Origin of the sequence: Niallia nealsonii (assembly GCF_002835805.1) — a bacterium.
Taxonomy (GTDB): domain Bacteria; phylum Bacillota; class Bacilli; order Bacillales; family Cytobacillaceae; genus Niallia; species Niallia nealsonii.
The window spans coordinates 1-100,932 of the sequence record NZ_PISE01000010.1 but is presented as its reverse complement, the minus strand read 5'-3'; the positions used below and the strand labels follow the sequence as shown (position 1 = coordinate 100,932).

At 34.9% G+C, this 100,932-nt stretch carries 89 protein-coding genes and 1 pseudogene; 18 read left to right on the top strand and 72 right to left on the bottom strand.

Translation table 11 applies throughout. From position 1 onward, the window contains the following. Window positions 1-316: 316 nt before the first annotated feature. From CWS01_RS22235 to CWS01_RS04790, 7 genes are all read right to left on the bottom strand, one after another. Window positions 317-688: a hypothetical protein gene (locus CWS01_RS22235; protein ID WP_157827543.1), complete on the bottom strand. Its 372-nt coding sequence runs from the start codon at window positions 686-688 to the stop codon at window positions 317-319. Next, window positions 685-1,434, bottom strand: coding sequence for a polysaccharide deacetylase family protein (locus CWS01_RS04815; RefSeq protein WP_101175914.1), 750 nt, complete (start codon window positions 1,432-1,434; stop codon window positions 685-687). Before CWS01_RS04815 ends, CWS01_RS22235 begins: the two co-directional genes overlap by 4 nt. 141 nt (window positions 1,435-1,575) lie before the next feature. Further along, window positions 1,576-1,878: a hypothetical protein gene (locus CWS01_RS04810; protein ID WP_101175913.1), complete on the bottom strand. Its 303-nt coding sequence runs from the start codon at window positions 1,876-1,878 to the stop codon at window positions 1,576-1,578. A 210-nt stretch (window positions 1,879-2,088) separates the two neighbouring features. Next, window positions 2,089-2,898 (bottom strand): serine hydrolase, encoded by an 810-nt coding sequence (locus CWS01_RS04805; RefSeq protein WP_157827541.1) that lies wholly within the window; start codon window positions 2,896-2,898, stop codon window positions 2,089-2,091. A gap of 366 nt (window positions 2,899-3,264) precedes the next feature. After that, window positions 3,265-4,326, bottom strand: a complete 1,062-nt coding sequence (locus CWS01_RS04800; RefSeq protein ID WP_101175911.1) for a sugar ABC transporter substrate-binding protein — start codon at window positions 4,324-4,326, stop codon at window positions 3,265-3,267. Window positions 4,327-4,351: 25 nt separating this feature from the next. After that, the gene (locus CWS01_RS04795) at window positions 4,352-6,058 is read right to left on the bottom strand and encodes a methyl-accepting chemotaxis protein (protein ID WP_235851972.1); all 1,707 of its coding nucleotides are present in this window, start codon (window positions 6,056-6,058) and stop codon (window positions 4,352-4,354) included. Window positions 6,059-6,285: 227 nt separating this feature from the next. Next, window positions 6,286-7,710 carry an 8-oxoguanine deaminase gene (locus CWS01_RS04790; protein WP_101175910.1) on the bottom strand — a complete coding sequence of 475 codons (1,425 nt, stop codon included), beginning with the start codon at window positions 7,708-7,710 and terminating at the stop codon, window positions 6,286-6,288. Window positions 7,711-8,114: 404 nt separating this feature from the next. On the opposite strand from CWS01_RS04790, the gene CWS01_RS04785 reads away from it, so the two are divergent. Both CWS01_RS04785 and CWS01_RS04780 read left to right on the top strand, forming a co-directional pair. Beyond that, complete coding sequence (locus CWS01_RS04785) at window positions 8,115-8,996, top strand: dimethylarginine dimethylaminohydrolase family protein (protein ID WP_101175909.1); 882 nt, start codon at window positions 8,115-8,117, stop codon at window positions 8,994-8,996. 181 nt (window positions 8,997-9,177) lie between these two features. Further along, a complete protein-coding gene (locus CWS01_RS04780; protein ID WP_101175908.1) occupies window positions 9,178-9,402 on the top strand; it encodes a ferredoxin in 225 nt (74 codons plus the stop codon). A 128-nt stretch (window positions 9,403-9,530) separates the two neighbouring features. Here CWS01_RS04780 and CWS01_RS04775 read toward each other — a convergent pair whose 3' ends face one another. The 4 genes from CWS01_RS04775 to CWS01_RS04760 all read right to left on the bottom strand — a co-directional run bounded on the left by CWS01_RS04775 (window position 9,531) and on the right by CWS01_RS04760 (window position 14,531). Then, on the bottom strand, window positions 9,531-11,774 hold the full coding sequence (locus tag CWS01_RS04775) for a sensor domain-containing protein (RefSeq protein ID WP_168714356.1): 2,244 nt from the start codon (window positions 11,772-11,774) through the stop codon (window positions 9,531-9,533). A 317-nt stretch (window positions 11,775-12,091) separates the two neighbouring features. After that, complete coding sequence (locus CWS01_RS04770) at window positions 12,092-13,405, bottom strand: ammonium transporter (RefSeq protein WP_101175906.1); 1,314 nt, start codon at window positions 13,403-13,405, stop codon at window positions 12,092-12,094. Between the two features lie 5 nt (window positions 13,406-13,410). After that, complete coding sequence (locus CWS01_RS04765; protein ID WP_101175905.1) at window positions 13,411-13,770, bottom strand: P-II family nitrogen regulator; 360 nt, start codon at window positions 13,768-13,770, stop codon at window positions 13,411-13,413. Window positions 13,771-13,946: 176 nt separating this feature from the next. Further along, entirely contained in the window at window positions 13,947-14,531 is a 585-nt protein-coding gene (locus CWS01_RS04760; RefSeq protein ID WP_101175904.1) for a LysE family transporter, read from the bottom strand. Window positions 14,532-14,640: 109 nt separating this feature from the next. Here CWS01_RS04760 and CWS01_RS04755 point away from each other — a divergent pair, with 109 nt between their 5' ends. Beyond that, window positions 14,641-15,195 (top strand): helix-turn-helix domain-containing protein, encoded by a 555-nt coding sequence (locus CWS01_RS04755; RefSeq protein ID WP_101175903.1) that lies wholly within the window; start codon window positions 14,641-14,643, stop codon window positions 15,193-15,195. Window positions 15,196-15,268: 73 nt separating this feature from the next. Here the strand turns inward: CWS01_RS04755 and CWS01_RS04750 are convergent, their stop codons facing one another. The 5 genes from CWS01_RS04750 to CWS01_RS04735 all read right to left on the bottom strand — a co-directional run bounded on the left by CWS01_RS04750 (window position 15,269) and on the right by CWS01_RS04735 (window position 20,752). After that, the gene (locus tag CWS01_RS04750) at window positions 15,269-16,156 is read right to left on the bottom strand and encodes a cation diffusion facilitator family transporter (protein ID WP_101175902.1); all 888 of its coding nucleotides are present in this window, start codon (window positions 16,154-16,156) and stop codon (window positions 15,269-15,271) included. 177 nt (window positions 16,157-16,333) lie between these two features. Beyond that, the gene (locus CWS01_RS22230; RefSeq protein WP_157827540.1) at window positions 16,334-16,477 is read right to left on the bottom strand and encodes a hypothetical protein; all 144 of its coding nucleotides are present in this window, start codon (window positions 16,475-16,477) and stop codon (window positions 16,334-16,336) included. A gap of 180 nt (window positions 16,478-16,657) precedes the next feature. Continuing rightward, a complete protein-coding gene (locus tag CWS01_RS04745; protein ID WP_157827539.1) occupies window positions 16,658-18,088 on the bottom strand; it encodes an APC family permease in 1,431 nt (476 codons plus the stop codon). Window positions 18,089-18,151: 63 nt separating this feature from the next. Next, on the bottom strand, window positions 18,152-18,730 hold the full coding sequence (locus CWS01_RS04740; RefSeq protein ID WP_101175900.1) for a hypothetical protein: 579 nt from the start codon (window positions 18,728-18,730) through the stop codon (window positions 18,152-18,154). Window positions 18,731-18,799: 69 nt separating this feature from the next. Beyond that, a complete protein-coding gene (locus CWS01_RS04735; RefSeq protein ID WP_101175899.1) occupies window positions 18,800-20,752 on the bottom strand; it encodes a primary-amine oxidase in 1,953 nt (650 codons plus the stop codon). 206 nt (window positions 20,753-20,958) lie between these two features. On the opposite strand from CWS01_RS04735, the gene CWS01_RS04730 reads away from it, so the two are divergent. Further along, entirely contained in the window at window positions 20,959-21,768 is an 810-nt protein-coding gene (locus tag CWS01_RS04730) for an AraC family transcriptional regulator (protein ID WP_101175898.1), read from the top strand. Window positions 21,769-21,881: 113 nt separating this feature from the next. Next, the gene (locus CWS01_RS04725; protein ID WP_101175897.1) at window positions 21,882-22,526 is read left to right on the top strand and encodes an alpha/beta family hydrolase; all 645 of its coding nucleotides are present in this window, start codon (window positions 21,882-21,884) and stop codon (window positions 22,524-22,526) included. A gap of 52 nt (window positions 22,527-22,578) precedes the next feature. Here CWS01_RS04725 and CWS01_RS04720 read toward each other — a convergent pair whose 3' ends face one another. The 7 genes from CWS01_RS04720 to CWS01_RS04690 all read right to left on the bottom strand — a co-directional run bounded on the left by CWS01_RS04720 (window position 22,579) and on the right by CWS01_RS04690 (window position 30,390). After that, window positions 22,579-23,562: an aromatic ring-hydroxylating dioxygenase subunit alpha gene (locus tag CWS01_RS04720; protein ID WP_101175896.1), complete on the bottom strand. Its 984-nt coding sequence runs from the start codon at window positions 23,560-23,562 to the stop codon at window positions 22,579-22,581. Window positions 23,563-23,579: 17 nt separating this feature from the next. Beyond that, a complete protein-coding gene (locus CWS01_RS04715; protein ID WP_235851971.1) occupies window positions 23,580-24,695 on the bottom strand; it encodes a BMP family ABC transporter substrate-binding protein in 1,116 nt (371 codons plus the stop codon). A gap of 147 nt (window positions 24,696-24,842) precedes the next feature. Then, the gene (locus CWS01_RS04710) at window positions 24,843-25,772 is read right to left on the bottom strand and encodes an ABC transporter permease (RefSeq protein ID WP_101175895.1); all 930 of its coding nucleotides are present in this window, start codon (window positions 25,770-25,772) and stop codon (window positions 24,843-24,845) included. A gap of 34 nt (window positions 25,773-25,806) precedes the next feature. Further along, a complete protein-coding gene (locus CWS01_RS04705) occupies window positions 25,807-26,889 on the bottom strand; it encodes an ABC transporter permease (RefSeq protein WP_407938535.1) in 1,083 nt (360 codons plus the stop codon). A 38-nt stretch (window positions 26,890-26,927) separates the two neighbouring features. Next, the gene (locus tag CWS01_RS04700; RefSeq protein WP_101175893.1) at window positions 26,928-28,466 is read right to left on the bottom strand and encodes an ABC transporter ATP-binding protein; all 1,539 of its coding nucleotides are present in this window, start codon (window positions 28,464-28,466) and stop codon (window positions 26,928-26,930) included. Between the two features lie 227 nt (window positions 28,467-28,693). Next, window positions 28,694-29,485, bottom strand: coding sequence for a transporter substrate-binding domain-containing protein (locus CWS01_RS04695; RefSeq protein ID WP_101175892.1), 792 nt, complete (start codon window positions 29,483-29,485; stop codon window positions 28,694-28,696). Window positions 29,486-29,679: 194 nt separating this feature from the next. Beyond that, window positions 29,680-30,390, bottom strand: a complete 711-nt coding sequence (locus tag CWS01_RS04690) for a GntR family transcriptional regulator (RefSeq protein ID WP_101175891.1) — start codon at window positions 30,388-30,390, stop codon at window positions 29,680-29,682. Between the two features lie 344 nt (window positions 30,391-30,734). On the opposite strand from CWS01_RS04690, the gene CWS01_RS04685 reads away from it, so the two are divergent. Continuing rightward, the gene (locus CWS01_RS04685) at window positions 30,735-31,703 is read left to right on the top strand and encodes a nuclease-related domain-containing protein (protein ID WP_101175890.1); all 969 of its coding nucleotides are present in this window, start codon (window positions 30,735-30,737) and stop codon (window positions 31,701-31,703) included. Window positions 31,704-32,280: 577 nt separating this feature from the next. Here CWS01_RS04685 and CWS01_RS04680 read toward each other — a convergent pair. From CWS01_RS04680 to CWS01_RS04640, 9 genes are all read right to left on the bottom strand, one after another. Further along, window positions 32,281-33,081: a formate/nitrite transporter family protein gene (locus CWS01_RS04680; RefSeq protein WP_101175889.1), complete on the bottom strand. Its 801-nt coding sequence runs from the start codon at window positions 33,079-33,081 to the stop codon at window positions 32,281-32,283. Window positions 33,082-33,096: 15 nt separating this feature from the next. Continuing rightward, window positions 33,097-33,819, bottom strand: coding sequence for a sirohydrochlorin chelatase (locus tag CWS01_RS04675; RefSeq protein ID WP_101175888.1), 723 nt, complete (start codon window positions 33,817-33,819; stop codon window positions 33,097-33,099). Between the two features lie 3 nt (window positions 33,820-33,822). Beyond that, complete coding sequence (gene cobA / locus CWS01_RS04670; protein WP_101175887.1) at window positions 33,823-35,253, bottom strand: uroporphyrinogen-III C-methyltransferase; 1,431 nt, start codon at window positions 35,251-35,253, stop codon at window positions 33,823-33,825. Window positions 35,254-35,257: 4 nt separating this feature from the next. Continuing rightward, window positions 35,258-35,575, bottom strand: a complete 318-nt coding sequence (nirD, locus tag CWS01_RS04665) for a nitrite reductase small subunit NirD (RefSeq protein WP_101175886.1) — start codon at window positions 35,573-35,575, stop codon at window positions 35,258-35,260. Between the two features lie 43 nt (window positions 35,576-35,618). Next, on the bottom strand, window positions 35,619-38,024 hold the full coding sequence (gene nirB / locus CWS01_RS04660; RefSeq protein ID WP_101175885.1) for a nitrite reductase large subunit NirB: 2,406 nt from the start codon (window positions 38,022-38,024) through the stop codon (window positions 35,619-35,621). A 319-nt stretch (window positions 38,025-38,343) separates the two neighbouring features. Next, complete coding sequence (locus tag CWS01_RS04655; protein ID WP_101175884.1) at window positions 38,344-38,640, bottom strand: putative quinol monooxygenase; 297 nt, start codon at window positions 38,638-38,640, stop codon at window positions 38,344-38,346. A 13-nt stretch (window positions 38,641-38,653) separates the two neighbouring features. Then, entirely contained in the window at window positions 38,654-39,292 is a 639-nt protein-coding gene (locus tag CWS01_RS04650) for a nitroreductase family protein (RefSeq protein WP_101175883.1), read from the bottom strand. Window positions 39,293-39,310: 18 nt separating this feature from the next. Further along, window positions 39,311-39,757 (bottom strand): MarR family winged helix-turn-helix transcriptional regulator, encoded by a 447-nt coding sequence (locus CWS01_RS04645; protein WP_101175882.1) that lies wholly within the window; start codon window positions 39,755-39,757, stop codon window positions 39,311-39,313. 169 nt (window positions 39,758-39,926) lie between these two features. Next, window positions 39,927-41,138, bottom strand: coding sequence for a Bcr/CflA family multidrug efflux MFS transporter (locus tag CWS01_RS04640; protein WP_101175881.1), 1,212 nt, complete (start codon window positions 41,136-41,138; stop codon window positions 39,927-39,929). Between the two features lie 314 nt (window positions 41,139-41,452). Between CWS01_RS04640 and rpiA the strand changes: the two genes are divergently transcribed. Then, complete coding sequence (gene rpiA / locus CWS01_RS04635; RefSeq protein ID WP_101175880.1) at window positions 41,453-42,151, top strand: ribose 5-phosphate isomerase A; 699 nt, start codon at window positions 41,453-41,455, stop codon at window positions 42,149-42,151. Continuing rightward, window positions 42,148-43,116, top strand: coding sequence for a Gfo/Idh/MocA family protein (locus tag CWS01_RS04630; protein WP_101175879.1), 969 nt, complete (start codon window positions 42,148-42,150; stop codon window positions 43,114-43,116). The genes rpiA and CWS01_RS04630 overlap by 4 nt, the downstream gene beginning before the upstream one ends. Window positions 43,117-43,348: 232 nt before the next feature. On the opposite strand, the gene CWS01_RS04625 is transcribed toward CWS01_RS04630, so the two are convergent. Genes CWS01_RS04625 through CWS01_RS04610 form a run of 4 tightly spaced genes read right to left on the bottom strand, consistent with a single transcriptional unit; the run spans window position 43,349 to window position 47,573 of the window. Beyond that, a complete protein-coding gene (locus CWS01_RS04625; RefSeq protein WP_101175878.1) occupies window positions 43,349-44,461 on the bottom strand; it encodes a glycoside hydrolase family 172 protein in 1,113 nt (370 codons plus the stop codon). A gap of 34 nt (window positions 44,462-44,495) precedes the next feature. Continuing rightward, entirely contained in the window at window positions 44,496-45,338 is an 843-nt protein-coding gene (locus CWS01_RS04620; RefSeq protein ID WP_101175877.1) for a carbohydrate ABC transporter permease, read from the bottom strand. A 10-nt stretch (window positions 45,339-45,348) separates the two neighbouring features. Next, entirely contained in the window at window positions 45,349-46,239 is an 891-nt protein-coding gene (locus tag CWS01_RS04615; protein WP_101175876.1) for a carbohydrate ABC transporter permease, read from the bottom strand. Window positions 46,240-46,298: 59 nt separating this feature from the next. Further along, on the bottom strand, window positions 46,299-47,573 hold the full coding sequence (locus CWS01_RS04610; protein ID WP_101175875.1) for a sugar ABC transporter substrate-binding protein: 1,275 nt from the start codon (window positions 47,571-47,573) through the stop codon (window positions 46,299-46,301). Between the two features lie 208 nt (window positions 47,574-47,781). On the opposite strand from CWS01_RS04610, the gene CWS01_RS04605 reads away from it, so the two are divergent. Both CWS01_RS04605 and CWS01_RS04600 read left to right on the top strand, forming a co-directional pair. Next, window positions 47,782-49,611, top strand: coding sequence for a sensor histidine kinase (locus tag CWS01_RS04605; RefSeq protein ID WP_101175874.1), 1,830 nt, complete (start codon window positions 47,782-47,784; stop codon window positions 49,609-49,611). A gap of 15 nt (window positions 49,612-49,626) precedes the next feature. Continuing rightward, on the top strand, window positions 49,627-51,246 hold the full coding sequence (locus tag CWS01_RS04600; protein ID WP_101175873.1) for a response regulator: 1,620 nt from the start codon (window positions 49,627-49,629) through the stop codon (window positions 51,244-51,246). 21 nt (window positions 51,247-51,267) lie between these two features. Here CWS01_RS04600 and CWS01_RS04595 read toward each other — a convergent pair whose 3' ends face one another. Together CWS01_RS04595 and CWS01_RS04590 are read right to left on the bottom strand one after the other, a co-directional pair. After that, the gene (locus tag CWS01_RS04595) at window positions 51,268-52,074 is read right to left on the bottom strand and encodes a histidinol-phosphatase (protein ID WP_101175918.1); all 807 of its coding nucleotides are present in this window, start codon (window positions 52,072-52,074) and stop codon (window positions 51,268-51,270) included. Between the two features lie 117 nt (window positions 52,075-52,191). Continuing rightward, window positions 52,192-52,668, bottom strand: a complete 477-nt coding sequence (locus tag CWS01_RS04590; RefSeq protein ID WP_101175872.1) for a PTS sugar transporter subunit IIA — start codon at window positions 52,666-52,668, stop codon at window positions 52,192-52,194. 407 nt (window positions 52,669-53,075) lie between these two features. Here CWS01_RS04590 and CWS01_RS04585 point away from each other — a divergent pair, with 407 nt between their 5' ends. Beyond that, window positions 53,076-54,407 carry a PTS transporter subunit IIC gene (locus CWS01_RS04585; protein WP_101175871.1) on the top strand — a complete coding sequence of 444 codons (1,332 nt, stop codon included), beginning with the start codon at window positions 53,076-53,078 and terminating at the stop codon, window positions 54,405-54,407. 84 nt (window positions 54,408-54,491) lie between these two features. Then, complete coding sequence (locus tag CWS01_RS04580; RefSeq protein WP_101175870.1) at window positions 54,492-54,881, top strand: tautomerase family protein; 390 nt, start codon at window positions 54,492-54,494, stop codon at window positions 54,879-54,881. A 182-nt stretch (window positions 54,882-55,063) separates the two neighbouring features. Here CWS01_RS04580 and fba read toward each other — a convergent pair whose 3' ends face one another. From fba to CWS01_RS04520, 12 genes and pseudogenes are all read right to left on the bottom strand, one after another. Further along, window positions 55,064-55,933, bottom strand: a complete 870-nt coding sequence (gene fba, locus CWS01_RS04575; protein ID WP_101175869.1) for a class II fructose-1,6-bisphosphate aldolase — start codon at window positions 55,931-55,933, stop codon at window positions 55,064-55,066. Between the two features lie 64 nt (window positions 55,934-55,997). Further along, window positions 55,998-56,846, bottom strand: a complete 849-nt coding sequence (locus CWS01_RS04570; RefSeq protein ID WP_101175868.1) for a sugar phosphate isomerase/epimerase family protein — start codon at window positions 56,844-56,846, stop codon at window positions 55,998-56,000. A 25-nt stretch (window positions 56,847-56,871) separates the two neighbouring features. After that, window positions 56,872-57,741 (bottom strand): sugar phosphate isomerase/epimerase family protein, encoded by an 870-nt coding sequence (locus CWS01_RS04565; RefSeq protein WP_101175867.1) that lies wholly within the window; start codon window positions 57,739-57,741, stop codon window positions 56,872-56,874. 101 nt (window positions 57,742-57,842) lie between these two features. Next, on the bottom strand, window positions 57,843-58,880 hold the full coding sequence (locus CWS01_RS04560; RefSeq protein WP_101175866.1) for a Gfo/Idh/MocA family protein: 1,038 nt from the start codon (window positions 58,878-58,880) through the stop codon (window positions 57,843-57,845). 84 nt (window positions 58,881-58,964) lie between these two features. Further along, window positions 58,965-60,416, bottom strand: coding sequence for a sugar porter family MFS transporter (locus CWS01_RS04555; RefSeq protein ID WP_101175865.1), 1,452 nt, complete (start codon window positions 60,414-60,416; stop codon window positions 58,965-58,967). Between the two features lie 17 nt (window positions 60,417-60,433). Beyond that, a complete protein-coding gene (gene iolE / locus CWS01_RS04550) occupies window positions 60,434-61,324 on the bottom strand; it encodes a myo-inosose-2 dehydratase (protein ID WP_101175864.1) in 891 nt (296 codons plus the stop codon). A 17-nt stretch (window positions 61,325-61,341) separates the two neighbouring features. Beyond that, a complete protein-coding gene (iolD, locus tag CWS01_RS04545; RefSeq protein ID WP_101175863.1) occupies window positions 61,342-63,252 on the bottom strand; it encodes a 3D-(3,5/4)-trihydroxycyclohexane-1,2-dione acylhydrolase (decyclizing) in 1,911 nt (636 codons plus the stop codon). Between the two features lie 13 nt (window positions 63,253-63,265). Then, window positions 63,266-64,261 carry a 5-dehydro-2-deoxygluconokinase gene (iolC, locus tag CWS01_RS04540; protein ID WP_101175862.1) on the bottom strand — a complete coding sequence of 332 codons (996 nt, stop codon included), beginning with the start codon at window positions 64,259-64,261 and terminating at the stop codon, window positions 63,266-63,268. Between the two features lie 26 nt (window positions 64,262-64,287). Then, complete coding sequence (gene iolB, locus CWS01_RS04535; RefSeq protein WP_101175861.1) at window positions 64,288-65,103, bottom strand: 5-deoxy-glucuronate isomerase; 816 nt, start codon at window positions 65,101-65,103, stop codon at window positions 64,288-64,290. A 113-nt stretch (window positions 65,104-65,216) separates the two neighbouring features. Beyond that, window positions 65,217-66,686, bottom strand: a complete 1,470-nt coding sequence (gene iolA / locus CWS01_RS04530) for a methylmalonate-semialdehyde dehydrogenase (RefSeq protein WP_407938534.1) — start codon at window positions 66,684-66,686, stop codon at window positions 65,217-65,219. A gap of 518 nt (window positions 66,687-67,204) precedes the next feature. After that, a pseudogene (locus CWS01_RS04525) lies at window positions 67,205-67,695 on the bottom strand (nucleotidyltransferase family protein). Window positions 67,696-67,707: 12 nt separating this feature from the next. Beyond that, window positions 67,708-68,583 (bottom strand): LysR family transcriptional regulator, encoded by an 876-nt coding sequence (locus tag CWS01_RS04520; RefSeq protein WP_101175860.1) that lies wholly within the window; start codon window positions 68,581-68,583, stop codon window positions 67,708-67,710. A 146-nt stretch (window positions 68,584-68,729) separates the two neighbouring features. Here CWS01_RS04520 and CWS01_RS04515 point away from each other — a divergent pair, with 146 nt between their 5' ends. After that, window positions 68,730-69,512: a class I SAM-dependent methyltransferase gene (locus CWS01_RS04515; protein ID WP_101175859.1), complete on the top strand. Its 783-nt coding sequence runs from the start codon at window positions 68,730-68,732 to the stop codon at window positions 69,510-69,512. A 143-nt stretch (window positions 69,513-69,655) separates the two neighbouring features. Here the strand turns inward: CWS01_RS04515 and CWS01_RS04510 are convergent, their stop codons facing one another. The 6 genes from CWS01_RS04510 to araB all read right to left on the bottom strand — a co-directional run bounded on the left by CWS01_RS04510 (window position 69,656) and on the right by araB (window position 75,054). Further along, window positions 69,656-70,273, bottom strand: coding sequence for a YitT family protein (locus CWS01_RS04510; RefSeq protein ID WP_101175858.1), 618 nt, complete (start codon window positions 70,271-70,273; stop codon window positions 69,656-69,658). A gap of 404 nt (window positions 70,274-70,677) precedes the next feature. After that, window positions 70,678-70,812 (bottom strand): hypothetical protein, encoded by a 135-nt coding sequence (locus tag CWS01_RS23115; protein WP_268877045.1) that lies wholly within the window; start codon window positions 70,810-70,812, stop codon window positions 70,678-70,680. Window positions 70,813-70,829: 17 nt separating this feature from the next. After that, a complete protein-coding gene (locus tag CWS01_RS22225; RefSeq protein WP_157827537.1) occupies window positions 70,830-71,033 on the bottom strand; it encodes a hypothetical protein in 204 nt (67 codons plus the stop codon). Window positions 71,034-71,137: 104 nt separating this feature from the next. Beyond that, a complete protein-coding gene (gene araA, locus CWS01_RS04505) occupies window positions 71,138-72,622 on the bottom strand; it encodes an L-arabinose isomerase (RefSeq protein WP_101175857.1) in 1,485 nt (494 codons plus the stop codon). 36 nt (window positions 72,623-72,658) lie between these two features. Next, complete coding sequence (araD, locus tag CWS01_RS04500; RefSeq protein WP_101175856.1) at window positions 72,659-73,360, bottom strand: L-ribulose-5-phosphate 4-epimerase; 702 nt, start codon at window positions 73,358-73,360, stop codon at window positions 72,659-72,661. Beyond that, window positions 73,354-75,054: a ribulokinase gene (gene araB / locus CWS01_RS04495; RefSeq protein ID WP_101175855.1), complete on the bottom strand. Its 1,701-nt coding sequence runs from the start codon at window positions 75,052-75,054 to the stop codon at window positions 73,354-73,356. Before araB ends, araD begins: the two co-directional genes overlap by 7 nt. Before the next feature lie 419 nt (window positions 75,055-75,473). Between araB and CWS01_RS04490 the strand changes: the two genes are divergently transcribed. Together CWS01_RS04490 and CWS01_RS04485 are read left to right on the top strand one after the other, a co-directional pair. Beyond that, on the top strand, window positions 75,474-76,586 hold the full coding sequence (locus tag CWS01_RS04490; protein ID WP_101175854.1) for a GntR family transcriptional regulator: 1,113 nt from the start codon (window positions 75,474-75,476) through the stop codon (window positions 76,584-76,586). A gap of 88 nt (window positions 76,587-76,674) precedes the next feature. Continuing rightward, window positions 76,675-77,520: an STAS domain-containing protein gene (locus tag CWS01_RS04485; RefSeq protein WP_101175853.1), complete on the top strand. Its 846-nt coding sequence runs from the start codon at window positions 76,675-76,677 to the stop codon at window positions 77,518-77,520. A 308-nt stretch (window positions 77,521-77,828) separates the two neighbouring features. Here CWS01_RS04485 and CWS01_RS04480 read toward each other — a convergent pair whose 3' ends face one another. The 12 genes from CWS01_RS04480 to CWS01_RS04425 all read right to left on the bottom strand — a co-directional run bounded on the left by CWS01_RS04480 (window position 77,829) and on the right by CWS01_RS04425 (window position 92,424). Continuing rightward, window positions 77,829-79,103, bottom strand: coding sequence for an MFS transporter (locus tag CWS01_RS04480; RefSeq protein WP_101175852.1), 1,275 nt, complete (start codon window positions 79,101-79,103; stop codon window positions 77,829-77,831). Window positions 79,104-79,142: 39 nt separating this feature from the next. Then, entirely contained in the window at window positions 79,143-79,463 is a 321-nt protein-coding gene (gene rhaM, locus CWS01_RS04475) for an L-rhamnose mutarotase (protein ID WP_101175851.1), read from the bottom strand. A 314-nt stretch (window positions 79,464-79,777) separates the two neighbouring features. Next, on the bottom strand, window positions 79,778-81,433 hold the full coding sequence (locus CWS01_RS04470) for a helix-turn-helix domain-containing protein (protein ID WP_101175850.1): 1,656 nt from the start codon (window positions 81,431-81,433) through the stop codon (window positions 79,778-79,780). Next, window positions 81,420-83,264: a cache domain-containing sensor histidine kinase gene (locus CWS01_RS04465; protein WP_101175849.1), complete on the bottom strand. Its 1,845-nt coding sequence runs from the start codon at window positions 83,262-83,264 to the stop codon at window positions 81,420-81,422. The genes CWS01_RS04470 and CWS01_RS04465 overlap by 14 nt, the downstream gene beginning before the upstream one ends. Further along, window positions 83,254-84,291, bottom strand: a complete 1,038-nt coding sequence (locus tag CWS01_RS04460) for an autoinducer 2 ABC transporter substrate-binding protein (RefSeq protein WP_101175848.1) — start codon at window positions 84,289-84,291, stop codon at window positions 83,254-83,256. The genes CWS01_RS04465 and CWS01_RS04460 overlap by 11 nt, the downstream gene beginning before the upstream one ends. 138 nt (window positions 84,292-84,429) lie before the next feature. Continuing rightward, the gene (locus CWS01_RS04455; protein ID WP_101175847.1) at window positions 84,430-85,581 is read right to left on the bottom strand and encodes an iron-containing alcohol dehydrogenase; all 1,152 of its coding nucleotides are present in this window, start codon (window positions 85,579-85,581) and stop codon (window positions 84,430-84,432) included. A gap of 87 nt (window positions 85,582-85,668) precedes the next feature. After that, a complete protein-coding gene (gene rhaD / locus CWS01_RS04450; protein ID WP_101175846.1) occupies window positions 85,669-86,505 on the bottom strand; it encodes a rhamnulose-1-phosphate aldolase in 837 nt (278 codons plus the stop codon). Between the two features lie 247 nt (window positions 86,506-86,752). Then, entirely contained in the window at window positions 86,753-87,517 is a 765-nt protein-coding gene (locus CWS01_RS04445) for a DeoR/GlpR family DNA-binding transcription regulator (RefSeq protein WP_101175845.1), read from the bottom strand. A 218-nt stretch (window positions 87,518-87,735) separates the two neighbouring features. Further along, window positions 87,736-89,028, bottom strand: coding sequence for an L-rhamnose isomerase (gene rhaA / locus CWS01_RS04440; protein WP_101175844.1), 1,293 nt, complete (start codon window positions 89,026-89,028; stop codon window positions 87,736-87,738). 16 nt (window positions 89,029-89,044) lie between these two features. After that, window positions 89,045-90,466, bottom strand: coding sequence for a rhamnulokinase (gene rhaB, locus CWS01_RS04435; protein WP_101175843.1), 1,422 nt, complete (start codon window positions 90,464-90,466; stop codon window positions 89,045-89,047). 178 nt (window positions 90,467-90,644) lie between these two features. Continuing rightward, entirely contained in the window at window positions 90,645-91,613 is a 969-nt protein-coding gene (locus tag CWS01_RS04430; RefSeq protein ID WP_101175842.1) for an AraC family transcriptional regulator, read from the bottom strand. A 208-nt stretch (window positions 91,614-91,821) separates the two neighbouring features. Then, entirely contained in the window at window positions 91,822-92,424 is a 603-nt protein-coding gene (locus CWS01_RS04425; protein WP_101175841.1) for a thioredoxin fold domain-containing protein, read from the bottom strand. A 578-nt stretch (window positions 92,425-93,002) separates the two neighbouring features. Between CWS01_RS04425 and pepT the strand changes: the two genes are divergently transcribed. From pepT to rpe, 3 genes are all read left to right on the top strand, one after another. Continuing rightward, window positions 93,003-94,241 (top strand): peptidase T, encoded by a 1,239-nt coding sequence (gene pepT / locus CWS01_RS04420; protein ID WP_101175840.1) that lies wholly within the window; start codon window positions 93,003-93,005, stop codon window positions 94,239-94,241. 217 nt (window positions 94,242-94,458) lie between these two features. Continuing rightward, a complete protein-coding gene (locus CWS01_RS04415; protein ID WP_101175839.1) occupies window positions 94,459-94,878 on the top strand; it encodes a hypothetical protein in 420 nt (139 codons plus the stop codon). A gap of 190 nt (window positions 94,879-95,068) precedes the next feature. Next, the gene (rpe, locus tag CWS01_RS04410; protein WP_101175916.1) at window positions 95,069-95,713 is read left to right on the top strand and encodes a ribulose-phosphate 3-epimerase; all 645 of its coding nucleotides are present in this window, start codon (window positions 95,069-95,071) and stop codon (window positions 95,711-95,713) included. Between the two features lie 289 nt (window positions 95,714-96,002). Here the strand turns inward: rpe and rhaS are convergent, their stop codons facing one another. From rhaS to CWS01_RS04390, 4 genes are all read right to left on the bottom strand, one after another. Then, window positions 96,003-97,049, bottom strand: a complete 1,047-nt coding sequence (rhaS, locus tag CWS01_RS04405) for a rhamnose ABC transporter substrate-binding protein (protein WP_101175838.1) — start codon at window positions 97,047-97,049, stop codon at window positions 96,003-96,005. Window positions 97,050-97,118: 69 nt separating this feature from the next. Next, window positions 97,119-98,147 (bottom strand): ABC transporter permease, encoded by a 1,029-nt coding sequence (locus CWS01_RS04400; protein ID WP_101175837.1) that lies wholly within the window; start codon window positions 98,145-98,147, stop codon window positions 97,119-97,121. A gap of 3 nt (window positions 98,148-98,150) precedes the next feature. Beyond that, complete coding sequence (locus tag CWS01_RS04395; RefSeq protein ID WP_101175836.1) at window positions 98,151-99,188, bottom strand: ABC transporter permease; 1,038 nt, start codon at window positions 99,186-99,188, stop codon at window positions 98,151-98,153. Between the two features lie 24 nt (window positions 99,189-99,212). Beyond that, a complete protein-coding gene (locus CWS01_RS04390; protein WP_101175835.1) occupies window positions 99,213-100,724 on the bottom strand; it encodes a sugar ABC transporter ATP-binding protein in 1,512 nt (503 codons plus the stop codon). Window positions 100,725-100,932 lie beyond the last annotated feature (208 nt).

Sequence of the window (100,932 nt, the reverse complement as noted above, 5' to 3'; positions counted from 1 at the left end):
TACCATAGAGGGAGCATATCATAAGTTAATTTCAGGTTTTTTCCATGAGGTTACTGTCATGGGCCCCATGTCAAAAACGTGGCAGTAAATTTATTACTAAAATAAGATTAGCATCTTCCATTTATTTATTTTATAAAGGGCTAAATAATGCCTATATTTAACATAAATAAGCTCTTTCCCTGGGATCTTGCATAAGCTAAACCGATCAAAAAATATAGCTATGTTAATAACTATTGTTGATAATGTAATTTTGGTTCAGTATATAAACACTTATTTTTTTACAATGAACCTTCTAATCAACAAAGTTATAAAAAAGCTAAAATAAAAAAGTAGGTGGATTATATGCATCAAGGTCAAGGAAATTTACCGTATATACCATGGAATCAATGGCATCAGCAGCATCCTCATGGCACTTGGCAGCAATGGCATCAGCACTATCCTCATGATAATTGGCAACAGTGGCAGCATCCTCATCACCATGATAATTGGCAGCATCAACAGCACCCTCATCATCATGATAATTGGCAGCATCAACAGCATCCTCATCACCATGATAATTGGCAACAGCAGCACCCATATATTCCTTGGCAGCAATGGCACCAACAACATCCTCATGGCACTTGGCAGCAGTGGCACCAGATGTTTCCTTCTTAATCGTAATATAATAAAAGACGAGGCGAATGCTCACCTCGTCTTTGTTGCTTCATTTCCCACTATTTTCGCAAATTCATTAAGAGTGGTCGAATACTTCACATAAAGTCGTGGCAAAAGATAAAGTTCATCTTTTATGCCCTTTTCATAAAAAGACTCAGGTGTTGTCGTCAATCCGAATAAATAGTACTTTTTCGTTTCATTTATAATATTATCATCCGCAGTTCCATATGGATAAGAAAGTGCTATAACAGGTTTACCCGTAATTTTTTCGATTTTTTCTTTGGATTCTTTTAATTCATATTCTATCTGTTTAATTTTCGTTAAATCAGGATGTGTAGCAGTATGAGACTGAATGGAAATGATTTTTGAATCAGCCATTTTTTTCAAATCTTCTTTCGATAATCGGTTTGATCGGCCAATAAAATCTGAAATCACAAACATCGTGCCAGTTGGTGTAAATTGCTCATTTTTTAATTGTTGGAAGATGGCAAAGGCATTCAAATTATTTTTGTATCCATCATCAAACGTAATAAAAATTGGGTTGTTTACTTTATGTCTATCCTGCCACCGATCAAAAGTTAATAAGGTAAAGTTGTGGTCACGCAAATAAAGCATTTGTTTTTTAAAATTATCAGGTGTTACATACAATTCTTTAGAACCATGTCCATGAAACTCATCGATGGAATGATAAACTAAAATAGGAATTTTACGTTGTGCCAATACTTGTGATGGAAGAATAAAGATAACTAGACAAACAAATGCTACGACAATTTTTTTCATAGAAAAGACAACCTCGCTTTTATTGCTTTTAATAGCTTATTGGTTTATTGTTCCTAAACAAATATATATTATTATTTTTTAAATGCTTTCAAACAAAAAAGCAGATGCTGATTAAACATCTGCCCTTTTCATTATGCTTCTTTACTCGCCAATATTAACCGCTATTCTTCCACTCTCTAACATTCCAGAATTTGTAATAGAAAGATAAAGAGTATCTTTCTGCGGCAATTCAAAGCTGATTTTTGATGATGCTGCTTTAAACTGTTTGGAATATTGTTTTGCACCGTTTGTTGGATACACTTTTATTACATCTCCTTTTTGGATTCCAGTTATAGTAATTTTAGTTTTGTGATTGCTAATAGTTTCTGCCTTTACTTGAGTTTGTTTTAATGGATTTGTTTGTTCCCCTTTATACGAAATGCCTACTCGACTGCTCTCTGTCATCCCTTGTCTTTTATTCGTTATATATATTTTCCCTGATTTTGCGCCTAATTGATTGACCGATAGAGTGATAGTTGTATTTTTAGCCGTTTGGACTGCTAACCGTTTGCCCTTTTTACTTGCATTATAAATGCTAATTTTATCGTTCTTTTTTATTCCTTTAATAATAATTATATCCTTTTTCCCTTTATTATTCGTAACTGCTATCTGATTTTATTTTAATGCGCTGGTCTTTATTTCTTTATTTGCTTTTATATGCTCTTGATGAATAATTTCTGACAAACCGCTGATAATAGTTGGCCCTTTTTTATCCTTTGTTAGAATAACCAATATGTATGGATGTTTGTCTTTTACAATTGCTACATCATTATAAATATTGCTCTCTGGAATCATTCCAACCTTATGTGCAATCGTCACATTTTTGGGAATTCCTTTTGGAATATAGTCATTGTAAATCGTTTTTGTTAAGTATCCTTCTAATTCTTTGCCTAAATTATGAGATTGAGAGAATTTTTGAAAGTACTTCATATAAGCTTCCATATCTTTTGCGGTAGTTACATTAACACCATTTTCGTATAAGTGTTTGCCGCCAAGGGACTTGCAGTATGCAATAAAATTTGATTTGCCAACATAGTTGCGAAGCATAACAAATGCTATATTATCGCTATATACAACAGCATACTTAACAAGCGTTCTGATTGTGTATTTTGTGCCAACTTTATCATATTGAATAATACCGCTTCCTTCATTGTATTCATAGCTATGATAAGTAAGCTTTTTATTTAAGTCTACTTTTCCCTTGGAAGCTTGTTCCATCACATAAGTAACAAGAGGCAGTTTAATCGTGCTCGCAGCCCTAGTTACCTTAGTTGCCTGATACTGAAATGAATCATTATTTGTTGTATTTTCATAATAAACACCCACAATTCCTTTATGTTTTTGGATATAAGATTTAATAGACTTCTCATTAATGTGCTTTGTGGCTGCTGATGCTGAACTAGTAAAAATTGCAGCTAGAAGCACAAAAGATATAAAATACTAAAAAGTTTTTTCATTAGAACCTCCTAAAAATTAGTTTATTAAACTATCATAATAAAATTTCTTTAGTATGAACATAACTTTTAACAATTTTTTCTATATTTATCCTGTACTAACTGACAGTATACCTTCCTAAAAATTAGAGAATATTGGTAGTTAGTAACTTATCTGTAAAAGACTAATATAACGTGAAACTTCTATTTAACCATGAATAAAAAGCCGGAGTATATCATATCCGGCTTTTCGCTTAAATAAATTGATGATGAAATAAGCTGTATAAATTGCAATAATCCGCAAGTTGTATTTTCGCATATCTTGCAGTTTCCAATATATAGTTCCTATCCTAGAAAATCATTCAAACACTTCTTTTTCTGTCAAATACCCATCTTTTATTACAGTTTCTCTAACATTTTCTTTTGTAACACTTATTGGCTCCAGCAAAATAGATGGAACATCTATCTCTCCATTATTAATCTTTTGGTCGGTTTCAATCTTTTCTCCTTTTGCTATTTTCATGGCCATTTCTGCTGATTTAGTTGCAAGCAGATTAATTGGTTTATATACACTCATGGTCTGTGTTCCTTTAACAATTCGGCGTATTGCTTCCAATTCTGCATCTTGTCCAGAAACAGGTACCTTTTTCGCTGATCCAGCCGAAGTTAAAGACTCAATCACTCCTCCAGCAACACCATCATTGGCAGCTATTACTGCATCAATTCTATTATTTTTATTTAAAGCAGTTTTCATATTTTCTTTTGCGATGTTTGGATTCCAGTCCTCTGTAAAATGATCGTAAACAAGCTTTATGTCACCTTTATCAATTAATGGCTGTAAAACTTTCATAGCTCCTTGACGAAATAATACGGCATTATTATCCGACTCTGCTCCGCCAATATAGGCAAAGTTTCCTTTGGATTTTTTTTTGATTAATTCAGATACCTGCAATTCGCCAACCTTCACATTATCAAAAGAAATATAGTAATCTACCTTCGAATTTTTTATTAAACGATCATAAGATATAACCTTCACCTTATTTTGATGTGCTATATCAATAATTTCACTCGCAATATCTGCATTATGTGGAACTACAACTAAAACATCCACACCTTCTTGAATTAACAATTCTGCTTGTTTAACCTGTACATCATCTAGCCCGTTAGCAGCTAAAGTTTTCACTTGTCCGCCTAAATTTTTAACTTCCTCTTCAAATAGTCCTTTGTCTTTATACCATCTTTCGTCCTTTAGAGTATCTAAGATAAACCCAATATAAGGCTTTTTCTCATCAGAGATCAGCTTAATCTCTTCCTCTTTTTTCGTGGAATTATTTGATGGTAAAGAAGAGCACCCTGTAAGTAATAAAGATATTATCGCAATCCATACTATATTTATTGGATTTTCATTTCTTATTTTCATCTATTTCCCTCCCTTCCTTTTTAAGTTAAATCTGGAATTTTTTCATTAGATTATTCATTCGCTCTACCATGCTTGTGAGCATTTTTGCACTATCTGATATATTTTCAATCGATTGATTTTGTTCTATCATTGCAGCTGAAATTTCTTCGGATCCTGCAGCTGACTCTTCTGATATAGCAGCGATATGTTCAATATTTTCATTAATATTTTGACTAGATTGCTGAAATTTATAGAAAACAGTAGAGATACGTTTCACTCCAGTTGACATTTCAGCTACTTTTTCTTTTATTTCAGCAAAATTCTGTCCAGTTTTTTCAATCTTTTTGGATCCTTTATTTACCTGTTCGTATCCATCATGAAGGTTTTCGGCAATCTTTGAAGTCCCTTCTTTTATACTAAACACAAGCTTGGTAATACCTTCTACTGACTGAGTAACTTCTTCTGCCAATTTTCTAACCTCTGTCGCTACAACAGCAAAACCCTTGCCCGCTTCACCTGCCCTTGCAGCTTCTATAGAAGCATTAAGTGCGAGTAGATTTGTCTGTTCTGCGATAGACTTAATTACGTGAACAATTTCGGTAATAGATTGGGTTTTGCTTTCCAGATTCTTTACTTGGTCCACTGATCCACGTACAACATCATTGATCAATTTCATTTGATGCAAGGATTCCTTCATTTGCTTGTCTCCATTAATAGAAACAGCTAATACTTGGTCGGAAAATTGAACTAGTTTTTCACTTTGATTACTTGCGTTTATAATTTCTTCATTAAAGTCTTTCGTATTTTGGGAAATAGCTGCTGCATTATCTGCCTGAGAGCTGGCGCCTTCAGCCATTTCTTCAATCGTTATGGAAACTTGCTCACTTCCAAGCTTCACTTCTTCTGATGATTCAGATAGTGTAGCACTTTGTTTATCTACATCATTAGAGAGCTTGGAAATTTCTGATATCATTTCACGCAAACTTTGCCCCATTTCATTTATTGATTGGGATAGCTGGCCTATTTCATCCTTTCCTCTATAAACTAATTCTTTTGTATTTAAGCGGCCACTTGCAATTTCTTTGCTTTTGTCTACAATGACCTTTAAATTCCCGCTTATTTTTCTGCTTACTAAATATAAGAGAATAAATGAAATGACAATAGAGCCAATAGAAGAAATCAATAGAATCAAATTAAGTACTTCAAGCTTTTCCTTAGCAGCATTTAATGCCTCTTTGCTCATTTCTGTTGAACTGTTTTTTAGCTGGTATCCTAATTTGGATGTTTCTATTTTCATTTCACTTGCAGACTGCTGCAGTTTTTGAAATTCCTCTGTATTAATTTGCTGTACTTTCGGAACAATAGTGCTAAAAAAATATTCATCCAATTTATGATTATTTTCAATCATCTTATTAAACAGCTGCAATTGCTCTTTATTTAAATGTTTTTTTATTTTCTTGGCATTTTCTACAAATTCCTCACTATAATCCAGATATTCATTCAGCTTAGCATCATCTGATATGAGCATATATTCTGGGATCAGCGAATATTTTTCATGATATAAAGTAACTAAATTCCCAGCATAAACGGAAACATCATTTTTCACCATCGTATCCTTCATATTTCTAATAGCATTTTTTATCGATATATCTGTAATAATAATTGCAATCAAAAAAGTGATGGCCATAAATGAAAAGATAGCCATATATTTTCCACCGATTTTTATATTTGTCCATTTAATTTTCTGGAACAAATTTATTCCTCCTAATCTTGAGATGTTATTTTGTAGATATGCTACATCTATTATAAGAATCCATCATATCTCATCTATAGATACTATCGGAGCGTACAATCTGTTATTAACTAACTTTCAATAAAATTTTTAAGCTGAATAACAAACATAATATTCTGTTTATTAATTTAATAGCAGCTCAAAATTAAAAAATCCCTAAAGCTTCTTGCGCTTTAAGGATCTTTTAATTAATAAGGGATAACTTGCTGTCTTTCCCTTAACTTTCGATAATTGACTTTTCGATATTTAGAAGCTGTTTCCACCATCCGCAAAGATGCCTTCTGCGCTTTGGCTGCAAGCTCCCGTTCATTTATACCGACTAAATGCCCATCTTTTACAACCACTTTCCCTCCAACAATAGTAGTATCTACTTGAGATGTTCCTGTAAGAATCGGCAAAGTAGTATCATTATACAAAGCGCCAGCAAATTCTAATCGAGTAGAATCTACCATAAATAAATCAGCAGCTTTGCCTACTTCTAAAGATCCAATTCCATCTTCCCATCCTAAAACTTTTGAGGATCCTCTTGTTGCAATATGCAGACAATCTTCTGCACTTAATGCAGTAGAGCCATGCTGCAATTTATGTAATAAATTCATTACCTTTAATTCCAACAGCATGCTAGAGGCATCGTTAGAAGCGGATCCATCTACACCAAGCCCCACCTTAACTCCTGCTTTTAGCATGTCCATAATTGGAAATGTCCCAGAAGCCAATTTCATATTGCTGCTTGGACAATGAGCAACCCCGCAGCCGCAAGAGCCTATTTTAATAATCTCCTCTTTATTAAAATAGATCCCATGTGCATACCATACATCATTGCCGACCCATCCAGTCTCTTCCATTAATTCTAATGGACGAAGACCCAATCTTTCTTTGCAAAACTGATCTTCATCATGCGTTTCTGCTAAATGTGTATGCATTCTGACACCATAGCTGCGAGCAAGAACAGCAGACTGTGTTAACAAATCTTTGCTAACAGAGAATGGAGAGCATGGGGCAACTCCCACTCTAACCATAGAAAATTTACTGTCATCATGATATTTCTCAATTACACGCATCGTATCTTTTAAAATGGTATCTTCTGTTTGAACTACTTCGTCGGGCGGCAATCCACCTTGAGATCTTCCTAGACTCATGGATCCCCGAGTTGGAAAAAAACGAATTCCTAAATCTGAAGCTGCGCGAATTTCTTCATCTATTAATTCTCCGCTAACACCATTTGGAAAAACATAAAAATGATCTGCAGCAGTAGTGCAGCCACTTTTTAATAATTCTCCTAATCCGACCATTGCACTTAAATAAACATCTTCGGGTCTTAAATAACGCCAAATATCATATAAAGCAAGTAACCAATCAAACAGTTCACAGTCTTGTGCCCATGGAATATTTCTAGTAAATGTTTGATATAAATGATGGTGCGTATTAATTAGCCCAGGATAAACGATTTTCCCATGAGCATCTATTACTGTATCTGCAGCTTCATATGGAATATCTTTTCCAATAGCGATAATTTCTTGACCTTCTATATAAATACTGCCCCCAGGATACTGATTTTTCTCCTTATCCATCGTAATAATATTTCTAGCATTTTTTATTAATAAACTAGCCATGCGTCACCCCAGCTCTTTTTTGAACAGCTTAAATTATTTTATAGTAAAGAATTTAATCCTTTTCCCATTTTCCAGACGAAAAAAAGCACCTTCTAACCCAGCAAGAATAGAATCAAACATCCTTCTTAAAAGCTGACATCTTAAAGACACCTCCTTTTTTAAAAAATTAGAATTTTCAAATATTTCATTTCAGTATAAATTATATTTCTAAGTTTGTCAGTGTAGAAATTTATAATAAAGCAGCCTGTTATTTATGCATACTATACAAAATTCATCAATTATTAACAGGATTTTCCCCCTATTAATTGAAGCTTCACTTTATTATTTTTAAAGAATTCCCCTCCTCCTTATTTTCCTGCAACATTTTGGGAAAACTATTTTTTATTGAATTTAGGAGGTATATTATGACGGCTGAACATATAAAAATTAGTTGTGATACAGAATATGATACATTAAAAAAAGTAGTGCTTGCTCCCCCTACCTTTATGAGTATCAAGGAGCCAATCAATACCATTCAAAAGCGGTATTTTAAAGAGAATATCAATCCAAAAATTGCAGAAAAGCAGCACGACATTTTTGTAGAAACTTTGAAAAAAAATGATATTGAGGTCATTCTTCTCCCTCCTGATGAAATATATCCAGAACAAGTTTTCACTAGAGATATTGGATTCACATTAGGCAAGCATGTATTTGTTTCAGAAATGGCACATGATGTAAGGAAAGGAGAAGAAAATAGCTTTTTAAAATGGTTGAATGAAGTACAGATCACATACACAAATTTAAAAGGGGATAAAATCGAAGGCGGTGATGTGTTAATTGACAGAAACACTATTTACGTAGGCTTGAGCAATCGGACAAATAAACATGCAATTAAGGACTTGCAAGAGTTGATGCCGACTTATGAAGTAATTGATATTCCATTTACCGATACGTTTTTGCACCTAGATTGTGTTTTTAATATTTTATCGCCAACAGAAGCATTAATTTATCAGGGAGAAATTGATAAAAAAAAGGGAAAATACCTTGCCGAGCGTTATAGCTTTATAGAAGTTTCCAAAGAAGAACAAGCAACAATGGGCACAAATGTTTTATCTATTGGGGATAAAAAAATAATTAGTCTGCCCATAAATAAAGGCGTAAATAAAGCATTAGAAAAACGAGGCTATACCGTTATCGAAGTAGATATCTCAGAAATTATCAAGTCAGGAGGGGCATTTCGCTGCTGTACACTTCCAATTCTACGAGAAAAGCCTAGTAAAGGATTAATCGATAAACTTTTTCATTAATAGAAAAAATTAATGGCAGCATATGTGTCTAATACATACTGCCATTTTATTTATCTAACTTCTTTTAACAAATAACAGAATGTTTTTATTTGTCAAAAAACATTCAAAGTCTTCCAATAAAAAAAAGAATTTTAGAGTTAAAATAAGAATAACTTACTATAAACTCAAAGGAGATGTTTAAATGGCAGCATATACAATAGTGGATAAAGATTCCTGTACCGCTTGTGCAGCATGTGGAGCAATTGCACCAGATATCTTTGATTTTGATGATGATGGCAAAGCTGAAGTAATAATAGATCAAAATACAGGAAGTATATCTGTAGATGAAGATCTTTTTGAAGATTTAAAAGAAGCACAAGAAAGCTGTCCAGCACAATCTATTAAAATAGCAGCTGCAGCTTTTTAATAGAGGATTAAAGTTTATAAAGAGAAAATTTAAAATTACTATTAAATAAAGCTAAGGATTTTTTCAATAAACCAATAAAGAAGTCAAAAAGATCCTAAATGGGTCTCTAGGATCTTTTTGACTGGTTTTTATTCTGAAAACAGCCTTTCCATTTTTTCAGCAGGCAAAGGTTGGCTAAAGAAGTCCCCCTGCCCTATATGACAATTATTTTGTTTTAAAAAAATTGCTTGTTGTTTATTTTCTATACCTTCTGCAATGACTTGAAAGCCTAAACGATTGCCTAAATCAATAATTACTTTTACTATTATTTCACCGTTCTTGCCATTATTTATTTCATCAACAAAAGACTTATCAATTTTTAATGTATTAATAGGAAAATGCCTTAAATAATTTAATGAGGAATAGCCGGTGCCAAAATCATCAATAGAGAGGTTTACACCAAGTTCCTTTAATTCATTCATAATAGTGGTGGTCTCTCCTAAATGCTGCATAACGCTTTCCGTTATTTCCAGTTCCAGGTAACTTGCTCTACACTTTGTATTACTTATTATTTGTTCAATTGTTTTTGCAAAGTCTTTATGGCGAAATTGCAGAGCGGAAACATTTACAGCTATACGCATTGGAGAAAATCCTTTTTCTTCCCATTGTTTATGTTGATTGCAAGCTGTTTCAAGAACCCATTTTCCAATAGCAACAATAAGTCCCGTCTCTTCAGCAATAGGAATAAATTCTGCCGGAGAAACAAAACCATATTTAGGATGCTTCCAACGGATTAGGGCCTCTAAACCAATGATTTTATTTGTATTCAGGTCAACTTGAGGTTGATAATAAAGAGTAAATTCCTCATTTTTTATGGCATTTCTCAGTCCATTTTCCAGCTCGAGTTTGCAACTATCCATACTATTTAAGGACGATGTATAAAATTGATAAGTATTTTTCCCTTTTTCTTTGGCAAGATACATGGCAGCATCGGCATTTTTAATCAATTCCTCCGCTACATCCCCATTTTTTGGATATATACTTATTCCTATGCTTGGTGAAATAAACATTTGTCTATCAGAAAGAAAAAATGGCTCTGCTAATTTATCAATAATTTGATCCGATAATCTTGAAATTGCTTCAAGTTTTTTTTCTTGCAAAACAATAATATACTCATCTCCGCCATAACGTGCAAGCATGGAACCTTTAGGCAGACACGCTTTTAATCTTGAAGCTACTTGCTGTAATAAAAAATCTCCATAACTATGTCCTAATGTATCATTTATCATTTTAAAACGATCTAAATCTAAAAACATAACAGCCAGTGTTTGTTTTTCTTTTTTAATAGCAATTAACAATTCATTAAGATAATCAAATAAAAGATTTCGGTTTGGCAACCCTGTCAGAGAATCATAGTAAGCCAGGTAACGGACTTTCTCCTCTGCCCTTTTTCGTTCTGTGATATCTCTTATAATAACTTGTACAGCTTTGTTTTCTTGATAAGTTGTTTGAAATGCCAATGCTTCTACAAATAATCGTGTTCCATCCATTCGATTGATTTGGTAATCATGCAGCTTTGTTTTACCAGTTTCCTCGACTTTCCTTATTTGATTTTCAACATAATTCAAGTCTTCAGAAGACACAAAATCAAGAATATTTTTCCCCACAACTTCCTCTATATATTGAACCCCAGCTAAGCGCAGACCTGCGTTATTCACATAAACAATTTTCCCATCAATATGTATAAATATTGTCTCGGGAGAATATTCCACTAGTTTCCGATAACGCTCTTCACTTTCTATTAGCTGTTTTTCAAACTGTTTCCGTTTTGTAATATCATGAGCAAGCAGAACCATTTTTTCAACTTTACCATTTCCTGAAGCAACAGGAACCACTTTGCCTTCCACTAAAACTTGATTACCTTCTTTACTTTTTAAATAATATTCTACTTCAATCTCTTTTTTAAGCATTATTTCATTCTGAAACCAGTCCTGCATTTTAAACGTATCTTCCGTTTGTATAAAATCAAATAGTTCTTTTCCTTCGTATTCTTCAGATCTGTGTCCTAATAATCTTTCATGGGAGGGAGAAGCATATTTGATATATCCATCTCTATCGGCTACAACAATCAAATCAGACACATTTTCAACAATAAGACGGTAATTTGCTTCATTTTCTATTGTATCTTTAATCATTCTTTGAATTAATTTGTAGTACAATAAAGCGCTTAGTACTATAAATAGACCACCCTTTACAGTACTTATCCATTTCGCGTTCTGCAGGTGATCTTGTAACAGCCAATCTGATATTAAAAGCCATGAAATGCTGATAACTATGTATAAAAGAACAAAACGCCATGCAATTTTTTGAGCCGCTTCCCAATTTCTCCACATTCCTGCCAACCACTTCCTTTCATTCATCAGTATTGTCTAAATTTATATATCAAGCAGCATTCGTTATAATTTCAGTCTACCTACTGCTTTTTATTCTTTTCTAATGAATTTAAAATGCCGCAATCTTACATAAAAATTAATAGCTTACTTAAAAAATAAAGATCTTTATTTTTTATTTTCTTCTTTTTCCAAACTGATATACATTTATATAAATTTCTCCCTTACATAGCCTTTCTTTTAAGCAAAAAAAAACCTCCGTTTATTAAACACAGAAGTCCAAATTAATATACTTTATTTATGCTTGTTTTTTCTTTTTGCTAACCTATTTCCCTAATAATTTCTTTCTCTCTGTCTGGAGCAACAGAAATTCCTGTGGATTCTTCAAAGTTATACAGACTTGCAGGAAGATCTGCGAATCGTTCTAATTCGTTATACGCAGGAATTCCGTGATAAGACATATCCAGTCCTTCTTCTTCTTCCCGTTCACTTGCCCGGAATCCAACTGTTTTTTCACATACTTTTGCAATGAAAACACCGCCGACTAGTCCCCAAACCACTACTGTAGCTGCACCTAAAAGCTGTACAAATAAAAGGGATGCATCTCCTGTTGTAAATAAACCCTCTTTTGCATCAAACAATCCGACTGCAATCGTGCCAAATACACCATTACAACCATGAACGGCAACTGCTCCAACTGGATCATCTACTGTTAGTTTATCCAATAACAGCGTTGCTAGAATTACAATAATGCCGCTGACTGCCCCAATAATAATAGCACTCCACTGTGATACATATGCACAGCCAGCTGTTATTGCAACAAGACCAGACAAGACTCCATTAATGGTCATGCTTGGGTCCGCTTTTCCAAATTTTTTTATCGTAAAAAATAAAGCTGCTGTCCCGCCACTTGCCCCTGCTAGCATAGTGTTAATGGCAATAGATGCTAAAGAAGCATTCGAAGCATCCAATGTACTTCCTGCATTAAAACCGAACCAGCCAAACCATAAAATAAAGGCGCCTGCTGAAGCTAACGGAATATTGCTTGGTGCAAAGACATTTGCGCTGCCATCGGAGTTGAATCTTCCTTTTCTTGGCCCAAGCATTTTTGCCATTGCAAATGCAATAAATCCTCCTAAAGCATGAATTGCTGCAGAACCTGCAAAATCCTTCATCCCAAATCCTTTCAGCCATCCTTCGCTGCTCCAAATCCAATGCCCGGATAATGGATAGATAAGAATGGATATAATTGCCGCTGTAACAATATATGCTTTAAAGTTCATTCGTTCTGCTACTGCACCAGATATAATGGAAATGCAGGCTAACGCAAATCCCATTTGAAAAAGGACAAATGCAGCACTAGGCAATTCAATGGAAAGCTGAATATGCTCAGGATTGCCAAATAAAGAAGTGCCAATAAAACCAAAAGCATCTTTTCCATACATAATGCCGAAACCAATCATCCAAAACGCGATAGCTCCTACTGTTAAATCAACAAAGATCTTCATCGTTACATTCACAGCATTTTTCGTTCGTACAAAACCAGCTTCAAGCAGACTAAATCCGCCTTCCATAAGTAAGACCATTGCAGCAGCAATAACAATCCACACTGTATTTAAATACACTAGTTCCATTTTAGTTAGCTCTCCTTATTTGCTAGATCATCGATATCATAATCTGTTTTGCCTGTTCGAATATTATAAGCTTCCAAAATAGGATGAATAAAAATTTTCCCATCGCCATCTTCCCCTGTTTGTGCAGAAGCAATAATTTCCTTAATAGTACGTTCTACCATATAATCTGATAAGACAATTTCTAATTTTACTTTCGGATGCAATGTTACTTTATAGTTTTTTCCCCGATAAACACCTTGCGTATCCTTTTGTTTTCCTCTGCCAACCACTTGAGATACAGTAAAACCGGTTATTCCAATGTTCTTTAACCCTTTAATTGTCTGTGTAAGTCTTTCAGGTCGAATAATTGCTTCAATTTTTTTCATATATAATTCACCTAGTCTTATTAACTTGTTAGATTTTCTCACATAATAAGTTAAATAATATAACGTATTTTTCTTTGTGTCAATGACAAAAAATTATTTTTTAATTATTTTCTGAATTATTATTTATTAAAAAAACGTGTTTCCAGAGCATTCTGGAAACACGTTGCATTCTCTATCTATTCAACAAGAATAGATACGGCACTATACACTAGTAACAATGTCATCACCATATTAAACTGGAGCGGGTACTTTGCAAGAAAACTTTGAAATAAGGAACCAAACAAACTCCAGCACATCGTTGACATAAATCCAACAAAAGCTAATAGAACTGCAAAAAGTAAAAAACTGAAATTAGAATGGTAAAACGGAAGAATAAATGTAGATACTACTGTAATTCCATATAAAATCCCTTTCGGATTAATAAACTGCAAAAACATTCCAGATAAAAATCCATTCCTATCATTCCCTTCATCACTTTCTTGCTTATGATTGCTTTTTAATATTTTATATGCTAAATACAGCATATAAACAGCACCAAGTATAGACATAAAAAATTGAATTTTCGGAATGAAATTTTTAAGCAGAAGATTAAAATAGCTGCTGCTTAAAATGATAACAAAAAATCCTGCACCTACTCCTAGGCAAAATCTTAATGTTCCCTTAAAACCATACTTATTTGCAGAAAGCATCGCCATTAAATTATTGGGACCTGGAGTAAAACTAGTAATAAACACATAAAGCAAAAAAGATACTATCGGCATTTTGCACCCCTTACTCACAATATGATATAATGACCAAAATAAACGTTATAACGCATATACGTTATATTGTACAAAATAAACTTTATATTGTCCATAAGGAGTTTTTATAGTGGAAGAAATAAATAGGATTATCGGAAGAAACTTAAAGTCTTTTAGGGAAATCAATAAATTAAGTTTAGAACGAGTCGCTGAATTGACCGGAGTAAGCAAAACAATGATCGGCCAAATCGAAAGAGGGGAATCCAGTCCTACCATTACAACCATCTGGAAAATTGCCAATGGCTTAAAAATCTCTTTTACCACCTTAATAAATAATCCAAAGCCAGATGCAAAACTTATAGTAAGAGGGGACGTGCAAGCTTTAACAGCGGATAACGGAAAATATCGTGTGTATCCATACTTCCCTTTCCATGAGGATAGACGCTGTGAAATGTATTCTGTTGAAATTGAAAAAGGCGGGTTTCTTAATGCAAATCCACATCGGGAGGGTACAGAGGAATTTATCATCGTCTTTGATGGAGAATTAACCATTCGCGTCAATAGTGAAGAATACACATTAAAAAGCGGCGATTCCATTACATTTAAAGCAGATAAACCTCATGCATACCATAACTTTGGAGAGTCTCTGACTCGATTAAGCATGACGATTTATTATCCAGCTTAAATAAACAAACTTATTGAATTTAGATCAAATTAAAAAGAAGACTTTCATCAAACAAAGTCTCCTTTTTTTACTTTTACTCATAATACGGATTCAAATGAATCAATACTTCTTCAATATTATCGTGTTTCTTCATTAACTTATTTTTTATTTCCCGAGAAAGGTCATGCCCTTCTTTAATTGTTTTATCATAATCGATAGATATCCGCAGATCGACAAGCACATAATGTCCATGCTCTCTCGCTCTTAGTCTGTCAATTCGTTTTACTTCAGAAAAGCTCGAAATGATATTCGTATAATCAAGGAGCAATTCTGCATTAATATTCCGCTCTAATAAAATATCAAATGCTTCTCCCAACATTTCTTTTGCTATTTTAAAGATCAAATAAGCAACAATTATACTTGCTACTTTATCTCCAAACAATAGAAAACCAATATTAAATTTCGCTCCAAGTATAGATAGCAACACCCCTATTGCAGCTGCTAAAGATGCCACAATATCCGCTTTATGGTCAAACGCGATCGCTTCAATCGCTTTGCTGTTTTGTTCCTTGGCAATTCTCATCGAATATCTATACAAAAATTCTTTTGCTCCATAAGAAATAATGGCAATCCACATTGCAAGTATATTCGGTGAAGAAACAGGATGAAAAAAGCCAACAATCGCTTCGTAAACGACATACAAAGAAACAACTAATAATACAAGACCAACAATTCCCGATACAATTATTTCCGCTTTCCCATGTCCATATGGATGTTCATCATCTGCCGGCTTATTGGCAATCCTTATCACAAGCAGAACAATCACAGATGCGAATACATCCGCAGCCGAGTGAATACCATCTGCAAATACTGCATCACTGTTTGCAGACGATCCAACTATTAGTTTCCCTAACGTTAATATAATATTGCTTATTACACTTATCCAAGCGACTTTTTTCGCCAAAGACTCTCTCGTTGTCAAAACAATAACTTCCCCTCTAAAAAAATCACCTTAGTATCTTAACAGAATCCATTATGGTGGGTCTAGAGAAACAGTGTTGCAACCTATCACACTTCAAGCAAAAGGAAAACAGTTTAAGATACAGCCGAAAAATTTGCCCTAAGGAAAATATGCTCTTTTTTGGAAAGGAATATACGTTTATGATGGTCTACTTTTTATTATGCCAATAATAACCTTTTCCTTTTTTACCCAAAGCAATAATCCAGCATTTTTTGTAATAAGCGGCAATCCTTTGCTGGGCAGCGTCCGCAATGATTCCAGCTCATTATTTATCCATTTCATGCTGAAAAAAATAAAATCCAGCACTGCATTAAAAGGTTTAATGTAAGCGAAAAAGTGGATTAAACTGCCTCTATATTATTATCCCCCGGGGTGCCTAAGGAAAATAACAAAAAAACTCTAACCAGAGAATAATTCTATGGTTAGAGCTTAATTCGGCTTCGGCATTTCAAATACTTGCCCTTAATGTTCCAACTGCGGCGGCAGCTTCTTAAATCCACTTGTTCTTGCTGCTAAAAACGCAATTCCCATAATCAGCCAAACTGTTCCCAGAATTATTGCCAATCGATCCATCCCAGACCATACATATGCAATAACAATAAAGCCTAGCAGCGGGAGTGCCAAATAGCGGAAATGTCGCCACCCTGCTGGTTTCCAATTTTTTTCGTAATTTAAACTTAACGGAGCTTCTCCTTTTTTCTTTACATAATATAGCCATATAACAGATAAATTCAGTGCTGCAAATCCAAAAAACGCTCCATAGTTAACTAAGTTAGAAATGGTGCCTAAATCCACTGTATTTCCTAAGATAAACTCAATTGCTACTATGATAATGATATTAAAATGAGGAGTTTTAAATCGTTTGTTTATTGCAGCAAATATCCCCTTTGGCAGAAGACCGTCTCTTCCCATCCCATAAAGCAGCCTAGCACCAGCCGCAGTTGCGACTAAATTGAAGATAGCCAACGAACTTAAGAATCCTGCCGTATAAAACAAAGCAAATCCTTCTCCACCTGTTATAACTGAAACTTGGTATAAAACGGTATTCATCCAGTTTTCATCCGCAATATGATTTCTCCAATCAGGAATAACAAGCATGGCAACATAACTGCATACAACCATTGTCACTAAACCTATCCCGATACACATAAAGATCGCTTTAGGAATATCTCTTTTTGGATTGCGCGTTTCTTCAGCCAATGTTGTGATCGCATCAAATCCTAAGAAACTCAAAACAGCAAGCGACGTGGCACCAAGCAATCCTGACATACTATCAAACTGAAAAGGCTGTGTACTTAAAAGCGCTCCAACCCCGACACCATCTGAATATACTGCTTTTCCCCAAACTAATATGCAGCTCCACACTACGAATTCTCCTAATATTAAGAACCACAGGCCCATTTTTGACATTAATTCAATTCCAAATAAATTCAATAAGCCAATACCTACGGAAAATATCCCTAATAATATCCAAAAGGGAACATTAGGAAAATATTCTTGGACAAGATATGCTGCACTTACAGAAGTGATTGTTGGGATCAGCACATAATCTAGCGTTACGACCCAGCCCGCTAAAAAACCAAAATGGGGATTCCATCCTCTTCCCACATAACTGTAAACAGAACCTGCTAGAGGAAAATTCCTTACCATTGTCGCATAACTGAATCCTGTAAGAAGCATTGCAATTCCAGCAAATAAAAAAGGAAGAGCAACCGTTCCTCCAGATGTAGATAAAAGGACTCCAAAAATGACGGCCGGCGCCAATGGCAGCATATAATTCAAGCCAAAAGCTGTAAGCTGAACCACATTCATGGATCCTTTCAATTCTTTTTCATAACCAAAATCCTTTTGAACCAAGTCATTTTCTACAATATGTTTTTCTTGCAACTCCATAAAATTCCTCCTAAACAGTATTTTATCTTCTATCATTTATTAAGTAGATTCTAATGGAGTAAATTAGTGAGATTGATGGTTATGAGTCATCGTTTCTTTCTCTTGTTGCGAAGTATCAAAATCAATGGATTCCACTAAAGCAATTGCACCGATTAAGAATAAATTAAAGCTGAACGCTAAATAAAAAGGAGCCTTTTTGCTTTTAAGAACAATTTGCTGTTTCGATAATGACTCTTTTGTTTTCATTAGTAACATAAGGTAAAAACTAATAAGATAGATAAAATCTATTGCAAACACCATAAAAACAACCTCAGAAGAAGCAAGCATAACACCTAGCATTGCTCCCATCATCGCTCCCATAAAACTTGAAGCTGCCGCCTCTATTATTCCATTTATTCCAAATGGCAGACCGATGAGAATAGCTACTATTGCACTTATTACAATAGAAGCAACCGTTGCAAGCGCTAAACGATCAGGTATCCATAACGCAACTGCCAGTCCAATTGTTACACTGCCGGTCATTCCCAATAGCATCGGAATACATCTAGTAATTGTACTATTAGTTTTATCAAAGTTTTTGCGGGAAGTAAGAAAAAAATAAATACTATAGCTTATAACCATCAATAAACTAAAGGTAAGCATTATAACACCTCCTGTTTCTTTTTTTAAAAAGGAGAGGAAACCGAGTCCATCTCCTTTTTGACTGTTAAATTATTTATTGCAAGATGAACCTGTTTTGCTGTGACAAGCAGCTGATTTTGGTGTTGGACGAGGAAGATCTAGGGCAGGGTTACGGTCAAAAAATCCAACAGGTTTTAATTGAAAATTAATGTAAGCCGTTGGCATGACAGGCCAATCTTCTGGTCTTGTAATATGATGATGTCCCATTGTATACCAAACAACGATATCTTCATTGTCAATATTGCGGTTTGCAGCAATATATTTCGGAAGCCCTTCTCCTCCCTTATGCTGGTTAGGATAATCTCCTGTCGCATATTTTTCTTGTGCATCATATTTTGTCACATGCAATTGATGTTTTAAGAACCCCGCTCGTTTCATTACACTAGAATTTTCTCTTGCAAACGGAAGACAATTTTCCCCTGGCATAATTTTATAGCCTACAGGTGTCCCAACTGCATTTAAAGAATTAGGATTAATGATTTTCCAAGTGCGCTGTGTTGCTATATCCAGATTTCTTTGTGCTTCCTGTTCTGTTTTAAATATTTTCGATTTTACATAAAAAGCATTGCTATGTGGATTTTCCGGACCTTCTTCTTCTGCGACTGTATAGCTTTCCACTACAGAATTTTCCACACCATCCAACATCGTATCTAAACGGAAGTTAAAGAAGTGTTGATGAAAAGCAGCATTTAATTTCGGGGCAATTTCTGTTCCATATTTTGATTTTCCAATCTCATCATACGTACCAGTGTTTAGCATGCCAGTTAATTTAACTTCGTTTTCAATTGTTCCATCTTGATAAAAGCTCCAGTAAAATCCATAGTCATAATTCCCTACAGTACAGAAGAAAGAAAGGACAAGTCTGCGGGAACGTCTTACTTCCACTTGTTCTGTTCTCCAGTCAGTATGCTTCCAAGCAATGCCATAATCTTCTTCATGAAGACATACTGCGTTCGGAATTGTTCTTGCATTTCCTTTGCTGTCTGTCATCACTGCATCAAAATAGCGGATTTCTCCTAAACAGTCACAGCCTAATGCCAATGAATTTGCAAGCTGTCCCATGCCGTATTCTCCTGCATCAAAAGCATTTTGCGTATTATGAGCAAAACTTCCATCCGCATATGGAACAACCATTTCTGATAATGCTGCACGATAAAGGATTGGGCGAATTTCCCCTCTGTCCTCATAACCAACTGTATGCAGCACTAGCCCTTCTCTTGGAGTAAATCCAAAACGAACATGCCATTTTTGCCATTTAATATAATGGCCTTCAATTTCAAAACTTGGTCCTTCTGGCTGAATAATTTCCAGCGGCTTTAAGTCTGTCCGCAGCTTAATAGAATCAGATGTTTCAGGGGAATAGTTCGCATCAGTCGGCGGCATTTCCCGAATGCCATGGTCTTCAAAACGATGCACCGTCATTTTATTCAAATCAACATAGACAACAATTCCCGTTAAGGGGTAAGCATATCCATTGTCATTCGGGAATTTTCGTACCCAGCAGATTGCTCTTGCAAGACGTATCCCTTCATCTTCTTCTACCCCAAAGTTTCCTGCTGACCAAGGATCAACCATTACTAAATCAAAATTAGTAATGCCTCTTTTTAGCAATGCTTCTTGAAATTCAGGACAGTTTTTTACTACTTCTTCGCACTCTTCAAACTCATCCAGCATCACACCTGGCTGTACTCCCTCAATATGTTCCCAGTAAGTTACCGCTTTATTGGTAATAGAAACTACGGCTTCATAGGTTTCTTCTGTTTCATTATCAAGAAGAACAATAAATGCTTCCCTATTTATTTGATCTCCCTTTTGATAATTTAAAACAATATGTTTATCTGGTTCATGAAGAACAACAGATACAAATCGAACTTTTCCATGTAAATTCTTCTCTTTTTTGATAATAGCTACCGCCTCTGTTATTTCACCTGCAGTCAGTGGTTCTAACGGATGTAGAATAGTATTTATTTGTTGTGTTTGCATGATTGTTTCCTCCTCTTGATTGATTATTCATAATATACTAAAAATTAATACTATTAACATTGTAAAAAACGGAACAATGTGATATTTTTTTACATACCGAGTAACTTTTTCGAACATACACTTACATAAATCACTTAGATATGTTATATTTTTTCTAATTAAAAAGGTTCAGTCAGGAATGTTAACCTATAAAAGGAGTATGAAAAATGAAAGGAAAAAGCAATATTATTTTTACCCCTTCTCAACCTGAATTGAAATTTAGCAGTCAAAACTATATAGAATATTGTCCTCAAAATCTCATACGCTCTGAAGTTTCCCTTTTTTATCAATTCACAATAGACAGACATGATGAAGGCTTTTTGCAGGTCATTCCTGATGGGTGCTTTGATTTATTGTTCTGCACGCATCCTATTCATCCTTTTGCTGTAATAGCAAGCAGTCCCAATCAGCGCTGCATCTATAATTTTCAACCAGATTGTGAATATTTTGCTGTTAGATTCTACCCTGAACAGAACTCCCTGCCATTTGCTATTCCTTTAAAAGAACTAATCCAGCAGCAACAAGTTCCGCTATTTGATGTGGTAAACTTACCTTCTTTTTTATTAGAAAAAATCGCAAGTTTTCCCAACTTTCAGGAAAGAGTCAAATGGTTTCAACATTTTTTACATACAATCCAACAAAAATCTGACTACACACATAATTTGGTCTCCCATTGTATAAAGAAAATATACTCCTCAAACGGGGCTATAAATATAAAAGAACTCTCAACAGAAACAGGTTATTCTGATCGTTATATCCGCAAGAAATTTGAAGAAACTATTGGCTTTTCTCCAAAAAACTTTAGTCAGATTGTTAGATTGCAATATTCTATAAACGAAATTTTAAATGTTACCTCCCCTATGGAAGATAAAATGGATTATGGCTTTTTCGACCAATCTCATTTTTATAAAAACTTTAAAAAACATATGGCATTAACACCCAAGCAGTTTAGAGAGAAGTTTTATATGGAAAAATAACAAGTTAAAAGCTAAAAGCAGCCAGTAGTTTGGTAGCTGCTTTTAGCTTTTACTGCTTATCGGGAGAAAGAAAATAAGGTAAGATACTATTAGCAAAGGGGGAAATTGACCAAATGAAAAAGCTGCAGAAAACAGCCAAAACAAAAAGAAGTGAAATTGCATACACTCATATACAAACTGGAGGAAATCAAGTGTGCTTTATGTTTTCTGGATTAGGCTACCACTATGATAAACCTCTTTTCTATTATTTAATAATGCTAATGATCGAATCTAAAATAGATGTAGTGCAAGTGCATTACTCCTATCAAAGAGATTTTTTGCAGCTAGATTCTAAAAGAGTAACGGAAGAAATGCTAAATGACGTCACACCTGTTGTTTCAGAAGTTCTTCAGCATAACAGCTATCAAAATACATTATTTGTTGGTAAATCTCTTGGTACCATTCCCATTGTTAATGGATTCATGCAAAATGATAGATTTGCAGAGGCTACAATGATCCTCCTTACTCCTTTATTAAAATTAGATGAAATTGCTAATTCTATCGCTGCAAGTAAACATAATGGATTACTTGTCATTGGCGACAAAGATCAGCACTTTGATGAAAAATGTTTAAATCAGCTAGAAAAAACAAACTTTCATTCTTTAATTATTAAGAATGGAAATCATTCTTTAGATGATGTCAACAATGACTCATTGGCATCAATCCAGTCAATGAGTATTATTATTAAAAATTTGCAAAAATTAACAATTGCTCTATAGATACACGCCAAAACGCAGGAAAGCAATAAAAGCCTTCCTGCGCTTCTTTTTATTATGCTGTTCCAAACGTAATTCCTGACTCTTTCAGCATTTTGCGGTAGGCAATGCTAAGTCTATCGCATACTAAATGCAATTCTGCCTGTAAATCAAGAGGCAAAAGTTCTGGCTGTTGATTTTCCACAATTATTTGATCTTGTTCAATTAATATATTTTGAAAATCAATAAACACTTTATCTTCTTCCTCTAATGCATAATTTCGCTCCATTAGCATAAAGGCTGTACTTTTATCTTCTGATTCCGGCAAGACGATAAGAAAAAGATTAAAGTAATCTTCTGACTCATCCATTCTCTTGGTAAATGATGCACAGAGAGGATTGAATACTTTATACGTGTATCTGGAACTTATCCCATATCCTCTACCATCTGGGTCTGGCTGGTATACTTCAATTTCATCCGTTACAAGTCCCCCCTCCAATTGATAAACATGGTAATCACTTACTTCAGAATACTCCCTATCTCCTAACAACCCTTCATGTACATACATTAAATGGGACACATCAAGAAAGTTTTCTACTACTCTAGGACCTGCCGCATTCATTTTGTATGGTCCCATTTTTACTCTAACGAGTTTTGGATCATCGAATGTTTCTGTTCCTATCACTGGTTTTTTCTGAGCAGGCTCTCCCAGACAAACCCAAACAAATCCATATGCCTCTATACAAGAGTAGACTGCCGTTTTCGCTTTTGCCGGAATCGCTCTATTTTCTGGCAAGGATGGAATATGTGTACATCTTCCATTATGATTATATGTCCAGCCATGGTATGGGCATATAATCTCATCATCCACTACTTTTCCAAGTGACAATGCAACCCCTCTATGAATGCATAAATCTTTAAACGCATGCACTCCATGAGTTGTTCGAAATACCACCACTTTTTCCCCAAGGACTTGAATAGATACAGGCTGATCTTTTAAATCTTCCGCTATTATAACAGGATGCCATTGCTGAATTAAAACTGCATCTTGTACTAACATAGTAGACATCCTCTCCTTTATTCCGGAATTTCCCCTTTAATTCCATCTACGAACCAGTTCATACTAAGAATATCTTTCACAGATAACTCTTTGCCATCAGCAACTTTTTCTTTTCCATTTTGATCCTTAATTGGTCCTTTAAATACAGTAAATGTTCCATCTTTCATTTCTTGTTTTTTCTCATTCACTAAATCTTGAACATCCTTCGGCACATTTTTCCCAAATGGAGCTATATCCACCATTCCTTCTTTTAATCCGCCTAAAGTAGCTTCTGATTTCCAAGTTCCATCTACCACACTTTGAACTACATCAATATAATAGTCTCCCCAATTTAGTGTTGGATTTGTAATATACGTTTCAGGAGCATATTTATTCATATCGGAATCATTTCCCATTCCCCAAACTTTACGTTCTGCTGCTGCTTGAATTCCGGCTGGAGAATCTTGATAGTTTGCTAAAACAGATACCCCTTGATCTAAAAGACTGACAGCAGCTTGTCTTTCTGTCGCTGGATCAAACCAAGTATTGCTCCATACAACAGAGATTTCAGCGTCAGGATTTACACTTTGCGCCCCTAAAGTAAATGCATTAATCGTATAAATAACCTCAGGAATCGGGAATGCCCCTACATAGCCAATTTTATTATTTTCTGCTAATTTCCCTGCAGCAATTCCTGCTAGATAACCAGATTCATAGCCTTTCCCCTGATATGTACCCATATTATCTGCTCTTTTATATCCTGTCGCATGCATAAATACAACATCTGGATATTTTTTTGCAACATTATAGGTTGGATCCATGTATCCAAAACTTGTCGTAAAAATAATATCATTCTTTTGGGCAAGCTCTTCAATTACTCGTTCTGCATCTGTTCCTTCTGGGACATTTTCCACAATCGTAGATTTGATGCCAAATGTTTCATCCACCAATTTTCTGCCTTTATCATGTTCAAATGTCCAGCCCCCATCGCCAGGAACACCAATATATACAAAAGCTACTCTTGGCTTTTCTTTTTTCTCTTTTTGGCCGCTTGCCGCTCCTGATTTTTCTTCTTTTGTCGAGGATGCTTGTGAACAGCCTGTAATAAGTGCTAAAGCTAACATTAGTACAAATAATAGATTTATCTTTTTCAAGTTGTTTCCCCCTATTAATTTTAAAATCTATTTTTGAAAAATAGCTCTGTAAAAACCTTTTTTACAAATGAATCAAACTCATTTTAGCCAAACCTTCAATTTACCTTCTAAAAAGGCGGCACCACATCCTTTCAGTGGGAATACTTATTAAAATCTTTGTTCCCTAAAATATGGAATTCCCAATGATTTAGGTTCTAATGGTGGTTTTTTTCGGTTTTTCCAGCCTATAAACATTAAGACAAAGATTGTTGCAAGATATGGAATCATTTTTAGAAAATAAGATGGGATTCCTATATCAAATAGTTGGATACGAAAGCCTAACGCATCCAAGCCCCCAAAGAAATAGGCGCAAAAAATCGCTAATAGAGGATTCCACCTGGCAAAGATAATAAGAGCAATGGCAATCCATCCTCTTCCTGCTGTCATCCCTTCAATCCAGTTTGGAGAATACACCATAATTAAATAAAATCCAGCAACTCCCATCAGCATGGACCCTGCAATAATATGGAAATACCGAAACTTCATAACCGAAATGCCCATAACATCCGAAGTAGTGGGACTATCGCCAACTGCTTTTAAATGCAGTCCCCACGAGGTCTTGAACATATAGATATATAAAAGAATACTTAGTAGAATACTAACCCAAATAAATATATCTAAATGAGAAAAAATTCTCCCGATAAATGGAATAGGCTCGAGGAATGTTAAATGAACTTTAGGAACGGATACAGACAATGCTTCTCCTGCCACTGATTTTCCTAAATAAGCGCTAAATCCTGTCCCAAACAAAGTAATGGCTAAACCGCTGACTATTTGGTTTGCCCGTAATGTGACACACAAAAATGCATGAATCAGCCCTAAACTGCCTGCTGCTAAAAGAGCTGCCAATAGGGAAAAAACCAAACTTTTTGTATGTACAAATGTAATACAAGAGATAACAGCACCAATCAGCATAATCCCTTCTGTCCCTAAATGAATGACACCAGCTTTTTCGCTTAAAATTCCTCCTAATACAGCAAATAATAAAGAGGAGCCTGCTGAAATGGCTGCCGCAATAATTAATACACCTATTTCCACTTAAAATCCCCACCTTTCAAAGCCCATTATTCGTTTATGCTTTTTTCCATTTAAAACGGTATTTGCTTAGCATTTCTCCGCCAATTAAACAAAAAAGAATAGCACCTTGCAGCATAAGCGACATGGAACTTGGCAATCCGATTGTTTGAACACTAAATCCTCCTACTGTTAATCCGCCAATAAATATGGAAGTGACAACCATTGCCCAAGGATTTAGTTTTGCGAGCCAAGCAACGATAATAGCTGTATATCCATAACCAGGAGAAATTCCATACATAAGACGATGGGCAACTCCAGATACTTCAATCATTCCTGCAAGTCCTGCTAATCCACCGCTGATTATCATAACAATAAGAATATGTTTATCGATGCGAATCCCAGCAGAAGCAGCAGCAGAAGGATTGGCGCCAAGAAGTTTTAATTCATAGCCCCATTTTGTTTTTGCTATTGTAAAAGCAAATAATAGAACCATCACAAAGGCAACGATTAACCCTATATGCAGTCTTGTTCCTCCAATATTTGCAAGCATTTGAAATGGAGTAAACATCGGTGTGCCGGGAAAATTAAATCCCTCTGGATCACGCCAAGGACCAAATACAAAATAGTCCAACAGTAATAAAGCAACATAATTCAGCATCAAAGAAGTAATTAATTCATTTACTTGAAAATAGGTGCGTGGTATAGCCGTTAACACTCCCCATAAGCCGCCAGCCAACATTCCTGCTGCAACCATTAACGGAAGATAGAGAGATCCTGGCAAATTAGGAAAATAAATAGTGACCGCTGTAGCACCAATTGCTCCTAATACAAATTGTCCTTCTGCCCCAATATTCCAAATGGAAATTCTATAGGCAATGGCAACTCCTAAACCGCATAAAAGAAGGGGAATTGCTTTTATCAGCGTTTCACTTATGCCAAAACTTGAACCAAATGCTCCTTTTAGCATTTTTCCATAAATAATAAATGGGTTCATGCCATTTAACGCAATAAATATTGCACAAAGAAATAGTGCAACAATAATAGAAGCAATTGGCACTAAAAAGCTCCCAGACTTTTTTAATGGATCATATTCAAAAGAAAAAGGTAGGAATGAAAGGGGATTTTTCTGTTTTGGCATAGAAACATTCTGCCTTTCTTCAATCGTTACTTTTTGAGTCATACGGTGGCTCCTTCCTTTTCGTTAAGACCTGCCATTAATCGGCCTATTGTTTCCTTGTCTGCCTGTCCCCGAGAAAGAACTCCGCAAACTTCTCCGTTAAATAGCACTAGAATTTTATCCGATAATTGCATTACTTCTTCTAAATCTTCTGATATAAGGAGAATGCCGCTGCCTTTTTCCCGCAAATCAACAAGCATATGATGAACCGCTTCTGTTGCTCCCACATCTAACCCTTGTGTCGGATGAACGGCAATCATTAACTTGGGATTTTGATCTATTTCCCTAGCAAATAATAATTTTTGTTGGTTTCCCCCTGAAAGCTGTCGGACTGGACTATATAAATCAGATGTGCGCACATCAAATTTTTTTATGAGCTTTGTTGCCCATTCTTCATTTTTTTTCTCTTTAAGCAAACCTAATTTTGTGCGTTTATTCGTTCGATAGGTTTTGAAAAGCAAATTATCAATGATCCCTAAACTGCCGGCAAGCCCACTTTTCATACGATTTTCTGGAATATGGGCAACCCCTTTATCAATCATTGTTTGCACAGATGGTTTTTTTAGCACTTCTCCCTTAAATATAACTTTGCCGCCAGCCCAAGGAATAAGTCCTGTTAGCGCTTCCGCAAGTTCTTTTTGCCCGTTTCCTGCAACACCTGCAACGCCAACAATTTCATGTTCATGTACGGAAAACGTCATATCCTTTATCCCTTTTATGCCTTGTTCACGATAAACCAGCAAGTTTTCTACTGCTAAAATCGGTTTACCTGCTGAGTATTTGGAAATAGATATCCCTTCTGTCATTTCTCTCCCCACCATTAATTGGGCCAATTCTTCCATCGTTGTCTCATTACTATTCATTTGGGCAATCATTTTGCCTTTTCTCATCACAGAAATGCGATCCGAAATTGCCATCACTTCTTTTAATTTATGTGTGGTAATAATCATTGTTTTCCCATTATTTTTTAATTCCTTCATTGTTTGAAACAGTTGATCAGCTTCATCGGGGGTTAAAACAGAGGTAGGCTCATCAAAAATGATAATGTCAGCACCTTGATAAAGGGTCTTTATAATTTCCACTCGCTGCTGCTCTCCAACAGAGAGTTGCCAGATTGGAATATTTGTTGGGAAGCTCAATCCATACTTTTCCGAAATGTCTTCAATTTCTTTTTTCTTTTTTTTCAGCCAAGAGGAACCTCTCCAAATATTGCTTTTTTCTCCTAGAATAATATTTTCAATAGCCGTTAATGTGTCTACAAGACGAAAGTTTTGGTGAACCATTCCAATTCCTAGTTCTAGTGACTCTTTCGGAGAACGAATACGACAAAAATTTCCGTCAATAGCAATGGTTCCGCTATCAGCTTTATAAATACCAGCAAGCATGCTCATAATGGTGCTTTTTCCAGCACCATTTTCACCTAACAATGCATGAATTTCTCCCTTATGCACAGAAAAATTAACATGGTCACTTGCTATAACAGCACCAAATTTTTTGACAATCCCTTTCATTTCAATTGCGTATTGCTCTCGTGGCATATTTCCCCCTCTTTCTACGTAGCAAAAATAGAATATTTATTTTTATGAATATTCTAAATTATGTACTAGGACGGGTAGGAAGTCTACGATATTGTAAGAAAATGTAACAAACAACTATTTTTTCCTATATCCATGTGAATAACTATCATGAATAGATCGAACTTTTAACGAGAAATAAAAAAGGAACATCCATTTAACTATGAATGTCCCTTTTTATCGTATTATCTTTATTCAGCTATTTTCAGCGATTTTTCGCCATTAAACCATTTGGCAACTAACTTGTCCATTTCTCCATTTTCTTTCATTTCTTTTAAGGCGTCATTAAACTTACTTGTCAGTTCACTATCTTTTTGAAAAGCAATGGCAGCCCCGCCTGTTTCATTGCTCGGCACAGAAATGGTCGTTAAATTATCATTTTTTTCTAGATAGCCTTTTGAAACAACGTCCTCCATTAATACACCATCAAAACGCCCACTATTAATTTCCTGTACTAAATCTGGAACACGATCTCTAGTTTCTAATTGAAAATCAACTATTTTTTGTAGTTCCTTGGCTTTTTCTGCTTGAATGGAGCCAACTTGCACACCAACTACTTTACCTTTTATATCCTCAACTGTTTTTATGCCACTTTTTTTATCAACTACCATAGATATATCGCTTCTAAAATAAGGTTCTGTAAAATCAGCATTCTTTTTTCTCTCTGGAGTTGCCTCCATACCTGCCATTACAAAGTCTACTTTACCTGACTGCAAGGAAGTAATAAGACCATTAAAATCCATATCTTTCACTGTAATCTCATACCCTGTTTTTCCCCCTAAAGCTTTGGCAAGATCGGCATCAAATCCGATAATCTCTTCACCATTTGCAGTATCCACATATTCAAAAGGCGGATAATCTCCTGATGTACCCATCACTAATTGTTTATCCTTATTTTCAGATGAATTGCTAGACGAACTACAAGCGGATAATGCAAAAAGACAAATTAAACTAATAAAAAGCCCTGCTACTCTTTTTTTCATCTCAATCTCCCCCAATTCCTCAATACAGCAATAATTGCAACTAGTATTTTTTAAATATATATTATGTAATATGTATTAATACGTATTACGTTATTTATACTATAGTTTAATTATATCGTCAATACATTATTAATCTTCTGACTTTTTATAAAAAAAAGACACATCACTCTATTACGAATGATTGTCTTCTAGTGCTAAAAGGAGAATTTATACCTTTCTCCTATCATATACTGTTTACCTAAATAGACTGGAGAATCATTAAAGGAAACAACTGTCTCCATATAAAATAACGGCTCTCCAACAGGTATATCTAATAATATTGCTTCTTCCTCCAACGCTCTTACCAATTCCAATGATGTCTCACCTGGATTATTTAAAATAATTTGATATTTATCTTGCAGCAATTGATAAATAGATCCTTCTAAATTTTCTTCTAATAAAAACTTATATCTGTTAAAAGAAAAATAGTTATTCTCCAGCATTAATGGCTGCTCATTTGCATATCTAATTCTTTGGATAAAAAGAAGTTGATCATCTTCTTCTAATTGAAGCAATTCTTTGTCTATGGAAGTTGGAATAATAATTTCTCGTTTGATCGTTTTGCTGCTTGCCGTTAAGCCATATGCCTCACACGCAGCAGTAAAGCTGGTTAAATGAACTACTTTTCTTTCAATTTTTTGTGATTGCACAAATGTGCCTTTCCCTTGTTTCCGAACTAGATATCCTTCTTCTACAAGTTCTGTTACCGCTTTTCTCACAGTAACCCTACTTATATTATATTTGTCGCTCAGCTCTACTTCTGTTGGTATTTTATCTCCTGCTTTCAATTTGCGTGCAATAATAGAACTGCGCAAAGACTCTTTTAATTGTAAGTATAAGGGTATACGGTTTTCTTGTTTAAACATTCTTTCACCTTCTATGCTATTCATCTATTTAAAGAATAACAAATACCATCGGATATTGCACTATAACACAAAAGTATGTCAGTACCTTTTCCCAAAGCCAATGTTCTTTCAAATAGACAAGTGTTTCCCGTAAATTCAGCAGCTCTCATTAAAACTTTCTTTTATTAGCCGTCTATCTTTCCCTTCAAAGAATAATACATTTTAAAAATACGTATTGAAACGAATTTTCCAATACATGTAGAATATCTCTCCATTTCTTATTCGTCAATCTTTTCCACTTTGATAAAGAACTTTATGATAATATTTAAATAGAATTTATTTTAAATAGAAAGGAATTATAAATAATGTTTTATAAAGAACCTTTAAAAAATATCAAGTTATGTAAAACAGAATCTTTATTGAATAGATTATCTGATCAGCATCGAATAAAACCAAAAGTTGCAGAAGATGGAAAAAAGATGCTTGCAGGCTTTAAAGGAGAAAAATCTCTAACATATTATCTTAATTTCATTCCTGATGATTGTTTTATTTTTCATGATCTCCGATTGCAGAATGGCCATACTTATTTCCAAATGGACTACCTCGTTTTAACTAGCAGTTTTGCCTTAATTATTGAATGCAAAAATTTTTACGGTGAATTGCATTTTGATACAAGTTTTAATCAAATGATCCGCACCGTTAATGATCAATCAGAAGCCTTTGTAGATCCAATCTCCCAAGTAAAAAGACAGCGGCATCAGCTTTTCCACTTTTTTAAAAAACATAATCTTCCCCTTCTTCCAATCGAATCTCTCGTTGTTATCAGCAATTCTTCCACTATTATTAAAGGAGATCCCTCTATTAAAAATTCTGTTATTCATAGTCATCATTTGTTAGAACGCTGGAAAAGTCTAGTGTCCTATTATAAGAAGCCAGCAATTGACAAAAAGATGCTTCAAAAAACAGGAAAAATTCTTTTCAAAAATCATTGTATTGACGATATTGATATTCTAAGCAAATATAGTCTTGAATTATCCGATATTATTTCAGGGGTACAATGTCCAAGCTGTCTCTGTTTTGCGATGTTCCGCAAACAGAGAAGATGGATTTGTCCACATTGTGGAGCGTCTGATCAAATCTCACATGTACAAGCATTAAATGATTACTTTTTACTTATAAAACCTACTATTAAAAATAAAGAATTTCGGGAATTTATGCATGTTTCTTCCATAGATGCTGCTTCTAAAATGCTGATACGGTTAAATTTACCCTTTTCCGGTATAAATAAAGGGAGAGTATATTATAATCCCGAATATAAAGGAAAACTCAAGTAATTCTCCCGCAGTCTATACAGTTCAATTAGCTGCCCTTGTGGATTTATTCGCCGTCCTTCCTGATTTATTCGCCATCCTCCTTCATTTATTCACCGTCCTTCCTCATTTATTCGCCGTCCTCTTCATTTATTCGCCGTCCTTCTTCATTTATTCGCCGTCCTTCTTCATTTATTCGCCATCCTCCTTCATTTATTCGCCGTCCTCTTCATTTATTCGCCGTCCTCTTCATTTATTCGCCGTCCTTCTTCATTTATTCGCCATCCTCCTTCATTTATTCACCGTCCTCCTTCATTTATTCGCCGTCCTCTTCATTTATTCGCCGTCCTTCTTCATTTATTCGCCATCCTTCCCGATTTATTCGCCACCCTCCTTCATTTATTCGCCACCCTCCTTCATTTATTCGCCACCCTCCTTCATTTATTCGCCGTCCTTCCTGATTTATTCGCCGTCCTCCTTCATTTATTCGCCATCCCTCCTTGATCTATTCGCTGTCCCTAACATCATGCACTTCCGGTTAATTTCTCGCCACAACAAAAAGCCACCACCAAAAATACCGGTGACGGCTCTTCTTACATTATCAAGCATTTTTTTTTAGTTTAGCGACTGTTTCTTTTGTTTTTTCGGAAATATTATACCAATAAGCTGCTCCAACGAACACTGCTCCACCGATTATATTGCCGATCGTTACAGGCAGTAGGTTAGCAAACATACCTCCAAATGAAACTGTATCAGGATGTGGAATAATTAAAGAAATAGATAGAAGCGTCATATTTGCTACACTATGTTCAAATCCTGAAGTAATAAAGGCAAATAAACACCAGAAAATCATAATTAATTTTGCTGTTTCATCCTTTAATTTAACAGAACACCAGACTGCTAGACATACAAGAATATTACATAAAATTCCGCGGATTAATAATTCCATAAATGGAGCATTCATTTTTGCCGCTGCTGCATTTGTAATAAATCCTGCCACTCCATCGACTGCAAGACCTGAATAGCTGAACATTACAGCAACAAGGATAGAGCCGATAAAATTGCCGATATAGCTGTATAGCCAAACTTGCCCTGTTGCTGTCCATGTTACTTTCTTTTCTAGCACACCGATAGTCATAATCATATTATTGCCAGTAAATAAATCAGCCCCAGCCATAATAACCAAACTTAATGCGATTCCAAAAGATACTCCCATAATAATCTTTGTTCCGGCAAATCCGCTTGGAGCAAGCAGACCGCCAATAGTAAAAATTAGAATAATGCCCAGTCCAACAAAAAATCCCGCCAGCATCGCACCGACTAAATACTTCGGTTTGCTTTTCTGAAGGCCAGTAATCCTGGCAACCGCCGTATTGCTAAAAGCCATTATTACTTCTTTCATATTCTTTTCCTCCTACTATTCTTGTAATAAGAATTGCTCTTGCATTCTCTCTATCAGCACTTCCTTCATTCGTTCGTCATATTGCAAATGACCGCATAAAATAACAGATTTGGTACACGCAGCAATCCGTCTTTCCATTCTTTTTAACAGCACACCTGTAAACAATAAATAGGGCATAACATAAATGCGATCATACTCTTCCTCTAAGTTAGCAAGCTCTGTTGCAAAACTTGGTGTGCCTGCTGTTAAAAAAGCGGTATCTACAGGCAGTTTTATTTTTTGCTCTACTGCTCTACTAATTTCTAATAGTTTAAAAATCGGCTCTGGATCGCTGCTTCCTCTGCCAACAAGCAACACCACACCATCTTTTTCCTGTTTAGCTTCCGCTTGAATTCTCTTCACTACTAAATCAATCATTTTCTCATGCACATCAAATGGGGCTGTCATAGTAAAGTGAACGAATGGATACTTATTTTGTACTTTTTGCAATTCTTCTGGTATATCTCTTTTATAATGGGCAGCTGCAAATAAAAGGACTGGTACAACTAAAATATTGGTTGCCCCATTTTGAATGACTTTCTCCATTGTTTCACCTATAGACGGGGCATTTATTTCTAAATAAGCAATCTCTTGCATAGGAATATCTATCTCTTTTTTTACGCTCCTAATAAAATTACAAAAATGCTGTATTCCTTCTTCCAACCGGCTGCCATGGCCGATATATACAACCGCGTCCATCAGCTATTCAACCTTCCAATCATTTGTTTCTAATGCATGCTGTACTTGTTCATCTATTAATCGAAATCCCTTTTCCATGGCATACTCTTTTACAGACTTTCCAATATAAGCAAACATAAGCGTTGCCGGATCGTCTTTTGAAAGCCGAGTCCATTCTTTTAGAAAATAATCAACCGAGGATTTATTGGGAAATACCACCGTTTCCCATTGATCTTCTGATAACAAACGTCGATTCATTTCATCAAAACGAAAATCTATTTTCAAATCATGAGAGATAATAAAAATATTTTCCGGTGCATAATTATTGGCATCTCTGTTTCCTGCTGGCCCAATTATACAAGCTGCTTTTGCCTTAAAAACTGCTTTTTGACCTCTAATCCCTTTTTCCGCCAATGCTTTTTTTGTTTTCTCGGATATATATTCCATTTGTTTTGGAAAATCACGTACATCATAACCATGCTGATAAAATTGCGCAAAGAATAATTCCGCACTTTCAGGTGCTAAAAAAATCAATCTTTCCCTTCCCTTAATTGCTTCTATTTCTGCAAAGGCAAACGGTCTATCCACCTTTTTTAATGCAGGAAAGGCAAATGCCTCTGCTCCATTTTGAGAAAAATATTTTTCTAATTTGCTTTCACTGGCTGACGATTTGGCAATAATGATTCTTTTTTGGTAAAAAGGCAGCTTTTCAAACCAAGCAATAGAGGAACGCAATTTTACTACATCTCCTACAATAGTAAGAGCAGGATTGGTGATATTTTCTTTTTTTACCAGGGATACAATAGTAGCCAAAGTCCCTTCTACAATATTCTGTTTGCCCAATGTTCCCCATTGAATAACAGCAACATTCGTTTCTTTTGATTTGCCTTTTTCAATAAGTGCTTTGCATATAGAACCCAATCTTTTTACTCCCATATAATAAGCAATTGTATCTCCTATTTCATCTATTTTTCCATCATACATTAAATTGTGATTTTTTTCACAAATATGACCAGTACGAATAGTAAAACTTGTACTGTATTCTCTATGTGTCACAGGAATCCCAGCATAAGCGCTCGCTGCAATACTTGCCGTAATGCCTGGCACCATTTCAAAAGGTATCTCCTGTTTCGCTAATGCCTCTGCTTCTTCTCCTACACGGCCGAAAACAGAAGGATCTCCGCCTTTTAGCCGTACAACATATTTCCCCTTTAAAGCATAATATATAAGAGATTCATTAATTTTTTCCTGCCTCATTGTATGGTTGTTTGGTAATTTGCCGCAATATACAAATTCACAGTCATTGTTTGTATAGCGCAATAATCTTGGATTGGCAAGACGGTCGTAAAAAACTACGTCCGCCTTGCTTAAACATTCTAGCCCCTTTTGTGTAATAAGCCCAATATCTCCCGGTCCTGCTCCTACAAATGCTACATATCCTTTATTCGTTGTCATCTGCTTACACCATCACATAAATATAATTATCTTTTATTTCTGTTTCAAATGTTTCTACAAAACCATCATCTGGTTTTTGTACTTCGCCTGTCACAAGGGAAATTTTCCAATCATACAGGGGACAAAAAACAAATTCGCCTGAGACAATGCCTTCTGCTAATGGTCCATTTTTATATGGACAAGAATTTAGCACTGCCCGAACGTCTCCATTCGTTAAATGAAACAGCGCAACTGATTTCCCGTTAATTATTACTTCTTTGCCGATTTGTTGTGGCAAATCGGCTAATTTCATTACTTTTACGCTTTCTTTGGTTGTATTCATTAAAGTTTCCCTCCATGAATGATAATTTCTAAAGCAAGCTCTCTTAATTTCTTACCACTTGATACATTTCTTTTTTCTTTTCATCTTGCAAAATACTAGACCATGCTTCTTGGTAGGTTCCTTTCGCTCTTTCAAAACGCTCTGCAAGTAGTTTGATATTTTTTTCTTTTAATAATGTTTCCTTCACCCACTCTACACCCACTCTTTCTACCCAAGGAGCAGTACGTTCTCCATAATTTGCATGTTCACGGTATAGTTGGACATAAGCTTTGGCGAGGGTAATAACTTCTTCTTCTGTTTTTACAGTTGTAAGCAAGTCACATTCACGAACTTCTGTACCGCCATTTCCCCCAAAGTAGATTTGATAGCCATTTTCCACACATACTACTCCATAATCTTTTGTCAATACTTCCGCACAGTTTCGTGGACATCCTGTAATACCCATTTTCATTTTATGTGGGGTATCTACCATTTCAATTGCTTGTTCCAATTTAATTCCTAGTCCTAATGAATCTTGTGTGCCAAAACGGCAAAATCTTGAACCTACACACGATTTTACATTACGAAGTGATTTAGAATAAGCATAGCCTGAACGCATGCCCAGATCTTCCCACATCTGTGGTACATCTTCTTTTTTAACGCCATATAATCCAATTCTGCTAGCACCTGTTACTTTCACTAATGGCACATTGTATTTTTTCGCTACTTCTCCGATACGAATTAAATCTTCTGCTGTTGTTGTTCCACCATACATACGAGGGATAACAGAGAATGTACCATCCTTTTGAATATTTCCTTCCATTTTTTCATTTACAAAACGGGATGCTTTATCATCTTCATACTCCTCTGGAAGCAGCATACGCATATAATAATTTAGAGCTGGACGACATTTAGAACATCCTTCTTCATGAGCAAAACCTAATACATTGCGCACTTCTTTCGGTGTTTTTAAGCCTTTTTCCAGAATCTGTGCTACCACTTCATCACGAGTAAGTTCTGTACAGCTGCACATGCCCATTTTTTGTGCCGACGCATCAAAACTATCTCCTAATGTATGTGCTAAAATACTTTCTACCATTGGTTTACATTTTCCGCAAGAACCACCCGCTTTTGTGCATCCTTTCACTTGTTCAAAGGTTGTTAATCCTTGTTCTAAAATCGATTGAACAATTGTTCCTTTTGTTACCCCATTACAGCCGCATACTGTATCTTCCGCACTCATTGTTGCAACTAAATCCTCTTCGCCGGAAGCATCAGCACTGCTTAAAACAGATGTGCTTGTATATTCACTTATATCTGCTTGTTTTTTCATCATATTGAAAAGACGATTTCCATCAGATGCATCTCCATAAAGAACAATTCCAACAATTTTATTATCTGTTATAAGAATTTTTTTGTATTTTTTTGCAAATTGATCATGAACAATAATCGCTTCTGTTTGATCATCTTCATGAATCTTTCCTCCTGAAAATAAATCACAGCCGGCAACTTTCAATTGAGTAGAAAGAATGCTGCCCTGATAGCCAATGCCTTCTTTTCCCGTTATATGATTAGCTAATGCAATTCCTTGTTCATAAAGCGGCGCCACTAAGCCGTATGCAATCCCTCTATGCTCCGCACATTCTCCAACAGCATAGATAAAATCGTCAGTTGTAACCATATGATCATTTACTACAATTGCTCTGTTCACTTCTAACCCTGCTTCTTTTGCAATTGCAACATTTGGACGTATTCCAACCGCCATGACAACTAAATCACAATCAACAGAAGTTCCGTCTGTGAACTTTAAGCTTTCCACACGAGTTTCTCCGCAAATTTCTGCTGTTTGCTTTTCCATTAAAAATTTCATACCTTGAGCTTCTAAGTCTTTTCTTAAAAGATTTGCAGCAGCTGCATCTAATTGCTGTTCCATCAGCGTTGGCATAATATGAACAACATGAACATCCATTCCTCTATCAATTAGTCCTCTCGCTGCTTCTAAACCAAGAAGACCTCCGCCAATTACAACTGCTTTTTTGTACATTTCTGCTGTTTCCATCATCTTCTCTGTATCTTCAATTGTACGAAAGCCGATAACTCCTTCCAAATCACTTCCCGGAATCGGTAAAATAAATGCACTAGATCCTGTTGCAATAATTAATTCATCATAGCTGATTTGCTTCTTTTGATCTGTTATAACCACTTTGTTTTCTCGATCAATTTTAATCACTTTTTCTCCTGTTAACAGATTAATATTATTTTCTTTATACCAATCCCAGTCATTTATATTAATTTCATTAACAGTTGTTTTCCCTTGTAAAACATTTGAAAGCATTATGCGATTGTAGTTGGGATGATTTTCATCTCCAATGATAGTAATGTCAAAACTTTGTGCATCTTTTTTTAAAATTTCTTCTACTGTACGTACACCAGCCATTCCATTCCCAATCATCACTAATCGTTTTTTCATATCATTTCCTCCAAATTTTATTTTGGGCCATAAGTTATTTTTGTGATTCATTTCACATATAGATGAAGATGTCTATCTATTTTTCTGCCAACCATACTTTTTTGCTTTAAATTGATAAACCTTTATTTTTAAGACATCTTTTATATTTTTATTATAGCGAGGTTTTTGTGAAAAACGATATTCAGATTTTACAACTTTATGAACGTTAAGTTTGGAGTTGTACAAAATCTAACTTTTATAGATAACCGCTGTTCAGTTTCTACTTAAAAAATTAGAAAAAAAAGAAGATGGATACGTATCCATCTCCGGTTCTTGCTCATTATTGTTGAACTTTTTTACCATCGTATATATCTACTTGCAAAGGAGCGGCCAAAAAGTCTCGTGCTTTTTGAGTGAAGCCCACAAAGTGTTCACTTTTATTATGCGATGCAACTGCCTCCATATCTTTCCATACTTCAACCATTGTATACACATTTGTTTCTGATGTATTTTTCAGCAATTGATACGTAATATTGCCTGCTTCTTTTTTTGTATCCTCCACTAATTGCTGTACTTCTTGTAAAAATTCATCTTGTTTATCTTCTTTGACTGTCATAGCAGCATGAATAATAATCAATTTTCTCTCTCCTTTATTTCCATTCTGTAATTGTTTCTACTGGTAAGCGGTACGATTCATATCCCTCATCCGCTGCCTTTCCAATAGAAAGCAGCATAACTGGTATATAGCGTTTTTTATCTAAATCAAAAGCCTCTGCAATATTTGCCTTATCATAACCGCCAATTGGATTGGTATCATATCCATGTGCTCTTGCTGTCAGCATTAACTGCATAGACACTAATCCACTATCTATTAAAATAGTTTCTCTATTAATCTGTTCAGGCAGTTTTGCAAAGTGATTGGCAAAGGCCGCCATCTGGCGCTCTTTCACTTCTTGTGGCATATATCCTAATTCAACTGCTTTAGAATAAATTTCCTCCGCATAGTCAAAATTGTTCATATCTGCAAATATTGCGATAACTGCCGCCGAAGTTTTCACCTGTGTTTGGTTAAAAGACGCCATGGGAAGAAGTTTTTCTTTTCCTTCAGGACTATCAATCACAATAAAACGCCATGGCTGCATATTGATAGATGATGGCGCAGTCGCTGCTTCTTCCAATATATCCTTCATTTCCTCTTTGCTTATTTTTACAGATGGATCATAGTTGCGAATAGAACGTCTACCTTTCATTATTTCCATAAAATCATTTGTTTTCAATTCTGTTGTCATATCGCTTTTCCTCACTCTCTATTTGCTGATTTTTATTTCTACACTTGCAATATTAGCGCCTATTTTTGAAAGCATCTCTAAAAAAATTTGCAGTTCTTCTTCACTAAAATCTTTAAAAGTTTGGGCAATAAATTGTTCTTTCTCTTGCAGCGATTCTCTAATAGCATTGCGGCCATCCTCGGTTAAACAAACCAATGTTATTCGATTATCATCTGCTTTTTTTCTTCTTGTAACCATATTGGCCGCTTCTAGCTGTTTTAAATGTCTCGTAACAGCAGCGTTATCTATCTTAACCATCTTTTGCAGTTCCTTTTGGCTGATTTCTTGATTACGATAAAGCTGCTGCAATATTTCAATGCGAGATGGACTAGAACCTAAACATGATTCAAATTTACAAGCTAAATTTTTATTTAACGTTTGCAGCTGGTAAAAGATCTGCAAATGAGTAGAACAAGTATTTGACAATCCATCCCCTCCACTTATTAATTGACCTATCAATTATTGATGCATCAAATATATATTCAATTTATCTTTTTGTCAAATATATTTAACTTATAGAGAATACAATCGAGATAAAAAAGGCGAAGACAAAAAACCGCTAAATCAATAAGACTTAGCAGTTTCTTTTTTACTTTTAGTGAATCGCCGGAATGGCATGTTTTCTTTTCCTCACCAAAACAAAATAGGAAAGAAGCGCGATAAAACTGGCGAAAAACATAATTAACCCCATTGGCAATGCAGTGTTTTCTCCCGCTATTCCCACTAATGGAGCGGATATGCTTCCTAATATAAACGGCAATAATCCTAATAAAGCGGAAGCACTTCCCGCAATATGTCCTTGAGATTCCATCGCTAAAGAAAAAGATGTAGTCGAGATGATTCCAATTGTTGATACAAAAAAGAAAATTGGGACAACAATTGCAAGCAGAGGAGCTTTTAATAGAATTGCTATTACCAATACGATGGCAGCAATATTTGCAATAAATAAACCTATTTTTAAAAAGGTTTTCTCAGGAATAATATCAGTGAAACGACCAACTAACTGTGTCCCCATCATCAACGCTATTCCGTTCATTCCAAATAATAAACTAAATACTTGCGGTGAAACATGGTAAATGTTTTGATAAACAAATGGAGTTCCAGAAACATATGCAAAGATTCCCGCAACAATAAATCCTTGTGTTAAAGCATAGCCAATAAATTGACGATCCTTAAATAGAGAAGCGAAGTTTTTTAATGTTTGAGAAATGCTGCTCGGCACTCTTTTTTCGACTGGCAAAGTTTCTTCTAATCTTGTTGAAACAATAAAAAATAACAAGACTCCAACAAAAGCCAATAAAATAAAAACTCCCTTCCATTCTGTTAATGCAAGCACGCTGCTGCCTGCGACAGGTGCAATAATTGGACCAAGATTGTTTACAAGCATTAATAAAGCAAAAAACTTTGTCAGCTCTCTTCCATTATAAACATCCCGGACAATTGCCCTAGAAATAACAAGTCCTGCCGCTGCCGCAAATCCTTGCACAAATCTTGCTCCAATAAATACAGCAATAGATGGAGAAAAAGAACATGCTAAGGATGCTACAAAATATAAAACAATAAAAATTAATAACGGCTTTTTTCGCCCTTGTACATCACTCATTGGACCAATAATCAGCTGGCCAAAGCCTAGTCCTAAGAGACAAGTTGTTAAACTTATCTGCACAAATGAAGCACTTGTTTTATACGTTTCTACAATAGTAGGAAATGAGGGTAAATACATATCAATCGTAAATGGGCCTAAAATGGCAAGGGATCCAAGAAGCAATGCTAATCTAATCCGTTTTGCATCTTTTTCTTTCGTCAATTGTTTACCACCCTTTAATAAATAATTTTTTTCATTTATTCATTTTACATGGTAATAACTTTTCTGAATAGATAAAATGCACCTAAAAAGCAAAAATATTTCTTAAGTCTAAATAATTAGTTTAATAATAATATGTTTTTACTATAAAAATATTTTCTAAGATTCCTTTAAAATATTTTGAAAGCCTATTCCTTTTTAAGATTATACGTATTTAGCAAATATTCTAATTTTCAATCACTATCAATTGACAGCAAAAAATAAGAGGCATACACTAAAATTGCATGATTAGCAGCTCTTTAAAATGGAGGTATAGAATGAATACTGATACGATTAAGAGAAGATGTGCAAAAAAAGCGCTTGATTTTATCGCAAATGATACCATCATTGGATTAGGAGGGGGCAGCACGATATCTTATTTAATAGAATATCTTCAATCTGAACCCCAATTGCGAGTCAAAATTGTAACCCCTTCTAATACAACAAGAATGCTTTGTATAAAAAATGGATTAGAAGTTCTTCCAACAAGCTCCATTTCTAGTATTTCTGTGGCTTTTGATGGCTGTGATGAAGTAGATGAACAGCTATATGCACTAAAAAGCGGCGGCGGGATACATACACAGGAAAAGCTGGTTGCCAGCATGGCAGAAGATTATATTCTGTTAGTTGATGAAAGCAAATTTGTTCCTAGTTTAACTTGCAAGCATCCTATTGTTTTAGAAATTTTCCCAGAAAGTTTATGTTATGTAGAAAAGATGATATGGCAATTAGATGGAGAAACTTCCATACGCAAATCAGCAGAAAAAGATGGTTTTACTATTAGTGATAATGGCAATCTATTAATCGATGTGCATTTTAATCAGGTCGATAATTTTGCTATTTTGCAGCAGACACTTATAAATATCTGCGGTGTAATTGAAACATCTTTATTTACAAAGGAAGTAACAAAGGTTTTGCTTGCTACAGAAAATGACTTTCAACTAATCTCCAAAACAACTAATGAGGTGATCTTATGAAAAAATTAAATTGGGCCATATTAGGACCTGGAACTATTGCAGCAGATTTTGCCCAAGCGCTTAACGAAGTAAATGGAACTGTCTATGCAGTTGGTTCTCGAACTTTAGAAAAAGCAGAACAATTTGCTAAAAACTATCATGTAGAAAAAGCTTTTGGCAGCTATGATGAAATGCTTCAAGATAAAAATATAGACGTTGTTTATATTTCTACCCCACATTCTAACCACTATGAATATATCTTAAAAAGCTTAGAAAACAATAAACATGTATTGTGTGAAAAAGCCATCACCGTAAACAGCAGCCAACTCCAAAAAATCGTACAATTAGCAGAGAAAAAACAATTGATTGTCGCAGAAGCAATGACTGTTTACCATATGCCTTTATATAAAAAATTGCGAGAAATTGTGCAATCAGGAAAAATCGGCAACTTAAAAATGGTAACCGTTAATTTTGGCAGCTGCAAAGAAAATGATGTGACAAATCGTTTTTTCAACAAAGATTTAGCAGGCGGCGCCCTTTTAGATATCGGTACATATGCCCTTTCCTTTGCAAGATTTTTTCTCTCCAAAAAACCGAATGAAATTTTAACAACTATGAAAAAATTTGAAACAGGCGTGGATGAACAATCTGGCATTATTTTAAAAAATGAAGAGGATGAAATGGCTGTTATTACACTGACGATGAGAGCAAGAATGCAAAAACTGGGGGTAGTGGCAGGAGATCTTGGCTACATTACGGTCGATGCATTTCCACGTGCTGACAAAGCAACGATAACGTATTTAGATGGAACACAAGAAATTATTCAAGCAGGAGATACAAATAAAGCATTATGCTATGAGATTAAAGATATCGAGGAATATATTCACAATAAATCAAGCAAAAAAACACTTGATTTATCTGTTGATGTAATGGATATTATGACAGATGTGAGAAAGCAATGGGGAATTACGTATTCGTTTGAATGACAAATGCCGGTATACGCTAATTATATTTTCACTTTTTATAAACTAAGTATATAGAAATTTTTCTATTCTAAATAAAAAGGGGAAAGCTGCTATTCACTAATAGTTAACAGCAGCTTTCTCCTTTTTATCACGCAGTAACAAGCAGTAAGACTTCTACCTCAAGATTAAGGAAGGGAAAGTCTAGGCGGAAATAAACTAGCTCGTAAAACCCCCACTATTTGTTAGTTTCACCTTATCTCGGCCATCTTTTTTTGGCATCCATTATTGAAGTAAATGGTTCATGTGGCTCCATTTGATACCAATATGCTACTGTAGAAACATCATCTTGCCGTTCAAACAAACCTCGGTGGCTAACACCTATTTGCTGCACTGTTACACGAATATTCTCTTCAAATCGGATTGGATCCATTACATGCCATCGATAAAAACCTCGCATGGGCGGAGCATCATCATTATGATAATCATTTACAACAGTATTGTCTTTTGCTGAATAGAATGGATATCCTAAAAAAGGAGTACAGTAGTTAGTCTCATGCATTTTACCGGCAGAATCATAGGTTGCAAAGCTCCATGCTCCTCCAAAGTAATCTTCTGTGCCTGTTCCACAAATTGTTGGGTATTCTTTATCTCCATCCAAATAAAATTTAACTTCTCCTTCTCCCCACCAATAACGTTCTAAAGTGGATAATGCCATATATGTTCCTACGTATAAACCTTTTCCTTTTACATTATCTAATATCACATAATCGTTTCCAATTTCAGTTATATGCTGCCTACGCCACTGTGCATGAAAATATCCAGTTTCAGCAGGTAAACTATCATATAGGCAATAATCAATTTGATAGAAAAAAGCAGGAATAGTTTCTTCACATTGGTTTTCAATTGTAATACGCGCTTTCTTATGAAATGGCATTACAAAGTAGCTATTCATGCCTCGATTAGGGTTTACAGCTATCGGCATAGAATTGACAAGACATCCTTCCCCAAAGCCACAACAGAAAAAATCACCTAGCGGGCTTTCTACAGATGGAGTATCTTCTCCATCCCAATACATTCTTAATACAAGATCTCTTAAAACAAAAGGATTTTTATCATTTACCTTAGATGGGACAGTTATCCAAATATGCTGAATAACACCAGGACCATCTATCTCTCCAAGAAGTACAGTGTCGCCAGACTTTATATCCCGAATGCAAGGCGAGCCTTTACGAGATGGTCCAAGGTGGCTCGATGCTTTTCCTCCTTCCCCTTTTTGACCAGTAGGATTTTCAGCATTGATTGCACGAGACCTTCCATTATTAATTAGCGGCAAACCGGATAAACTATTTGCAAATATATTATTCAATGTAATTTCACTCCTTTTTATATTGTTTGATTAGTTATTGCTTTACTCCACCAGCTGTTATTCCTTCCATTATATTTTTCTCAAAAATCATAACAAATAAGATAATTGGCAATGTAATAAACCACCCCATAGAACTAATTAAATCCCATGGAACTTCAAAATTGCTCTCCCTTGGTATCGTGGTGATGCCTACACTTAATACCTTAATTTTGTAGGAAAAGAATAAGGGAGTAAAAAATTCATTTAAACATTGAATGAAATTTATAATACTGATAGTGGCAATTGCTGGTTTCATTAATGGAAAATAAATCTTAAATAACACTTGCAAATAATTGGCTCCGTCTACTTGAGCTGCTTCTTCCAATGAAGCTGGAATTTGTTTTACAAAATTATAGAGAATTAGGACAGAAAACGGCAGTAGGGAACTTGTATAAAGAATGGTTAATCCTAAGTACGTATCAATTAAATGAACTGATTTCATAAAGTCATATAATGGTCTTGCTGTAATGACAGGTGGAATCAGGGCAGAAAATAATAGTAGTTTATATCCCCAGCTAACTCCCTTAGAATAATCGTATCTTGCAAATCCATAAGCTGCAGCAGTTCCAAATATAATAGAAGCAATCAATGAGAAACCTGTAATAATGAGTGTATTAATAGCCATTTCTCCAATGCCTAATTGAACAAACAAATCCTTATAATTATGAAAAGTAATATCATTTGGAAAGTAATCAATCGGCGTTTTAAATAAGGAGCCTTTTGGTATAATCGAAGAAATAAATATCCAATACAGAGGGAGTAATATGATTATCGCTACAGCCGCTGTTGATCCCCATCTAACGAAAAAAGATATTTGTCTAGCAGTTTTGACGTCCATAATATCCCTCCTAATAATCATTCTTTTTTATCGCAAGCAAACTTAAGCTACTGATAATTATCATAATTAGGAATAAGCAAACCGCAATAGCCGAGGCATATCCTATATTTAAGTTTGTGAATGCTTCAACAGCAATCCTATATGCCAGTAAACTAGTCGAATCACCAGGACCTCCTGTTGTCATTGCATAAACGATGTCATAGCTCACTATTCTCCACATCGTAAAGAAAATACATAAGGTTAATAGGTTTTGCATAATGAGTGGAAGTGTAATCGTAAAAAAAGTCCGAAATACACCTGCGCCATCCATTTTAGCTGACTCGTAAATTTCTTCTGGAATAAATTGCAATCCTGCCAAAAGTAAAATAGCAAAAAAAGGAACATCTTTCCACAAATCCACCAAAATAACAGCAAGTCTAGTAGACTCTGGATATATTAGCCAATCAAATTGGAAATTAGGAAAGAATTTGCGGATTAAATCATTCACTAAACCATACGTATCATTAAAAGCCCAGCGAGCAGCCAATCCAGTTACCACCATAGGCATAGCCCATGGAATTAAGACAATCGTGCGCAAAAATTTCTTCCCTTTAAATTTCACATTTAATAATTGCGCTAATAAAATTCCTAAAACAATATGAAAAATCATGGATACAACGGTAAAAATGACGGTGAATTCCAATGAAGTGATGATTTTATCATCCTTTAAAATGGCTAAAAAATTATCTAGTCCTACAAAGGTTGCTATGCCGCCTTTAAACATATTTATTTCAAAAAGACTGTTAATAAAAGTTACAATGATAGGATATATAATAGTAAATCCTCTAATAAGCAAAACAGGCAAGATCAGTATCCACGCAATCAGCAATTTATTATGAGAGAATCTTTTTGTAATATTCATACAATAACTCCTTTCTGGGGTTAGAATACTCTAACCCCAGCTTTTTCTCTTTCTCCCAATTATTCAGCCAATCGATCAATCTCTTTTTGTGCTTGTTTAACCGCTTCCTCTAAACTAATATCATCAGATACATATTTTTGGAAAATTGCGCCTATTCCATTTACAAATTCCATAGATTGTGGCACTAGCGGTCTGCCTCGAAGTGTGCTATTGCTAATATAGTTTTTTACACTCTCCAATCCTTTTGCTGTAAAACTAGGATCATTAATTACATCTAATCGAGCTGGCAATCTACCAGACATTTCGCTGTATGCTAATTGTCCTTCTGGGCTTGCTATATATTGTAAAACTTTTCTGGAAGCAGCTTTCTTTTCAGAAGACTTATTTAATACAAAGTGCCAGGATGCAATAAACGCATCATTTGTCTCAAATGTTGGCATCGGTTCAATATTTAATTGCTCGGGACTAAATTTTCCTGCATCTTCAAAAGTTGGAATTGCTCCTGTATACATAAAGAGCATCCCGTATTTTCCATCAATAAATTTTTGATTCATAGGATCATATATATCCGCTAATTGTGATAGTGGGGTAACCTTTTCTGTATGTGCTAAATCGTACATAAATTTTAAAGCTTCTTGCGTTTTCGGATTTTCCCAATCAAAGTAGTCTCCTCCAAATAAATTAACGAATGTACCTATCTCATTAAAAACATAGCTTTTCTCCCAAGAGCCCCCATAACCATATACTCCATTTTTTGTTGCTGCTTTTGCATATTTTAGAAACTCTTCTTTATTTTTTGGGACATCCATTCCTGCACTTTTTAATATTTGATGATTTACCCAAAATGCTAATATTTCCAAATAGCTAGGAACAGAATATATACTCCCATTAAATGTTGGGATATCCTTAATATATTGTTCGGAAAAATTCTTGACAGTATCTGGTGTCATTACTTCCTTTTCAAGTGGCTCTAAATAACCTGCTCTTGAAAAGGCTGTAATAAGTTCATCATTTACATGCATTAAATCAATAGAATTATCACCAGATGACAAGATTGTAGTCATTTTAGCTACCATATCGTCTGGATTAGTTGGTGTTACAATAATATCTAATTTTACTCCAGTTGCTTCTTCAATTTTCTTTTGGTAAGCTTTCCATCCTGGTTTAGTTGAATCATTTGTCATTAAAGTAATGGTTTGATTTTTTGTAGAACCATCCCCATCCTCCTTTTCATCTGTTGAAGATGTATTTACCCCAACACATCCAGTCAGAAAAATAGCCGCTAACATTAATACGCTCAAAGCAATACTTAATAACCTTTTTGTACTACTCATTTTAAGTCCCCCTTAAATTTTTGAAGCGCTTTCACATTTACAAATTTATTATAAAAAATAAGGCAAACTACTTAAATATAATTTCCCATGATAAAAATATAATTTTTATAGATATTTTATATTTTCATTCCTATTGATTAAAATAATAATTCTATATACACTTACTTATATAATGTAATCGCTTACCATTGTTCGGAGGGTGATAATTTTGATTTCCCATCTTCTTCAAAAGTTTTTCCCGGAAATTTTTAACAGCTTTCGAAGGAAATTACTATTTAGTTTCTTTATTATGTCTATCATTCCCCTTTTTTTATTAGGCGTTTTGTCTTATGTTCTTTCCTATAATATAGCAAAAAACAAATTATTAGATTCAGTTTCCTATTCTAATAATCAATTAAATGAAATTCTTGCAAATCGATTTAACCAAATGGAGAATGCATCAAATATGATGCAATATTATATGTATACATTAATCTTGCAATCTCCTTCTTCCCTGCCTGAACAGCTTAATACATATAGTGCTGTCAGGAATAATATTGCTAATTTAAAAAATTCATTTCAGTTTGCTAATATTAGTGTTTATACAAAAGAAGATTTTTTATTTAGTCATGAAGGAATCACTTTTTTCGATATAAAAGATATTAAGAATCATGGAATTTCTAGTCAAGAAATGCATAAAAATATTAATCATTTAAATTGGCATTTATCAAAGAATATTAAAGAACCATTTGTTCTACATCAAACCTATAAAAAGAATAATTATATTTCAGCCTATGTTGTGTTTAAAAAACAGAACAGCAGTGAAATTGACTATGCTTTTTTTATTGATATTAAAGAATCGGAAATCAATAAAATTTTGCAAGACAGCAGTTCAGATTCAAGTATAAGCAGCTTCCTCGTTGATGAAAATGGACTGATTATTTCTCATCGCACTGAATCACTACTCAGTAAAAAATTAGAAAAAAATCTATTTCTTAAAATAAAAACGGGAACAGAAAAACCTTTTAAATGGAAAAACAAACAATACATCGTAAAATATAATCATGTAACAAATTGGTATGTTATTACAGAGGTACCCAATAAATACATCGTCAGCAACACGTTCATTCTAGTCAGTATTTTACTCGCTACTGTTATTTTTGTAGTGATTGTCAGCATTTTAAGCAGTTTGTTTACCTCCAATGAATTAAGTAAAAAAATTCGTCAATTAGCTAGTATAATGACATCTATTTCCTTTAATGATTACAAAAATAAACCAATAACTTTAAAATTACCGATTGATGAAAACAAAAAATACAAGGATGAATTTGATGATTTAGCTATTGTTTTTAATAAAATGACAGATAAAATGAATACAAATTTCCAATCACTCTTAGATTTTAAAATTCAAGAGGAAAAGATGAGATTTCAGTTGGAGCAGTCCAAAATAAATCCACATTTCCTATATAACATGCTTGATTCCATAAAAACATGTCAGACACTTGGAAGACTAGAAGATGCCAATAATATGATTATAAGACTCGCAAAATTTTATCGTATGCTTTTAAAGAAAGGGGATGAACTTATCTCTATTAAGGATGAATTAGAAATTGCTATTCTTTATCTAGAAATGGAGAAATTAAATCGAAACCATTCCTTTACATGGCATATTTCCAAAGAAGCTGGGATTGAGAACTTTTTGATACCAAAGTTTGTCCTCCAACCAATTCTAGAAAATTGTATTCACCACGGCATAAATCATTCAGACGAAATAGCTATACACATCTCCTTGTTTTATAAAGAAGAAGATATCCTTATAACGATTGATGATAATGGGAAAGGAATATCAGATGAGACATGCAAAAAAATTAATGGTGCACTAACTAATAATAATGTTAAAACCAAGCAACATTTTGGATTGATAAATGTTAATAAACGCCTTTCTATGTTTTCTAAGTCTCCCCCTGCTCTTCAAGTAGCCAAACGAGAACCTTCTGGAACAAGCGTAACATTAAGTTTACAGCAGATGATTTTAGATGAAGATCTATTTGATCTTTAAGAAAGGAGAATTTTTATGAAAAGAGTGATGATCGTAGATGATAATCAAATTTGTTCAGAAGGAATATGTAAAAATATTCACTGGAAGAGTATAGATGCAGAAATTTGTGGTATTTATACCAATGGAAAAGATGCCTTGTCTCAGTTAGAAAAGATGAAGCCAGATATAATAATATCTGATATACAAATGCCACAAATGAACGGGATTGAATTAGCCAAAGCGGTTCTAAACAAGTATCCTTTCATTAAAGTAATCTTCATTAGCAGTTACGATGATTTCAATTATGCCAAAGAAGCTATCCGGCTAGATGTATGCGATTATGTTGAAAAACCCATAGATTATCAATATCTTTTCGAAATTATTCAACAAACTCTTCATAAATCAGATTTAGAAAAAGATACATTAGAACGGTTAGAGCAAAGTAGACCTGCTTTAATGGAGAAATTTTTTCTTGATCTAATAAACGCTGGATCAGATTATGCAGAATATACACTAGGTGAACAAGCAGCATATTTGGACTTAGACTTTTCTGCACACGAGTATGTTTGTGTTTATATAGACATCCATAAATACCTTGATCAAATGAAAATACTTGGAGTAGAACGTTACCATATGCAAATCTTTCACTATATTAAAACAGTGGAAAATGTCCTCACTAAACAATGCATATGCTACACGATTAATCAAGGAAGCCGCCTTATATTTTTAATAGGGAGTATAAGCAAAATAGAAGATGGATTTATCCCATATCTTATAAAAAAATTCAAAAATCTAAAAGAGGAGTTTCAATTTCAATCCTTAACCAAAACAATCGGCATTGGAAATATCGTTCCATCCATTTGGGAAATTTCTCTTTCCTATCAAAATGCCAAACATGCAAATGGCTATAAATTTATTTTAGGTGAAGATTCTATTCTCTCCATTCAAGATATTAGACAAAATAATCCTTTTCCTATAGTTTTTCCTTTAGGTGATGAAGAGAAATTCATTAATTTTATTGCCCAAAAAGACATAAGTTCATTAAAGGATTTTACGAACTTATTGGAAAAAAGATGGACAAGTGATTATTATAATAAAAATGGAATTATTGCTTACGTTTATTCCCTCTTATCAAGATTATTACGTTTTCTATATGATATCGGTATAGAGGATCAAGAAATCCGTTACAAAATGACAAACATTTTCAAGAAATTAGAAGAACTTCAAACAAGTAAGGAAATATGCAGCTACTTATTTGAAATATGTGTTTTTTCATGCAAAATGTTAGAAAGCTCGGTACAATCTAAACATACTCAAGTAGCGGAGCAAGTAATCCAATATATTGAGACTCACTATCATGATTTTGAACTTAATTTAAATAAAATTGGACAATTTGTTAATATGAGCCCATCTTACCTAGGTACCCTATTTAAAAGAGCAAAAGAAAAAAGCATTTCTAAATATATTACAGATGTAAGAATTAATAAAGCGAAAGAGCTTCTGAAAAATACCAACTATCCTATTATGGAGATTAGTGAAAAAGTGGGCTATGCCAACCAATATTATTTCAGTGCTTCCTTTAAAAAAATAACTGGAATTACTCCAAGCGAATTCCGTACAGCTGCAGAAAAAAAGGTTAGCCCTCCATCTATTTAGAAAATGAGGGCTGAACTTCCTTTATAGCAACACACTCTGTCTCTTCTTCTCCACATAAAACACCATTTCTTTAAACCCAATTTCCTGTAATGTCTGCTGTACCAGCAAATAATCATCACCAATTCGTTCTGCTATATGGGCATCGGAGCCGAAAGTGACATCCACCCCGTAAAATAATGCTCTTTCTAAAATTTCATTAGACGGATACCAGCCGCCAACATCCTTTGTTTTTCCTGATGTATTTACTTCTATCGCTATGCCTAGCTCTCCAATAAGCTGTAAGGTTTCATCAATAATGGGTGTTTGAATGGAAGAAAATGCTGGATAATAGCCTTTCATTGCATCAATGTGACCTAATATTTGAAATACTCCTGTTTTTGCTGATGCTTGGATTAGAGAATAATATGCTTCTTTTTCTTGAATTTGCTGCTCTTTATTTAATAAATCCCAACGGCTTTTATCAAAGATGCTTTTTCTATTTACAGAATGAACAGAACCGATAATATAATCAAATGGATATTGTTTAAATTGATTTTTATACAGCTCAATATGTCTTGGGAAATAATCACTTTCAACGCCGAGCAACACGTAAATTTTATGTTTATATTTTTCTTTTAGTTTCAGCACTTCTCCCACATAGTTGGCAAAGTCGCTTTTTGCCATGCAATACCTCGGATTAGGATAATCCTGTTCATGAAAAAAAAGTGGCGAATGATCTGAAATCCCTATATAATCTAATCCCTTTTTAATGGCAGATTGAATATAATCCTCTATTGTACCAATAGCATGGCCACATCGTTCATTATGTGTATGTAAATCAAAGAAGATAGTTGACATAAAATCATTCCTTTCTACAATTTCTATCTTATGAACAAAAAAAGTGCTGCAAAAACCAAATGAATGGTTCTTTCAACACTTATCATATCATTAATATTTTAAGAATACTTAAGATATAACTCTCACTTGATCTCCGTCAATAACTACTTTTTCATTTTCACTTAAATTAGTAAATACAACTGGCGTAATAATGGAAGGAACTTTCGATTTGATGGCAGCAAAATCAATTTCCATTAATTTTTGTCCTTGTTTTATTTTATCTCCATCTTTTACAAAAGGTGTAAATCCTTCTCCCTTTAATGTAACCGTATCGAGTCCAACATGAATCAATATTTCTCTGCCATTATTGTCTGCTAAACTAATCGCATGTTTTGTCGGGAATACATTCATTACTTGACCATCAATTGGTGAAATCAATACTCCATTGGATGGATCAATCGCAAACCCATCTCCCATCATCTTTTGAGAAAATACTGGATCTGGAACTTCTTCAATCGATAGAACTTTTCCTTCTAAGGGCTGTATAATCGTGCTGCTTGCTGCCGTTTTTTCTGGTTTATTTTTTTTAAAAAGATTTTTAAACATGGTTATTACCTCCCCATAATACGTGCTTTTTGTTTATATCATTAAAATTGATAATAATATAAATAATATGTTCATTTTATAATAGCATGTTCATTCTGGCAATAAATGCGCTATCAATTTCTATCTTATATAGACAAATTTCAGCAAATGCATGTCGAAAAAAAATCAGAATTTATGGATGAATTGCTTAAGCTACTCTCACGCACTTTTTAAGCAACAAAGTTTCAATTGGTTATTTTATCCAAAAAAAAAAAAAAAAAAAAAACAATTAACAAAAAAATGATTAGTTTATGATTATATTTTGAATAATTATTGATTATGTGTTACAATATTCTAGTAATAAATACATATTTTTCTCTTAACTTAATAGAGTACCAGGACAAGATCGTTTATGATGGGAGGAAACCATGGAAGTTTTAACAGCCATTCTCAATCTCGGCCCAAGCGTCATTATGCCGATAATCCTGACTGTTATGGGTCTGTTTTTCCGCTTAACATTATATGACTCTTCTCGTTCAGGGTTAATGATTGGCATTGGATTCATAGGGGTAACCGTTATAACAAATATGCTGTCTGAAAATATTAATACAGTTGTTTCAGGAATAGCAGATAGATTCCAATTGGATTTGAATATTATTGATTTAGGTTGGCCAGCAGCAGCAAATATTGCTTTCCATAGTCTTACAGGAATGCTTATGCTTCCAATTTGCTTAATAGTAAATATCATCATGATTTATGCGAAATTAACGCGAACTATTAATATTGATCTTTGGAATTATTGGCATTTCGCTTTTACAAGTGTATTTGTCTCCTATGTTACACAATCTGCTGTATTAGGAATTCTTGCAGGCATTTTAGATTTTATGTTAACCATGATAATGGCTGACCTAACTGCACCTTCTGTAAAAAAATACTACCAGCTGCCTAATATTTCGTTTCCAAATGCTTATTCCCTTATGTTTGTACCTATTGCAGTTTTTCTTAACCAGATGATTACCATCATGACCCGCCCTTTTAAACATAAACGTAGAAGGATCTCCCTTTCTTTTTCCATTGATCCTATCTTTGTTGGATTATTATTAGGGTTAGCGTTAGGCTTGCTTGCAAACTTTACCATGTATGAAATAGCAAAATTATCTATTGTATTTGCTTCCATGATGCTGTTAATACCCAAGGTGAGTTCTATTCTCGTCGATGGAATCAGGCCCATCTCAAACAAATTAGAAGAAAAAATTCTGCAGCAAAAGGATAAGAATCTTTTTATCGGAATGACGCCCTCTCTTGTTATTAATGATAAAAATCTGCTTATTTCAAGCGGCTTGTTAATTCCAATTATTATCCTTTTATCCTTGTTTACTGAAAACAATCAGTTTCTGCCAATCGCAAGTCTCAGTGGTCTTATTTATTTAGTTCCTTTAATCATCTCGATTACGAATGGTTCTATCATTAGGACAGTTGTTATTGGCAGCATTATTTTAGCTATCAGCAATTATCTTATCAGTAAGGCTGCAGCGGTTTTTACTGCTTTAGCAAAATCGACCAACATTGCTATTCCATCAGGCAGTTTAGTTTCTAGTTTGGATTATGGCAGCAGTCCACTTGTATATTTCCTTACTGAAGCTAATCTATCCAGCTATTTTTTCTTATTTCTAAGTATTTATATTATTGGCTTTATCATGCTTTTCTTCCCCGAACAAAAGACAAAATGGAGCAAAGAGAAAAAAAGGAAAGTTTCTTAAAATTTGCTTATGACTGTTCTTTCAAAGGAAGAATTCCTTATAAATGCCAATAAACTACTATATAAAAAATGGGAGATGACTATTATGCCATTAATACGTTTTGATATGCTAGAAGGAAGAACAGAAACAGAAATTACTAAACTATTAGATGTTGCCCATCATGTTATGGTGGAATGTTTTCAAGTGCCAGAAGGAGATCGTTATCAGCTTGTCAGCCAACATAAACCTTATGAAATGATTGTGAAAGATACAGGGTTAGGTTTTGAACGCACAAATGATGTTATCGTTCTGACTGTTACAAGCAGACCACGAACAACGGAACAAAAACAAAGTTTCTACCGTCAATTAACAGAAGCATTACAAGCAGAATGCAGCATAGATCCAAAAGATGTTATGGTATCATTTGTAATCAATGATGATGAAGACTGGAGCTTTGGTTTTGGCAGAGCCCAATTTTTAACTGGTGAATTATAGAAATGATAAAAAAACAGACAGTAAATAGTCTGTTTTTTTATTATTTAGAATTTCGCTGCCTATGATGTATTCTGCATTCACTTGTTTCGGCTGCCCTCTCTCTTTTATTTGCCGTTCTCCATTAGATCAATACACATAAAAAGCTAATAGTGCTGCAAACACTATTAGCCTTTTACCAAATATCATCTATTCATCTGCAATGCTTTTTGTGCTGTACCAAACTCTGCAATTTTCTTTTTCACCGTTTCTTTTACAGCTTCTTTTCCTGGTGTTGTAATAGCACGTGCGTCGTAAGTAGTTGTATCGTCTGCTAATTTTTCACGAACTGCTTTTGCCCATGCTTGCAAACATTCTGTGTTTACATTAATTTTAGCATGCCCTAATTCAATTGCTTTTTTCAACTGATATTCTGGAATGCCAGAACCCCCATGCAGTACAAGTGGAATTCCTGTCAACTCAGAGATTTGCTTCATTTCATCAAATCCGAGTACTGGTTCCCCTTGATATGGTCCATGAACAGAGCCAAGTGCTGCTGCTAAAGCATCAACGCCTGTTTCATTTACTAAACGGAGACATTCCATTGGATCCGCATATGAAATGCCGCCAATCAGACCATCTTCCATTCCGCCGACTGTACCTACTTCCGCTTCTACAGAAACACCAAATTGCTTTGCATAATCGACTACTTCTTTAGTCATTTTAATATTTTCTTCAATGGAAAAATGAGAACCATCAATCATCACAGAACTGAACCCTGCGTCAATTGCTTGTTTGCAGCGTTCCACACTCATGCCATGATCTAAATGTAGTGCAACTGGAACCGTTATGTTTAATTCATTCACCAGTTCTTTTACCCCTGCTGCAATAGTTTGGAAACCGCCTAAATAATCTACTAATCGATCAGAAGCAGCTACAATGACTGGTGCCTGCTCTTCCTGTGAGGCTTGAAGAATTGCTTGAACCCATTGAAAACTATTCATATTATATTGTCCAACAGCATATTTTCCTTCTTTTGCCTTTATAAGCATTTCACGCATAGAAACAATTGTCATTGCTTACACCCCCTTGGATATTTAACTTTCCATTAAAAACTCAATATTTAAACTTATTAACCTTTTAATATACCTTTTCTACTTCAAAATACTTGGATACAACTTGAATTGTTGTTTCTTTAGCTGTTTTAATTACTTCTTCTGCATCTAGCTGATAATATTCTGGTCGAAAAATTTCTACAGATACGTGCTCATGAACACCTTTTTCTTTTAAAATAGCCAGAATGCTGTTTAAATCGATGACACCATGGCCTGGATATACACGATCTTCATCTAATAAAATTCCTGGCATATAGTCATCCACATCATTAATATGGAAAATGAAGATTTTTGAACCATCTGTATTTCTTAAATCTTCCAATGTAGAATTCATTGCATAGAACTGGAATGTATCAAACACAATTCCTACATTATCGCGATTAACAGTTTCTACAATTTCATTGGCAAATGCCAGCGTATTAACCGTTGCATGAGGATGGCCAATAAATTCTAAAGCGAGTTTAACACCATATGGCTCTGCAAAATCAGATAGTTCTGTCAATACTTCTACACAGCTTTCTTTAATGGCAGATTTTTTAATTTTCTTTTCTGTGACAGTTGGCACTACAACAAATTTATCCACCTTTAAAGTTTTTGCTATTTCCAGCATATCTTTAAACTCAGCAAGAACTTTTGCATATTCTTCTTCGGTGCGATTGTTGAAGTAGATAAGTGCATTTAAAGAAAGTGGCTTAATATGATGCGTTTCAAAGAATTGCACCAAATCATCCATTGTATGTGTTTCCAAGTATTCTACCAATTTATCAACAGAACGAATTTCAATATAATCATAGCCATGTTTTTCACATAATTCCAAGTCTAGTGCTAATGTAGAGTTTCCTAAAGTTGTCCCTTGATTTATCCCGATTTTCATTGTTCTTCTCTCCTTATATAGATTCTTAAATATTTAATTTCAAGCCTTCTCTAATAGACTTTAATGTTAATTCGTTTGACCATTCTGGCTTATCTGGATATGCAAACACAGAATTTGTTATGATGCCATCAAATTTAAATTCTCTTAATTTGCGGTAAAGTGTGTCAAAATCAATTTCTCCTTCACCAGGATTTAAGTGCTGATGGATCGTTACATTCGCATTTGGCGGATTGATAATATAACGCAATCCAAATGCTGCTTTATGGTTAAGTGTATCTGCAATCAATACATGTGCTAATAGATCTTTTGCTTCATCCAATTGTTTTGCAATATCGCCGATTCCATCATCATAGAAGAATGCATGAGCAACTGAATAAACCAATTTAATCCAATCTTTGTCTAATGCACGAATCATTCGAACTGCTTCAATATTCAGCTCAATAAAATCATTTGGATGAGATTGAAGATTTAAGTTGATTCCTTCTTTTTCAAATAATGGCATTAATTCTTCCATAGAGCGGACAAATGCTGCTTCACTTTCTACTGGGCGGCTTTTGTCGCCGGCAAACTCGCTGTTCATTAAGTCCACGCCTAGTTCTGATGTAATTTCAATGCAGCGTTTCCAGTTTCTCACTGCCGCTTGGCGTTCTAATTCATCTGGAGAAGACCATTGCTGAACAGGCAACACAGAAGAGATTTTTACTCCTGCATCAGAACAGTATCTTTTTAAATCTTTAATTAATTGTTTATCTACTTTTGGATATTCATAAAACCAGATAAAGTCTTTGCGTGGAGAAAGTTCTACATATTCATAGCCAAGTCTTGCAACATTATCAATTGTTTCTTTTAAACCAGTATTATCACGGTAATGAGATGGATCATAAGCTAAACGCATTTTTATTCCTCATTTCTATGTAAAAAATTTTTGTTTGTTCTTTAACACCTAGAGAAACATACTCTCTAGGTGTTAAATCTTGTCACTAAATTACTAGATTTTTAAACTTGTGCTGTTTTTAAGTTATTTTTATAAAAATCTGGTTGTTCTTTTAACACGACGTCTTCTTTTCGGCCAGATTCTTGTGCTTTAATGCAAGCATCTGCCGTTACTTGAGCAATATAGCCATCCCATGCAGTTGGCCCATTAGGTTCGCCATTGTCTCTAATAGAATCCATAAAATGCTGCAGCTCCACATCATAAGCATCGATAAAACGATCTTTCCAATCCATTAGAATGTTAGCTCCTAATGCTGCATTTTTGCGATAAGTAATACTTGCCACCTCTGGAAGTTTGACAATTCCTTCTTCTCCAACAACTTCACATTGAATATCATATCCATATTGACAGTTTACGGAAATTTCCACATTAATAATAATGCCTGTTTTTGTTTCTAAAATGACCATTTGCGGATCTCTTAATCCTTGGTGTGCATATTTGTTTTTCTTAGGGAATAATACTTGTACAGATTTATAATCATCATTCACTAACCAATGCAGTACATCAATTTCATGAATTAAAGTATCAGAAATAGCCATATCTGTTGAATAAGACTCACCTACAGTTGGATTTCTATGCGCGCAATGCAACATCAGTGGTTCCCCAATAAAGTTATTATCAATTGCTTCTTTTAATTGAACATACCCGCTGTCATATCGGCGCATAAATCCAACTTGAACCAATTTTTTTCCATGCTTCATTTCTGCTTCCACGATTCTCATACAGCCTTCAGCTGTTGTTGCTAATGGTTTCTCGCAGAATACATACTTTCCTGCTTCAATGGCTTTTAATACGCTACCTTCATGTGCAGGACCCCAGCTTGTAATAAATACTGCATCCACATTTCCTTCTGCAATTAAAGTTGCATCATCCGGAAATACAACTGCATTTAAACCATATTGTTCCACTGATTGGTTCGCAGATTCTTGGTTCACATCTGTAACAGCAACAATTTCTCCACCTGATAATGTATTTGTAATTCTTTTAATATGTTCTCTACCGATTGCTCCAGTTCCAATTACACCAATTTTTAAAGTCATGATATATTCCTCCTATATTTTTTAATAATTTAGTAATTTTTAACGCTTTCGGTATACGCTTACATTTATTAGTGTACAATTTTTTTATTTTGCTGCTTTAATAGATTCATCCGTATTAATATCTTTATTATAATTGCGGAAATAGCTTTCTAGCTCTTCTAAAGAACGATCCTTTGTTTCTGGCAAGGATTTTTTGACAAATGCAATAGCTCCTAGTCCTAAAACAACAAATATGAAGAATGTTGCAGATAATCCTATTCCAGCCATTAAAACTGGGAATAGCAACCCAACAAAGAAATTAACAATCCATAAGCAGAATACTGTAACACCCATTCCTAATCCTCTTAACTTTTGAGGAAAAATTTCTGAAAGCATTAACCAGGTTACCGGAGAAATTGCTCCTTGTTGGAATGCTAAGAATGTAACGGTTAATGAAAGAACAATATATGGCAATGCTTGTGTTCCTTCCATAGTCAATGAGAAAATACCAATTAATAATAGCGCGGATGTTGTTCCAATTAAGCCTGTTAAAAGCATTGGACGGCGACCAACTTTTCCAAGCAGCCATATCCCTACAAATGTTGCCAACACAGCGATCACACCGTTTGCAATATTACCGATAAGTGCAGCTTGCGTACCGAATCCGGCATTTTTCAAAATTTCTGTTCCATAGTACATGATAGAATTTACACCAGTGATTTGCTGTACAACTGCAATTCCTAAACCAATAAACAAAATGCGGCGAACCCATGGTACATTTAAATCTTTTAATGTTGCTTTTTCTGTTTTTGATTCGTTCGAAAGAGATTTTTCAATTTCTTTTAATTCTTCTTTTGCTCTTTGTTCTTCCCTAACTTGTCTGAGAACTCTTGATGCATCTCCTATTTTCCCTTTGGATGCGAGCCAGCGGGGACTCTCAGGTACAATTAACATGCCGAACCATAACAATACTGCAGGCAGCGATGCAATAACAAGCATATATCTCCAAACATGTGCAGTGTCACCTAAAGTACTTCCTAAAATAGCATTGAATGTGAATGCAAGCAATTGTCCTGTCACAATCATCAATTCATTCTGCGTTACCATTCGGCCCCTTTGTTCAGCAGGAGACATTTCTGCCAAGAAAGTTGGTACTGTTACAGATGCTCCCCCTACAGCAAGGCCAAGCAAGAAACGAAAGGCAATCATGACAGTTGTATTTGGTGCAAAAGTACATCCTAATGTTGCAATAAAGAATAAAACGGCTAAATATAAAATGTTTTTTCTGCGGCCTTTGCTATCGGATAATCTACCTCCAAATACAGCTCCAAGCGCTGCTCCTAAAAGGAGGGAGCTTGCTACAAGCCCTTCTGTAAAAGGTGTTAGATTCAGCTGATCTTTTTCTGACATAAATGGCAGTGCACCATTGATAACGCCTGTATCATAACCAAACAATAATCCGCCAAAGGTAGATATAATGGTAATTTTCTTTAAAAACTTTTTATCTGAACCTTTATTTCCTACTGGCTGACTTCGAATTACATTCCCATTTGCCATCCCGTTTATTCTCCCCTCTATACTTGAAGCATCAATAATTTTTCATTAATATACTTCCGAGCAATTAAAGCGTGTTCCAACGGGTGTGCTATCGCAGGATCTTGTTCTGCTTCAATAACTATCCAGCCACTGTAGTCTGCTCTTAGCAAGTATTCATAAACTTCAGTGAAATCGATGCATCCATCACCTGGAACAGTAAACATTCCTCGTAAGAAGGATTGCAGAAAAGATAGCCCCTCTATTTTGCATTCTCCTTGAATATTTTCCCTTACATCTTTAAAATGGACATGTTTAATTCGATTCATATGTTTTGCTAAAAGTGTCATATAATCGCCATCTGATACATATATGTGTCCAGTATCAAATAATAGATGAACATGATTTGGGTCAGTAGCATCCATTAAACGATCAATTTCTGCCAATGTTTGTACGCCTGTGCCCATATGATGATGATAGACTAGTTTCAAGTCATATTCTTCTGCAATTTTTCCAAGCCCATTTAAACCGTTAGTTAACTTTTCCCATTCTTCATCCGTAAAATATGGTTTCTCCGCAAACACATTTTTCTGTGTTCCTTGAATGCTATATGTCTGCTCTGATACAACGGCAACGGATGCATTTACTTCTTTTAGATAGGCACAATGTTTATGAAATAAGCTAGACGTTTGTTCTAACCCATCTCGAATCAGAAAACTTGAGAACCATTGTCCTGCTATCCTTAAATTGCGAAGTTGAAGTTCTTTATTCAACACTTTTGCCTCAGGGAAGAAGCCGCCAACTTCTGTCCCTTGAAAACCAGCTACAACAATATCACTTAATAAGTGCGACAATGTATTTTCCGCTCCAATTTCTGGAATGTCATCATTTCTCCAGCCAATTGGTGCTATTCCCCAAAGAATCTCTCCCATATTGATTCCGCCCTCTCTTAATATTGCTTTGCTTGCTGTAATTTTTGTTGTCTGAACTCGTATGCTTTTTGTACACTTTCACTTTCTGAAACTTCTGCCACTCCTACATTCCACCAGCTCTCATAACCATCTGTCATTGTTTTTGGCAGCACCTTTATTTCAATCAATGTAGAAATATCTTGTTTTTTCGCATCTTCTAACGCTGCTTTTAAATCTTCTGCATTGTTGGCTCTGTATACTTTTGCTCCATATCCTTCTGCCACTTTTGCATAATCAATGTTCATAATTTGCTGATCGGCGTTGCGGAATTCACAGTTAAAACTGCCGCTGCCATGATCCATTTGCAAGTTATTGATGCAGCCATATCCAGAATTATCAAAAAGCACCACGTTTATTTTTTGTTTATATTGAAGGGATGTAATTAATTCTGAATGAAGCATTAAAAAGCTTCCATCTCCAACAATTGAATATACTTCTTTATCTGGCTCTGCTAATTTCACACCTAAAGCCCCAGAAACTTCATAGCCCATGCAGGAGTATCCATACTCCAGATGATACGTATTTGGAACACTTGTATTCCACAGGCGCTGCAAATCACCTGGAAGAGATCCTGCAGAACATACAACCGTACTGTCTGGAGCGACTGTTTCATTTACTGCAAGCAAGGCTGTTGTTTGGACAAATTCTGTTTGTAGTGCATCTGCATATTCATTTAAAATTTCTTGCGAGAAATGATTTTTAATTTCTGGATTAAAATTTTCTCTAGTAAAGCTGACTTTGCTTAAGCGTTCTCTTTCTGCATTCCATTCTTGTTTAAACTCTTGAATCTGATTGCCAAATTCACTTTTGTATCCTTCTAATAATGGATATAGTTTTTCTAATCCTGCTTTTGCATCTGCCACTACTTGGAATGCATCCATTTTATATGCTTGCATGCGGCTCACATTAATATTTAAGAATTTTGCTTTATCGAAATCAAAAGCTGTTTTCGATGCTGTTGCAAAGTCTGTATAGCGTGTTCCTAATCCAATAATTAAATCAGCATCGCGAGCTGCTTTATTCGCCGCAAGTGTTCCAGTGATTCCCATTCCGCCAAGATTATTAGCAAATGTACTCTCAACTGTTGATTTGCCTGCTTGTGTTTCAACAAGTGGAATATTGCAAGTTTCAGAGATTTTCATCAAAATCTCCCGAGCTTCAGAATACTTAGCACCGCCGCCGACTAGAATGACTGGTTTTTTGCTTGCTTTGATTAAGCTGGCCGCACCTTGCAACTCTCTTTCAAATGGAGTTTTTCTATCTATGTAATGCACTCTTTTTTCGAAAAACTTCACATCATAATCAAATGCTTCCCCTTCTACATCTTGAGAAATGCAGATGGTTGCTGGACCTGCCTTTGCTGGATCTGTCATTACTTCAAATGCACGAAGCAGACTGGACATTAATTGCTCTGGTCTTGTTACACGGTCCCAGTATCTAGAAACAGCCATAAAGGCATCATTTGTTGTAACGGCCAAGCTATGTTCATGCTCCAGCTGCTGCAATACGGGATCAGGCTGACGTGTTGCAAATGTGTCTGCTGGAAGCAATAATACCGGAATATTATTTGCTAAAGCCGTTGCCGCTGCTGTTACTACGTTTGCAGATCCAGGACCTGATGAAGTTGTAACCGCATATATTTTTTGGCGCAGCATTTGCTTGCTGTAAGCGATTGCTGCATGTGCCATGCCTTGCTCATTTTTCCCTTGGATTACTTTTAAATGACCTGGATCCTGCTCTAACGCTTGACCAATCCCCAACACATTCCCATGTCCAAACACATTGAATATCCCTTCTACAAAAGGAAATTCTTTGCCATCTACATGCAGATATTGTTGGTTTAGAAATTTAAGCAATGCTTGTGCAGTTGTTAAACGAATTGTTTCCACTTATGCTCCCTCCTTAACTTCTTGCTTCGATTTTTTCATTTTTCGCAATTAATGCTTCTATTTCCTCTACATTTGGCATTGCTTCTGATGAGCTATGTTTGCTTACAACAATAGAAGCTGATGCACTTCCATATTTAAGTGCTGTTTCGATTTCTTTTCCTGAAATAAGAGCATAAAGAAAAGCGGATGCATAAGAATCTCCAGCACCAAATGTTTTTAGCACTTGTGTTTTATAGGCTTGTGCTTTAAATACTTCTCCTGATTTTGCATAAGCATAAGAACCCTCTACACCATGTTTAATCACAAGTAAATCTGCTTGGTGGCTGAATAAGTAGTTGATTGTATCTTCGTTTTTGCCGTCAACGATATTTTCCATTACATCATACTCATCACGAGTCCCAATCACAACATCCGACTGTTCTGCAACAAGAGCATAATAAACAGCTGTTTCTTCTTTCGATTTCCAAGTGTATGGGCGATAGTCTAATTCAAAAACTACTTTTACATTATTTTTTTTCGCTAGATTTACTGCTTTAATTGTTGCTTCCCTTGATGGGCTTTTTGCAAGAGCAGTACCTGAAATTAATAGTACTTTTGCTTGCTTAATGTAGTCTTCATTTACTTCATTTGGCGCTAAATATAAATCTGCCACATCTTCACGGTACATTAAAATGCTGCATTCATCAGGACTTAATATTTCCGTAAATGCTAAACCAGTTTTGTGTCCTTCTGTATCGACGACCATGTTAGAAACATCAATTCCAACACCTTGCATATAGCTCTTAATAAAACGGCCATGTTGGTCGTCAGCAAGTTTACCAATAAAACCAGCTTTAAGTCCAAGTTTGCTGCTGCCGATTGCAATATTAGCAGGCGAACCGCCAACATATTTAGAAAAAGTCATTGTTTCTTCCATTGGGCGGTTATACTCTACTGCATTTAAATCAATACAAGCTCTGCCAATTGCAATTACGTCAAATTCTCTATCGTTATTGAATTCATATTTCATGTTAATAAACACTCCTCCATATTTTGTCAGCGATTCAAAATCCATTCATGGTCTTTGTCATTATGGAATTTCCAAATGCGCGTTGGACCTGCCATTACATTTAAATAATAAGAGGTATAACCATCTGGAACCCCTACTGGATGATAGCCTTTTGGTACAATGACAACATCTCCATTTTCAACTGCCATTGTTTCATCCAATGTGCGGTCATCTGTATATACTCGTTGGAATACAAATCCTTGTCTTGGATTTAATTCATGATAGTATGTTTCTTCTAAAAAAGATTCCGCCGGCAAATTATCTTGATCATGCTTATGAGGGGGATAACTAGACCAGTTTGCACTTTCTGTAATTACTTCTACTACTAATAGACTATTAGCTGATGAATCGGAGTCTGGCAAAATATTATGAACTAAGCGCTGATTATTTAAGATGCCTCGCTTCTCCACACTATTTTCTTCCGCTTTAATTAAGCGCGTTGGAAGTTGTTTGGTTGAGGGCGAATAGCATAATGCAACCCGAGCATCACTAGTTGCTTTTATTTCAAAGCTTTTATCATTGGATATGTAAACACTATCTGTCGGCTTTTTCTCAAAAACACTTTCACGAGTCCCAATGTTTTCAAAGATAGTATTACCATCTGTTACAGTGATTTGACCGGAAACTGCAACAATACAGCATTCTTCTTTTTCTAAACTTTGAGTGTATTTTGCACCTGGCGCTAATTCCATTAATTTGAATCCAACATATTCAAGTGGAGAGTTTTCACTTGTCACATCATGAATAACTTTTACTCCATTTGTTTCTTCTTTATTTTTATATTTTCGTAGTAATTCACTCAATTTGGTTCCCTCGCTTTTTAGGCAGACTCAGAAGTTGCGAACAGAGCGCTAGTTTTGGCACGCTGTTCACATCCTGCAATTTTTAAAGAATTATATTTATATCTAGTAATCTATTATTCAAATGTTGGTTTGCTGTAACGAGCTGTTACCACTTTTTTGCGTGTATAGAAATCAACTGCATCTTTACCATTTGCATGCAATGTGCCGTAGAAAGAGGATTTCCAGCCAGAGAATGGGAAAAATGCCATTGGCGCAGGTACACCTAAATTGATTCCAAGCATTCCTGCATCAATATTTTCACGGAAGTAACGAATAGCAGATGCATTATTTGTAAATAGACATGCCCCGTTTGCAAATTCTGATTGATTTGCAATTTCTACTGCTTCTTTTAAGTTTTTCACACGAATTACAGATAAAACTGGTGCAAAAATTTCATCTTTCCAAAGAGTCATATCTGTTGTTACATTATCAAAAATAGTTGGTCCTACAAAAAATCCTTCTTCTGGTGAATTGTCGCGTCCGTCGCAAACCAATCTTGCGCCTTCTTCGATGCCTTTTTCGATATAGCCTAATGTACGTTGTTTGTTTTCTTCACGGATAACCGGTCCTAAGAAAACACCATCTTCTAAGCCATTGCCGACTTTAATATCTTTTGTTTTTAATTTCAATGCTGCCATAAACTCATCAGCAATTCCTTCCTCAACTGTTACAACTGCACAAGCCATACAGCGTTCACCTGCAGAACCAAATGCTGCTGATACTACATTTGTAATCGTGTCTTCTAAGTTAGCGTCATTTAAAACGATTGTATGGTTTTTCGCTCCTGTTAGCGCTTGCACACGTTTTAAATTTTCGCTGCCTTTTTTATACACATATTCACCGACTGGTTTTGAACCAACAAAAGAAATCGCTTTAATTTCTGGATGCTCTAAAACTCCATTTACTACATCATGGGCTCCGTACACTACATTAAATACTCCTTTTGGAAGCCCAGCTTCTGTGAACAGTTCGGCAATTCTTTTTGTTAGAAGCGGTGTTCTTTCAGATGGTTTTAATACAAATGTATTTCCTAAAGCAATTGCCATTGGGAACATCCAGCAAGGAACCATCATTGGGAAGTTAAATGGTGCAATACCGCCAACCACTCCGATCGGATAACGATAATTAGTTGCTTCTACATCTGTTGCAATCGAAGCTAAAGAATCACCCATCATTAAAGATGGTGCACCTGCAGCAAACTCAACATTTTCAATTCCACGCTGTACTTCTCCTAAAGCTTCTGTTAAGTTTTTGCCGTTTTCGATTGTAATTAAATTAGCCAACTCTTCTTTATGTTTTGTTAATAATTGTTGGTAGTTAAATAGAATTCTTGCTCTTCTTGGAACAGCAACATTTTTCCATTTTTCAAAAGCTGCTTTTGCTACTTCTGCTGCATATTCAATATCTTCTTTCGTGGAGATAGGTACCTGAGCAATTACTTCTTTTGTTGCAGGATTATAAACATCTTCATATACCGTTGTTTTGCTTTCTACCCATTCACCATTAATATAGTTTTTTAGTTTCATTGCAGTTGCTGCTGTCATTATAATTCCTCCTCGATCTATTTCATTATTCTTATCTATCGGTTCATTTTGTTTGATAAGCAAGTATGCTAATAGGGATTATATTTTTCCTTCTAGTTTGCAAAATAGATTTTGAAGTTGCCACCTGCCTTTCACTCTCTTGGTATCTTTTGAGTATGTTTTGATATTTTATGATTACATCATAATATGTATAACGCTTTCAGTCAATGATTTTACCATTGTTTTTTCAAAAATTTTCATAATTCTTGTTAATTCCGCAAAAAAACAGATATTTCTCCTATTTTCATAGGATAAAAGTTACTATTTTAATAGTTGATAAGGAAAATGGAACCGATTTCCTTTCTCTTTTTATATAATATTTATAGAAATTAGCAGAAAAATATTTTAGTATTTTTTCAAATGAATAACTATTGATTTTATTTCAAGATGGTGTAAAAAAAAGATGCTTCTGCTTATTGCAGAAACACCTTAAGCCGGCTGCTCTTTATTTTGCAAGTTTTTCTGGATCGCATTGCCTATTACTTAGGATAAACAATTTGCACTCCCTCCCAAATTCCTTTCCAATTTTTTGATTCCACGCGTTTACGATAGATTGCTGCTCTCGTTTTATCTTCCATAAAATAAGAAGTTGGTTTTACTGTCATTGTAATGACATCCTTTATGCCATAGGGAGCTGTTAATATAATATTATCAAAGGCATCCAGTTTTACGCCTAAAGCAGTTGACGTTTCAGGGAATTTTGAAATCGCATCAACAAACGATAAGTATGGAGGCATCTTGCTTACAATATGCATTCTAGATTATTTTTATCAAAATAAATCACATCAATATCAGAAAGAGGAGTCCTACCTGTAAACTGATGCAAAACATCCCAAATTTTTGACCGAACAAAACCTGCACATACCCAATAATCAGGCAAATCTAATGTTTTCACTGCAGCTAAAACGGACATCATCCATTCATCCTCTTTTATAAGAATAATAATGTCTTCTTTTGTTTTGATTGACAATTTTATTCCCATCTATATATGTTTTATCAACTGCTTTTTTAAAAATGTAATAAATGAAACTGCTTCTTTTGTTTCGACTTTTGTTAACAGATAGGTGAAAGAAGTCGGCAGCATAATTTTATCTGATTGGATTTCCCTCAATTTTTTTTGTTTTATTTCTTCCTCGACCAACGTATATGGCAAATAAGAAACTCCAAGGCCTTTTTCAATAAACTTTTTGCTGATTTCCATTTGATTCACTTGCATTGTGCGCACCATTGGATAAACGCTTCGAATATTATTCAGCAAACTGTCCCAATATGCTGGATGATTATGTGTAATCAAGCGATATTTCTTTAGCATCCCTTCTTCATTAAACAATTGCTCTTTCTCTTCCGCAGGACCCACTAGTATAACCGGATCTTCATGAATAACCTGGCATGCAACACCTGAAATGGTTGGTTCTATTCTTGTTAATCCAACCTCCGCCCTGCCGCTGCTGATTTCTTCTCCTATTTTATATGAATTTATCACATTGATTAAAACCTCAATATCTGAATTTCCATCCATAAAATTCCGTAAAATGGCTGGCAAAACAGAGGAAGCAATCTGGGGTGCCGCCGCAATGACAAGCTTTCGATTATAGCCTTGTTTCCATAATTCAAATTCTGCTAATCCCTTATCATATTGAGCAGCCATCTTTTTGGCGATTGGCAGCAAATAATGCCCTGCTTCTGTTAAAGCAATGCTTTTTCCCTTTCTTTCAAATAATTCTATTTTCATTTCTTCTTCTAACCTTCTGATATGCTTTGTTATTGCTGGCTGCGTTAGAAAAAGTTCTTCTGCAGTTTTATGGAAGTTTTCATGTTTTGCTGCCGTAATAAATGTTTTTAATAATTGTACATTCATCCATCGCACCTCTTAATAACCATTTGTTATTAATTCCTCTTATTTTTGTTAATATTCAGTACTTATTTCTTTTATTATAATAGAGTTAAGTACTATATACACATTAGAAATGGCTTTACAAAAATTTGGAGTAAAGGAGTTAAATGATGAAAAATACTGTTAGCAAAGCTGATCAATGGAATGCCGATTTATATGATTCAAACCATTCATTTGTCTCTCAATATGGAAATAGCTTATTAGAGCTATTAAATCCCAAACCCAATGAAAAAATCCTTGATCTTGGCTGTGGAACTGGAGATTTAGCAGAACAATTATTTCAAAAGGAAGCCAATGTTATTGGTATAGATAAATCTCCAAACATGGTTGCACAAGCTGCAAAAAAATACCCACATCTTAATTTTTCTGTACAAAATGCTACTAGCTTGAAGTTTTCGAATGAATTTGATGCAGTTTTCTCTAACGCAACACTACACTGGGTAAAGCCGCCAAATATTGCGTTAACTCGCATTTATGAAAGTTTAAAGAAAGGCGGGCGATTTGTCGCAGAGTTTGGCGGGAAAGGCAATGTTCAACAAATTACTGATGGAATCATCAATGAACTAAAAATGGAAGGATTTTCATTTCAAGAAGAGCAATTTCCCTGGTATTATCCTAGCATTGCCGAATACACCGCTTTAATGGAGAACACAGGATTTCGTGTAGTACTTGCTCAGCATTATGATCGTCCCACGCCATTAAATGGTATCGACGGTCTCAAAAACTGGATTAATATGTTCGGAGATTCTTTTTTTATCAATATAAAGGACGACGTTAAAGATAGGCTCATCACAAATGTAGTTAACTATTTAAAGGAAAGTTTATTTGATGAGAAAACAAACAACTGGATCGCCGATTATAAAAGAATTCGCGTTATTGGTATAAAAGAGTAATCTCTCACCATATGCATTTCTTGAAAACAGACAGGCAAATTAAATTTCTTGTACATTTTCCGGCTCCATTCGCCGTCCTTAATCCTTTTTCCGTTACAATAACTAAAAAACATCAGCCGCTATTTTAGCATGCTGATGTTTTTTTAGTTTGCTGAAACTTCTCTTTGTACAGAAACACTTGCAGGGACTTGAAAGTTTTTCGCCGCAATATTATTTTTAAAATAGGCGATAACGATAGATGCTACAGCAATCGATATAATAGAATATACTCCTTTTATTAATCCGATAGAGTATAGTCCTATTAATACTACACAGAAATCAAAAACAAAGTTTACTTTGCCTGGGTTCCAATTGTATTTCTTCTGCATAAATAGAGCGAATATATTGGCTCCCCCAAGTGATGCTTGATTCATAAAAAGAATGGATAAACCAAATCCAATTATAACTCCTCCAAGAATTGCTCCAACTAATGATGGAATAGCAAATGCCGGCAATAAGGAGTCTAATCCTGATAATAAAGATAATAAGGATACCGATAAAATTGTTAACAACGTAAATTTGAAACCCATTTGGTAGAAGGAAAAAATATAAAATGGAACATTAATAATAAAAAATATCCAAGAAAAAGGAAGGTCTGTTAAATAGGATATGCTAATTGATAAACCCGCTGTTCCACCTGTTACGATATCAGCATGTCTTAATAAAATAAGACCGACAGCTACAATCATACATCCTAGTAAAATTTTCAATAATTTTTTCATGCCATTCTCCTAATGTTATTTTTCAACCCGATTATGTTTTATATAATAATCATAGAATAATAACCAGAGAATTAACATACAAAAAAGCATTCATATCCCATCGAAGATTATCAAACTGAATGAATTTATATTCTTTTATATTCAAATTGAAAACAACAAAAAAATAAAGAGTTATTCAGCTTCATTTCTGTCAATATTATTTTACACTAATTAAGTTTTTTCTTTATCAGCTATTAGGATAACGTTTAATTTTCGTTATGTGACAGATAGAAGCCGCATCATTGTCTAAATGGACCACATCATTTAAAAATTTTAAGGCCGTAAAACAATTTCTTAAATGATGGGCTTCTTTTAAACCTGCTGTTTGATATGTATTGGCATCAACAACAATCATTCTATTTTTTCTAAATAAAGGCCAATAAGTTTTGCATAGCATGTTTGCCAACCACAATTTCTTCCATCGTCATATCATTATGCTGATTGCCGCATTTACATTGATAGGATAGTTCTCGAAGTTCATTCAGCAGATTTTGCGCCAATACTTCCCCCTTAACTTTTAAGGAATAGAGAGCCAAATTCCTCCAACGATGATTATTTTGCTAATAAATAATGGCTGTTTCGTAAACTTTGTTGCTTTTAAAGGCGTCGGTTGATTGCAGTGAAGGGATGCTCGCTTTCCGTGGGGCGGGCGGTGAGCATCCTCGCGTATCGCCTGTCCCGCTAATCCCGCAAGAGTCTCGCACCTTTCACTCCAATCCACCTGTTTTAACCATAGATTTACTCCTGGAAACTATCTGAAAACAGCCATCAGCCTAAATAATATATGGACGAAATTCCGCCCTTCTCTACTGTATTGCCCCTTTATTAACGAAAATATAAATCATTCCATCTTAATTCATTCATTAAAGCTTCTGTTTTAGTATCATTATTAATGACAATAAGTTCTAATCCTATCAATTCCGCAAAGTCACGCAACTGTTCTGTTGTCACTTTATAGGAGAAACATGTATGATGCGCTCCACCTGCTTGAATCCAATTTTCTACTCCCTGACTTAGAGAAGGCTGTGTTTTCCATAATACTCTTGCCACTGGAAGATTCGGCAGCTCTTCTTCTGGCTGAAGGGCATCCACTTCATTAATTAACATGCGGAATCGATGTCCGAGATCGATGATTGATGCATTAATCGCTTTTCCTCCCCTGCCGTCAAACACAATTCTCGCTGGATTCTCTTTCCCGCCTATGCCTAATGGATGAACTTCAATTTTCGGTTTTGTTGCTGCAATAGTTGGACAAACCTCTAGCATATGAGAACCAAGGACCATTTCATTTCCCGGCTCAAAATGATATGTGTAATCTTCCATAAAGGATGTCCCTTCATTATTGGCAATAATTTTCATTAATCTGACTAGTGCAGCTGTTTTCCAGTCTCCTTCTCCTGCAAACCCATAACCTTGTTCCATCAAGCGCTGCACTGCGAGTCCTGGTAGTTGGTGCATGCCGTGCAAATCTTCAAATGTTGTAGTAAAGGCTGTATAATTTCCTGCTTCTAAAAATGCTTTTAATGCCAATTCATATTTTGCTTGTTCTGCAATACTCTCTCGAATCGCTCCATCTTCAAAAGCTTTAGAATCAATTTGATATTGTTTTGCATACTCGGCTAAAAGCTCTTCCACCGCTTCGTCTGTTACCTCATTTACTTTTTGAACAAGGTCGCCGATTCCATAGCCATTTACTGTCCAGCCGAATTTTATTTGCGCTTCTATTTTATCTCCTTCTGTTACAGCAACTTGGCGCATATTATCTCCAAATCTGGCAATTTTCAAATCTTTGCTTTCAGAATAAGCAACAGCTGTTTTCGTCCAACTGCCAATTCTTTTTCTAATCTCCCCGTTTTCCCAATGCCCTACTATCACTTTTCGTTTAATATGCAATCGGCTGCCAATAAATCCATGTTCTCTATCACCATGTGCCGACTGATTTAAATTCATAAAGTCCATATCAATGCTTTCCCATGGAATATCACGGTTAAATTGTGTCGCAAAGTGAAGCAGTGGCTTTTGTAATGCAGAAAGTCCTGCAATCCACATTTTTGATGGAGAGAATGTGTGCATCCATGTAATAATTCCAGCACAATGCTCCGCAGCATTAGCTTCTAAACACAGACGGCGAATGGAATCCGAATCTTTCACCACATCCTTAAAAACAATTTTATAAGGAATAGCTCTATCTTCATCTAAGCCATTTACGATAACTCTTGAGTTTTCATCCACTTGGCGAAGCACATCTTCTCCGTATAATAATTGGCTTCCCGTAACAAACCAGAATTCATATTCTTTTGTTTTTAACATCATAACTCCCCCTTAAATTATGCTTCCATTAAAAAATTACCCATTTTTTTGCCCATAATATGCATTGGCACCATGCTTTCGCAAATAATGTTTATCTAGCAAAAATTGATCAATCCACTCCGCTTTTGGATTAAGCTGGAGAGTATGCAGAGCCATTTTTGCTACTTCTTCCAAAACTACTGCATTATGCACAGCTTGAGATGGCGATTTTCCCCAGCAAAAAGGTGCATGATTTTTCACTAATATTCCAGGCATTGCAATAGGATCAATGCTTTCTTTTACGATCGTCTCTATAATTACATTGCCTGTTTCCAGCTCATATGCCCGATTTGTTTCTTCTCCTGTTAATTTCCGTGTACAGGGAATTTCCCCATAAAAATAGTCAGCATGTGTTGTGCCAAGTGCAGGAATTCTTTTCCCTGCCTGAGCCCAGCTAGTTGCCCATGGGGAATGTGTATGGACAATGCCCCCGATTTCACTAAATGCTCGGTAAAGTGCACAATGTGTTGGTGTATCAGATGATGGACGAAGTGTTCCTTCTACAATGTTTCCAGCTAAATCCACTACAACTAAATCTTCCACTTGTAATTTCTCATAATCGACGCCGCTTGGTTTTATGACGACAAGATTTGTATTTCGGTCAATGCCGCTAACATTTCCCCAGGTAAATGTAACAAGACCGGCTTTAGGAAGTTCAAGATTAGCTTCTAATACTTCCCTTTTCAGTTTTTCTAACATACCGTTTCCCCCTTAACATCATGGGCTCCGTTTTTCTTTAGTTGCTTTAATTTTTTCATTACATTATTTTCTCCGCGTCCAAAATAATCATAAAGCTTGCTGTATTCAGCAAAGAGCTGTTCATAAACTTCTGCATTCTTTTTCATAGGCTTATAGATTTTATCCTTGATTCTGCCCATTTCTCTAGCCGCATCTGTAATCGTATCGTAGCCTCCGTTATCTTTACCTGCTGCTACTGCACCAAACATCGCACTTCCAAGAGCAGGCGTTTGAGAGGAGGCGGAAATTTTAATATCCATATTTAGAACATCTGCATAAATTTGCATCATTAATTCATTTTTCTCTGCAATGCCTCCTGCTGCATATACTTCATTAACTGGCACACCGCTATTTCTAAAAGTTTCAACAATCATTCTTGTGCCATATGCAGTTGCTTCAATTAAAGCTCTATATATTTCTTCAGGCTTTGTGAGCAAAGTTGCACCTAATAGCAATCCGGTTAAATCTACATCAACAAGCGTAGAACGATTTCCATTCCACCAATCAAGTGCCAATAAACCGCTTTCACCAACTTCTAATCTACTTGCTTTCTCTGTTAAAAACTGGTGAATGTTTACTCCACTATTTTCTGCCTGTTCCTGGTAGCTAGCTGGAACGCAATTTTGTGTAAACCATTCAAAATGATCGCCCACACAAGATTGGCCTGCTTCATATCCTAAAAACCCTGGCAAAACTCCATCTTCTACTACTCCACACATGCCTGGCACAATCGCTTCTTTCTCTCCTAACAAAATATGGCAAGTAGATGTTCCCATAATCATTAATAGTTTTCCAGCTTCTGTTATTCCAACAGCTGGAACAGCAACATGTGCATCTACATTTGCCACAGCTACTGCAGTTCCTGGCTTTAATCCAGTTAACTTTGCTGCTTTCTCAGTCAACTCTCCTGCTTTTGATCCAATAGAAACAATCTGAGTCGACAACTTCTCTTCCACAACATTTTCTAGGCGAGGATCAAGGGCCTTAAAAAATTCATTGGAAGGATATCCATCTTTTTTATGCCATATCGCTTTATATCCAGCCGTACAACTATTACGGACAACTTCTCCAGTCAACTCCGAAATCACCCAATCTGTTGCCTCCAATATTTGATCTGCCTCCGCATAGATTTCGGGAGCTTCATTTAAAATTTGCCAAATCTTTGGAAACATCCATTCAGATGATATTTTTCCTCCATAGCGCTTTAGAAATGTTTCTCCCCGCTGTTTTGCTATTTCATTTAAACGGTTTGCTTCTTCTTGCGCTGCATGATGTTTCCAAAGTTTCACATAGCTATGTGGATGATGTTTAAATTCTTGGCGCATACATAGTGGAATACCGTTTTTATCAATTGGCAAAATGGTACATGCCGTGAAATCAATCCCGATTCCAATAACATCTTCATTTGAAACTTGAGCTTTTTCTAATACTTCTGGAATGGTAATCTTTAGAACTTCTAAATAATCTTTCGGATGCTGCAAAGCCCAATCATGCTCAAGCTTCGTTTTCTCGTCCGGCAGATATTCATCCATAACCCCGTGTGTATATTCCTTTACAGCAGCTGCAATCTCTTTTCCTGTGCCAACCTCTACTAGAACTGCTCTTCCAGACTGTGTTCCGTAGTCTACCCCAATTGAATATTTCGCCAACCCCATCTCCTCCGCCTCGTTAGAATACGCTTACATTTTTTTAAAAAATCTACATATCATTTTTTTATTACGTACAAGGTTATTTTATTACACATTTATACTTACAACTGTACTATTTTTTCCAACTTGTACGTATAACTTTAAGTAAAGTTTAACATCTCATATATTTTTTTCAATACTTTTTTAGAAAAAATATAAAATGCAATATAGCTTCCTATCTCTTGACTATTAGTTGAATGAATCAGGCTGTTATAGAAAATTTCTACCCACCTAGATTCTTCGTTTTCTCTTATACTCCATTAGGTGAGGGTCCAAAGTCCTTTAATGCGTTATAAAAATTCATAGTCAACTTCTACTTTTTTTGATACGATGTTGCTATATTTTATTGTCCGTATAAGTATAAAATTTATGAAAGTGGTGATTCGGTGGCACACATGACAAAATATAATATGGTAAAGGAAAAAATAAAAGGATGGATTACAAGCGGCCAAGTAAAACCCGGAGAAAAGATTTATTCAGAAAATGAACTAATGAAGTTATTAGGAGTAAGCCGACATACAATTAGACAAGCAATCGGTGATTTAGTTCATGAAGGGTGGCTATATAGAGAGCAAGGAGCAGGAACCTTTTGTTCCAACCAAATTATTGAATTGCCCGGTTCTTCTTCTGCATTTCCCACTATAAAAAACAATGGAAATATCGGTGTTATTACAACCTATATTTCTGACTATATTTTTCCATCTATCATTAAAGGAATTGAATCTTATTTAACGACAAAAGGGTATTCTCTAACTTTTGCCTGTACTGATAATGATATGGACAAAGAAAAACAATGTCTGCAAACCATGTTAAGCAGCAATATCAATGGGCTAATTGTAGAGCCTACACAAAGCAGCAACTATAACCCCAATATAAATTACTATTTAGAATTAGAGCAAAATCAGATACCTTATCTAATGATTAACCAATTTTATTCACAGCTCACACCTCCTCATATTGTCGTAAACGATGAACATGGGGGTTATATCGCAACAGAACATCTTATTAAGCTTGGACACAAAAAAATTATTGGTCTATTTAAAACAGATGATCTGCAAGGTGTCAATCGAATGAAAGGATTTATTCGCGCATATAAGGAATTTAATCTGCCTTTTTTTCCTGAAATGGTGATTACCTATTCAACAGATGAACAAAATAGCACACCACTGAAACAATTAGAAAGTATCTTATCCAGCAGGCAAAAACCTACAGCAATTGTTTGCTACAATGATCAGTTAGCTATTGAAGTTATCAATGTCCTTAAATACCATTCCCTAAGTATTCCAGAGGATATCTCAATCGTCGGGTATGATGATTCATTCCTTGCACAAGCAACAGATATCAAACTAACTACGGTAGCCCATCCTAAAACTGAAATGGGGATAGATGCGGCTAAATGGATTATCGATGCAATTGAAAAAAGGGGAAATCCATCTTCTTCCATAGTCTATCAACCAGAATTGGTTATAAGAAATTCTTCAGGACCATATGCTAAATAGTAAATTCTCTTTAAACATGCCCTACTCTTCATCCCTATTCACAAAATGGTATAATAGTTTTAATAGACAGTTTAGGAGATGATTCATTTTGAAAGATGAATTAGCATATATAGGAAATAAAGTGATAGAAAGTCAATATATACTTTCTGAAAAAACCCTTCTTTTATTAAATCAGTTTTATATAGAAGAAGGTCTTAATATTTATACAGATAGTGATAGAGAAAAAAACAACAAGTGGAATGCTAAACTTTTTTCCATAATGGGAGCCACTCTAAAGGGTGATATTATAGAAGAAAATGGACTGGTTAATTGGGCGAAAACAACGGGAGAAACGCTTGTCAAAAACCATATTCCATTATCCGTTTCTCTTCGTTCATTCTCGATTTTCCGAAATGTGATTTGGCATGTTTTCACAGAAGAACTGGAACAAAAATCCTTTGCTGCGATAACTATGCTCGATGTAGGAAAACTAATTGATCCTCTTCTTGATGAAATGAGTGCCATCATCGGCCAGGTCTACGAAGAGCACAATCGAAATTTAATGAAAATAGCCTATACTGCATTAGAAGAATTATCGGTGCCTGTTGTTCCAGTCGCTAAAGAAACAGCCATCATTCCACTGATTGGGGAAATTGATACAGATCGTTCTCAGCTCATTTTAGAAGTAGCCTTAGAAGAAGCTGCCAAATTGCAGGTGGAGTATTTAATCTTAGATATATCTGGTGTACCGATTGTTGATACGATGGTAGCTGATAACTTATTTAAAGTGGTGCAGGCCCTTGATCTGATTGGAGTAAAAACGATTATTTCTGGAATCCGTCCAGAAATAGCCCAAACGATTATTTCTTTAGGTATCGATTTCCATAAAATCACAACTTGCGCCAATTTGCAGACGGCATTATCAAGCATTGGTTTAAAAAGGATTATTGAATAAAAAACTGATTGAACTTAATTAATAAAGGTTGTTTTCTAAAAGATGGTTGTTTTTCGGATCGTTTCAATGAATAAATCCATGGTTAAAACAGGTGGATTGGAGTGAAAGGTGCGAGATTAGCGGAACAGGTGAGACCCCGCAAGGCACAGCCTGAGGAGGCTCACCGCCCGCCCCACGGAAAGCGAGCATCCTGGAACGGAAATCCACCTACTTCTTTAAAAATAACAAAGTTTACGAAAACCCCCTTAATAAAATAAAACTTCAATCCGTGGAGGACGTGGAAAACCCTCATGGATTGAAGTTTCACTTTATGCTGAATATCTTTCTTTTTCAATTTCTTTTAATGATTTCCCTCTAGTTTCAGGAGCCATAACGTAGCCTATTACAGCTGCTACTACTAAGAATCCAACCATAATTATACTGGAAATTTTAAATCCAAGTGTTGAAATCATCAGAGGTACTACTAATGATATTAAACCTACCGATACACGAGCTATTGCGAATAAAAATCCTTGCGCTTTTGCACGATATTTTGTGTGGAATAATTCACTAGACCATAAGCCGTAAAATGATTGTGCACCAAATCCTGCCGCTATCCCCCAAAGGATAACAAATGTAAATAGTTCAAACATTCCCATTGATCCAAGTGAAAGGATTAGCCATGCTACAATTCCTAATACCGCTCCAATTGTATAAAGTACTTTTCGATTCATTTTATCGCCAAATTTAATAAAGACAAAGTATGTGGAAGCAACTGTTAATATCCATAAGAAGGCCTGTAATAGATTGGCATGTGCTGCTGATAATCCACCAACTGTTTCATAAATATATGGCATAAAGTATCCCATTACACCAGCAACTAAATTCCAAAATACATAAATTCCTAAAAGCAGAATAATTGCTTGACGATTAGCTTTAATGCTGAATAATTCTTTTATTGGGTTGGCAATTGCTTCTCCTTTGCGTACTTGTTCTTTTTCTTTTTGTTTTTCTTCTTCCCAAATTTTTGACTCATTGATTTGCTGCTGCATAATCCACGTGATTAAAGCGATTACAAATAGCTGTACAAAAATAATTCTGCTTCCTAATAAACCTAATGGAGCTAATAATACAGAAAGTAATAAAGAGATTGCTGGACCCACAGACCATGCTAACTGACCCATTCCTATTCTTGCAGCTCTTTCGTTATCAGGAGCTTCTTCAGCAATATATGTCCATGCTGCTGGAATAGCTGCACCCACGGCAATACCTGTTACTACATAACCAATTAACAACATTGGGAAATTAAAGGAGAATGCAATTAATAATATCCCTAGCATATACACTAATAAATCATACTTATAAATAAATTTGCGACCATACTTATCTACTAATATTCCACCGAGCAATGCACCTACTGCAGATCCAAAACCGTTTGCACTTAATGCCCCAAGCAATCCTAGTTTAAAATCATCCAGATTTAGATATTCCATCCAAAGCGTTAAACCACCTGCACCTGCAACAATTGAACCTGCTTCTAGGTAATTGGACATGGCTACTGTGATTGTCGCTTTTCTTCCACCCTTTTTAGTAGCTGTTGCCATACTGAACATTCCCTTCTTTTTAATTTACATGTTAAGGAATTAAGCTAAATAAAAAACATTCTTTAATTCGGTAGATACAGGACTATTATCTGGATTTGTCTCCATTAATGGCTCCATATAATCCCACCATTTTCTACATATCGCTGTTTCAGACATCTTGCTCCACTTTTCTTCACTTTCAATTTCTAAGTAAGCAAACAACCTGCCGGAAGCTTCATCTAAAAAAATGGAATAGTTATGAACACCATGTGCTTTTAATTCTGCTTTCATTTCCGGCCATAATTCATCATGCCGGCGCTTGTACTCCTCGTACTGATCTTTATAGACTGACATAACACTTGCTATTCTTGTAACACTCATTTTGTTCCCCACCTTCCAATATTTTTTGTTTATTTTGTTTTATTTTTGAATATTCATCTCACAGTTAAAATATAAAGGAATTTCCAACACATTTCTAGGTGACAAAACAACGGAAAGGGGGTGAAATTTATGATTTTGTAAAGGTTTTCATAAACACATGTGAAACCCCTTTCTTTATCTGCATATAAGGGTATTTCTAAAAAATAAAAAGAAAGATTATTCTTCCGCGAACAATCTTTCTTTTTATTAGAGATTCTACTCATATTCTCTTTTAAAGGACTTTATTTATAAAGAAAAACAAAAATAGATAAATGTTATCTGTTCATATTTTTATTATATGTTTTATTAAAGTTTTCTCTATATTGGGATGGACTGTACCCGTACCATTGGCGAAATAAACGGCTAAAATATTTGGTATCTTGATAGCCTAACAACAAAGAAATATCATAAATTTTAGAATCTGTTGTCTCAAGCATTTCTTGCGCCTTTTTTAAACGGCATTTTGTAATATAATCCAAAACAGTCTCTCCTGTTTGCTCTTTAAAATAATGACTAAAATAGGTAGGACTCATATAAACATGCTGTGCAATAATTTTAATCGTTATACTTTCACCTAAATGCTCATTAATATACATCTTTGCTTTATAAATTGGATCTGTTTCGTTTTCCTTAACTTGATCAATCAATTCCATGGCATCAAATACCCAGTTTCTGATTTTATCTGTTAATTGATAGAAGTTTGCTGTATTTTTCGTTAATGTTAATACCTCTATAAATAATTCCCGTTTTTCCCTGAAACCGTCTAGTTCAATCCATCTATTTACTATACGAATGCCTAATAATTGCACAGCCTCCTCAATAGCTCTTGCTGATTTTAGGTGATGAATTTTTTTGAAATATTGTTCTAAAGCTTCTATTATCTGCTGTTTTGTTCCATTTTCTAAACTGTATATTATTTGTTGGACATCTTTAAGCAAGTCATTGCTAATGCCTTTTTCACCTTTTTCTTCATCCATGTCTATCTTGTTTAGCCAAAATACTTTATTGCTGCCAAACACTATTCTATTTTGCATGAGAGCTTCTAGCTTCTTTTTATTTTGAATAAATTCATCTAATGTAAAAAATCTGTTCCCTATTGCAATAGATATTGTATTAGATGTTTCCTTTTTTACCTTCTCCTTTAAAATGGCCACCATATCTTCTATAGGAGGCAAAACATCTTTGCCTTTAGAATTTGCAACTAGCAGCCAAAATGAAAAAAGATCATCTTTCCACAACCAAGTATTAGCGGGGATAGAGGTATCCCAATTAGATAAACAGCTTCTAAAAACTGCCTCCACATCCTTATTTACCATTCGAATCCATGTATTTAAATCCTTTGATAATGACTGCTTTATATTTTGGTCAATGCTTAAATAGAGCAGATGGTGCCTTTTATCCCCAAATAATTGCAGCCATTCGTTTCTTTCCTCTTCATTCGGTTCTGACATATATACTTGGCTTAAAAACTGAATTTGTTTTGCATAATCCAATTCAGAAGCTTTATGCTCCAACTCCTTTATTCCTTTCTCTTCCTCTCTTTTTTTCTCTATTTTCACTTTCATATCTTCTAATTCCGCTGCCATCTGCCCTTTATTTATTGGTTTTAATAGATAATTAGAAGCGCCTTGACGCATAGCCGTCTGAAGGTACGAAAATTGATCATAACCACTAATAATTATTGATTCAAACATCCGATTATCTTCCCTCAATGAATGGATAAGCTTTAATCCATCCATCTCCGGCATTTGAACATCTGTCAACAGCAAGTCAAAAGAGAGCGATTGTTGGCTTATTGCATCATAAGCCTCTTTCCCATCTGAAAATGTGCCGACAATTTCCCATTCGTCTCCACATGATTGAACAATCCGAATAAGCCGATTTAAAATTTTTGGCTCATCATCCACAATAATGGTTCTAACTCTCTCCATTTTTCCCCTCCCCTTCTTCCCCACCCTGAGTGAATTCCTGTATGCGCGAATGATTGATTAACGGCAGTCTTAATAGAACAATAGTGCCTTTTCCTTGTTCACTATCTATGGAAAGACCATATTTCTCGCTAAACATCATGATAATTCTGGCATGAACATTTGTTAGACCTACCCCAGACTCTTTTGTAAAATAGTCGGTAGAATCTAAATTTCTATAAATGGCTGTAAGTGTTTCTTTAGGGATCCCAGGGCCATTATCTGCCACCATTATGAGCAATTCATCCCCGTAGACTGTTATTTTAATGGTAATATGCAAAACGCTTCGTTTAGACATCGCATACTTAAATGAATTCTCAACAATTGGCTGAATAATAAATTTAGGGGTGAAATAAGAATCTATTAGCTCTTCTCCTTCCATTTGATAAATAACCCTATCTTCAAAGCGAATTTTTTGCAGTGTTAAATAATTTTTAATATGTAGCCACTCTTGTTTTAATGCTACTAAACTCTTGCCCTCACTTAAAGAATACCTAAGCATCTGTCCTAAAATAGAAATCATATCTGTTGCTGTTTCTGATTGTTCTTCCTCAATCACTGCACCTATCGTTTCCAATGTGTTATACATAAAATGAGGATTGATTTGTGACTGCAAAGCATATATTTTTGCATCCCGCTGTTGCAGTTCAATTTCGTAATTCTTTTTAATTAATTCCCTTAATTGTACTAACATGGATTGAAAGCTATTTGCCAATTCTCCTACTTCATCTTTATTGCCAGGAGGAATTTTCACATGTAAATTGCCTTTTTCCACTTCTTTCATCACTTTGCCAAGTGCGCCAATTGGTTTTGTTACCGACCATGCGATAAAAATAGATAAAGCTGTCGTAACAATAACAAGTAAAATAAAAATAACAACGGTTACATTTTTTACAGTATCTGTCCGTTCTGTCAAATATTTCATAGAAATACTATGGACCAGTATCCATTTATTTGTGTTCGATTGATTAATGCTGAATAAAATTCTGCCATGACTATTTTCTGTTGTACGAAAACTGCCATTTACCAGCGGATAGTTTTTCAGTTCTTCATCTGTTGTTCCAATTAACGTTTGATTTGGATGATAAATGATGTATCCATTTTGATCCATCAGCCACATTGTTGCTCTTTCTTCTTTATCAATACCGCTTAATAATTTGTCTATAAAGGTAACTTTTACAGCTAGTATCAGCGTCCCTAAACTTCCCCTGTTCTCCACATCCTCAATCTTATTTACTATTAAAATAAATGGGGAATGATCTTCAAAAACTAAATCTGTTTGCTTTGGCAAAATAAGTGGAGATAAACCAGATAAATCATGGATTTCTCCAAAGGGCACAATGGAATCTGACAGCTCAAATCCAGTGTAAGGAATTTTTGTGCTAATATAATTCCCGTTATTTGTTAATAAAAAAGCTCCCATAATTCCTGATTTATTGCTGTCAAGATAGGTTTTTGACAAAAAACTTTCAACCGTATATTCGTCTTGCAAAAAAGCAGATTTCTCTTTATAAGGACTTGTTCTAAGAATAGACATTATATCACTAGAATTATAGATAGCATTAGACAAATCATTTAACTGGTCCATCTCATTTTCTATATTTTGGTTTGCTTGGTTTAATAGTCTCGGTATATATTCTCCAACCTGCTCTTCTATTGCCTTTGTATTTTCTATATAAGTAAAATAACCAATAATCGCCATTGGAATCGCTGTCAATATAATATAAATAATAATTAATTTCATCTTTAATGGAGCCTGATGTAATCCCAGTATTTGAAAGAACCTAAAAATCATATTGATTTATATTCTCCTTTGTAAAATCAATCGGTTGATCCATGATGATGCTGTCTCCCTTCAAACGAATAACGCCCACATTAGAAATAGACATATTATCAGACAATTTATTTCCAAGCAGGATTTCTTTTGCGACAGTAACGGTTAAATAGCCTAGCTTTTTAGGACTCCAAAGTGTCCCTATTTGAAGTGTGCCGTTTTGAATATATTTTCTTATCAAATTTGGACTTGATAAACCAACAACATGAATTTCTCCAACTTTATTTTCATCTATTATCGCTTGTGCTGCTGCAGGAGGCCCTACTGAAGAACTGCCAATAATTCCTTGTATATTCGGATATTTTTTCATTAATTTTTTAGTGATCATATATGCTTTTTGCGGATCATCATTTGATTCTGCAATTTCTAGCAGCTTCATATTCGGATAATTTTCTTGTTGCTGCCTGACCATCCATTTTATCCACTCTTTTAATGTTGCTGCATTATCAGTACCTGTTATAATAGCATATTCGCCTTTTTCATTCATTCCCAATGAGAGTGTATCCATTACATGTCTTCCTAAAATCTCTGGATTTACACTGCTTACAAAGTACTGCCTATATTCTGGATTTGTATCCGAATCCCAAGTGATGACTTTGATTCCTTTGGCTTTTGCTTGTTTTAGCACTTTCCCTAGCTTCTCCGGATCATTTGCTGATACGGCAATGACATCCACATCCTGTTTGATATATTCTTTTATCATTTTTTCTTGCTGCTTCCAGTCTGCTATTAATGGTCCCGAATACAAGACATGAACATTTAAATCTTTGCCTGCTTCCATTGCCCCTTCTTCCACTGCATTAAAGTAGGGAATGCCACTTACTTTTGGAATAACCGCAATGGTAAATGCTTGAGTGTCCTTTTTATTCAATTGTGCAGTTTGTTTTCCAGTATTTTCATAAATAACTTCATACTTTGGTTTCGGATCGCCGATGCATCCGCTTACAAAAAATAAAAAAACTACAAGAATGACTGTTTTATAAGGCATTAATCTCACCTAATCTTTTTCTTTTATTATATATAAAAAACTGGAACAAAAAAATATTTTTTGTTTTTTTGGCTTCTCTATTATTTTCCAAACAAAAACAAAAAAAAAAGAATTCTAATTCTCTCTTTTTTGCTCGTCCTATAATATTTCTTTAAACATCTCGATAACTTCTTCTTTTGTTGGCTGAAATGGGTTTCCTGGAGCACATGCATCTTTTAATGCAAAATCAGCAAGTTTATCCACATCTACTTCATTCACTCCCAGTTCAGATAATTTGCTAGGAATACCCACTGTTGTGCACAAATCTTTAATGGCTTCTATAACTTCCTCTGCACACTTTTCAGCTGTTTTTCCTTCTGTTTTTAATCCAATAGCTTCTGCAATTGCAAGAAATTTACTTGGATTGCGTTTGGCATTTTCTCTTTCCACAATAGGAAGCAGCATCGCATTGCAAACGCCATGGGGCAAATTATATACTCCCCCTAATTGGTGTGCCATCGCATGAACAAAACCTAAACCTGCATTATTAAATGCAATTCCTTCTAAAAACATGACATAAACCATCTGTTCTCGCGCCTCTATATCATGGCTATTTTTAACTGCACATGGAAGGTACTCAAAAATAATTTTCACTGCAGCTAATGCAGTAGCATCTGTTACAGGGTAAGCGCCTGGAGTAACAATTGCTTCTATAGCATGTGTTAAGGCGGCAACACCTGTTGCTGCTGTTAAAGCGGCAGATTTATCTACCATGAGTTCTGAATCATTCACTGAAATAGTGACTAAACTATGTTTATCCACCATCACCATTTTCACTTTCCGTTCTTCATCTGTAATAACATAATTGATGGTAAACTCACTTGAAGTGCCTGCTGTTGTGTTAACGGCTACAATCGGCACCGATTTATTTTTCGTTTTTCCAACTCCTTCATACTCTTTAATATGGCCCCCATTTGCTACCACCAAACCGATGGCTTTGGCTGTATCCTGTGGTGATCCTCCTCCGACAGATACAATAAAATCACATGCATTCTCTTTATAAGCGGAAACTCCATTATGCACATTTACTGTAGTAGGGTTTGGCTCCACTTCATCATAAACTGTATATTTTACATCGCTTCTCTCAAGAACTTTTTTTACTTTATCTGCAATTCCATTAGAATTCAAAAATTTATCTGTTACTAAAATTGCTCTTTTAAATCCTAATTCTTGAATATACGGGCCTGCATCTGCTAAACATCCTGCTCCCATTAAATTAGTGCTTGGTACATAAAATACATGTGAACTCATTGTAATTCCTCCTAATAAAGTATACTTTTTGTTCAGCATTTCACATAAAACTCTATAAATGAAGGGCAATAATGCCCTAACATTTCATTAAACAGCCAAAATACCCACTTTTGGTTCCACATTAAAAGCTTTAGCCAACTCATCTAATTCTTCATCCGAAATAGTCTGTTTAATTTTAGATGGATCACCTATGATTGTATAAATTTGCGCTGCTTTTTCTGCTGTTTCAATTAAACCAAACGTTTCATCCATCGTTGTTCCAGCGCCAAATATTCCATGATGCGGCCATAAAACTAAACGATGTTCTTTCATTTTTTCTGCTGTTTTTTGACCGATTGCATCTGTACCTGGAACCATCCAAGGAAGAATTCCAACAGCATCTGGGAAAACAACAATACATTCTGTACACATTTGCCATAAAGTTTTTGTAAAGTTTGCTTCATCTAAATCATGTGTAAATGTCATCGCGATAATATTTGTAGCATGGTTGTGCATAATAATGCGATGGTTAGAATCAACTTTTAATCTGGCAATATGGCTCATAAAGTGAGATGGTAGTTCGCTTGTTGGATTAGATCCATCTTCTAATCCCCAAATAATATGAATAGCATTTCCTGTTTCATCAACCTTCACAATTCCTAATGTATTTTTCGGGTCACCATTAACATTTTTAAAATATTTGCCTGATCCTGTTACGATAAAATATTTATTGGCCAACTCTGCTACAGGAAATTGCAGCTGAAGTGTACGTTTAACTTGATTTACATCTAAATATTTAGAAACTTCTTCTTTTGTCAGCAAGTAGCTAATATTTCCTCCGTTTCTTTCATCCCAGCCTAATCTCCACATGTTAAATGTAGCTTCACACATTTCTTTAACAAAAGGTGCTTCTAGAATATTCTCTTTCTGAATACTTGTAATCATTTTCAACTCTCCTTTTTTGTTCTTCATCTATTAAAATTTGAATCTTTTTTATATCTTCTTTATATTTTTATAATACGCTTAAAACAAAAATAAATCAACATAAAACAAAATAAACAAATCAAAAAATGAACTTTTTTTGAATTTTTATACCTACTTATCTTTTGTTTTTATTATTTCATATAAGTTATTAATAGATCTTGTCTCCTCAAAAATCCCCATAAAAAAAAGCACTCGCCATGGAGTACTTTTATATTTCAACCAATTTCATATCCAATTCTTTTTCATCAAAATAAGTTTTGTATGCTGCAGGTATACTTGTATCCGTAATAATTTGATCAATATCCTTTAATTCTGCGATATGTGCAAAAGTTCTTACCCCGAACTTGGAAGAATCTACTAATAATATAACAGAAGAAGCAATATTCATCATTTGTTTTTTCAATAATGCCTGCCATTCATTAGCATCACTTAAGCCACCAGATAAATCAACGCCTTTGCATGAATAGAATAGCTTATTAACATGATATTTTTCCAAAGAGCGCTCAGCTAATGGGCCAACAAAGGATAAAGAGTTCGCTAATAGCATTCCACCCGTTGATATCACTTTTATTTGATCTTTTTTGCTTAATTCTAATGCCACTTTTATAGAATTAGTTATTACTGTTAAAGGCATATTAGGCAATTCTGCTGCCATATACCATGCTGTTGTGCTGCCATCTAATACAATTTGTTCCCCTGCATCAATAGTTTTAACCGCTTCCACAGCAATCGCCCTTTTTTCCGCTGCATTTGTAACCTCTCTTACCATATACGGTATTTCAGTTGGTTCTTTATCTAAACTGACAGCTCCGCCATGACTTCTCTTTAATAGCTGATCTTGTTCTAGCTTTTCTAAATCTCTTCTGATTGTTTCTTCTGTTACTGAAAAAATTTCACTTAATTCAGTGACACGAATACTTAACCTTTCATTTACTAATTCCACAATTTTTCTTCGCCGTTCTGCTACAAGCACATAGAGTCTCCCCTTATTTTGTCTTTTTTATTTGTTTTTGTTTTTGTTTTTATTTTACTATTCTTATTTGTACTATATCATAATTTTATTCTGTTCCCTATAAAAGCTTTGTTTGTTTTTTTGATTAACTTCTATTCGTTTAGAATAGCTAATTTTAATGAATATGTAAAAAAAAGTGAAAGACCCACTTTTTGGGCTTTCACCTTTTTTACTATACTTTATCCCATATTTACAGGCAAGCTTCCCTCGGCTTTATTTGCTCTTTTTGAAAGTATGTCCTCTTCATATTTCTTCACGTCACTCAACCATGACTCACGAACAGGAACATTCATTTGTTCGCAATAGTAGTCCCAGATTGCTCCAAATGGATATGTTTTAAATTCTTCCATTAATGCTAATCTATCAGTGAAGTTTCCTTCTTCTTGCAGTTGTTTTAATTTATCATGTGGAATTAATAATGCATTCAACAATGATTTAATCATATTTCTTGTTCCAATTGTCCATGCAGCAACACGGTTAATGCTTGCATCAAAAAAGTCTAATCCAATAATTACTTTATCTAATGCATCATTACGGACAATTTCTATACCAATTTCTTTTAATTCATCATCTAAAATAACAACATGGTCACTATCCCAACGAACAGGTCTAGAAACATGCAATGCTAATTTATCAGAGAATAATAGCATAGAAGAAATTTTATTGGAAACTGTTTCTGTAGGATGATAATGTCCTGTATCCATTAAACATAATTTATTATTTTTTAAAGCATAGCCTAAATAAAATTCATGTGAACCTACAACATAAGATTCTGAGCCGATTCCAAATACTTTACTTTCAACCGCATCTAAATTGTATTGTTCATCTGTTTCAACAGCATAGATTTTATCTAATGATTCTTTTAGGCGTTTTCTTGGCGTTAAACGATCACTTGGAATATCTTTATAACCATCTGGAATCCAGATATTTGTTAAAGCGGGCGTTCCTAATTCTTTCCCAAAATATTCAGCGATTTTTCTGCTGGCAATACAGTGCTGAATCCAAAAATCACGAATTTCTTCATTAGGATGCGTTAGCGTTAACCCGTCTGCTGCTTTTTCATGGGAAAATAATGTAGGGTTAAAGTCTAAACCTAAACCATTTTCTTTTGCCCAATTTACCCAGTTCTCAAAATGCTTTGGTTCTAATTCATCTCTTTCTACTACTTCTCCGTTAGTTTCTGCATAAATAGCATGTAAATTAATACGATGCTTGCCAGGAATTAATGATAAAGCTTTTTCTAAATCGCTTCTTAGCTCTTCTGGATTTGTTGCTTTGCCAGGATAGTCTCCTGTTACATCAATTCCTCCAGATAGTTCACTTTTATTTACTTCAAATCCCCCAATATCATCACCTTGCCAGCAATGAATGGAAATTGGAACATTCTTCAATTTTTCTAATGCTTCTTCTACATTAACGCCCCATTGTTCATACTGTTTTTTTGCTAATTCATAATTTTCTTTTACACCCATGTCAAACACGCTCCTTTTATTTAACTGCTTCATTTTCTCTTGCATCAAATTGCTTTACTTCAAATGAACTTTTAATAATGCGTCTTGCTTCAGATATATCCTTCACTTCTTCTAACGCCATTAATTGAGAGACGATATTGCCAATAGCAGTAGCTTCTATCGGACCAGCATATACAGATTTTTTTGTAGCATCGGCAATCAATTGATTCAGCATTTCATTTTGGCAGCCGCCGCCAATTATATTGATGCTAGGAAAAGGCTTCTCGAAGATTTCCTCAATTTCATCGATGGCTCCTTTATAGCTCGCAACTAAACTATCATAGACACATTTTGCCACTTCACCAGGAGTAGTTGGCATATTTTGATTTGTTTCTGCACAGTATTTTTGAATTTCTTCTATCATATTGTCTGGTTTTAAAAAACGATCATCATTCACATCAACGATTGCTTGGAAATCATTCGCTTCTTTTGCTAAATCAACGAACTCTGCAAATGAATATCGATTATCATAATTGCGTTTTACTTCTTGAATCATCCAAAGACCCATAATATTTTTTAAGAAGCGAAAACGATAATCTATTCCGCCTTCATTTGTAAAGTTATAATCCAATGCTTTTGTAATGCAGATTGGGAATCTATTCTCCACCCCAATCAACGACCATGTTCCTGAGCTTATATAAATAGTATCGTTTAATTCTGGAACAGCTATAACAGCAGATCCTGTATCATGAGTTGCCGGCATGACTACTTTCATATCAAATCCAAATTCATCTACTAGCTCTTCCTTTAAATTGCCTAATACGGTATTGGGCAATTTAATCTCTTGGAATATGCTTGCATTTATACCTAATGTCTCTAATAACTCTTTATCCCACTTTTTTGTAAATGCATTTAATAATTGTGTAGAGGAAGCATTTGTATATTCATTTGCTGCTTTGCCAGTTAATAAGTAATTAAAATAATCAGGAATCATTAAAAATGTTTTTGCTTTATCCAAAACTTCTGGATTATTCTTTTTAATAGCATAAAGCTGATAGATTGTATTAAACTTTTGAAATTGGATTCCTGTTTCTAAATATAATCTTTCTTTGCTGATTTTTTGGAAAACTTCTTCCATCACGCCATTGGTTCTATCATCACGATATGCAACTGCATCTGTCACCAATTCTCCGTGTTCATCTAATAAAACGAAATCAACTGCCCATGTATCAATGCCAATGCTTGCTGGCTTAATTCCTAAATCATTGCATTTTTTTATGCCTTTTTTTATTTCTGAAAATAATTTGTCGATATCCCAACAAAAATGCTGATCTTTTTTTACAATATTGTTGCTGAATCGGTGAATTTCTTCTAATTGCAAAGCATTATTTTCTAAAAAACCTAAAATAAGCCTGCCACTCGATGCGCCAATATCCACAGCCAGTGTATATTTCTTCATTTTCCACCTCTCCTTGGGGTATTAATGAAAACGTTTCCTTATTTTTATATTAAATGATGTAAACGTATAAAAAAATAACGTTATTTATCTTTTTTATTGTCCTTATTTTCCTGACAACCTAAAAAAATACACCTCTGATTGTTAATGGCATCTAACAATCAGAGGTGTATTTCAACCTTTATTTTGTTGCTTCTTCACAACGGTATTGCTTAGGAGTTACTATATACTTTTCTTTAAATAGACGATAAAAATAACTAATATTATCATAGCCAACTTCTTCTACAATAGTCCGAATCGGCAAGTCAGTTGTTTGCAAAAGCTCTTTTGCTTTTGCCAGTCTTTTTTCTTGCTGCAATTCTTTATACGTATATCCTGTTGCTTTTTTTATCTGTTTGCTTAAGGAAGAGCTTGTCTGTTTCAGCATTGCCCCCAATTCATTAAGGGTTCCAAATTGATAATTCTCATCAATATACTTTAATGATTCTACTATAATAAAATGTTGCAAAAGTGAATCTTCGTTACGCTTAATCTTATCCGTATTTTTCACTAGTTCAATAATTAATAGCCCCATATATAATTTAATGGTCGATTCAGTAAACGCAGAAGGATTAAGCTCTTCTACTAATATCTTGCTGATAATATTCTGTATCTCCTCTACATCTGATACGGTAAAATAAAGATAATGTCCATTTTGAGTGTTATTATATAAACTACTAATAAGGAAATCTGTAATAATATTTTCTCCATTTAAATAATGAAAAATATAGTCGAAAAAGTGGGGCTGAATAATAAAGTTGATAATAATATCATTTTCTCCGCATGCTGAAATTTCATGTTCAATATGCTGATTTAAAAATAATAGCTCCCCTTTTTTTAACGTCATGTTTTCATTTCCAACTCTTTGCTTCAATTCTCCATTTAAAACATAATTAATTTCAATATAATTATGTTTATGTTTTGGAAAATCAATAAATCTTGTATGTTTGCGGGCAGTTATCATTTTATTTTTATTTAGAAATTTCTCACTTTCAATGACAAAATTTGTTTGGCTTGTATAGATGTCTTTTCTTACTTCCTTGTTTTGTTCTACTATTGCCTTTTCTTCCTCTGTTAACTCCATTAACTGCTGCAAGAGTAAACTATTCATTAAACTTTCTCCAATCTCAATATTTTAGAGATTTATTGATTGCCCTCTATTCAGATTAACTCTCTTAAATAGAAAATATTTTCTCCCTTAGATAAAAAGGAAGGTTTCAAACATAACAGCTAATATCTGTATTCTAAGTCTTTATTAGTATAATATAGTTTTTAACAATTAGACTATGTTAAAGGCCTTTTTTACTTTTCGGTCTTTTTTATTTTCCTGTCATCAAACTTAATGTTTCATTTACTCCAACAGCATATTTCGTCACTTTTCCGTCCTTTATTTTTATCATAGTAGGCGTACCTGTAATCTCTATTTCCTCTACACTTGCAGGTGCTTCGTTTCCATATGCTGTATTATGTTTGGCAATAATTTGATTTGCTTCGGTAGTTTCTATACCCCAGGCTATTTCTTTATGATTAGTATACTCTTTTATATTCATACCTTTATTTAGCACCTCTTTGCCATTTTCTACTTTCCCAATCACCTTATCATATTTTTTGTGATGTCCTTCCCAGTCATACCAACTTTTTGCATTGGTGGATTCTCGCATATCAACAATAAAAATCGGAATATTTCCCGTCTTATCAAAAGATAGAACCTCTTCTTCTATTTGCTTGCAATAGGAGCAAGTCGACTGCCAAAAATAAACAATATATTCCTCTTCTCCTTTTTGAGAAAAAATGTTTTTAGCCTCAATTTTCTCTATATCATCAATTGAATTGGTTTTTTGAGAAGTTAACAGCCATATTCCTAAAAAACAAATAAAAATAATTGCAAGTAATATACTGATCATTATTATTGGCTTCTTCATGCACACTCTCCTTGTCATTATTTGATATAATATTATTTTATCGAAAAAGAGTTTGGAATTTTTTGTGCATTGTATGGACATTTCTCGGGAAATAGTGACATTTCACTTAAAAACAAGGCAGAAAATGCAGAAATATGAAGAAAGATTTTACTCTACTAAAAATTCCAATATTCATATTGCCCATGTTAAAATCAAATAAAGTGAAACTTCAATTGATGGTCTGTTCCATATTTGCCCCCTGATTGTTAGAGGAGGCCAAAAGGATGCAGGCCACGTAGATGCTATAAGTTTGTGTTCTTTTATATGGAGCTTTTTGGGGAAAATTTCTACCAACCTAGATTTCTCATGTCCTCTCCTAATCTTTTAGGCGAAGATTTTACTGCCCATCAAATAGAGATAAAGTGAAACTTCAATCAGTGGGGGTTTTTTTCATCCCCCCACTGATTGTTAGTTGAACCAATCAGGCTTTTACGGGCAAATTTCTGCCCACCTAGATTTCTCGTTTTCTCTTATAATCCCTTAGGTGGGGGTCAAAAGCCCCTTAATGCGTGATAAATAAATACAAGGAGATGAGTTTTTTGAGAAACAGCATTATTGACCGCTTTATTTCTTATGCAGTTGTTGATACGCAATCAAACGAAAACAGTGATTCCTGTCCTTCCACTCCTGGTCAGCTTACACTTGGAAATTTATTAGTAGAAGGACTGAAGGAAATTGGCATGGCAGATGTTACAATCGATGAATTCGGCTATGTAATGGCTACACTGCCGGCAAATACTGACAAAGAGCTGCCTACTATCGGCTTTTTAGCACATTTAGATACAGCTACTGATTTTACTGGCACAAATGTCCGCCCTCAATTGGTTGAAAACTATGACGGGAAAGACATTATATTAAATAGAGACTTACATATTGTACTTTCCCCAACAGAATTTCCAGAGCTGAAAAACTATATTGGACATACATTGCTGACAACAGATGGAACAACATTGCTTGGAGCGGATAATAAAGCGGGCATCGTCGAAATTATAACAGCGCTTATCTATCTTATTCAGCATCCAGAAATAAAGCATGGAAAAATACGTGTTGCTTTTACACCAGATGAAGAAATAGGCAGAGGGCCACATAAATTTGATGTAAAGGCATTTGGCGCAGATTTTGCCTATACAGTGGACGGAGGTCCTCTTGGCGAACTTCAATATGAAAGCTTTCATGCAGCAGCTGCTAAAATCACGGTTAAAGGCACAAACGTCCATCCTGGAACGGCGAAAGGAAAAATGGTCAATAGCATGAAAATTGCGATGGAAATTGAAAGCCAGCTACCAGAAAAGGAAGCACCTGAACATACAGAAGGCTATGAAGGTTTCTACCATCTATTATCCTTTAACGGGGATGTGGAACAGAGCAAATTGCATTATATTATCCGTGATTTTGATCGCGAAGGATTTGAAAATCGCAAAAAGACTCTGACTGTAATTATTGAAAAACTGAATGATAAATATGGCGAAAATACCGTTCATTTAGAATTAAACGATCAATACTATAATATGCGAGAGAAAATTGAACCTGTCAAAGAAATAGTCGACGTGGCCTACCAAGCAATGGAAAATCTAGGGATAAAACCAATTGTTCAGCCAATTCGCGGAGGTACAGATGGATCTCAATTATCATATATGGGACTGCCTACACCCAATATCTTTACAGGCGGCGAAAACTTCCATAGCAAATACGAATATATTTCCGTTAATAATATGCAAAAAGCAGTAGATGTATTGGTTGCCATTGTGCAATTATTTGAAAAAAAAGGCGCCAAATAGCAACTAACAGCCTAATATAAAATATTTTAATGCATTAAATACTTTAAATTTTTGTTCACTTTCTACTTAACTTATGGCAGGCTCTACTTATTCATTATTCTACTATTATGAAAGATAGATTTTGTACTTTCCCTAGTTTAGTATATAATAGTTTCCGTGCGTAAAATCCAGCTCGGAAAAAATGGATTGGCAGTTTATCGAGAAAAGGAGTTATATAATGAATACCATTTATAAAAAACAAGAAGACGTTATCCAAAATAGAGAACTTCATCATTATATTTTAGATGTATTTGGACTTCATTCCAAAAAGAAAAGAGTCCGCAAAAAACTATTTAAGCAAGTGTTGGAACAAGAAACTTTGCTAAATAAAGTAGTAAAAGATTTCCATCAAGAAGCAGATACAGAAGTGGCTGCTAACGAAGAGGCTAGCCCGATAGATTTTTCTGTTTTGCCTGTTACTACTTTATTAAAATTAGGAAAAGAGTTTTTTAAAGAAGAAGAAGCTATCCGTTTTTATTATAATAAAAACAAACCAGAACAGTACAAAAACAAAGAACTGCTTATCGCATGCATCTCCACTAGTTTCCAATCAAGTTCATCAGCTGTTCAAAAAGAGATTGTAAATCTATTATCCTAATTGTGATTGCCCTATCTTACTTTATTAAGATGGGGTTTTTTTACTGTATTTTCTCTTCTTCTAAAACAGAATGCTTATCTATATATTTTCTTGGTGTCTTATTTTCTATCTGCTATAATTTTAGATATGTACTTATAGTTCCTTTTTCAAAAGCAGCAACAAACATACATAAACTTGGAGGTTTCTTATGATGATTAAAATTGCTCCATCTATTCTCTCAGCAAATTTTGCAGCACTTGGAGAAGATATAAAAGATGTAGAACTTGGCGGCGCTGATTATATCCATGTAGATGTAATGGATGGTCATTTTGTGCCAAATATTACAATTGGCCCTTTAGTTGTAGATGCAATCCGTCCAATTACTAAATTGCCCCTCGATGTCCATTTAATGATTGAAAATCCCGATCAATATATTCCTGAATTCGCAAAAGCTGGTGCAGATATTATTACCGTTCATGTAGAAGCATGCCGGCATCTTCACCGTACTATTCAGCTAATAAAGGAACAAGGAATTAAAGCAGGTGTTGTTCTTAACCCAAGTACCCCTGTGGATACAATTAAACATATTATACAAGACATCGATATGGTTTTGTTAATGACCGTAAACCCTGGTTTTGGCGGGCAAGCCTTTATTTCAAGCGTGGTTCCAAAAATTACAGAAGTTCGAGAAATGGCAAATGAATGGAATCCAGAACTAGAAATTGAAGTAGATGGCGGAATAAATGAAGAAACAGCTAAAATATGTATAGAAGCAGGAGCTAATGTATTAGTAGCTGGATCGTTTATTTATGGAAGCTCTGATCGTGCGCAAGCAATTAAAGCAATACGAGGCTAATATTTATAAGTTAATGAACAAAACATTTGTTCATTAACTCTTTTCTTTATTACGCATTAACAGGCTTTTTCCCCACCTAAGGGAATAGAAAAGAAAATGAGAAATCTAGGTGAACAAAAACTTGCTGAGTAAAAGCCTGATTGAAGTTTCACTCTATAAAATTGCCGATATACACGTTTTAAACGCTTTTTTCACCATATAGAAAAAGCCTGCAAATCATTGCTGGCTTTTTCTTATTTGTTTATGTGTTTGAGTTATTGCATGGGACTGATGATTTAATAATCTGCTATTAATAAACGTCCTTCCACTCATCAATATTATCTGCATCAAATTTAAATGGATCTCCTAACATTACTTGTGTTCCTTCCCCATCTTCTACGATCTCTTGTTGACCCATATCGCCTGCTTCGAATTTATCTCCTACTTTTCCAGTGATGGTGCCTTCTACCAACGCATCTGCTGTATATCCTGCAGCATAGCCAACATCAATTGGATTCCATAAGAACATATATGGAGATACTCCATTTTTGATATAGCTTGCCATTTCACTTGGAAGACCAAGTCCTGTTAATTTTACTTTGCCTACTAAACCTTTATCTGTTAAAACTTTGCCCGCAGCAGCAATTCCAACAGTTGTCGGGGCAATGATCGCTTTTAAATTTGGATAAGATTTTAATAAAGCTTCTGTTTCAGATACACTTTTATCACGAAGGTCATCGCCATAAGCTACTTTTACTAGTTTTATGTCCTTATATTCTGGCTTTTCTAATTCTTTTTTCATATATTCAATCCATAAGTTTTGGTTAGCAGCTTGTGATGTTGCACTTAAAATCGCAATTTCTCCTTTTCCACCGATCATATCTGCAACAGCTTCAATCTGGCCCGCACCAATTCTTTCAGGGTTTGCTTGATTGACATGAACCATTCTGCTTTTTGCATTAACGGCTGAATCTACAGACACAACTTCAATTCCTTTATCCATAGCCTTGGATAATACAGGTTCAAGTGCATCAAAGTCATTTCCTGCTATGGTAATAGAATCAACATTTTGGGTAATCAGCTGTTCAATAATTTGAATTTGTCCTTCGGCAGTTGGCTGATCTGGAGAACGAAGGATCACTTCGCCGCCTTTTTCTGTGATTGCTTTCTCAAATCCTTCCATCATTTTTTCTCCATACGGATTTCCCGTATTTTTAAAGATCATTGCATGTTTTTTTGCACCTGATTTTCCTCCTTCTTTCTTTTCACTGCCGCCACTTGGACTTGTCGAAGCACTGCATGCAGCAAGATACACAATCATCATAATTGCTATAAATCCCCCTAGAAATCTTTTCATCTTCTCTTCTCCCCTCTAATGATCGTAATATATTTACAGACAATAAATTGTCGTGCAAAACAAATGAAATTAACTGCTTCCTTTTCTTTTTAATAAATTAGCTACCTTGACTTTGGGAACAGCCACCGCAAATATTAACAATAAGCCGATAATAATTAATAATGTTTGAGACGAAATATTGATCAGTCCTAGACCATACTGCAAATATCCTACAATAAAAACAGCTATAATTGTTCCAAGCATTCTTCCTTTTCCTCCAGCTGTACTAATGCCCCCAAGAGCCGCCATTGCAATAACATCCAATTCATAGCCTGTTGCAATATTAGGTCTTGTACTTCCCATACGTGAAGCTAAAAACAATGCTGTAATCGCTGCCATTAAACCAGTTAATGTAAAAACAATAATCTTAATTTTATCGATTTGCACACCAGAAAATTTACTTGCAGTTGGATTATTCCCAATTGCATACACTTGTCTTCCAAATGTTGTTCTATGCAGCAATAAAGTAAATACTATGGCAACTATTATAAAACCAATAAGAATAATAGGAATTCCATTTATATAACCCCATCCAAGCAGTTTAAACCATTCTGGAAAATTTCCTGAAGCCTGGTCTTCCAAAATAATATAAGCAATTCCTCTATATAAAATCATTGTTCCAAGTGTGATAATAACGGCGGAGAGTTCTTTAAATTTTACAATCAGCAGACCATTTAAAAAGCCGCATAAACAACCAACCAACAAGCAAATTACAATTGCCATTTCCATTGGAATGCCTAAACTATTATAAAGCGTTGCCATTACAACTGACGATAAAGCAACTGTTGATCCGACCGAAATATCGATATCCCGTAAAATCATGATAAGTGCCATTGGAAAAACAATATAGGCCTTATCTAAAAAAACCATCGTTCCATCTCTTAAGCTCGAACCACTTAAAAAGTATGGAGAGAGACTAGCATTAACCAATAGTACAATAGCTAAAATTATTACTAGCATCCATTCCCATTGAAGAAAAAAACTTTTGATAGAAAAGGGTTTGCTGCTGACTAGCTGACGTTTTATATATTCTTCCTTTACAACTGGTTTATGTTCCATGCTTTAAATTTTCCTCCTTAAAAGATTATTACGGTTCACACCTCTTTTTACGAGGGTATTTGTAATAACTGCAATTAAAATAATTGCTCCTTGGATTCCGCTTTGCCAAAACGGTGATACGTTTAATAATGGCAAGGCATTATTTAATAGCCCAATTAATACAGCCCCTAATATTACTCCAGCGATTTTCCCAGAGCCTCCTGCAATGCTGACTCCACCGAGAATACATGCTGCAATTACTGTCAATTCATAACCGCTCGCAGTGTCGCCTTGGGCAGACGCAAACTTAGAAACCCATAGAACACCTGAAAGTCCAGCAAGCCCGCCCATAATTGTATACACTAGCATCAATATCTTTGTTTCGTTGATGCCACTTACTTTTGCAGAATCTGGATTACTTCCCACCGCATAAATTTGCCGGCCTGTTCTTGTGTGATTGATAAAATAATAGAAAATAAGATAAATGATAATTGCAATAAAAATTAGTGTATTGATTCCTAAGATTTTTCCTGTAGCGATCCCAACAAAACTGTCTGGCATCTGATAGGAACTAATCCATTTCCCATCACTGACCATATATGTTACGCCTCGGAATATATTCATCATCGCTAAGGAAGCTATGATTGGAAGTATACCAATTTTCGAAACAAGAAAACCTGTTATCAGCCCGCATAAAATACCAATCGCAATACCTAGCAAAAGACTTACTAGTGGATGCAAATTTGGATTCGTACTAACAACTTGAGCAGATACCATGCCTGAGAGGGCAATAATAGCTCCTACCGATAAATCGATTCCTCTCGTAATTAAAACAATCATCATTCCCAGTGCTAAAATACTGAGTATTGCTGTATTTGTAATCATATCTGTTATATTTTCAGCGGTTAAAAAACTTGGATTTCTTAATTGAACAACAATTGCCAAAATGACAATAAACAGTAAGAGTCCTAATTCTCTAAATTTAGATATGACTGCTAAAAAGGGAGCTTTCTCCTTTTCTTGTTTTGTCTGAATAGATCGTTCTAACGTGTTTTCTGGCATCTTACTCACCTCTTTCTTTTCCTTTTAAACTGTTTTCTGTTTGTTATTGTCCATCATGGCTGCTTCTAAAATTGCTTCTTGTGTGGCGTTTTCTCTTGTTAATGTTTTAGTGACCCTTCCTTCCTTCATGACGACAATGCGATCACTTAAACCAAGAATTTCAGGCATTTCTGAAGATATCATAATAATTCCATATCCCTGTTCTGCTAAATCATTAATAATGGAATAAATAGCTGATTTTGCTCCTACATCTACTCCTTTTGTCGGTTCGTCAAGGATAATAACATCTAAATCAGATGCTAATAGCTTTGCAACAGCAACTTTTTGCTGATTCCCTCCTGATAAGGAACTAGCCAGATCAAAAATGCTTATTGCTTTTACATTCACCTTTTCAGCTAAATCTTTTGCAATAGCTGCTTCCTTCTTTTCACGAAGCCAACCTTTTTCAGCAATTTTTTTTATACTTGGCAATGTGATGTTTTTGCCGATTCCCCAATCAAGCACCAGCCCTTGAAGTTGACGGTCCTCTGGCAAATAGCCTATCCCGATATTCATTGCATCTAACGGACGCTTTAATCTTATTTTTTTCTCTTTAAAATAAACGGCTCCGTTGTCATATGGGTCAATTCCAAAGATTGTTTGACAAACTTCGCTGCGCCCTGAACCAACAAGTCCTGTAAGACCAAGTACTTCTCCTTTTCTGAGGGAAAACGATATATCTGCAAAGTAGCCGGTTTTCGATAAATTCTCTACACGAAGTATTTCCTCGCCAATGCAGCCCCTCTTCTCAGGAAAGACTTGTGTTATTTTTCTGCCAACCATTGCAACTATTAAGTCTTCGTTAGAAATATCTTTGACCGCCCATGATCCTATATACTTAGAATCACGGAATACAGTAACTTGACTTGCTAATCGATACATATCTTCAAAGCGATGCGAAATAAAAATAATAGATGCGCCGTTATCCCTTAAAGTTTCAGCTATTCTATATAATTCTTCACTTTCTCTTGCCGTTAATGCTGCAGTTGGCTCATCCATAATGATAATTTTCGCATTTGTAGAAATAGCCTTTGCAATTTCTACAATTTGCTGCTGTGCCACACTTAATGATCCCATCTCTTGTTTAGGATCAATTGTCGAACCTAAACTTTTTAAAATTTGTTCTGCCTCATTATGCATCTCTTTCCAACGGAGTCGCTTTGATTTAACCGTTACTTTCTCATGGCCCATAAAAATATTTTCTGTTACACTTAAATCCGGATAATTCGTAACATGCTGATAAATTGCAGCAATTCCTTTTGCTTTCGCTTCATTCGGATTCTTAAATTCAACTTTCTCGCCGTTTAAAAACATTTCTCCTTCATTTGGTGAATGAACCCCTGTAATTACTTTGATAAATGTTGATTTCCCAGCACCATTTTCTCCCATTAATGCATGAATTTCACCAGCTTTTAATTTAAAATGAACTTGATCAAGCGCCTTAACCCCAGGGAATATTTTTGTAATGCCTCTAAGTTCTAAAACGTATTCGGACAATAGCTTCTCCTCCTCTAAAAAGCACTGCACAATCATTCAGATTCCTATAATTGTATTCGCTTACATAAATAATAATAGATAGCTGAACAATCGAAAAGGTGAGGTTTTTCGGTTATAGTGGGTCAATTCTCGGTTCTCGTAATGCTCAAAACAACATAATCGTTTATCGAACTCTCTTCATAAAAAAATCTATCTCCCTTATAAGCAG

Coding starts and splice junctions, on each gene's coding strand:
- CWS01_RS04815 (WP_101175914.1), bottom strand. CDS start 1,434: ATGAAAAAAATTGTCGTAGCATTTGTTTGTCTAGTTATCTTTATTCTT.
- CWS01_RS04810 (WP_101175913.1), bottom strand. CDS start 1,878: ATGACAGAGAGCAGTCGAGTAGGCATTTCGTATAAAGGGGAACAAACA.
- CWS01_RS04800 (WP_101175911.1), bottom strand. CDS start 4,326: ATGAAAATAAGAAATGAAAATCCAATAAATATAGTATGGATTGCGATA.
- CWS01_RS04790 (WP_101175910.1), bottom strand. CDS start 7,710: ATGGCTAGTTTATTAATAAAAAATGCTAGAAATATTATTACGATGGAT.
- CWS01_RS04785 (WP_101175909.1), top strand. CDS start 8,115: ATGACGGCTGAACATATAAAAATTAGTTGTGATACAGAATATGATACA.
- CWS01_RS04780 (WP_101175908.1), top strand. CDS start 9,178: ATGGCAGCATATACAATAGTGGATAAAGATTCCTGTACCGCTTGTGCA.
- CWS01_RS04775 (WP_168714356.1), bottom strand. CDS start 11,774: ATGTGGAGAAATTGGGAAGCGGCTCAAAAAATTGCATGGCGTTTTGTT.
- CWS01_RS04770 (WP_101175906.1), bottom strand. CDS start 13,405: ATGGAACTAGTGTATTTAAATACAGTGTGGATTGTTATTGCTGCTGCA.
- CWS01_RS04765 (WP_101175905.1), bottom strand. CDS start 13,770: ATGAAAAAAATTGAAGCAATTATTCGACCTGAAAGACTTACACAGACA.
- CWS01_RS04760 (WP_101175904.1), bottom strand. CDS start 14,531: ATGCCGATAGTATCTTTTTTGCTTTATGTGTTTATTACTAGTTTTACT.
- CWS01_RS22230 (WP_157827540.1), bottom strand. CDS start 16,477: ATGAAATGGATAAATAATGAGCTGGAATCATTGCGGACGCTGCCCAGC.
- CWS01_RS04745 (WP_157827539.1), bottom strand. CDS start 18,088: ATGGAGTTGCAAGAAAAACATATTGTAGAAAATGACTTGGTTCAAAAG.
- CWS01_RS04740 (WP_101175900.1), bottom strand. CDS start 18,730: ATGCTTACCTTTAGTTTATTGATGGTTATAAGCTATAGTATTTATTTT.
- CWS01_RS04735 (WP_101175899.1), bottom strand. CDS start 20,752: ATGCAAACACAACAAATAAATACTATTCTACATCCGTTAGAACCACTG.
- CWS01_RS04730 (WP_101175898.1), top strand. CDS start 20,959: ATGAAAGGAAAAAGCAATATTATTTTTACCCCTTCTCAACCTGAATTG.
- CWS01_RS04725 (WP_101175897.1), top strand. CDS start 21,882: ATGAAAAAGCTGCAGAAAACAGCCAAAACAAAAAGAAGTGAAATTGCA.
- CWS01_RS04720 (WP_101175896.1), bottom strand. CDS start 23,562: ATGTTAGTACAAGATGCAGTTTTAATTCAGCAATGGCATCCTGTTATA.
- CWS01_RS04705 (WP_407938535.1), bottom strand. CDS start 26,889: ATGCCAAAACAGAAAAATCCCCTTTCATTCCTACCTTTTTCTTTTGAA.
- CWS01_RS04700 (WP_101175893.1), bottom strand. CDS start 28,466: ATGCCACGAGAGCAATACGCAATTGAAATGAAAGGGATTGTCAAAAAA.
- CWS01_RS04695 (WP_101175892.1), bottom strand. CDS start 29,485: ATGAAAAAAAGAGTAGCAGGGCTTTTTATTAGTTTAATTTGTCTTTTT.
- CWS01_RS04690 (WP_101175891.1), bottom strand. CDS start 30,390: ATGTTTAAACAAGAAAACCGTATACCCTTATACTTACAATTAAAAGAG.
- CWS01_RS04685 (WP_101175890.1), top strand. CDS start 30,735: ATGTTTTATAAAGAACCTTTAAAAAATATCAAGTTATGTAAAACAGAA.
- CWS01_RS04680 (WP_101175889.1), bottom strand. CDS start 33,081: ATGAAAGAAGTAATAATGGCTTTTAGCAATACGGCGGTTGCCAGGATT.
- CWS01_RS04675 (WP_101175888.1), bottom strand. CDS start 33,819: ATGGACGCGGTTGTATATATCGGCCATGGCAGCCGGTTGGAAGAAGGA.
- cobA (WP_101175887.1), bottom strand. CDS start 35,253: ATGACAACGAATAAAGGATATGTAGCATTTGTAGGAGCAGGACCGGGA.
- nirD (WP_101175886.1), bottom strand. CDS start 35,575: ATGAATACAACCAAAGAAAGCGTAAAAGTAATGAAATTAGCCGATTTG.
- nirB (WP_101175885.1), bottom strand. CDS start 38,024: ATGAAAAAACGATTAGTGATGATTGGGAATGGAATGGCTGGTGTACGT.
- CWS01_RS04650 (WP_101175883.1), bottom strand. CDS start 39,292: ATGACAACAGAATTGAAAACAAATGATTTTATGGAAATAATGAAAGGT.
- rpiA (WP_101175880.1), top strand. CDS start 41,453: ATGAATACTGATACGATTAAGAGAAGATGTGCAAAAAAAGCGCTTGAT.
- CWS01_RS04630 (WP_101175879.1), top strand. CDS start 42,148: ATGAAAAAATTAAATTGGGCCATATTAGGACCTGGAACTATTGCAGCA.
- CWS01_RS04620 (WP_101175877.1), bottom strand. CDS start 45,338: ATGGACGTCAAAACTGCTAGACAAATATCTTTTTTCGTTAGATGGGGA.
- CWS01_RS04615 (WP_101175876.1), bottom strand. CDS start 46,239: ATGAATATTACAAAAAGATTCTCTCATAATAAATTGCTGATTGCGTGG.
- CWS01_RS04610 (WP_101175875.1), bottom strand. CDS start 47,573: ATGAGTAGTACAAAAAGGTTATTAAGTATTGCTTTGAGCGTATTAATG.
- CWS01_RS04600 (WP_101175873.1), top strand. CDS start 49,627: ATGAAAAGAGTGATGATCGTAGATGATAATCAAATTTGTTCAGAAGGA.
- CWS01_RS04590 (WP_101175872.1), bottom strand. CDS start 52,668: ATGTTTAAAAATCTTTTTAAAAAAAATAAACCAGAAAAAACGGCAGCA.
- CWS01_RS04585 (WP_101175871.1), top strand. CDS start 53,076: ATGGAAGTTTTAACAGCCATTCTCAATCTCGGCCCAAGCGTCATTATG.
- CWS01_RS04580 (WP_101175870.1), top strand. CDS start 54,492: ATGCCATTAATACGTTTTGATATGCTAGAAGGAAGAACAGAAACAGAA.
- fba (WP_101175869.1), bottom strand. CDS start 55,933: ATGACAATTGTTTCTATGCGTGAAATGCTTATAAAGGCAAAAGAAGGA.
- CWS01_RS04570 (WP_101175868.1), bottom strand. CDS start 56,846: ATGAAAATCGGGATAAATCAAGGGACAACTTTAGGAAACTCTACATTA.
- CWS01_RS04565 (WP_101175867.1), bottom strand. CDS start 57,741: ATGCGTTTAGCTTATGATCCATCTCATTACCGTGATAATACTGGTTTA.
- CWS01_RS04560 (WP_101175866.1), bottom strand. CDS start 58,880: ATGACTTTAAAAATTGGTGTAATTGGAACTGGAGCAATCGGTAGAGAA.
- CWS01_RS04555 (WP_101175865.1), bottom strand. CDS start 60,416: ATGGCAAATGGGAATGTAATTCGAAGTCAGCCAGTAGGAAATAAAGGT.
- iolE (WP_101175864.1), bottom strand. CDS start 61,324: ATGGGAGAGATTCTTTGGGGAATAGCACCAATTGGCTGGAGAAATGAT.
- iolC (WP_101175862.1), bottom strand. CDS start 64,261: ATGAAATATGAATTCAATAACGATAGAGAATTTGACGTAATTGCAATT.
- iolA (WP_407938534.1), bottom strand. CDS start 66,686: ATGACAGCAGCAACTGCAATGAAACTAAAAAACTATATTAATGGTGAA.
- CWS01_RS04520 (WP_101175860.1), bottom strand. CDS start 68,583: ATGAATGTACAATTATTAAAAACATTTATTACGGCAGCAAAACATGAA.
- CWS01_RS04515 (WP_101175859.1), top strand. CDS start 68,730: ATGAAAAATACTGTTAGCAAAGCTGATCAATGGAATGCCGATTTATAT.
- CWS01_RS04510 (WP_101175858.1), bottom strand. CDS start 70,273: ATGAAAAAATTATTGAAAATTTTACTAGGATGTATGATTGTAGCTGTC.
- araA (WP_101175857.1), bottom strand. CDS start 72,622: ATGTTAAAAACAAAAGAATATGAATTCTGGTTTGTTACGGGAAGCCAA.
- araD (WP_101175856.1), bottom strand. CDS start 73,360: ATGTTAGAAAAACTGAAAAGGGAAGTATTAGAAGCTAATCTTGAACTT.
- araB (WP_101175855.1), bottom strand. CDS start 75,054: ATGGGGTTGGCGAAATATTCAATTGGGGTAGACTACGGAACACAGTCT.
- CWS01_RS04480 (WP_101175852.1), bottom strand. CDS start 79,103: ATGGCAACAGCTACTAAAAAGGGTGGAAGAAAAGCGACAATCACAGTA.
- rhaM (WP_101175851.1), bottom strand. CDS start 79,463: ATGAGTGTTACAAGAATAGCAAGTGTTATGTCAGTCTATAAAGATCAG.
- CWS01_RS04470 (WP_101175850.1), bottom strand. CDS start 81,433: ATGGAGAGAGTTAGAACCATTATTGTGGATGATGAGCCAAAAATTTTA.
- CWS01_RS04465 (WP_101175849.1), bottom strand. CDS start 83,264: ATGATTTTTAGGTTCTTTCAAATACTGGGATTACATCAGGCTCCATTA.
- CWS01_RS04460 (WP_101175848.1), bottom strand. CDS start 84,291: ATGCCTTATAAAACAGTCATTCTTGTAGTTTTTTTATTTTTTGTAAGC.
- CWS01_RS04455 (WP_101175847.1), bottom strand. CDS start 85,581: ATGAGTTCACATGTATTTTATGTACCAAGCACTAATTTAATGGGAGCA.
- rhaD (WP_101175846.1), bottom strand. CDS start 86,505: ATGATTACAAGTATTCAGAAAGAGAATATTCTAGAAGCACCTTTTGTT.
- rhaA (WP_101175844.1), bottom strand. CDS start 89,028: ATGGGTGTAAAAGAAAATTATGAATTAGCAAAAAAACAGTATGAACAA.
- rhaB (WP_101175843.1), bottom strand. CDS start 90,466: ATGAAGAAATATACACTGGCTGTGGATATTGGCGCATCGAGTGGCAGG.
- CWS01_RS04430 (WP_101175842.1), bottom strand. CDS start 91,613: ATGAATAGTTTACTCTTGCAGCAGTTAATGGAGTTAACAGAGGAAGAA.
- CWS01_RS04425 (WP_101175841.1), bottom strand. CDS start 92,424: ATGAAGAAGCCAATAATAATGATCAGTATATTACTTGCAATTATTTTT.
- CWS01_RS04415 (WP_101175839.1), top strand. CDS start 94,459: ATGAATACCATTTATAAAAAACAAGAAGACGTTATCCAAAATAGAGAA.
- rpe (WP_101175916.1), top strand. CDS start 95,069: ATGATTAAAATTGCTCCATCTATTCTCTCAGCAAATTTTGCAGCACTT.
- rhaS (WP_101175838.1), bottom strand. CDS start 97,049: ATGAAAAGATTTCTAGGGGGATTTATAGCAATTATGATGATTGTGTAT.
- CWS01_RS04400 (WP_101175837.1), bottom strand. CDS start 98,147: ATGGAACATAAACCAGTTGTAAAGGAAGAATATATAAAACGTCAGCTA.
- CWS01_RS04395 (WP_101175836.1), bottom strand. CDS start 99,188: ATGCCAGAAAACACGTTAGAACGATCTATTCAGACAAAACAAGAAAAG.